Annotated in this window: 104 protein-coding genes and 3 pseudogenes (2 of these 107 only partly in view); 60 read left to right on the top strand and 47 right to left on the bottom strand. The window is 41.5% G+C overall.

The genetic code is table 11. From position 1 onward, the window contains the following. Positions 1 to 590 carry the 5' portion of a 2OG-Fe(II) oxygenase gene (locus LC608_RS05240; protein ID WP_229552511.1) on the bottom strand. The gene continues 31 nt to the left of window position 1, outside the view, so 590 of the gene's 621 nt are visible here — the first part of the coding sequence; the start codon lies at positions 588 to 590; its stop codon lies beyond the left edge, outside the window. A 109-nt stretch (positions 591 to 699) separates the two neighbouring features. On the opposite strand from LC608_RS05240, the gene LC608_RS05235 reads away from it, so the two are divergent. Then, a complete protein-coding gene (locus tag LC608_RS05235; RefSeq protein ID WP_229552510.1) occupies positions 700 to 1,110 on the top strand; it encodes a hypothetical protein in 411 nt (136 codons plus the stop codon). Here the strand turns inward: LC608_RS05235 and cas5d are convergent, their stop codons facing one another. From cas5d to cas3, 5 genes are all read right to left on the bottom strand, one after another. Further along, positions 1,111 to 1,818: a type I-D CRISPR-associated protein Cas5/Csc1 gene (gene cas5d, locus LC608_RS05230; RefSeq protein ID WP_229552509.1), complete on the bottom strand. Its 708-nt coding sequence runs from the start codon at positions 1,816 to 1,818 to the stop codon at positions 1,111 to 1,113. It abuts the gene before it with no gap. Continuing rightward, a complete protein-coding gene (cas7d, locus tag LC608_RS05225) occupies positions 1,818 to 2,834 on the bottom strand; it encodes a type I-D CRISPR-associated protein Cas7/Csc2 (RefSeq protein WP_229552508.1) in 1,017 nt (338 codons plus the stop codon). The genes cas5d and cas7d overlap by 1 nt, the downstream gene beginning before the upstream one ends. Positions 2,835 to 2,899: 65 nt before the next feature. Then, positions 2,900 to 6,367, bottom strand: coding sequence for a type I-D CRISPR-associated protein Cas10d/Csc3 (gene cas10d, locus LC608_RS05220; protein ID WP_229552507.1), 3,468 nt, complete (start codon positions 6,365 to 6,367; stop codon positions 2,900 to 2,902). A gap of 64 nt (positions 6,368 to 6,431) precedes the next feature. Next, the gene (locus LC608_RS05215; protein WP_229552506.1) at positions 6,432 to 7,451 is read right to left on the bottom strand and encodes a YhcG family protein; all 1,020 of its coding nucleotides are present in this window, start codon (positions 7,449 to 7,451) and stop codon (positions 6,432 to 6,434) included. A 104-nt stretch (positions 7,452 to 7,555) separates the two neighbouring features. Then, positions 7,556 to 9,781 (bottom strand): type I-D CRISPR-associated helicase Cas3', encoded by a 2,226-nt coding sequence (gene cas3 / locus LC608_RS05210; protein ID WP_229552505.1) that lies wholly within the window; start codon positions 9,779 to 9,781, stop codon positions 7,556 to 7,558. A gap of 100 nt (positions 9,782 to 9,881) precedes the next feature. Here cas3 and LC608_RS05205 point away from each other — a divergent pair, with 100 nt between their 5' ends. The 5 genes from LC608_RS05205 (at position 9,882) to LC608_RS05180 (ending at position 14,564) form a co-directional block, all read left to right on the top strand. Continuing rightward, a complete protein-coding gene (locus tag LC608_RS05205) occupies positions 9,882 to 10,748 on the top strand; it encodes a WYL domain-containing protein (RefSeq protein ID WP_229552504.1) in 867 nt (288 codons plus the stop codon). Beyond that, positions 10,745 to 11,011, top strand: a complete 267-nt coding sequence (locus LC608_RS05195; RefSeq protein WP_374108374.1) for a DUF4160 domain-containing protein — start codon at positions 10,745 to 10,747, stop codon at positions 11,009 to 11,011. Before LC608_RS05205 ends, LC608_RS05195 begins: the two co-directional genes overlap by 4 nt. A 3-nt stretch (positions 11,012 to 11,014) precedes the next feature. Then, entirely contained in the window at positions 11,015 to 11,308 is a 294-nt protein-coding gene (locus tag LC608_RS05190; protein ID WP_229552503.1) for a DUF2442 domain-containing protein, read from the top strand. Positions 11,309 to 12,158: 850 nt separating this feature from the next. Beyond that, the gene (locus LC608_RS05185) at positions 12,159 to 13,400 is read left to right on the top strand and encodes an aminoglycoside phosphotransferase family protein (protein ID WP_229552502.1); all 1,242 of its coding nucleotides are present in this window, start codon (positions 12,159 to 12,161) and stop codon (positions 13,398 to 13,400) included. Between the two features lie 81 nt (positions 13,401 to 13,481). Further along, positions 13,482 to 14,564: a T3SS effector HopA1 family protein gene (locus LC608_RS05180; protein ID WP_229552501.1), complete on the top strand. Its 1,083-nt coding sequence runs from the start codon at positions 13,482 to 13,484 to the stop codon at positions 14,562 to 14,564. Positions 14,565 to 14,829: 265 nt separating this feature from the next. On the opposite strand, the gene nifH is transcribed toward LC608_RS05180, so the two are convergent. The 3 genes from nifH to aroF all read right to left on the bottom strand — a co-directional run bounded on the left by nifH (position 14,830) and on the right by aroF (position 18,547). After that, positions 14,830 to 15,723, bottom strand: coding sequence for a nitrogenase iron protein (nifH, locus tag LC608_RS05175; protein ID WP_229552500.1), 894 nt, complete (start codon positions 15,721 to 15,723; stop codon positions 14,830 to 14,832). Positions 15,724 to 17,239: 1,516 nt separating this feature from the next. Beyond that, on the bottom strand, positions 17,240 to 17,632 hold the full coding sequence (locus tag LC608_RS05170) for a hypothetical protein (protein ID WP_229552499.1): 393 nt from the start codon (positions 17,630 to 17,632) through the stop codon (positions 17,240 to 17,242). Between the two features lie 42 nt (positions 17,633 to 17,674). After that, positions 17,675 to 18,547: a 3-deoxy-7-phosphoheptulonate synthase gene (gene aroF / locus LC608_RS05165; RefSeq protein WP_229552498.1), complete on the bottom strand. Its 873-nt coding sequence runs from the start codon at positions 18,545 to 18,547 to the stop codon at positions 17,675 to 17,677. An 894-nt stretch (positions 18,548 to 19,441) separates the two neighbouring features. Between aroF and LC608_RS05160 the strand changes: the two genes are divergently transcribed. From LC608_RS05160 to LC608_RS05140, 6 genes are all read left to right on the top strand, one after another. Next, the gene (locus tag LC608_RS05160; RefSeq protein WP_229552497.1) at positions 19,442 to 19,936 is read left to right on the top strand and encodes a hypothetical protein; all 495 of its coding nucleotides are present in this window, start codon (positions 19,442 to 19,444) and stop codon (positions 19,934 to 19,936) included. 179 nt (positions 19,937 to 20,115) lie between these two features. After that, positions 20,116 to 20,814, top strand: coding sequence for a pentapeptide repeat-containing protein (locus LC608_RS05155; protein ID WP_229552496.1), 699 nt, complete (start codon positions 20,116 to 20,118; stop codon positions 20,812 to 20,814). Between the two features lie 199 nt (positions 20,815 to 21,013). After that, positions 21,014 to 21,871 carry a DUF72 domain-containing protein gene (locus tag LC608_RS05150; RefSeq protein ID WP_229552495.1) on the top strand — a complete coding sequence of 286 codons (858 nt, stop codon included), beginning with the start codon at positions 21,014 to 21,016 and terminating at the stop codon, positions 21,869 to 21,871. Between the two features lie 300 nt (positions 21,872 to 22,171). Continuing rightward, positions 22,172 to 22,612: a hypothetical protein gene (locus tag LC608_RS05145; protein WP_229552494.1), complete on the top strand. Its 441-nt coding sequence runs from the start codon at positions 22,172 to 22,174 to the stop codon at positions 22,610 to 22,612. A 90-nt stretch (positions 22,613 to 22,702) separates the two neighbouring features. Continuing rightward, entirely contained in the window at positions 22,703 to 22,834 is a 132-nt protein-coding gene (locus LC608_RS36790; protein ID WP_267870962.1) for a hypothetical protein, read from the top strand. 179 nt (positions 22,835 to 23,013) lie between these two features. Next, complete coding sequence (locus LC608_RS05140; protein ID WP_229552493.1) at positions 23,014 to 24,255, top strand: bifunctional sterol desaturase/short chain dehydrogenase; 1,242 nt, start codon at positions 23,014 to 23,016, stop codon at positions 24,253 to 24,255. Between the two features lie 178 nt (positions 24,256 to 24,433). Here LC608_RS05140 and LC608_RS05135 read toward each other — a convergent pair whose 3' ends face one another. The 5 genes from LC608_RS05135 to ahcY form a co-directional block, all read right to left on the bottom strand. Then, positions 24,434 to 24,820: a type II toxin-antitoxin system VapC family toxin gene (locus LC608_RS05135; protein ID WP_229552492.1), complete on the bottom strand. Its 387-nt coding sequence runs from the start codon at positions 24,818 to 24,820 to the stop codon at positions 24,434 to 24,436. Further along, positions 24,817 to 25,056 (bottom strand): type II toxin-antitoxin system Phd/YefM family antitoxin, encoded by a 240-nt coding sequence (locus LC608_RS05130; protein ID WP_229552491.1) that lies wholly within the window; start codon positions 25,054 to 25,056, stop codon positions 24,817 to 24,819. Before LC608_RS05130 ends, LC608_RS05135 begins: the two co-directional genes overlap by 4 nt. A 96-nt stretch (positions 25,057 to 25,152) precedes the next feature. Next, positions 25,153 to 25,488, bottom strand: a complete 336-nt coding sequence (locus tag LC608_RS05125; protein WP_229552490.1) for a XisI protein — start codon at positions 25,486 to 25,488, stop codon at positions 25,153 to 25,155. Continuing rightward, entirely contained in the window at positions 25,476 to 25,679 is a 204-nt protein-coding gene (locus LC608_RS05120) for an element excision factor XisH family protein (RefSeq protein WP_229552489.1), read from the bottom strand. Before LC608_RS05120 ends, LC608_RS05125 begins: the two co-directional genes overlap by 13 nt. A gap of 547 nt (positions 25,680 to 26,226) precedes the next feature. Further along, positions 26,227 to 27,504 (bottom strand): adenosylhomocysteinase, encoded by a 1,278-nt coding sequence (gene ahcY, locus LC608_RS05110; protein ID WP_229552488.1) that lies wholly within the window; start codon positions 27,502 to 27,504, stop codon positions 26,227 to 26,229. A 390-nt stretch (positions 27,505 to 27,894) separates the two neighbouring features. On the opposite strand from ahcY, the gene LC608_RS05105 reads away from it, so the two are divergent. The 5 genes from LC608_RS05105 to LC608_RS05085 all read left to right on the top strand — a co-directional run bounded on the left by LC608_RS05105 (position 27,895) and on the right by LC608_RS05085 (position 35,161). Then, positions 27,895 to 29,559 carry a mechanosensitive ion channel family protein gene (locus tag LC608_RS05105; RefSeq protein ID WP_374108369.1) on the top strand — a complete coding sequence of 555 codons (1,665 nt, stop codon included), beginning with the start codon at positions 27,895 to 27,897 and terminating at the stop codon, positions 29,557 to 29,559. A gap of 90 nt (positions 29,560 to 29,649) precedes the next feature. Next, complete coding sequence (locus LC608_RS05100; protein ID WP_229552487.1) at positions 29,650 to 29,841, top strand: hypothetical protein; 192 nt, start codon at positions 29,650 to 29,652, stop codon at positions 29,839 to 29,841. A gap of 291 nt (positions 29,842 to 30,132) precedes the next feature. Next, positions 30,133 to 33,426: an efflux RND transporter permease subunit gene (locus LC608_RS05095; protein WP_229552486.1), complete on the top strand. Its 3,294-nt coding sequence runs from the start codon at positions 30,133 to 30,135 to the stop codon at positions 33,424 to 33,426. 191 nt (positions 33,427 to 33,617) lie between these two features. Next, positions 33,618 to 34,055 carry a hypothetical protein gene (locus LC608_RS05090; RefSeq protein WP_229552485.1) on the top strand — a complete coding sequence of 146 codons (438 nt, stop codon included), beginning with the start codon at positions 33,618 to 33,620 and terminating at the stop codon, positions 34,053 to 34,055. 191 nt (positions 34,056 to 34,246) lie between these two features. Further along, positions 34,247 to 35,161, top strand: a complete 915-nt coding sequence (locus tag LC608_RS05085) for a M23 family metallopeptidase (protein ID WP_229552484.1) — start codon at positions 34,247 to 34,249, stop codon at positions 35,159 to 35,161. 377 nt (positions 35,162 to 35,538) lie between these two features. Here the strand turns inward: LC608_RS05085 and LC608_RS05080 are convergent, their stop codons facing one another. Further along, positions 35,539 to 36,306, bottom strand: a complete 768-nt coding sequence (locus LC608_RS05080) for a circadian clock KaiB family protein (RefSeq protein WP_229552483.1) — start codon at positions 36,304 to 36,306, stop codon at positions 35,539 to 35,541. A 554-nt stretch (positions 36,307 to 36,860) separates the two neighbouring features. Then, on the bottom strand, positions 36,861 to 38,135 hold the full coding sequence (locus LC608_RS05075) for a type IV pilus twitching motility protein PilT (RefSeq protein ID WP_229552482.1): 1,275 nt from the start codon (positions 38,133 to 38,135) through the stop codon (positions 36,861 to 36,863). 734 nt (positions 38,136 to 38,869) lie between these two features. On the opposite strand from LC608_RS05075, the gene LC608_RS05070 reads away from it, so the two are divergent. Further along, positions 38,870 to 39,244 carry a hypothetical protein gene (locus LC608_RS05070; RefSeq protein WP_229552481.1) on the top strand — a complete coding sequence of 125 codons (375 nt, stop codon included), beginning with the start codon at positions 38,870 to 38,872 and terminating at the stop codon, positions 39,242 to 39,244. A gap of 379 nt (positions 39,245 to 39,623) precedes the next feature. After that, entirely contained in the window at positions 39,624 to 40,754 is a 1,131-nt protein-coding gene (wecB, locus tag LC608_RS05065; RefSeq protein WP_229552480.1) for a non-hydrolyzing UDP-N-acetylglucosamine 2-epimerase, read from the top strand. Positions 40,755 to 41,364: 610 nt separating this feature from the next. Here the strand turns inward: wecB and LC608_RS05060 are convergent. The 5 genes from LC608_RS05060 to LC608_RS05040 all read right to left on the bottom strand — a co-directional run bounded on the left by LC608_RS05060 (position 41,365) and on the right by LC608_RS05040 (position 45,648). Further along, on the bottom strand, positions 41,365 to 42,033 hold the full coding sequence (locus LC608_RS05060; protein ID WP_229552479.1) for a peptidoglycan-binding protein: 669 nt from the start codon (positions 42,031 to 42,033) through the stop codon (positions 41,365 to 41,367). A 512-nt stretch (positions 42,034 to 42,545) separates the two neighbouring features. Next, a complete protein-coding gene (locus tag LC608_RS05055) occupies positions 42,546 to 42,956 on the bottom strand; it encodes a response regulator (RefSeq protein WP_229552478.1) in 411 nt (136 codons plus the stop codon). Positions 42,957 to 43,136: 180 nt separating this feature from the next. Then, positions 43,137 to 43,895, bottom strand: coding sequence for a Crp/Fnr family transcriptional regulator (locus tag LC608_RS05050; protein ID WP_229552477.1), 759 nt, complete (start codon positions 43,893 to 43,895; stop codon positions 43,137 to 43,139). A gap of 80 nt (positions 43,896 to 43,975) precedes the next feature. After that, positions 43,976 to 44,722 carry a Crp/Fnr family transcriptional regulator gene (locus tag LC608_RS05045; RefSeq protein WP_229552476.1) on the bottom strand — a complete coding sequence of 249 codons (747 nt, stop codon included), beginning with the start codon at positions 44,720 to 44,722 and terminating at the stop codon, positions 43,976 to 43,978. Between the two features lie 188 nt (positions 44,723 to 44,910). Further along, positions 44,911 to 45,648, bottom strand: coding sequence for a Crp/Fnr family transcriptional regulator (locus tag LC608_RS05040; protein ID WP_229552475.1), 738 nt, complete (start codon positions 45,646 to 45,648; stop codon positions 44,911 to 44,913). A 1,233-nt stretch (positions 45,649 to 46,881) separates the two neighbouring features. On the opposite strand from LC608_RS05040, the gene LC608_RS05035 reads away from it, so the two are divergent. The 3 genes from LC608_RS05035 (at position 46,882) to LC608_RS05025 (ending at position 50,058) form a co-directional block, all read left to right on the top strand. Continuing rightward, positions 46,882 to 47,919 (top strand): NADP(H)-dependent aldo-keto reductase, encoded by a 1,038-nt coding sequence (locus LC608_RS05035; RefSeq protein ID WP_229552474.1) that lies wholly within the window; start codon positions 46,882 to 46,884, stop codon positions 47,917 to 47,919. A 181-nt stretch (positions 47,920 to 48,100) separates the two neighbouring features. Next, a complete protein-coding gene (locus LC608_RS05030; RefSeq protein ID WP_229552473.1) occupies positions 48,101 to 49,228 on the top strand; it encodes an aryl-sulfate sulfotransferase in 1,128 nt (375 codons plus the stop codon). Between the two features lie 158 nt (positions 49,229 to 49,386). Beyond that, positions 49,387 to 50,058: a glutathione S-transferase family protein gene (locus tag LC608_RS05025; protein WP_229552472.1), complete on the top strand. Its 672-nt coding sequence runs from the start codon at positions 49,387 to 49,389 to the stop codon at positions 50,056 to 50,058. Positions 50,059 to 50,233: 175 nt separating this feature from the next. Here LC608_RS05025 and LC608_RS05020 read toward each other — a convergent pair whose 3' ends face one another. From LC608_RS05020 to nrdJ (LC608_RS05010), 3 genes and pseudogenes are all read right to left on the bottom strand, one after another. Beyond that, positions 50,234 to 51,247 carry an NAD(P)-dependent alcohol dehydrogenase gene (locus LC608_RS05020; protein WP_229552471.1) on the bottom strand — a complete coding sequence of 338 codons (1,014 nt, stop codon included), beginning with the start codon at positions 51,245 to 51,247 and terminating at the stop codon, positions 50,234 to 50,236. A 407-nt stretch (positions 51,248 to 51,654) separates the two neighbouring features. Beyond that, positions 51,655 to 52,728, bottom strand: a pseudogene (gene nrdJ, locus LC608_RS05015) (ribonucleoside-triphosphate reductase, adenosylcobalamin-dependent); the annotation flags it as partial. 285 nt (positions 52,729 to 53,013) lie between these two features. Next, positions 53,014 to 54,243 (bottom strand): annotated as a pseudogene (nrdJ, locus tag LC608_RS05010) (ribonucleoside-triphosphate reductase, adenosylcobalamin-dependent); the annotation flags it as partial. Positions 54,244 to 54,500: 257 nt separating this feature from the next. Here nrdJ (LC608_RS05010) and LC608_RS05005 point away from each other — a divergent pair. The 3 genes from LC608_RS05005 to LC608_RS04995 are packed head-to-tail and all read left to right on the top strand — an operon-like array spanning position 54,501 to position 55,844. Beyond that, positions 54,501 to 55,007 (top strand): GNAT family N-acetyltransferase, encoded by a 507-nt coding sequence (locus LC608_RS05005; protein WP_229552470.1) that lies wholly within the window; start codon positions 54,501 to 54,503, stop codon positions 55,005 to 55,007. Further along, positions 55,004 to 55,513, top strand: a complete 510-nt coding sequence (locus LC608_RS05000; protein ID WP_229552469.1) for a GNAT family N-acetyltransferase — start codon at positions 55,004 to 55,006, stop codon at positions 55,511 to 55,513. Before LC608_RS05005 ends, LC608_RS05000 begins: the two co-directional genes overlap by 4 nt. Before the next feature lie 31 nt (positions 55,514 to 55,544). Next, positions 55,545 to 55,844, top strand: coding sequence for a hypothetical protein (locus LC608_RS04995; protein WP_229552468.1), 300 nt, complete (start codon positions 55,545 to 55,547; stop codon positions 55,842 to 55,844). A 108-nt stretch (positions 55,845 to 55,952) separates the two neighbouring features. Here LC608_RS04995 and LC608_RS04990 read toward each other — a convergent pair whose 3' ends face one another. From LC608_RS04990 to LC608_RS04980, 3 genes are all read right to left on the bottom strand, one after another. After that, positions 55,953 to 57,338, bottom strand: a complete 1,386-nt coding sequence (locus LC608_RS04990) for an AtzE family amidohydrolase (RefSeq protein ID WP_229552467.1) — start codon at positions 57,336 to 57,338, stop codon at positions 55,953 to 55,955. Further along, positions 57,335 to 57,523 carry a DUF4089 domain-containing protein gene (locus tag LC608_RS04985; protein WP_229552466.1) on the bottom strand — a complete coding sequence of 63 codons (189 nt, stop codon included), beginning with the start codon at positions 57,521 to 57,523 and terminating at the stop codon, positions 57,335 to 57,337. Before LC608_RS04985 ends, LC608_RS04990 begins: the two co-directional genes overlap by 4 nt. Before the next feature lie 61 nt (positions 57,524 to 57,584). Then, positions 57,585 to 57,935, bottom strand: coding sequence for a DUF952 domain-containing protein (locus LC608_RS04980; RefSeq protein WP_229552465.1), 351 nt, complete (start codon positions 57,933 to 57,935; stop codon positions 57,585 to 57,587). Positions 57,936 to 57,951: 16 nt separating this feature from the next. On the opposite strand from LC608_RS04980, the gene LC608_RS04975 reads away from it, so the two are divergent. From LC608_RS04975 to LC608_RS04965, 3 genes are all read left to right on the top strand, one after another. Further along, positions 57,952 to 58,239, top strand: coding sequence for a glutaredoxin family protein (locus LC608_RS04975; protein ID WP_229552464.1), 288 nt, complete (start codon positions 57,952 to 57,954; stop codon positions 58,237 to 58,239). Between the two features lie 53 nt (positions 58,240 to 58,292). Continuing rightward, a complete protein-coding gene (locus tag LC608_RS04970; protein ID WP_229552463.1) occupies positions 58,293 to 59,792 on the top strand; it encodes a UDP-N-acetylmuramoyl-L-alanyl-D-glutamate--2,6-diaminopimelate ligase in 1,500 nt (499 codons plus the stop codon). 299 nt (positions 59,793 to 60,091) lie between these two features. Further along, positions 60,092 to 61,573, top strand: coding sequence for a DICT sensory domain-containing protein (locus tag LC608_RS04965; protein ID WP_229552462.1), 1,482 nt, complete (start codon positions 60,092 to 60,094; stop codon positions 61,571 to 61,573). Positions 61,574 to 61,783: 210 nt separating this feature from the next. Here the strand turns inward: LC608_RS04965 and LC608_RS04960 are convergent, their stop codons facing one another. Beyond that, entirely contained in the window at positions 61,784 to 62,452 is a 669-nt protein-coding gene (locus LC608_RS04960) for an AIM24 family protein (RefSeq protein ID WP_229552461.1), read from the bottom strand. Positions 62,453 to 62,900: 448 nt separating this feature from the next. Further along, the gene (locus tag LC608_RS04955; RefSeq protein WP_229552460.1) at positions 62,901 to 64,361 is read right to left on the bottom strand and encodes a sensor histidine kinase KdpD; all 1,461 of its coding nucleotides are present in this window, start codon (positions 64,359 to 64,361) and stop codon (positions 62,901 to 62,903) included. Between the two features lie 263 nt (positions 64,362 to 64,624). Between LC608_RS04955 and LC608_RS04950 the strand changes: the two genes are divergently transcribed. From LC608_RS04950 to LC608_RS04940, 3 genes are all read left to right on the top strand, one after another. Further along, positions 64,625 to 65,443 carry an SDR family oxidoreductase gene (locus LC608_RS04950; RefSeq protein ID WP_229552459.1) on the top strand — a complete coding sequence of 273 codons (819 nt, stop codon included), beginning with the start codon at positions 64,625 to 64,627 and terminating at the stop codon, positions 65,441 to 65,443. 505 nt (positions 65,444 to 65,948) lie between these two features. Further along, positions 65,949 to 67,850: a molecular chaperone DnaK gene (dnaK, locus tag LC608_RS04945; RefSeq protein WP_229552458.1), complete on the top strand. Its 1,902-nt coding sequence runs from the start codon at positions 65,949 to 65,951 to the stop codon at positions 67,848 to 67,850. 253 nt (positions 67,851 to 68,103) lie between these two features. Further along, positions 68,104 to 68,739 (top strand): acetoacetate decarboxylase family protein, encoded by a 636-nt coding sequence (locus tag LC608_RS04940; RefSeq protein ID WP_229552457.1) that lies wholly within the window; start codon positions 68,104 to 68,106, stop codon positions 68,737 to 68,739. Positions 68,740 to 68,877: 138 nt separating this feature from the next. Here the strand turns inward: LC608_RS04940 and LC608_RS04935 are convergent, their stop codons facing one another. Then, a complete protein-coding gene (locus LC608_RS04935; RefSeq protein ID WP_229552456.1) occupies positions 68,878 to 70,758 on the bottom strand; it encodes an ABC transporter ATP-binding protein in 1,881 nt (626 codons plus the stop codon). Positions 70,759 to 70,819: 61 nt separating this feature from the next. Between LC608_RS04935 and LC608_RS04930 the strand changes: the two genes are divergently transcribed. From LC608_RS04930 to LC608_RS04900, 7 genes are all read left to right on the top strand, one after another. Further along, a complete protein-coding gene (locus tag LC608_RS04930; protein ID WP_229552455.1) occupies positions 70,820 to 71,365 on the top strand; it encodes a GNAT family N-acetyltransferase in 546 nt (181 codons plus the stop codon). 24 nt (positions 71,366 to 71,389) lie between these two features. Next, entirely contained in the window at positions 71,390 to 71,923 is a 534-nt protein-coding gene (locus LC608_RS04925; RefSeq protein ID WP_229552454.1) for a GNAT family N-acetyltransferase, read from the top strand. A 319-nt stretch (positions 71,924 to 72,242) separates the two neighbouring features. Continuing rightward, positions 72,243 to 73,265 (top strand): tetratricopeptide repeat protein, encoded by a 1,023-nt coding sequence (locus LC608_RS04920; RefSeq protein ID WP_229552453.1) that lies wholly within the window; start codon positions 72,243 to 72,245, stop codon positions 73,263 to 73,265. A 170-nt stretch (positions 73,266 to 73,435) separates the two neighbouring features. Further along, positions 73,436 to 73,654: a hypothetical protein gene (locus LC608_RS04915; protein ID WP_229552452.1), complete on the top strand. Its 219-nt coding sequence runs from the start codon at positions 73,436 to 73,438 to the stop codon at positions 73,652 to 73,654. A gap of 253 nt (positions 73,655 to 73,907) precedes the next feature. Then, on the top strand, positions 73,908 to 75,098 hold the full coding sequence (locus LC608_RS04910) for a pyridoxal phosphate-dependent aminotransferase (RefSeq protein ID WP_229552451.1): 1,191 nt from the start codon (positions 73,908 to 73,910) through the stop codon (positions 75,096 to 75,098). 170 nt (positions 75,099 to 75,268) lie between these two features. Beyond that, positions 75,269 to 75,706 carry a secondary thiamine-phosphate synthase enzyme YjbQ gene (locus LC608_RS04905; protein ID WP_229552570.1) on the top strand — a complete coding sequence of 146 codons (438 nt, stop codon included), beginning with the start codon at positions 75,269 to 75,271 and terminating at the stop codon, positions 75,704 to 75,706. A gap of 180 nt (positions 75,707 to 75,886) precedes the next feature. Further along, positions 75,887 to 76,939 (top strand): aromatic ring-hydroxylating dioxygenase subunit alpha, encoded by a 1,053-nt coding sequence (locus LC608_RS04900; RefSeq protein WP_229552450.1) that lies wholly within the window; start codon positions 75,887 to 75,889, stop codon positions 76,937 to 76,939. 1 nt (position 76,940) lies between these two features. Here LC608_RS04900 and LC608_RS04895 read toward each other — a convergent pair whose 3' ends face one another. From LC608_RS04895 to LC608_RS04890, 3 genes are all read right to left on the bottom strand, one after another. Beyond that, positions 76,941 to 77,618: an SDR family oxidoreductase gene (locus LC608_RS04895; RefSeq protein ID WP_229552449.1), complete on the bottom strand. Its 678-nt coding sequence runs from the start codon at positions 77,616 to 77,618 to the stop codon at positions 76,941 to 76,943. Positions 77,619 to 77,629: 11 nt separating this feature from the next. Further along, complete coding sequence (locus LC608_RS37195) at positions 77,630 to 77,752, bottom strand: hypothetical protein (RefSeq protein ID WP_308189828.1); 123 nt, start codon at positions 77,750 to 77,752, stop codon at positions 77,630 to 77,632. Between the two features lie 124 nt (positions 77,753 to 77,876). Next, positions 77,877 to 78,497, bottom strand: a complete 621-nt coding sequence (locus LC608_RS04890; RefSeq protein WP_308189827.1) for a hypothetical protein — start codon at positions 78,495 to 78,497, stop codon at positions 77,877 to 77,879. A 314-nt stretch (positions 78,498 to 78,811) separates the two neighbouring features. On the opposite strand from LC608_RS04890, the gene LC608_RS04885 reads away from it, so the two are divergent. The 8 genes and pseudogenes from LC608_RS04885 to LC608_RS04855 all read left to right on the top strand — a co-directional run bounded on the left by LC608_RS04885 (position 78,812) and on the right by LC608_RS04855 (position 85,412). Next, positions 78,812 to 79,207: a hypothetical protein gene (locus LC608_RS04885; RefSeq protein ID WP_229552448.1), complete on the top strand. Its 396-nt coding sequence runs from the start codon at positions 78,812 to 78,814 to the stop codon at positions 79,205 to 79,207. Positions 79,208 to 79,662: 455 nt separating this feature from the next. Beyond that, entirely contained in the window at positions 79,663 to 81,429 is a 1,767-nt protein-coding gene (locus LC608_RS04880; RefSeq protein ID WP_229552447.1) for a WD40 repeat domain-containing protein, read from the top strand. Beyond that, the gene (locus LC608_RS04875; RefSeq protein ID WP_229552446.1) at positions 81,414 to 81,680 is read left to right on the top strand and encodes a hypothetical protein; all 267 of its coding nucleotides are present in this window, start codon (positions 81,414 to 81,416) and stop codon (positions 81,678 to 81,680) included. Before LC608_RS04880 ends, LC608_RS04875 begins: the two co-directional genes overlap by 16 nt. A gap of 364 nt (positions 81,681 to 82,044) precedes the next feature. After that, positions 82,045 to 82,428, top strand: a pseudogene (locus LC608_RS37465) (hypothetical protein); the annotation flags it as partial. A 213-nt stretch (positions 82,429 to 82,641) separates the two neighbouring features. Then, positions 82,642 to 83,202, top strand: coding sequence for a Uma2 family endonuclease (locus LC608_RS04870; RefSeq protein WP_229552569.1), 561 nt, complete (start codon positions 82,642 to 82,644; stop codon positions 83,200 to 83,202). Positions 83,203 to 83,297: 95 nt separating this feature from the next. Further along, positions 83,298 to 83,858 (top strand): Uma2 family endonuclease, encoded by a 561-nt coding sequence (locus LC608_RS04865; protein WP_229552445.1) that lies wholly within the window; start codon positions 83,298 to 83,300, stop codon positions 83,856 to 83,858. A 120-nt stretch (positions 83,859 to 83,978) separates the two neighbouring features. Continuing rightward, positions 83,979 to 84,170 carry a hypothetical protein gene (locus LC608_RS04860; RefSeq protein WP_229493557.1) on the top strand — a complete coding sequence of 64 codons (192 nt, stop codon included), beginning with the start codon at positions 83,979 to 83,981 and terminating at the stop codon, positions 84,168 to 84,170. 90 nt (positions 84,171 to 84,260) lie between these two features. Next, complete coding sequence (locus tag LC608_RS04855) at positions 84,261 to 85,412, top strand: AI-2E family transporter (protein ID WP_229552444.1); 1,152 nt, start codon at positions 84,261 to 84,263, stop codon at positions 85,410 to 85,412. Between the two features lie 386 nt (positions 85,413 to 85,798). On the opposite strand, the gene LC608_RS04850 is transcribed toward LC608_RS04855, so the two are convergent. From LC608_RS04850 to LC608_RS04810, 9 genes are all read right to left on the bottom strand, one after another. After that, the gene (locus LC608_RS04850) at positions 85,799 to 86,617 is read right to left on the bottom strand and encodes a DUF928 domain-containing protein (RefSeq protein WP_229552443.1); all 819 of its coding nucleotides are present in this window, start codon (positions 86,615 to 86,617) and stop codon (positions 85,799 to 85,801) included. A gap of 200 nt (positions 86,618 to 86,817) precedes the next feature. After that, positions 86,818 to 89,148, bottom strand: a complete 2,331-nt coding sequence (locus tag LC608_RS04845) for a CHASE2 domain-containing protein (protein ID WP_229552568.1) — start codon at positions 89,146 to 89,148, stop codon at positions 86,818 to 86,820. Positions 89,149 to 89,317: 169 nt separating this feature from the next. Beyond that, entirely contained in the window at positions 89,318 to 90,286 is a 969-nt protein-coding gene (locus LC608_RS04840; protein WP_229552442.1) for a DUF1822 family protein, read from the bottom strand. Positions 90,287 to 90,956: 670 nt separating this feature from the next. After that, positions 90,957 to 92,282, bottom strand: a complete 1,326-nt coding sequence (gene gntT, locus LC608_RS04835; RefSeq protein WP_229552441.1) for a guanitoxin biosynthesis MATE family efflux transporter GntT — start codon at positions 92,280 to 92,282, stop codon at positions 90,957 to 90,959. A 68-nt stretch (positions 92,283 to 92,350) separates the two neighbouring features. Continuing rightward, the gene (locus LC608_RS04830; protein ID WP_229552440.1) at positions 92,351 to 92,512 is read right to left on the bottom strand and encodes a hypothetical protein; all 162 of its coding nucleotides are present in this window, start codon (positions 92,510 to 92,512) and stop codon (positions 92,351 to 92,353) included. Positions 92,513 to 92,889: 377 nt separating this feature from the next. Beyond that, positions 92,890 to 93,423, bottom strand: coding sequence for a hypothetical protein (locus LC608_RS04825; protein WP_229552439.1), 534 nt, complete (start codon positions 93,421 to 93,423; stop codon positions 92,890 to 92,892). 241 nt (positions 93,424 to 93,664) lie between these two features. Continuing rightward, positions 93,665 to 93,868 (bottom strand): ChaB family protein, encoded by a 204-nt coding sequence (locus LC608_RS04820; RefSeq protein WP_229552438.1) that lies wholly within the window; start codon positions 93,866 to 93,868, stop codon positions 93,665 to 93,667. A 128-nt stretch (positions 93,869 to 93,996) separates the two neighbouring features. Next, complete coding sequence (locus LC608_RS04815) at positions 93,997 to 95,121, bottom strand: aldo/keto reductase (RefSeq protein ID WP_229552437.1); 1,125 nt, start codon at positions 95,119 to 95,121, stop codon at positions 93,997 to 93,999. Between the two features lie 117 nt (positions 95,122 to 95,238). Further along, on the bottom strand, positions 95,239 to 95,700 hold the full coding sequence (locus tag LC608_RS04810; protein ID WP_229552436.1) for a pyridoxamine 5'-phosphate oxidase family protein: 462 nt from the start codon (positions 95,698 to 95,700) through the stop codon (positions 95,239 to 95,241). Between the two features lie 1,318 nt (positions 95,701 to 97,018). Here LC608_RS04810 and LC608_RS04805 point away from each other — a divergent pair. From LC608_RS04805 to LC608_RS04770, 9 genes are all read left to right on the top strand, one after another. Further along, positions 97,019 to 97,210: a bromodomain-containing protein gene (locus tag LC608_RS04805; RefSeq protein WP_229552435.1), complete on the top strand. Its 192-nt coding sequence runs from the start codon at positions 97,019 to 97,021 to the stop codon at positions 97,208 to 97,210. Positions 97,211 to 97,390: 180 nt separating this feature from the next. Next, on the top strand, positions 97,391 to 97,942 hold the full coding sequence (locus LC608_RS04800) for an alpha/beta hydrolase (protein WP_229552434.1): 552 nt from the start codon (positions 97,391 to 97,393) through the stop codon (positions 97,940 to 97,942). A 167-nt stretch (positions 97,943 to 98,109) separates the two neighbouring features. Next, entirely contained in the window at positions 98,110 to 98,682 is a 573-nt protein-coding gene (locus tag LC608_RS04795; RefSeq protein WP_229552433.1) for an HdeD family acid-resistance protein, read from the top strand. Positions 98,683 to 98,884: 202 nt separating this feature from the next. Beyond that, a complete protein-coding gene (locus LC608_RS04790; protein WP_229552432.1) occupies positions 98,885 to 100,969 on the top strand; it encodes a family 10 glycosylhydrolase in 2,085 nt (694 codons plus the stop codon). 435 nt (positions 100,970 to 101,404) lie between these two features. Then, positions 101,405 to 102,709 carry an efflux RND transporter periplasmic adaptor subunit gene (locus tag LC608_RS04785; RefSeq protein WP_229552431.1) on the top strand — a complete coding sequence of 435 codons (1,305 nt, stop codon included), beginning with the start codon at positions 101,405 to 101,407 and terminating at the stop codon, positions 102,707 to 102,709. 128 nt (positions 102,710 to 102,837) lie between these two features. Continuing rightward, a complete protein-coding gene (locus tag LC608_RS04780) occupies positions 102,838 to 103,503 on the top strand; it encodes an SDR family NAD(P)-dependent oxidoreductase (RefSeq protein WP_308189826.1) in 666 nt (221 codons plus the stop codon). Then, the gene (locus tag LC608_RS37190) at positions 103,482 to 103,577 is read left to right on the top strand and encodes an SDR family oxidoreductase (RefSeq protein WP_308189825.1); all 96 of its coding nucleotides are present in this window, start codon (positions 103,482 to 103,484) and stop codon (positions 103,575 to 103,577) included. Before LC608_RS04780 ends, LC608_RS37190 begins: the two co-directional genes overlap by 22 nt. 281 nt (positions 103,578 to 103,858) lie before the next feature. Further along, complete coding sequence (locus LC608_RS37185) at positions 103,859 to 104,572, top strand: rubrerythrin family protein (protein ID WP_229552430.1); 714 nt, start codon at positions 103,859 to 103,861, stop codon at positions 104,570 to 104,572. Between the two features lie 94 nt (positions 104,573 to 104,666). Beyond that, positions 104,667 to 105,869, top strand: a complete 1,203-nt coding sequence (locus tag LC608_RS04770; RefSeq protein WP_229552429.1) for an MFS transporter — start codon at positions 104,667 to 104,669, stop codon at positions 105,867 to 105,869. Positions 105,870 to 106,186: 317 nt separating this feature from the next. Here the strand turns inward: LC608_RS04770 and LC608_RS04765 are convergent, their stop codons facing one another. The 4 genes from LC608_RS04765 to LC608_RS04750 form a co-directional block, all read right to left on the bottom strand. Then, positions 106,187 to 106,762, bottom strand: a complete 576-nt coding sequence (locus LC608_RS04765) for a TMEM175 family protein (RefSeq protein ID WP_229552428.1) — start codon at positions 106,760 to 106,762, stop codon at positions 106,187 to 106,189. Between the two features lie 125 nt (positions 106,763 to 106,887). Then, entirely contained in the window at positions 106,888 to 107,223 is a 336-nt protein-coding gene (locus LC608_RS04760) for a XisI protein (RefSeq protein ID WP_229552427.1), read from the bottom strand. Between the two features lie 35 nt (positions 107,224 to 107,258). Then, positions 107,259 to 107,510 (bottom strand): hypothetical protein, encoded by a 252-nt coding sequence (locus LC608_RS04755; protein WP_229552426.1) that lies wholly within the window; start codon positions 107,508 to 107,510, stop codon positions 107,259 to 107,261. A gap of 179 nt (positions 107,511 to 107,689) precedes the next feature. Continuing rightward, a complete protein-coding gene (locus LC608_RS04750) occupies positions 107,690 to 108,325 on the bottom strand; it encodes a transaldolase family protein (protein ID WP_229552425.1) in 636 nt (211 codons plus the stop codon). Between the two features lie 236 nt (positions 108,326 to 108,561). Between LC608_RS04750 and aqpZ the strand changes: the two genes are divergently transcribed. The 5 genes from aqpZ (at position 108,562) to LC608_RS04725 (ending at position 114,765) form a co-directional block, all read left to right on the top strand. Next, positions 108,562 to 109,260: an aquaporin Z gene (gene aqpZ / locus LC608_RS04745; protein ID WP_229552424.1), complete on the top strand. Its 699-nt coding sequence runs from the start codon at positions 108,562 to 108,564 to the stop codon at positions 109,258 to 109,260. Between the two features lie 357 nt (positions 109,261 to 109,617). Continuing rightward, positions 109,618 to 112,143, top strand: coding sequence for a cyclic nucleotide-binding domain-containing protein (locus tag LC608_RS04740; RefSeq protein WP_229552423.1), 2,526 nt, complete (start codon positions 109,618 to 109,620; stop codon positions 112,141 to 112,143). Between the two features lie 251 nt (positions 112,144 to 112,394). Continuing rightward, positions 112,395 to 112,655: a hypothetical protein gene (locus LC608_RS04735; protein ID WP_229552422.1), complete on the top strand. Its 261-nt coding sequence runs from the start codon at positions 112,395 to 112,397 to the stop codon at positions 112,653 to 112,655. A gap of 301 nt (positions 112,656 to 112,956) precedes the next feature. Further along, a complete protein-coding gene (locus LC608_RS04730) occupies positions 112,957 to 113,205 on the top strand; it encodes a hypothetical protein (RefSeq protein WP_229552421.1) in 249 nt (82 codons plus the stop codon). A 387-nt stretch (positions 113,206 to 113,592) separates the two neighbouring features. Further along, positions 113,593 to 114,765 carry a family 10 glycosylhydrolase gene (locus LC608_RS04725; protein ID WP_229552420.1) on the top strand — a complete coding sequence of 391 codons (1,173 nt, stop codon included), beginning with the start codon at positions 113,593 to 113,595 and terminating at the stop codon, positions 114,763 to 114,765. Between the two features lie 358 nt (positions 114,766 to 115,123). On the opposite strand, the gene LC608_RS04720 is transcribed toward LC608_RS04725, so the two are convergent. Further along, positions 115,124 to 115,343 carry the end of a Coq4 family protein gene (locus tag LC608_RS04720; protein ID WP_229552419.1) on the bottom strand. Its footprint extends 440 nt past the window's final position, so the window shows 220 of its 660 coding nt (coding positions 441-660); its start codon lies off the right edge, out of view — the gene reads right to left on this strand; it ends in the stop codon at positions 115,124 to 115,126.

Here is a 115,343-nt window from a genome sequence, read left to right as displayed (position 1 = left end):
GACTGAGTGATTCTTGACTCTACAGTGAACTCAGGGATTTCCTGGAGTTCAGCATCACTCAAACTATACTGTTCACAAACGAGACTTAGACGATTTCCTGGGGTTTTTACAGCGTTAACCGAATGGGTTAAATCACCTTGAAAATAAACTAAAGTATTGAATTGGGGCTTAATTTGCCCAAGTTGGCGTTTGTGCGATCGCAATACCAGTTCTCCCCCTTCCATATCCGCAGGTACGCGCACATAAAGGACACTGACAACCGCAGGCGGTTCAATGGTTTTGGAGTAGGAACGTAAGGAGCGATCGATATGCGGATCGACGCGGGAGCCTTCTTTTAGCTGTAAAGGATTGAGGTAAAAAGCATTACAACTTGGTTGGAGAGCCAAATCTAGGTAAGGTTTGAAGTAGGGAAACTGCTGTTCCACTTTTGATAATCCAGAACGCTGAAATACTACGGAAAATCCTTTAGTGGCGACAAAATCGCGGTTGAGGTTGTTGATAGCAAAGTAAGGACAAGCTTGGATTTCTCCCCACAAGTTGTTTAGATAATCGCTGGGGAAGGCGTTGGTTTGTTGTTGATAGTGTTTCACTGGGGATAGAGGAGCGATCGCTGAAGGTGGTATCTAAAATTTTAAAGCCTGGCGAGTGATGATAGTAGTATTCTTTTAAGTAAGAAAAACTACATAGCGAGAAAGACCAATGAGAATTGATGATTATAATGCAGCAAAGGCACTAACTGAAAAACTTAAAGAGAACTTACCCATTAAAGCACGAGCAGGGAAGGAGTTTTTGAAGACATTAAAGCAAAAAGGAGTAAACGCCGATCCAGACAGAGAATTTGAAATTGATTTCGTTGGCTATTCAGGAGATGAAGGTGGGATTATGTGCGGACTAAAAGAGCCAAATAATCCCGAAAGTGAAGAAAAATATGTTTCTTCTATTACTCATCTAAAGATTGATCCTAATCATCCTCTAGTTGCTGAAGTGCAGACTTACCAAAGCCAGCGAATACGTAAGTTAATGTTGCAAGATTCTAGAGGTTTTAAAGCCGAGTTAATGACGATAGAGCCTCGAAAAAATAAAAACCGTAGTAAAGGCTTTGGAAAGTAATTAACTCCGAAACCGATATTCTATCCGAACTGGAATTTTTACTCCTTCGTTGTCATCAAATTGATAATATTGACCTCGCATTTGGGCATTTTGAATTAAGCTAACTGGAGGCATATTCACAACGTCATAGCTCATAACTTGATTGGTGAACATGACATCTAAGGGATTTAATGGATGTCTACAAGTGAATATACCTTCAGAGATTTTATGTTTTAGTAATGGTTCAACCGTCACTTCAGCCTTGCTCATCCATTTACCCAAGCGAATCCACTTTGGTAATTTGAGTTCTTTCTGAGAAATAACAAAAAACTCAAATTTGCTTTCTGCTGCTATTTCCTTTGCTCTGCCAAAACTGGGGATATTTTTCTGTGTTTTCTCCATGTCAACGTGGTAGTTGTTGTTAGCATACTTCCAGGTGTTGAGGATGGAAGAATGATTGAGCGATCGCGCCGGAGTTACGTAAATTTGCTGTTGATTGAGTGGCATTAGATGCTCCTCATATTTTGGCACTTGTTCTGGGCAAAAGTAGCGATATGAATGTTCTTCAGCAACGGTAGTAGAATAGATTTTGCTATCAACTAAACCTAGTGCATAACAGAGGGCGTAATTGTGAATTATTGGCTCTGTTTCATACAATCGCCCGATTTCACGAGTCGCGTAATAGAGGCTGTCATGAAGTTCTATTTGACAACGGGAAATAAACACCATTACTCTTTCCCCGCTTTAGCAGTAGTTTTCTTCTTGCTGATATGTTTCTTAGCATAATCCTTAGCTTCTGCATCAGCTTTTTGCAAAATAGCCTGAATACCTTTCTCACTTCCTGTTAAAGTTTTGACTTCATTAATTAGGGATACAAAAGCATCACCAATGAAATCTGTGTGAACAATAAACTCATCAGCCATTAACGCCTCAATAGCATTTTTAGCAGCAGTCATTACATCATCTTCATCTAGTGGATCTGGAGCATTTAGAGTATTATTAAATTTCATTTGGTCATATATTGCCTGAGTCCAACGCAAGTTGCTAGTAATTTCTCCATCAGCAAATACAACCCCAATTAGCTCATTTCTAACACGACCTGTACGAGTGGTTTGCGCTCCATAATGACGAGTTCGCAGAATATTATTAAAAACGTAAAGGAAGCTAGCTTCAGTGGGGTCTTTCAATGTGACAATACTAGGAAAGAAAACTTGCGGTCTAATATGGTCTTGCTGATTAATTCGACTGGTAACTTCACCAGGTTTAGAACCATTTTCACCCTTGGAAGCCATCGTGCCATTTTCATAAGGAGCGTTGAGGGTGAAAGTTTCGTGTGATTCATCAAAAGCTGTAATTGAAAATGCCGTGTCTACCACAACTTTCGATTTTTCAGAACCAGAGTCACCAATAGCGAAACCGTAAATGATGCAATCAGGATTATCCATTGCAAAACTCACGTTGTATTCGCATTCTTCAGCAGTCATCAAGCCATAATTACGTAGCAATTCCCGACCAACTAAACGCTCTGGTGTAGACTGTTTGCGCTTGAACATTGACAAACGGCTAATTGTGGTTTTGTCTTTAACTCCTGCTCTTACCCGTGCTTTATTCAGTTCTGCATCTGTCTGAAATAGAGGATAAGATTCAGTAATGCGAATAGTTAAGAAATGAACATATTTCCCCATTGGTTTGTAAGGAATCTCAGTTTGAAAGAATTTAGGTTCAATCTTTTTTAAAATTGCCATGATTATCTCCAAAGAATTATTCACTACTTGTTTACGTTTCCAGCAAAAATGGTAACGGTAAATCCCTAATCATTCTCGTTATCTATTTCCGCAGATTTTTCATTTTTCCCTGCATTTTCTTTATCATCTTCAAGACGGTAAAGAAACTCACAGGTGTCTCGAATTAAGTTGAGTTGACGACCTGCCAAACGAGCGCGATCACCTGCAAATGCGTTATCAAATACCTCTACTACAAAATACTTGGCAAAATCTAGAACAGCTTGCCGTTCTTCCTCACGTTTGCTCATAATCCAGCGTCCTTCAGCAGTAGAAGAATGAACGCGATCCATGAGTTTAAAAACTTCTGCTGCAACAGCCACAACTAATGTTTCTCCCTGAAACACACTTGACTCAGCTTTGAGTATAGTTTCAGCCGCAATATCAACTGGTTTTAACACAGCATTAGATTTAGGATTATAACGCTTATTAGCTCGGTAAAATCTGCGGTATAAATCTGTTAATTTCTTAGGATGATTCAGACTTGATACTTCTCCCACAATTAATTGCTCCATATTAGTGTCATATTTCACATAAGGGTCAAAACAAGGATAAAAATGATAGGCATAAAGCCGGATTTTTTCAATTCGCGCTGTTTCCGAACCCTGGTTACGCACCCAGCGATTGAGATAAGAAAAGACGTATAGGGGACTGGTTTCAAAATCTTTAGCCAGTTCAGTAAATCTTCCCCAGTTGGCATCGTAACCAGACTTACCTTGTTTAGCATTCACATCTAAATGAATGGCATAAGCGGCAGTAAGCACATTTAAAGGTGCTGGGTATTGGATGCCGTTTTCGTTCCAACCTTCGAGGATGTAGTCAAGACGGAAGCGATCGCGCCTTACTAAAGCACGGAAAGCATGAGGCGCACTATCAAGGAAAACGCTTTCCTCAAATTCAGCACCATCATTAAAAGGTGGAATTGGTGACTCTGAAACCACAGTTTTAACATCTAAAATCATGGGGAAAGCAAACGCTAACCAAGTTGGCATTACCCAAGATTCTGTATCGGTGCTGTCTCTTCCTGGCGGGAGTGCCATGAAATAAAATGTTAAAGGCTGGTCTTCAGGATAGGAAAGCTTAAAGGTGCGATCCTTGTCACGCTGGAGGTTTTCATCAATTAAGAAACTATCTACACTTTGATAGCGATCGCGCCCCAAATTCGCTTGTAAATCCTTACTGATAAAATGATTACGAACGCTGGTATCAAAGCGAGTTTGAGCAATACCATTGTATGCTTTCTGCAAAAACTTATTAGTCTCTGGAGTAAAGTAATAAGTAGGATAAAAGTAGAGATAGCGATATTTACCATCTTCAAACCGCTTACCTACAGCTTGAGTTTGATTCATCAAGATTTGCCTCAGCATCATCTCCACACCTGCAATACTGGAGATATTGCGTTTAGCGTTAGAACCTCCTAACATTTGCTTGTTTGTATAAACTTGAGGCGTAAATAAAACTGCTGATTCCATTTGCTCAGTAACCGTGTAAGCAGAATGAGAAATTGAGCAGATTAATTGTTTCCCTCGCCCTGATTTTTTGGCAGCATTGTAATTATCTAATTCATTTAGGAATGTTTCAACTTGAGCTTTAACAGATGGCTCTTGATTAGTGCCTGGTAACATGACAACTCGTTTTACCCAAAGCCTTAAATCATCCCAACCATCAGGCAATTTATACTGAGAAATTATTGGAGAAATTAAGGTTGTCAAATAGTCAATGACTTGCTGGCAAGCTTCGCGTACATCTTCAATCCCTGGATGATGTTCTAAATATTTAGCCGCCAGATAATACCATTCATAAGGTACTCCTCCAGTATTCCCTTTTAACCTATTTTCTTTGAGACTTTCGTTAATGCGTTGAATTTCTCGAATTTGAGGCAAATATTCTGCTAAATTCCAAAATTCTGCAACTTTGTGAGTTAAATCAAAATCGGGAACTGCTGGCAGCTTTTTATCTTTCTTACGAGCAGAATCAACGCGATTAACTGTCTCTTCCCAAATCTTCCGGCTAACTAAATCACCAAATTCTGCTATTTGGTCAATGCGGATATCATCTTCAAATTTGAAGTCATAATCAGCAGATAAAACATTTTGTTGCTGAAACTTATTCAGATTTTCGCTGCGACTTTTAGCGACAGAGCCTTTATTAGGGTTTAAGATGCGTAACGTAGCATCTAAAGCTACTTTCATCAAGCCTATATCGTCAAAAAATAAGTTATAATATTCGGCATATTTCATGCCTTTGCCATCTCTACCAAATCCTGTTTGTCTGAGGCGTAATTGACCTGCACAAAGCGATTTAATACTGTTAACTACACGGTCTGGTAAATCTTCAGGCGAGATAGCTGGAGCATTGCGCGAGGCTAAGTAAATTACGCCTGTTGGCAGATATAACAAAGGTTCATAGTAGGTATGCTCATCAGTATTGAGACTAGTATGAGCCTGAATTAAAGCATTATTCACCACATTAGTTAAAACACCACGGTTTTCAGCAATGCTGTGATAGGTAAATTTCAACTGTCCATCACTGAGGCTGTGGAGAATTCCATTTAATGTCTGGTGTTCTGCATCTTGAGGATGTTTAATAACTGAGGAAAGTAAATCAGCTAAACAAGTTAAATCAGCAAGACATATCAGGATATAATCATCAATTATTGGATGTAAACCATATTCAGAAACATTGAGATTTGTATCATTTCGACGCTGGGCATTGTAGGCAATAAATAACAAATCATCTCGATATTCTTGCCATGCTGTCGGTTCATCAGGACTAACAAATTTATCAAGACCTAATTCACAGACTATAACATCTATAATTTCGCGGTGGGCATCTATAGATAACTTGCGAATGTCTTGTTCTTTATCTTGTCCAATTGCTTTATAATTGTCTGGCATTTTAGGAAATAGCCGATAATCAAACTTTTCAAAATCATGTAAAATAAACCCAGCAATTAATAACCGTCTTTCTTGTTGTTGAATTACCCTTTTTGCAGTGGTATCAAGTTTATTTAGACAACGTTCTATTAAATTAGCTGGTAGTAACCCATTAAGTAAATGAGTATTTAAAGATTGATCGCCTGCATTTCTTCGATCAAGTTTTTTCGGCTCTTTTATTTTGTTACTTTTTCCTAAATTATTTTTGTGGTAATTCTCTATCTCCTCTTCTCTCTTTTCATCAAAATAATCAAAAAACTTTCCACCTTTGGCTGTAACTCCAACTGCTACCCGTAAAAGATTGGGTAAAACGTTATCACTAAATTCCTGCATAATTAAATCACCGTCATTTTCTGATTTAATTGCATCTTGCAGTAACTTGAGGGTTAAGAGTTCTGCTGTTTGTATTTCGACTTTTAGATTAGATGTTTCTTGAAAGTCAGAATCATCTCCAGACATCCAGTCATCATCTGATAGTTCGGCGGTTGAATCATTTTCTGTTTCTGCTTCTAAAAGTGATAATTGTTGATATTCATCTGATTTCTTACTTTTTTTAGGCATCTTGTTTATTAAATGAAATTAAATAAGATTTGAGTTCTCCAGCATTATCGCTAATCGTCCAGATTCATTCAAATCCTTCTAGCAATCTAGCAACTTGTTCTGGATCTGGAAGCTGATTTTTTAATTCTTGTGGTACTTTAGAAACTATTTGGTAAGTTGCAACACCAATTGGTTTATTAGATTCCTTTAGTGCATATTCAACAATAGTTCTCTGTTTGGATTTACAAAGAATAATGCCAATAGAAGGATTTTCTTCTGGTAGCTTTACCGTATTATCTAAAACAGCTAAATAAAACTGCATTTTGCCAATATATTCAGGTAAAAACTTACCAATTTTTAATTCTATTGCCACCAAACACTTTAAACGGCGATGATATAATAGGATATCTATAAAATATTCTTCATCATCAACTTCTAAACGATATTGGCTACCAATAAAGGCAAATATTCCACCCATTTCTTGTAAGAAAGGTTGAACTTTTGCTAAAATTGACTCTTCTAGCTGTCGTTCGCTGTGTTCATCTGCTAATTCCAAAAAATCAAAAGTATATTCATCTTTAACTGCTAGCTTTAATTGGTTACGTATCTCTGCTGAGATGCTTTGATCAAAATTAGTTTGATTCAGCAGAATTTTTTCATAAGTTTGATTTTCAATTTGGTGAATTAAAACGTTTTTTGTCCAGCCAAACTTCCGAGTCATTCTAATGTAAAATTCTCGTTCTAAGTCATCTTTACATTTTTCTAAAATGACCAAATTGTGAGTCCATCCAATTTCTGCAACCATTGGTTGCAGTTTTTCTTTTTGGCTATATGTGGCGTAAAAGTTCCGCATATTCCAGATATTTCTGGCAGAAAAACCACTAATACCAGGAAACTCTGCTTGTAAGTCTTTTGCTAGCTGTTCTACTACTGATTTACCCCAACTAGCATCCTGTTGTTTGATAACGATCATCTGCCCAATATCCCAATACAGGCTAATCATTTCCCGATTAACTGCCTTTAATGCTTCGTACTGGGCTGAACGAATTCGTTGTTGTACTTCCATAAGTAAATGTGTGTAATCGTCAGAAATGAAATTACTCATAATGACATGACAATATTTCAATCTCGCAAGTCAAAGTTCTTGTTTTCTTCTAGTTCCTGATTTTTGCCAATTAGATACTCAATGATAAAGCAGCTTAATCCCTATTAGGGATCTAAACATGGCGTTATCCATATTTCATCCCCTTTACTCTTAAACCAATCTCTCAAGGTATCTAGCAATAGTGCAGACTGACCAAAGGCAATGCAGTATGGTGGTGTATTATCTAAAACACTATATTGGTCACTAATTGGGTAAATGTGAAAGTGCATTGGCAATCTTCCTTGCTGACGTACTCTCTCTAAGGGAAAAGGCAGCAGATAACTAACTAATGCCTGTTTCTTCAATTGCTTGTTAATTTCACTAATCCAATAGTTTGCAGGTTGCCAAACCTGAATACCTAACAACACCTGCACATCCCAAGTATCAGCAAAGGGTTTCAAGTCGCCAGGATAAGTAAATTTCCAATCTAGTCTTTCTTCTCGATAGCGAAGTAATTTCATAAATCCTAGACAGTTTTTAAATCTGCCTTTGGGAATAGTTGTATCTGTACGTTCTGCTATCGCTTGTCGCAGTCGTTCAAATTCTGTCCCCTTCATCGGTTCAATTTCCAAGTTGCTGAGAATTCCAGGTAAATCGTAGGTTTTGAACTTATCAGCCTCATTTTTCTCGGTAGTGTCGTAAATTCCACACAGTAAAGGACTCTTACCCTGAAAACTCACAGCCTCCTCTAAAATAGGATTTCCCTTATCTGTTCCTGAAAGTTCGTGCCATTTTTCTTCCCATTCTTTGCTACGGACAAAGGCTGCTTTAAGACTGGCTTTTCTTTTGTCAGTGCTGAAAACTATCTCACAATCTTTCTTTAGTGCTTCCTGACTACCTGCTGCATATTGCTGTTTAATATTAGGATGTCCTAACTGTCGAACCAGTCGCATAGATTGAACAACACCCCATTTAAAATAATAGCCTGTAAAATCATTAATTTTGCGGTATTTATCCCTAATTTGATCGTGAAAAAATGGACGTTCATAAACTTCGCCTGACTTCAATAGTGGTGTTTCATCCTTCTCATGTTTTTCAAAAAGCCTTTTCACCAAAAATTCAGGGACAAGTGCATAAGCAGTAAAATTAGTAAAATTAATCTGCTGTCCGTCACGTTCATAACCATCATGTCGTCCCAGTCTGCCTAAACGCTGGATAAAATTACCTGCGTCTGCTGATTCAAAAAACAAGAAATTGATTTTGAAATCAACACCCACATCAATAGTGCTAGTTCCTAAAACTAAATCAGCATCTAGGGATTCTTCTTTAGTTTTTTTCCCAGATAAACCAGTATTTTCTTCAACGGTGAAATTATACGGCTGGAGAAAAGGTGTAAAAAAATCTTTTAATCGTTTTACAGCAGCAATAGAATTAAGAATAATTGCGCCTTTGCTACCTGGATGCTTTTGTAAATAATCTAAAATCAACGCTGCATTCTCTTTTAACCAAGTTTCCGAAGCTTTAGATGTAGGTTCTAAACCGATAAAATGCAATGATATTTGCCCTACAACTTTTCGCCAATCTGAAGTTTTTAGATGCTTGGATTCAGTAAGAGTATCAGGAAATTGATATTTATTCTCTTCAAGTGGATTAATTTCATGACAGCGAAAATCTGCTAATTTAAGCCTTTCAATTAATTGGGTATTTGGGGTAGCAGAAAAAAATAAAAACTTTTTACGCCTATTAGTGCGACGAATCAAAAGCATTGTGTTAATTACGCTGGCAATTTGTGGCGCTTTGAACACATGAAATTCATCAAAAAGAATGACATTAAAACGCTTATCTATTCTATTCCAGAGTTTATCAGGATTATCTTTATAAAGTAAATATGCCCCATAATGTAGATAGTGAAAAATATCAGGATTTGTAAGCAAAATTTCAGATTGCCCAGCGCGAGTTTCTAAAGCTACTCCTTTTTTCAAGTTTTTTTCTTCAGCATAAATTTCTAATTTTTGCCCACTTAATCGATTAACACGCGGTTTATGTTCAGGCTGAAATTTATCAATGTATCCTCTAATTTGTTTTTCTTGATCTCTAGCGAGTTCGTTTGTGGGATATAGCCCTAAAACTGGAGAGTGTCTTTGCAAAATATCTAGATATCCGGCGAGACTTTTACCATCACCAGTCATTGCAGTGTTGAACACGACATCAATATTTGGATCGCGCAACGCTTCTAAAGTTGCGGCTTGATGCCAAGAAAGTAACCAATCTTTAGGTAATTTCACCCCGTCAGGTGTCGGGACGGTTTGGGAGTAAACAGGCTTGAGAGTAATTCTGTAATTTTCGGACATACACTTAAATAGTGTCCGTAACTGGTTGTTAAAAACTATATTGGCACGCAAAATAGAAGTTGACAAGAGAAAACATGTACAAAGTATACGGACATTTTTAATGAGTCGAAAAGGTCAATCTATTACACTGTCGATATCAGAACGCGATAAAGCCGAGCTAGAAGCGATCGCTCGTGAATTCGGTATGATGTGGGGAGAGGAGCCTAACATCTCTAAGTTAATTAAAGCGATCGCTCAACGTAAGTTACTCATCGGTAACAATAACGATTGGAAAGAACCACGCATCAGGGCATTACATAGATGTATCAATGCGTTGACAGACATCGGGCAAATTGAACAAGCCCAAATCATTGCCAACTTACTTCTCGAACGCAGCGAATTATCATTACCGTTGCGGGGCGAAATCGAACGTTTCTTAGAGAATTTGCCCCCACCTTGGCGCTTAGAAATAGACCGCTATATTCTGCGTCAGCAGCCTTTTCAGCTTTCCTATCAAGATGCAACTGGACGTTTATTAAACTTTACGGTTCGCCACGCCAAAGTAGCACCCCACGAAAAGCGACAATATCTTGATTGCTGGTGCGAAGAAACAGAAGGAAACTTTGATATCCCAGAACTAGTTCACAACTGGAGTTTGCGATTAGACCGGATTACAGAAGCTGCTGTTATGCCAATTTCTGGTGAGTGGCGATCAAATTTGGCTGAGATAGAAGTGGAAATGCATCTATTTGCTGGCTTGGCTTTTGCCTATCAAGCTAAACCAGAAGACAATATTAATGAGTGGCTACCAGATAAAGCGCGAGTCCGGCGAGTTGTCAGGCGAGTATCTAGTACATTTTGGTTTAGCCGCGAAGTCATGCAGTATGCGCCAGATTGTGTAGTGATATTACCTCAGAATGTGCGCGATCGCCTCAAACAAAAACTCCTCACCCTCTGCCAGTTATATGATATCGAAACCAGAGGATAAAAGAATGCCAGAAATTAGCCGTTTTTTCGGAATTATCATCACCATGTACTATAACGACCATCCACCCCCACACTTTCACTCGCTACAATAACCAGAAAGCCATAGTCAGCATTCAAACCCTAGAAATTTTAGAAGGAGAACTGACTACCAGACTCTTTAAACTGGTAACGGAATGGGCAATTTTGCATCAAGTCGAACTGATGGAAGACTGGGAACTCGCTAGAGACAATCAAACCTTAGAGAAAATTTCCCCATTAGAGTAAATCATGCTCAAAGATATCATTGCAGTTGAACCAAGAGAAAACTATCAGCTTCATATCCGTTTTGAAGATGACGTTGAAGGAGTAATTGATATTAGTAAAATCGTTAAATTTACAGGTGTATTTGCGCCTCTGCAAGATAAAGAATACTTTACTACAGTTTGCGTCAACCCTGAATACGGAACAATTCAATGGGAATCGGGAGCCGACTTAGACCCAGATGTTATTTATGCTTTGATTACAAAACAGCCGATTCCACAATATCAACTAAGTGCTGTTTCATCTAATTCTGCCGATTGAAATTACAAAACCCTTAGTTGGATTTTCTTTGGTAGACATCTTGTCAACCAAACTTCATTATCAGCCAATACGGTTCAGTTAAGGTTAGGACTCTTTTTTTAACGTAGACGCGGAGCGGCTTGCCGCAGGCTACCACAGAGGCGCAGAGGACACAGAGAGAAAAGAGAAAAGAGAAGGAAAAATTGCTTAACTGAACTGTATTGCATTATCAGCCTGATTCAAATCATAGATATTCCTTTCTTTCCCTCTCCGACTCGGAGAGGGACGGTTTTACGTAGTAAAAGCAGGGAGAGGTCTTTTCATCCTTGACAAAAGTACACTTCCATAAGATGCACTCATGTAACCGTTATCTGCGATCGCCTATAGTCATCTACAATACGTAAGTAAAACAAATGACGTAATAACAAGGCTTCCAGACATCAATTCTGAAAATTAAAGAAAAAAATAATTACTAATTGCTTAAAAATTCCGGTTTATTTGGCTTTGGGGTGATAAATAAAAATAATAGCGTTGAATGCCATGTCTCCTACCACGAAGGATTACTGAAATTCTTCGCTGCTTTCAGGATGACTACTCAACATCAAACAACATCTGCCCCCTGCCTCTTATCAAAAGGTTCTACCATAAAAATTGCTCTAGATGTATCTAAGTAACTATGCTGATATCTAAAGATGCCACGGTATCTAGGAGCGAATTCTAAAGCAATTGTAAAAGACTTGGTGCCATTTTGGCAGGTTTTTATCCCAAATATGGGATATTAGTAGATTGTACAAATCTCTATTGTTATTCACTATCTACCGACAACTGCTGAGTACAAGTTTAAGTAATTTAATGAAGTAGGAAATAATACATGGTATTATCACTGTCTTCTCATAACGTTATCCAGTATCTGCTAGAAGCGGGGCTGTGTAGCTCAGAAGATGACGCATCAGATAAATCTGAGTTGCCAGGAAGTAGTAAGAACAATTTCGGTTTACTAGTGACTCTAGCAGATAATCGTCAACTGCTCATTAAACAAGAACGTAACGTTAACAACAATGACGCAGCGCCCCATGAATTGTTTCAGGAGTGGCTATTTCATCAGTTGCTCCAGCAGTTTCCCGTTCTTGGCAATATTTCCGCGATCGCATCCTTGGTAGTCCATTTTGACGAAGAAAATTCCATCCTTGTCCGTAACTACTTAGGTGAATATCGGGAACTTGCGACATTGTACCACAATAATGAGATTTGTCCACAAGAAATTGCCACTGCGATCGGCACTACTTTAGCAGGACTCCATCGCGCAACCTATAACCGCCGAGAATATAAGGATTTTATGGCAACTGCTCCCCAAGGAGAGTTTCGCTATGGCTTTTACAATCCGGCGCAAGGAGTAGAGTCAATTGGGCCGGAGATTTTTGGAACTGTTCCCACGGATGCGCTGAAATTCTATTTACTATACCAGCAGTCTGAGAGTTTGGAATCAGCGATCGCAGATTTGGCATACAACTGGAATCCTTGCTGCTTGACTCACAACGACCTGAAATTGAACAACATTTTGGTTCATTCTAGGTGGGAGAAACTAGATAATTGCCTAGTACGACTAATTGATTGGGAAGCTTGTTCTTGGGGAGATCCCGCTTTTGATTTAGGTACTTTACTAGCAAGCTATTTAGGAATTTGGCTCAAGAGTCTGGTAGTAGATCCCACCATTGAGTTAGAAGAATCTCTACATCTAGCATTGACACCGTTGGAGAGTTTACAACCTTCAATCATTGCCTTAATTAGGGCTTATCTAAATGCTTTCCCCCTGATTTTGGAATATTGCAATGACTTTATTGTGCGAGTTATCCAGTTTGCAGGGCTAGCACTGATTCATCAAATTCAGGATATGATTACCTGCCAAAAATCCTTTAATAATGCTGACATCTGTATGCTCCAAGTAGCTAAAAGTTTACTGACGATGCCGCAGCAAGGTGTACTGACTATTTTTGGGATATCAGAGTCAGAAATTATAAATCCTGTAGCAAAAATACATAAACTTCCTCAACCTATAAAAGAGCCACAGCTACTTCGTCTTTATTACGAAAAAACTCGGCTTCGCGGTTGTTAATAGTAGGGAGTAGAACAATTTTAAATTCTGGCTCCTGACTCCTGAATTCTGTTTTTTAAAGTTTAAGTTCTAAATGGATTAATGCTAAATTACTCTATCAATCAACCGCTAACTTCTCTATTCGACATTGCTAAAAATATCCAGATTGAGTCTAACTTTTGTATTTATCATCCCAATTATCAACCCTTTGGTCTACCGACTAAAATAGCCGAGAGATTTCAGCACAATTCTGTAGATTTACAACAGAAGTATCTCACTTTACTGCTGCGGAACTTTCTCTATGGGATCTATTACAATGGCTCTCTACAAAGTACTTTAGCAGTCAATACTGATACGCCAAAGCAGAATTTAACAGATAATTCCATTTTAGAAATTGATTGGAACTTTTACGAGCAATTGCACGCCAGTAATCACGGCATAGGTTACTTTGACCCTCAATGGCAGGTGTTACGTAAAGAACCTGATGGTACTATGGCGGTGACTAAAGGCGGTTTAACACTTTATGTTGAGCCAGACTGCCATCTAAAATCCAGCAAAAAATCTACCAAAGTGGGTGACATGGTAGCAATCTGGATGCCCAAAAATAGAATGCAAAATGGCTCTTACTTGGCAGTTAGCAATGTCGGACAGGAACGCCAGAGCAACCCCGATGCTGATTTAGGAGCAGGGCGAATTTACTTTAACTTTACCGCATCTGGTGCGATCGCTCTCATGGAAAGTCTCACACTGCAATTGAATGCAGCCTCGATTCCCTTTAGCTTTCAGGTTCTCCACAATCCCAGTGCATACGGACGCTATGATTCGGGATTGCTCTACTTTGAACTCCCCGACTATCCAGCGATTCGCACAATCCTTGAGGCTGTTTATTTAGAAAATCAATCCTATTTCCAGCCGGAAATTCCCTTGTTTACAAAATTTTTAGCACCAGGATTAGGTTTAGCCGAAGAACCAATCCAAAAGTTTGCAGCACAAGAAAGTTTTGGGATGAACCGTTGCCAAATTGTCGCTGATGCTTTATTTGAAGCTTGGCAAAAAGGTAAGAATGCGATGGAAGAACGGATGAGGACGATTGACAAACACTTTGCGCGACACCTAATAGATTTACAGCGTCCTTATCTTAATCCCAGTTCTGAGGATATATATAAGCCAATACACTTGGGTTAAGGGTAAAACTCTTTGTCAAAGTCAATTTTTTTAACGTATAAAACTTAGGTACAGATAATGGGAAATTGAACCACAGAGGCACAGAGAAGCCAGTGCGTTGGGTGGGTTCCCCGACTTAAAGCAACTAGCGCGACACGGAGTAATAAGAGTTTGAAATGTATTTTACTATCTAAATGTGGAATAGCTTAGATAAGAAACAAAGAAATACAAAAATTGGGAAAAGGGTGGGCAAGTTTGCCCACCCTAAACCATTATTTAATTGGTACTACTTTACAGGTGCTTGAGTAGCACTCTTGCCAACTAGCATTGCGGTATTTTCGTCGCTTTCGAGAATACCGAATTCAATCAACAACTCTTCTAACTCTTCCATCTCAATAGGGGTGGGGATAGTAAGGTTCTTGTTGTCAATTATCTTTTGAGCCAATGTCCGATATTCGTTACTTTGAGTGCTATCAGGTGCATACTCGTTAACAGTCATCCGGCGCAATTCTGCGTGTTGTACAATGTTGTCACGAGGTACGTAGTGAATCATTTGGGTGTTCAAACGTTTTGCCAAGGTTTCGATAAGATCGATTTCCCGGTCAACGTTACGGCTGTTACAAATCAAACCACCCAAACGCACACCGCCAGTGTGAGCATATTTGAGAACACCACGAGCGATGTTGTTAGCTGCATACATCGCCATCATTTCACCAGAGGTAACGATGTAGATTTCTTGTGCCTTACCTTCGCGGATAGGCATTGCGAAACCACCGCACACAACGTCTCCCAAAACGTCGTAACTTACAAAATCAACATCTTTGTAAGCACCGTTTTCTTCTAAGAAGTTGATGGCGGTGATAATACCACGACCAGCGCAACCTACACCAGGTTCAGGGCCACCAGACTCCACACAACGTACATCCCGGTAACCGGTCAGCATTACTTCTTCGAGTTCAATATCTTCTACAGCGCCGCGTTCAGCAGCTAATTGAAGAACGCTTGTTTGAGCTTTACTGTGTAGCATCAAACGGGTAGAGTCAGCTTTAGGATCGCAACCAACAATTAAAATGCGTTGACCCATTTCAGCCATAGCTGCAAGGGTATTTTGAGAGGTGGTAGATTTACCAATACCGCCTTTACCATAAAAAGCTATTTGTCTAATTTTTGGGTCAGTCATGGTTGTGTTTCCTACAATGATTTAATTGATGGGTTGTAAGCTTGATGTAGTTGTTTCCCCTTGGCGTCGTAGGGAAGTAGAGCCTGTTGTCGCTAGACATTGCATCCTGACAAAAGCAGTTAAAATCAGAACATATTTACCCACGAAGCGATAGCTTAAGAGGTAGAGAAATCTCTATTTCCTAATAACGAAGCCTTTAAAACTTTGACTTCAGCATTGTCAGTTGTTGTAACAGAATCCCAAATGGTTGCTCAAGCCTGAAGAGTGGTTGCAGCAGGAATTAAAATGAACGCAGATTTGTTCCCTGAACCACACAACCAACCAAATTGCAATCCACTCTAAATGGTCGCTGTAACTTCTCTGATTTTGCTGATATCAAGTCGCTAAGAACTTCTATAGCGCTTCTCGTTTCGTGATTGATGCAGTAGAATAAGTTTCAGCCCAAAAGTGATAGCTACAGGTGCAATACTATAATGCTTGCACAGGTAACGTCTAACACTCTGATTGAGACAATATCTTGGTGAGTTTTGACAGTATGGTTAAATTCCTAAAAATTGTGGAACAACACCATATTGCTTGAAGTTTTCCTTCCAAAAGTCAGTAACTGCTTCAACTTAGTTCGCGGTTGAAATTGTTTGCTTCCGCAAGAATAAGTTGGTAAATATTCTGCATTTCTATTGATTTGTCAGGCTGTACTAAGAGTCTTTCTTCCCAGACTCCAAGAGTAATCGCCTTTTGTCGGTAATGCTCTAGCTAGGTTAGCCAACTCTTATTGGCTCAGACCCAGATAAATTTCAATTGACTTCAAGTTGTTACAAAGGCTACTATCCTACTCAATCTAGTTTTAGATTTTAGTTACAAAAAGATGTAGCGAAGTGAAGTGGATTTACCAGAGCAAAAAAACTTTCTTGAGCTTGCCTCAAAGTTTCTTGAAGTCTTTTGTGCTTTTCCTTTTTTGATTCCTATAAAAACCATAACATACATCTCACTTGTTTATTTGTCGAATCTCAAGTTATTTATCTATTTCTCAGAACACTATCCTTAGGAGCTTTAGTAGCCATCAGTTCTACGTTCATAGGTTGCAAGTTAGTAAAATTATTTATCATATCTAATTTGTACAGTTAGATACTTTTGGGTATTTTATAAAAGTATTTAAAGCTAATGTTTGACAACAAAAACAATATTTCTTCTTTTTGCAAACAAAAATTTTGTCATAAAAGTAGATTAGATAACTTTTGCGATCGCACCATAGGCCCAACCCAAGCGATCGCAATCATAGTAAAGTTAAACAAGGTGAATTATAAAAAATAATCATAATATATAAAAAACTCTTTTTTAAAATGAAGGGAGTCAAGAGTTATATCATGTTCGCATAATTAGTTATGATTTCCACAGTCATTGCACCCCACTCCTTAATCCCCTCCCCAAGAATAAGGCTACGGTGTACACACAAGTGCTGTCCACATACGTTTCAACTCTTTGACCCACATTTTTGTCAGGAACATGATATTACTGATTAAAAATTAACTTCTGTTTTCACGTTTAGGTGTTTTGTACAGTCTGTAGCAGCTTCCGCCATCACGTTTCGGTGTTTCGCGCAGTCTGTAGCAGCTTCCGTCTTCCCTGTAGTAACTTCTGCCATCACGTTTCGGTGTTTCGCGCAGTCTGTAGCAGCTTCCGTCTTCCTTGTAGTAACTTCTGCCATCACGTTTCGGTGTTTCGCGCAGTCTGTAGCAACTTCCGTCATCCCTGTAGAAGGTTCTGCCATCACGTTTAGGTGTTTCGCGCAGTCTGTAGCAACTTCCGCCTTGAGGATAGCTACGAGTATCAGATGGCTGGAGGTTTTCGTAAAAGCGATCGCTATTTGTCTTTCAGCCAAAATAAATATTTTGACTGAGACATTCAACACAAGCGATCGCCTACGGCGGGAAACTACGCTCTCAACTGAAATTTAAGCAGCACAAAAAATCGGGGCGGGTTCAAAACCTGCCCCGATTGCTTCTGATATACTGCGCCCAACGGCTGTTGCTACAGGCTTTAAGCTGTCAACTAAATGCACCATATCTTCTAAAGAAAGTGCTTGACGAGCATCAGAAACAGATTTTTCTGGTTCTGGGTGACACTCAATAATTAATCCATCAGCACCGCAAGCGATCGCAGCTCTAGCCACAGGTGCTACCAACTCCCGTTTACCGACGGCATGGGAAGGATCTACAATTACAGGCAGGTGAGTTATTTGCTTAAGTGCTGCCACTGCTCCTAAATCCAGGACGTTACGGGTGTAATCATCGAAGCTGCGGATACCTCTTTCGCACAACACCACATCAGGATTCCCGTGGCTGAGGATATATTCAGCAGCCATAACAAATTCTTCAATTGTCGCTGCTAACCCACGTTTGAGCAGTATTGGTTTACCAGCTTGTCCCAAAGCTTTGAGCAAGTCGAAGTTTTGCATATTGCGGCTACCAACTTGAAGCATATCAGCATGGGCGGCGACTATTTCAATTTGAGAAATTGACATAACTTCGGTGACAACTGGCATATTGTAATGCGATCGCACCCTTGCCAAAATTTCCAATCCTTCTTCTCCCATACCCTGGAAAGCGTAGGGAGATGTGCGGGGTTTGTAGACACCGCCACGCAACCCCTGCACGGATGCAGTAGATAGCTTTTGGGCGACTATCTCCATTTGTTCTAAGCTTTCAACAGTGCAGGGGCCGCCGATAATTACCAGTTCTTCGCCCCCGAAAGCGACTTTTTCTGAAATTTTAACGATTGTCTGGTGGTTTGGATGAGATTGTGCGGCAAGTTTGGCCTTAATCATGGTTCCGTTCTCCTAAAAATTGAGTATTGGGCACTATTTTGCGATAACAAAAAAGCCCGAAACCTTTGAAAAGTTCCGGGCGCGTTCTGAATCATCGACATGACGCTACTTACCCGGAATTTAGTCTGGGCCAAAAGTAAAAGCCATAAAACCAGCTATTCAAATAAGTCATGACAATGAAATTCTCCTTAAAACAACAAAAACCGCAGAGTTTGCTCTGCGGTTCACCGGGCGGTTTCCGTTAGGAAACTCAATTCACTCCCGGTGAACCACCCTAGACCAAAAATAAAAGTAGGAATTTGTGTGAAGCATTTGTGGGGCTTTTGCTGGAAACTTAATAAATATACTTATTTAAAGTAACATTAACAGGAACACTAGGCGGTGTCAAGACCCCCACAAACCATAAAAAAAGCGATAGACTCAGTACAAATGTGGGAGTAAAGACTAGTAAGGCTTGGCAAAATTCAAAATCACGCCCTGTTCTGATTGTGTAGTGAAGTGAAGTGCTAGTTGCTTGTTTGGGTAGACAAAGAAAGCTACTTGTTATTAGATATCACTCTAGTTAATAAGTTTACAAATTATTGTTGTGTCATGACTAATGGGTAGTGTAGATGATCAAAAATCAATGGTGAAAAATCTAAAAATTCAGAATTTGGCGATTCTCTAAAAGAATAGAATACAGCCAAATCAAGGTCATCAGAGAGAACTCTAAATGGTGACTTCCGTCTCTGAGAAGTTTAAAAAGCCAGGATTGAGAAGTTAAAATATATAATTCTCCTGACTTGTCACCTCACCTTGCGAAAGCTTATTGCAGACAACTGACGATTGCCATACATTATTCTTACCCAAGTCCTCATTGACCAGATCAACTTTTTAGGATCATTCAGTTTGATTATGCCCAGTTCCAAAATCTTAGCCCAATCTTTCGACTATTATGGAGTTTACCCTTGCCCAGTATGTCGGATAGGTAAGATTTCTCACATGCCAATGATGGAAGCTATGGCTTGTGACTTTTGCCAAGAGATTTTTACAGTCAACTTAGAACTAGAGCAAATCAAGATGCCTTCTAGACAACCACCCTTAATTTGGCGTTGGAATGGGTTTAGTTGGACAGAAGGCCAGTTGGAAGGCGTGGAATTAGGTTGGGGTTATGGACTAGCAGCAGCAGTTTTTGTAATTCTTCCCACTACTCTAATTGGCATAGTAGCTTACTATTTCCCTGCTAATCTTAAAGAACCCATTACCTGGACGCCATATATTTGGACGATATTAACTTTCTTATCACATTTATCAATTATTGTTTGGATTGTGATTGAAATTTATCAGATTCCAGTTGCAGCATATTTAAGAGCGATCGCTCGATGGAGAAATGGGCAGATGAGGGGATGAGGGGGCAGGGGGCAGGGAGCAGGGGAGAGAATAAAAAATTACCTCTTTCCCCTCTGCCCCCTGCACCCCGCCCCTCTGCCTCTTTTCAATGCCCAATGCCCAATGATCAATAACAAATGATGCAGCGAATAAATGGCTCCATCACTCATAATTAAGTTGATTGTCCACCAAAATATCGTATGAGCGATCTGGAGCACTACTATAGAGTTTTGGAATTAGAGCCTGGGGCAACACTTGAAGAAGTGAACCAGGCTTACAAAGATTTAGTCTTTGTTTGGCATCCCGATCGCATTCCTAAAGACAATCTCCGTTTACAGCAGAAAGCACAAGATAAGCTGAAAGCCATAAATGAAGCTCGTGAAAAGTTGCGTTCTCTAAAAACCAAACATCAAACCACACATCACTCACCGCCACCTCAACAGGAAAAACGATCTCAAACAACCCAGAAACCATACTCACCGCCACCTCAACAGGAAAAACCATCTCAAACAACCCAGAAACCACCAAAGCAAAACTCAGACTTGAGTGGCAAAGATTACAGTCGGGCAAATTTGAGCAATAAAGACTTATCTGGCAGAAATCTGAGTTATGCCAATTTGAGCGGTGCTAATCTTAGTGATACTTTTATGCACAAAGTCAACCTCAGAGGGGCGGATTTATCTGAAGCAAATTTATTTCGAGCAAACCTACTTTTAGCGGATCTCAGGGAGGCAAATTTACGCGCTGCTAATTTGATTGGAGCGGATCTCAGTGGGGCCGACTTGCGAGGAGCCGACTTAACGGGAGCGCGGATTCGCTCTGGTGAGCGCCTTCTGGTTAAACTAGTTGGTACTAACTTAGCAGGGGCAATTATGCCTGATGGTTCAATTTTTCAATAGCTGAGGCTGTGCTATGACACAGAGTGTATGAATTACTCAAATGAAAAAGCAATCAAGCAGTTCTTGTTTGGATGCAACAGATGGTAGGGGCACAGCATTGCTGTGCTCTTACAAGTTAAGTGACTTGCGGTACTAGCTTTATCCATCTCTACAACCTGCCTGTAAAATTGAATATGATACATCAAAGCGTTTAGGCACTGTGAACTTTTTTATCGGTTGTGCTGTTTGGGCATATAAAGGTTGGGTGGGCGAACTCTATCCCCAAGGCACTCGTACTGCCGAGTTTCTGAATCTCTACAGTCGTCGCTTCACCACTGTAGAAGGTAACACCACCTTTTATGCCGTGCCTAACGAAGAAACTGTAACCCGTTGGGCTGCCGAAACACCAGCAGGGTTTGAATTTTGTCTGAAATTACCGCGAGATATTACCCATCAAGGATTGCTAAAACCTTATATTCCGGCTGCATTAAAATTTCTGGAAGGGATGCGTCCTTTAGGTAAACGTCTTGGCCCGGTATTTGCCCAGTTACCACCCAGTTATGCACCTACATTGCTTGACGATTTGACCAACTTTCTGGAAGCTTGGCCACGTACAGAAGCACCCCTAGCGTTAGAAGTTCGGCATCCCGACTGGTTCAGAGAACCCCATGCAAGTAATTTGACGACACTTTTAGAAAAGCTAGGTGTGGGACGGGTATTGTTAGACTCGCGCCCCATTTATACTGGAGATGATGACCCTCAATTGCAATCGGAACGACGTAAACCCAAATTACCGTTGCAATTGAGTGTGACAGCACCTTTTACTCTGATTCGATTTATTTCGCATCCAAATTTATCAGTGAATCAGCCGTTTATGGAAGAGTGGGTGAGACAGATTCAGCAATGGTTGCAAATGGGAGTGCGAATTTATTTCTTTGTTCATTGTCCAATAGAAGCGCGATCGCCTAACACAGCCCGTCACTTCCAACAGCTATTGGAACAGAGTCATACACCAGTTCCACCCCTACCTTGGAATAACCTTGAGCATCCCCCTAATCAACTCAGTTTATGGTCTTGAAAGGCAGGACGCAAGGAATAGGGGAAGTAAGCCCACAGAATGAGATTTCTAATTTTTTTACTTTTACAAAATATCTCATGTTTAGTAATTAAAAAAAAGAGCGATAATTAGTGTTACGATACTTTTTTGTTAAAGCTTGATATTCCTTTTTGCTTGACAAAAGGGGTAATAGCCCTCTTTGTTAAATGGCGATGAGGGTTTAAGCGATAGATAAATATATTTAACAGAAAAGTATTGATTTTTAATGTGAATGTGACTTAAGCGAATTTTTTGAGAGCAGTTACACCAAAGGAGGTTGAGATGAGTCGTCTTCTTTATGAAAATTCAGTCTCCTACAAAGGATATCTCATCATTCCATTTGTTTTTGGGAAACTTGATAATTACGAGATTTATTCGTATAAATTGCTATCCGAGGTTGGGCACAAAAGCCAATTTCATAAAGCAGAGAACCCAGCAGGAATCTATGGAAATAGCGTTAGTAGTATCGTTGATATTGCTAAAGAACATATTGATCAAAATTCCGAGTTTGTTAGTCGCAAGGATAGTTTTAAGTCTCGCTACATTTACCGAAACAATTTGATAATTATTTCCCAAGAAGGTGACAAATGTTTTTATGACCATTATCCACCAGAGTTATTGAATAATATTGCAGCTCCAAAATTATTCAAATCCGAATATGAATGTCTGAGTTGGATTAAGCAAGGGCTTAATGGGCAACATCTGCGGCAAAGAGCTATTTGAAGAAGTTAAGAGGCAGGAGTTAATCCTTAAAACAAGCTTAATTATGGTTTTAAGAACTAACTTCTGTACCTTACTAAGTTAAAATATGCTATGGATTTTTCATTTGTGCCAGAAGCAGCACGAGCCGAAGTTATTCGCTTCACACGTTGGCAATTAAGTATTTATACTGCTGCGATCGCTATCTCAATTGCAGTTGGTCAACCTTGGTTTTTGCTCTATTGAACTGGGATATTGTAGCTAAATTCGGACGGTTGGTAGTATAAGCGATGGAGGGCATTGAATATTGCTGTCTCCCACTCCCTACTCCCTATTCCCTTTAATTTTTATTTGCTCTAGACTCGACCTTAACGCACCTTTATCAGATCATGAAGAATGATTAAGAAAAACGAGTATAGACAAACATGATAAAAATGCTAGCTGAAAACTTGATTGGAATTGAAGCAAGATTACAAATTAATTGGGTTTGGTTAAATGCCAGCTTGCAGTTTGTCATTTGGGGAGTTTTTTCACTTTTACTTGCTGAGGTCTTCAGAGACAGCTACCATGCTTTGTGTCACCAAGTCAATTGGCTTGCTAAATGGCACAACAAGCACCACATGGCTTATCGCCGTGATTTATCAATAGTTTCCCTGAAAGTTTACCAAGAATCCCAGCTCTATCACGACATTTTAGAGTCGAGTTTACTGCTGGTGGTATTGGTAGTCATTGCCTTAATTGTCCAGCAAATGGGTTTATGGCTGGGAGTAGCTTATGGTTGCACCTTCTTGTATGGCGCGTCTGTACGATATTTCCAGGGAAAAATTGATACAGACTACAACCACCTACCCGGCCCTTTAGAGACAATACCATCCCTTTGGTGGGTGAATCGGTCTTACCATTGGCGGCATCATTTTGATGATGTCAACGCTTACTACAGTGGTGTCTTTCCTCTAGTGGATAAAATTCTTGGTACAGGACTGTCTCTTAAAGGTAAAACCATCGCTTTAACAGGAGCATCAGGAGCGCTGGGACAAGCGTTGGTGGCTGAACTTGTAAAGAATAATGCAAAAGTCGTGGCATTAACCACTAATCCAGAAAAATTAGTAGAGCAAGTTGGGGTGAAAGTAGTTCCTTGGCAGTTGGGCAACGAACCCAATCTAAAGGATAGTTTAGAGAAAGTAGATATTTTAATTATCAACCACGGAATCAATGTCTACGCCAGCCGCACATCGGAGGCTATCAACTCCTCTTATGAAGTGAATACCTTTTCAGCGTTGCGGTTGATGGATATATTTTTGACAACTGTAACTGGCCCACAAGCAAAAGCAACGAAGGAAATCTGGGTAAACACTTCTGAGGCTGAGGTTTCTCCAGCGCTGAGTCCCCTTTATGAACTCAGCAAGCGATCGCTAGGAGATATTGTTACCCTAAAGCGTTTGGACGGGGATTGTGTAATTCGCAAGTTAATTCTTGGCCCATTTAAGAGTCAACTGAATCCTTATGGAGTGATGTCTGCACAACAAGTTGCTCGTGCGATCTTATTTTTGGCACGGCGAGACTTCCGAAATATTATTGTGGCAATAAATCCTCTTACCTATCTGCTGTTTCCCTTAAAGGAAACTAGCACATCGCTATACTATCGACTTTTTAGCCGGAAACAATGATTATCACGTAGGGGCTATTGATGAATAGCCTCTACAGTGTTTAGCTTTGCGTAGGCGTAGCCCGCCGCAGGCATCGCTCCGAGTGAGTGCCGATATATTTAATGTTGAAAAAAGCATACTATTATGCACTTTTAAAGTGGAAAGGCTGTTCTCTTCTAGATTTTGAGCAATTATTACCCTAATATAAAACACTGACCGAGTAGAAACGAATTGCTGGGTCTACAGTTACAATTGTTAAATTATGTTGTAAAGCTTGACAAATCAACATTCTATCAAAAGGATCACGATGTAATAATGGTAATTTTAATAGTTGAGCAACACTTTCTTCATCTAAGTTCAGACTACTGATTAAATGCTGCTGACGCTGTTTAGGAAGGTAGATTTCAGGTGATTCCGGTAATGGTAATTTACCTAACTGATATTTAACAGTTGCTTCCCAAACTGAAACGCAACTTAAATATACGTCGTTGTTTAAATCACGAATGCTATTTTGTAAATTAATTGGTAATTTTTGATCGCCACTAATAAACCATAAGAAAATATGGGTATCTAACAATAGTTTCATTTCCCTTCAAAACTATTTAATATCTCTTCCGGTAAGGGACTATCAAAATCGTCTGGAACAATGAACTCCCCAGCGCATAAGCCATAAGGTCTAATTGGTTGAGAGGTCGCTGAAACTGGTTTAATTTCTGCAATAGGTTTACCTGCTTGCATAATAATAATACTTTCTCCTGCCGCTACTTGTTGAAGATAGATAGTTAGATTTTGCTGGATTTCATCAACTGTTACGGTTAACATGAGATGTGTATGTAGGAATATTTCTAGTATATCAAGTTGAGAGTTTGAAGCTATAGCAACTACTATTCCAGATTTAGCAGCAGCTTTTAGGCTTAATTAATTAACTGCAAATTCAGTATACTCCCTGATATCGGGTGGTTGGAAGGCGAGAACAATTTGATTTTTAGGAATACCAGCGTTAACAAGTTCGTTGGCTATACCGTATTCTGTACCATCTCTTTGAATCCAGATTTTATCGTTGATAATGTCAATATGGACTAAGCAACCATGCACCCGTTGATTATTTTCCCAGCCTAATGTTAGTAGTAGGTAATGGTTGGCGGTTTGGTCTATAATTAGCTGTCTTTCTAGTTCTCCGTAAGCATAGGTAAGTTGGGCGTATTCGGTTAATATTTTTTGAATGATTTGGCGATAAATATCTAAGGTATCCATTGCAGTACCACTTCTCGTTTGGAGTCGAAGACAAGTAAACAAAAGCGTTGATTTTCTAATAATATTTTACCAATTGGTTCTTGAAATAGTTCTGAGTAGGTTTCTTGACGAATAGCCAGATACAAGCGGCGGTCAGATTCTAAGCGAGTGAGAATGTCGTAACCCACATTCCGCACTTCAAGAAGTAACATAAACAAACTACACTCACCAGCAATTCAAAACTATAGTAAAAAAAATTAAATAATAATCAAAAATAAATTATGCACGCCAAAAATCTAGCTTTTTTATTGTGTTTAAAAAGCTAGTAAGACAACAATATTTAATTGAATTTATTCAATCAGTTATGAAAACATAAGACTATACAATAGTGAATTAAAGATTTGAAAACTAAGACAATAAATAATATTTTTGACAAGCTGTAGGCAGGAATTGTAAGATTCGACAACGTTCCTCAGTCAAGTTAAGAATCCTATAAACTCCTTGTGTAATCAGAAAATGAAACCCTTAAAAACATTGAAATATCCAACGCAAAGTAGGGGATTCTGTGGATTTATTCAGTTGATTTTTAACTGCCGCTTTTTGGGTCTTTATATATGGGACTCCTGTCTGATTTATGAACAATATTTAATATAAAGCCCCTTTTAAAAGCTTTTCATTTCCCTTTGCGTTCTCTGCGTGAGAAACAAAAAAAGGGATAAGCAAAACGCCTATCCCCGAAAAAATCAACTAATCAATGTATCAAGTTCCGCTTGTCCAAGAATTGATGTACTCAATTTGATCTGCTGTTAGGCTATCAATCGTGATACCAATAGCCTGCAACTTCAACCGAGCAATTTCTTGATCAACTTCAACAGGAATTGAGTGCAAACCAGGTTCCAACTTACCTTTATTCTTCACCAAGAATTCACAAGCCAAAGCTTGGTTCGCAAAACTCATATCCATTACCGCGCTGGGGTGTCCTTCAGCCGCAGCTAGGTTAATCAAGCGTCCTTGTCCGAGAACGACAACTGATTTACCATTTTTCAACTTGTACTCTTCAGTGAAAGGACGAACTTCTTTGATTTCCTTAGCATTTGCAGCCAAGTATTTCAAATCAAGTTCCAAGTCAAAGTGACCGGAGTTACAAACGATCGCACCGTCTTTCATGACATCGAAGTGTTCACCGCGAACGACGTGCTTGTTACCTGTCACAGTGATAAATATATCACCTTGAGGTGCAGCTTCAGCCATTGGCAGGACGCGGAAGCCATCCATTACGGCTTCAATTGCCTTGATGGGGTCGATTTCGGTAACGATCACGTTAGCACCCATCCCACGGGCGCGGAGGGCTGTACCTTTACCACACCAGCCATAACCGACGACGACAATGTTTTTACCAGCCAACAAAATATTTGTGGCGCGGATAATGCCATCTAGGGTTGATTGCCCAGTACCATAGCGATTATCAAAGAAGTGCTTGGTGTCGGCGTCGTTGACGTTGACTGCGGGGAAGGTGAGTACGCCTTCTCTAAACATGGCGCGTAACCGCACAATGCCAGTGGTGGTTTCTTCGGTACTACCAATCAAATCAGCGATTTGGTGTTGGCGTTGTTGGATCAAAGTTGCAACCACATCGCTACCGTCATCAACAATAATGTTGGGGCGATGATCTAAAGCTATTTGAACGTGGCGGTTATAAGTTTCGTTATCTTCGCCTTTTTGAGCAAAGACGGGAATTTCATGATCCAAGACGAGGCTAGCGGCTACGTCATCTTGTGTTGATAAAGGATTGCTAGCAATTAAAAGCGCATCTGCACCACCAGCTTTCAGAGCGATCGCCAAATGTGCTGTTTCTGTTGTAATGTGGGCGCAAGCTACAAGGCGTAAACCAGCGAAGGGTTTCTCGATAGCAAAGCGATCGCGGATTTGCCGCAAAACTGGCATTTCGCGTCCAGCCCATTCAATACGCTGTCTACCCAAGGCAGCTAGGCCGAGGTCTTTAACCTCGTGCTTTAATCGGGGAGAAGTTGCGGTCATCAAAAGTTACCTCAAAAAATAAAAAAAAGCTACGTAAATTTTACGCACTCTACTAGGCTATTCTACGACTGGCGATTTTTGCTTTTAAGAAAAGCAAATCACTAGTCAATAGTCCTCAAAACTAGCTTGACGTTTGATCAGCATAATGTCAACTTCATTCCCAGGTTCTTCCTTTTTGTTTTATTTTTGGAAAAAGTAAGACCTTTTAACCTTTACCTGCTGACTTTAAGTACATCGTCATCTGTCTAAAGATATAAGGTGAACAGAAAAATATCAAAATTTTATCATCTCAAAGCAAAACCTCAACTTTAGATAGGTACATCTACCCAAAGTAATTAAGCAGGATAGTTGAAGTAGTGATTAATCGATTTTACTCAAGGAGGTGTTTGAGTGCGCTTTCAATTTTTGGCGTTGGCTTTGCCCGCCGTAGGCATCGCTAGTTCAATGACTATAGCTGTTGTATCTGTGCCAAAAGCCACAGCCCAAATTCCTTTGTTACCGCAACTGCTACCATCTCCCAGCAGTGTGAGTAATGATGCAAATAATAGACTTGTTACAGGCTGGATTTATTTAGATGGTCGTCGGTTATTTCAGATAGCGGCATCAAGAAGCAACTTTCCTGAGCGTTCAGAAGATATCCAAAAGAAGTTGGAGAAAATTGCCAAAAATTACTTCCAGTCACCAGCAAAAACAGCAGTCAAGGTAGAAGTTCGCAAAGTAAACGACTTACCAGTAATTTATATCAACGGTCAATACCTGATGACCATCACTTCTGAGGATGCTGGATTGCGAGAAGTAGATATGTTGACATCAGCAAATCAAATCGCCGAATCGTTACAAGAAGACTTGCAACAAGCAAAGCAAGAAAGACAAACTCAATTTTTAATCGACCAAGGCAAAATTGCTGCGGGCATTGGACTGACAATGATTGTGATGAGTTGGGGGGTATATAGCTGGCAAAGGCGTTCCAAAAACGATGCAGTATACCCCCTTGCCTCCCAACCCCCCAGAGGGCCCCTACCAACAGCAGCAGCCCAACCAATTACAACCCAACTGAATCAACAGCAACATCGACATATCCAAGAAGTCAAAAGACGACTGTTTCAGCTAACTCAAGCCGGAATTTGGGGAGGTGGAAGTTTCATTATTTTAGGTCTATTTCCCTACACACGACCATTTCAGGTAGCGATTCTCACAGCTGCCCAATTTCCTTTGCGATTAGGTGTTGTGTTCTTGGGAACTTACGTAGTAATCCGTCTCATCTATGCCCTCATTGACCGCTTCACCACCACTCTGATTAGCAGTGGTGCTTTATTGACTCCAGAAAGTTCTGAACGGCTGCAACTGCGAGTTTCCACATTTTCTGGCGTGACTAAAAGCATCGCTACTGGTATCTGCGTAGGAGTAGGCTTCTTGCTAGCGCTGTTATCATTGGGCATAGATATCGTTCCCTTGCTAGCGGGTGCAAGTTTAGTTGGTGTTGCGGTGTCTCTAGCTTCGCAAAACTTAATTAAAGATGCGATTAACGGTTTTCTGATCATTTTAGAAGACCAGTACGCTTTAGGCGATGTGATTAATGTGGGAAACGTGGGAGGCTTAGTAGAAAATCTAAATCTGCGGATGACTCAAGTGCGAGATTCCGAAGGGCGCTTGATCACAATTCCCAATGGTGAAATTAAAGTTGTTGCCAATCTTTCTAGCCGTTGGTCACGAGCCGATTTAACAATCCCCATTGCCTACCAAGCCGATATTGAAAAGGCTTTGAAGTTGATTGAAAGTATTGGTTTTGAGATGGATAAAGATCCGCAATGGGAACGTCAAATTTTGGAAACACCGCAAGTTTTGGGGATAGATCAATTTGGCGATCGCGGTTTGATTATTCGTGTATGGATTAAAACACAGCCCCTCAAACAATGGGATGTAGCACGAGAGTTTCGCCGCCGCCTGAAAGTTGCTCTAGACGAAGTTGGAATTTCCATTTCTGTGCCTCAACAAGCAATTTGGGTCAATGATGAGCAATCGTTAAATTTTCAGGGTAATGGCAAAGCTAATTAGAAACAGGCCTTACGCACTCAAAACCTAATACCTCGTTCGCGTAGCCTGCGCGAAGCACACTCCCCCCTAACTAAAAAGGGGGGATCTTTTATGGGTAAGTTTTATAGAAATTTGGTCAAAACAATTGCATTGTCAGTCGATGCATTGGCATTGTCAGTCGAAACAATCGCATTGTCAGTCGATGCATTGGCATTGTTAGTCGAAACAATCGCATTGTCAGTCGATGCATTGGCATTGTTAATCGAAACAATCGCATTGTCAGTCGATGCATTGGCATTGTAGGTCAAAGTGCAATACAGTTCAGTTAAGCTTTTTTCTCTTCCCCTGCAACGCCAGCCTCCCCTGCCTCCCCTGCTCCCCCTGCTTGCCTTAACAGATAAATTTCCTTAACCCAAGCGTATTGGGTCAAAGTGTGGGGCAGCTTTAGAAAACTTGTGTGTATACCGTAGATGCAAAGCAGGGGGACAAGGGAATAACCCATGCCTCATGCTCAATATCTAACACTAAGCCTTAATAATCCTTATATTAATAAAAAGCTACTACCTCACTAACAAGTCTTGAATTCCCTAATTTATGTTTGTCAATACCTTCATCAGACGTCCAGTCCTGACGACGGTCTGCACGTTGATTATTTTGCTACTGGGAAGCATCTGTATTCCGATCCTTCCCATTTCTCAGCTACCAGACCTCGCCCCGGTGCAAATCACCGTTAACTCCAACAATATTGGTGCGGATGCTCAAACAACAGAAAATACTGTCACCAACATTATTGAGCGACAAATTAATGGTGTTAAAGATGTATCTTATATATCTTCTAATACGGGTAATGATGGTTCCAGCAATATAACTGTCTCCTTCCCAACTAATGTCAATAGCGATATTGCTCAAGTAAACGTTCAAAATAAACAAGCACTTGCTTCACCTCAATTGCCAGATACTGTTCAACGAACAGGTGTCACCGTTGAAACAGCATCTAGTAGTCTGCTGCTCGTCTATGGATTTTACTCAGAAAATAATGAGTATGACAACATTTTTATCAGTAACTATGTTGATCTGTATATTTTCGATCAGATTAAACGGCTTCCTGGTGTAGGAAGTGCCAGGGTTTTTGGAGAACGCAAATATGCCATGCGCCTCTGGCTTGATCCCAACAAGCTTGCCCAACATCAACTAACTCCCCAAGATGTGACAACTGCCCTGCAACAACAAAATATTCAGGTGGGTGCAGGGGCGATTGGTAAGGAACCAGCCCCAGATAATCAAAGCTTTGAATTTGCTTTACGGGCAACCAGTCGATTTAAAGATGCGGCTGAATTTGAGGATATGGTGCTGAAGGTTAGTCAAGGTGGCACTAATAGCACCCTAGTTAAGGTTAGAGATGTCGGTCGAGTTGAACTGGGAGCAGAGAACTATCTCGCTGATGCCAGATTCACCATCCCAGGAAATGATCCCAAGGCAGCCGTGGGTTTGGGGATATATCAACTTCCAGGTAGTAATGCCCTGGATGTTGCCCATGCCGTTGAAGAACAGATCAAGATTTTAGAAAAAAGTTTTCCACCTGGACTAAAAGCACAGTTGGCATTTGATACCACTCCGTTTGTAGAAATTTCTTTAGAAGAAGTTCTGCACACTCTGGTTGAGGCGATTATCCTAGTGGTCTTGGTAATTTTTGTCTTTTTGCAAGACTGGCGTACCACGATCATTCCCACTGTGGCGATTCCCGTTTCCCTGATTGGGACATGTGCGGCTCTGTTGGTTTTAGGATTTCAGATTAATACACTAACCTTATTTGGTTTTGTTCTAGCGATCGGTATCGTCGTGGATGATGCCATTATTGTGGTCGAGGCAGTTGCAGTCAAACTAGAGCAGGGCATGAGGCCCTTTGAGGCCGCTGTTGAAGCCATGAAAGAGTTAACCGGGGCAATCATTGCCACTTCACTTGTACTCATGGCGGTATTCATTCCCGTAGCATTCATTCCGGGCACTACAGGGATTGTCTACAAACAATTTGCCTTAACCGTAGCTTGCTCCATTGCCATTTCGACCTTCAACGCCTTAACCTTCTCTCCGAGTATGGCAGCCATCCTCATGCGCCCGGCTCAGACTCCACGGGGCCCTTTAGGTTGGTTCTTTACGCAATTTAATCGGGGATTTTCCTGGTTCACCCGCCGATATGTTGGGTTTGTTAGCTACCTTACCCATGTCAAGCCGATTGTAGTTGGGGTTTTTATTACTGGTTTAGTAGCAACGGTTTTGATGTACAGAGCAGTACCTACCGGATTTATCCCAGAGGAAGACCAGGGTTACTTCTTTGTAATTGTCCAGGGGCCTGACGGGGTTTCTTTGAAATACACCGAATCGGTGATGAACAAGGTTGCCAAAGAAGTAACATCGGCTCCCGAAGTTAGAGCTAGTTTTATGATCAGTGGCTTTGGTTTCGATGGCAATGCTTCTAATTTAGGGATTGCCTTTGCTAACCTGAAACCCTGGAAAGAGAGAACTGAAGAATCTCAATCTGTTTATGGCATACTTCAGAGGCTAAACAAAAAGCTCTCTACAATTACAGAAGCTAGAGCGATCGCTGTGAATGCTCCTCCAGTTAGAGGGTTAAGTTCTACGGGTGGTTTTGAGTTTATTATTCAAGACAAAACCGGAAGTGCCCCGATTGAAACCCTGGTTGATACTGCTAAAAAATTCATTGCAGCAGCAAATAAAAAGCCTGTTTTACAACGAGTCTTCACTCAGTTCACCGCAGACACTCCCCAATTTGACATTCAGGTAAACCGCAACCAAGCCAAGGCTCTCAACGTTGAGATTAACGACATCTTTGGGGCATTGCAAACTTACTTGGGGTCGCAATATGTGAATAACTTTGTTCAAGGACAGCGACAATATCGAGTATATGTCCAAGCAGATGGGGTTTTCCGCTCTAATCCAGATGATATTGGCAAGCTGTATGTTCGCTCTGCAAGTGGGGCGATGATTCCGTTGAGTAACTTGGTAAAAGTTACCCCCTTTGTGGGGCCAAAAACCGTTGCTCACTATAACTTGTACAGGTCAATCAAAGTACAGGGCGCTCCTGCTCCCGGTTCTAGTTCGGGAGAGGCAATTAAAGCAATGGAGGAAGTAGCAGCAGAGGTTTTACCTCAAGGATTTGGTTACGAGTGGACAGGGACTTATCTTCAGGAAAAGACATCTGGGGGATCTACGGGCTTGATTTTTGCCTTAGCGATCGTGATTGTCTTTCTGGTGCTATCGGCTCAATATGAAAGCTACATTGACCCAATCATTATTTTGCTGACAGTTCCCCTGGCAGTTTTGGGAGCAATGACGGCAATTTGGCTACGTTCCAACATTTTCATGGCAGGTAGCCTCTTCCCGAAAGTGGTGGATGATATCTATTGCCAGGTAGGTTTGGTAACTTTGATTGGTTTAGCTGCGAAAAACGCGATTTTAGTCGTGGAATTTGCCAATCAGCTGCATGAGCAAGGCATGAGCTATACGCGGGCGGCGGTGAAAGCGGGAGAAGAACGTCTGCGACCGATCTTAATGACTTCCTTTGCCGCGCTGTTAGGATTTTTGCCCTTGGTGATCTCTCAAGGGGCTGGAGCCAGTAGCCGTTGGTCTTTAGGAACAGCGCTCTTTGGGGGGCTGTTGCTTTCAACGTTCTTGAGTTTGTTCTTAGTGCCAATTTTGTACATCTTAGTCAAGACTCTCGCTCAGGCTGTATTTTCTCAGAAGCGATCGGGTGGTTCAAAGCCTCCAGATTCTCCAAATGGAAGTTCAGGATCTGAACATAGAGTTTTGCCTACTGCCTCAAGTCAGCCAGAGACACAGCTAAGGTCTCAGCAAGATGGGATAACCTAACTTTTGCCGTTTTTTCTCTCTACAAGAACGCGAACCCAAGAATGAGAAGCACCCGTTATCAGCAATAGACTTAAGGAGTGAAAATGTGATGTCTATAACATCCTCTAACTCTGATACGATTTTCTGTAATTTCCTGCTTGCTAAAAAAATTAGTCGAATAGAAATTAAGTACTTAGATAAGGAAAACTGAAATGGGACTGAGTGAGGGACTTTTGAACCCGACCAAAAAGGCTATGGTCATAGATGACTGTTGCAACATGATTGAAGGACAGCTTGCATCCAAGTCAGGCATGAGTGGCATCGCTTTAAAAACTGCCTTCGCCGCCCTGAAGGGGGTTAAGCCAGGGTATATCCCCTACGTGGTTGAGCAGATTTTACCGCAATGCTTCACAGCACTTGATCCCATCTGGAGTGAAGGCGTACAGAAAGGCGATCCAGTTGAATACCTGAATGCGAATCGCTCTCAGACGGCAGACGCGCTACTCGGTGTCACCGATGCTAGAGTCAAGAACGCCAAGCGTCAAATCGTGCGAGGAACCTATGAAAAACTTCGCGGTTCAGCCAAAAAGCACGTAGAAGAAGCAGTGCCAGACTTCGCCAAAGTAATCGAGAATTACACTAAGTCCTGAGCCAGAAGGGAAGAATCACTATAACGTATGCCACCGTTCGATGCGTCGGTGGCTGGCATACGGGGCACATATTAGACTCGTAGCGCCAAGGTGTAATGTTATATCTGCTAAATTTCCTGATATTTACCGAGTAAGCTTGAAACAGCAAATAATCAGAAACTATCTGAATTATTTAAATAAACTTTCAACTTATGAAAAAAGTCACCCTTTGTCGATACCGCACTTATGGACTAATTGGGTTAATATCCTTAACCGCCGTATTAAGTACAACTACATCTGCCCTAACACAGTTGGCGGACGATTCCCCAATTGGGCAAACTCCCATCCCTGCTTCTAACTTAATCTGGCCGACTCAAGGATTTATTTCTCAAGGCTTCCGCAAATATCAACATGAAGGAATTGATATTGCAGGGGCATCTGGAACTCCTATTATTGCTGCTGCATCTGGTACAGTCATTAAAGCAGGTTGGGATAATTGGGGATTAGGCAATGCTATAACTATTAAACATTCTGACGGCAGTATCACTGTTTATGGGCACAATCGCCGTTTGTTGGTGAGCAAGGATCAACAGGTCATTCAAGGTCAAATTATTGCTGAAATGGGATCTACAGGCAATAGTACAGCGCCTCATCTGCACTTTGAAGTTCATCCAAATGGTCGAATAGCACTTGACCCCCTTCGTGTGTTAACATCCTTAACTGCAAGTGTTGCTTCTGCTTCTAAAGTTCAGCAACTGGATAATCAAAACCACCCAGTCTCAACACCCCCACTAGCAAAACAAGTTTCACGTTCACAGCCAATTTCAATAGGTTTTGCACCTGTTAGCACTGATACTAAATGCAATGGAGTTACCATTATTGAGGGTGAGACTGTAAGTATTCGTGTAAAAGTCTGTGAAGAAAATGGTCAGTTATTTTATATTGGGCAGTTGAAACAAGACCCAAGCAAGCCTATAAAAATCGCAGCTTTAAATATTGGCGAAGGCAGATATCGAGCAGATAATGGTAGTTTTTATTATTTAGTCAGCCCTGAAAAAGTGGAAATTTGGCGAAATGGAACTCAGATGCGTTCTGACAGGTTTTATAATTTAACAAAATCGCCATAAAGTTCTCATCCAATATCTGAATGTACTGCAAGCGATCGCTTGAGTTGATCAATTTGCTAAGTGAGTCCATAATTATCTGTATATTGCTGTAGCCATGAGCAATTGTGATGCGATCGCAGAAGTTCAGTTTTTGCCTCTAGCTCTCCAAATAACTCGCTGTGGGTAATTTTAGCTACCTCTGATAAAAATTTTGGTTAATTGCAATTCACAAGTGCAAGTAAAGCAGCTACATCCCAAACACGTTTCAATCCCTAGTAGGGACTTGTATATAAAGCAATACACTTCAACGTTTGTCAATAATTGTACAGGCTTGTCTATAATATTGGCGACTTAGGAAAGCTCTGCGTTTCACTTTTAACCTCAATTCGTGATAAAAATTAAAATTTTTCCTTAGCAGCTAACATCTGTAAAATCTTTTCTACATGATCCAACTCCCCAACGATTCGCCGAATTGGGTGCGGCCAAACTTTGACAAGGGTAGGGGTTGCAGAAACTTGATTGAGTTCTGCTTGTTCTGGATGAGTTAAAACATCAATCACTTTCAAAGTATAAGGATGTCCCAGCGATCGCTCCAACAATTCGTGTAAATTTTGCAGAATGCGTTCGGTGGTACTGCTATGTCCGGCAACAAACAATCGCAGAACATAGCCTTGTGTGATAGCTTCCTTTTTTTGTACTATTACTGGTTGGTGGTATTTTGGCACAGGTTCAGAAAGGTCTAGACGGACAACTAAATCGTGATCCTCCCAAAGCTGCGGGAATGAGGAACGATAACTTGTTAATACCATGCGATCGCACAACCCCTCTTGCCAAGGAGCTGCTTGCCATACTAACTCCCCTGTGGCAAAAATCGCATTAAGCAAAGCTTGATGTCTAATTACAGCTGGATAAGCTTCAGCAAAAGTACGCACTTGTTGAGTGCGTGGATCTAACCAGTGGTCAATAGTTGCAGTATAACAAGGTACTAAAAAGTGCGGTGGCTGTGGTAAATCTAAGATTTCTTGCAAAGCCGAACACAGATGCAAATGCCATCTACCTTGCTTGCTAGGGTCGATGCAGTAAATTAAATCTCCTCCAGGTGTAAATAGGGCAATGCCTTTAAACAACTGGGGTGTAGATAGTTTATTTGTCGTTAAATTATTCACAGAGGTTAGGAAGCTAAAAGTAAAAAATTCTCTCTTTACCTTTTACCTTAGCTTTGACACTCCTCAGCCTGAAAGCATGAGGATTCTTGATTCAACGAGTCCACTTCAATTAGATTCCTTGCGTTATCTAATTCAGAGGTGGTTCTCTCTTCAAGCGTTAACTTTGGGTATGCCCTACCCTAGTTGCATTACTGCAAAATTTGTTTGATTTTAAAGCCGAGCGACCTCGTAAGCTTTAATGCCAGTTGTCTAGTACCTGTAAATCTTTTACCTACTTCCAGGTGATACTAAAACTACGAAGTAGAACCCCCTAGATTCAATTGTCAAGGTACAGCGTCTGCGTATTAGGCAGCAATCGGGTTTTTTAAGTGGTTGATTACCCTTCCACAACCATTATTTTACCAAAAGCCGTCGTAGAACGACAGGGTTTTCGACCCAAATTTTTGATAACCGCAACCAGGATGACAAAGATATTTGGGAGTGGGGAGTGGGAGAGGCAGGGGAGAATAACCAACGCCCAATGCCCCATGCCCCATGCCCCATGCCCAATAATATTAAACTCGACCTCTGAGAAACTGTGCCATTTCGTTAGGAGTTGGTGACATTTCCAAAGCAGTCTCTTCTGTGATGCGACCGTCTTGATAGAGATTGAGCAATGACTGATTCATCGTAATCATGCCGTCAAAGCCAGCTTGTTTCATCAACTCGCCAATTTCATCATACTTACCATCTTTGATCCATTCTTTAATAGCCTCAGTATTGATCAGCACATCATGGAAAGCAGCCCGCTTCCCGTCAGTTGTACGGCACAAACCTTGGGCAATTACTGCCACCAAAGACTCAGATATTGCCACCCGCATTGCATCCTGTTCATCACCAGAGTAGAGATTGAGAATCCGCTCAATGGTTTTGACAGCGCTATTGGTGTGTAGGGTTCCCATAACTAAGTGACCAGTCTGAGCGGCTTTTAAGGCGGTGTTGACTGTTTCCTTATCCCGCATTTCCCCGACCAGAATCAAATCTGGATCTTCCCGTAAAGCTGCTTTCAAAGCGTTATCAAATTTCCGGGTATGCATTCCCACTTCCCGTTGTTTGACTAAAGACTTGCGGCTTTGATGGATAAATTCTATCGGGTCTTCAATGGTGATGATATGCTTGGCCATCTCCTTATTGATGTAGTCAACCATCGCTGCCATTGTGGTGGACTTACCAGAACCAGTGGGCCCAGTCACTAAAATTAAACCTTTGTGATGATGGCAAATATCCCGAAGAACTGGGGGTAATCTTAACTGTTCCATAGTTAAGATTTTTAGCGGAATCAACCGCAATACCATCGCAGGCCCTCTAAGGGTCCCAAAAACATTAATCCGCACGCGAGCAAAGTCATATTGAGTTGCTCCGTCAAATTCTAAGTGTTCTTCAAAACGCTGAATTTCCCCTTCACTCATCACCTCCCGCAACCAATTCATAAAAGTTTCTTTATCTGTTTCTGGATAATCCATTGATTGAATTTCTCCTCGGGTGCGGAAGCGGGGTACTTCACCTACACCTAAGTGCAAGTCAGAATATCCCTGATCGTAAGCTTCCCTAATTAACTTCTCTAAAGTGGGCCCCGCACTGCTGTTTTTAGGAAGAACTGAAGTAGGTATTGATGGTGGACTAACCGGACGATGACCTGCAACAGGCGCGTTGCTACTCCTATCTGACATATCCAACGTTTGTGTCATCTGCCTCTGGGTAGCAGAGGTTGGCGGTGGTGGCGGCGGCATTGGTGGCAGGTTACGTCCGGCAGCAGAGTTAGAATTTGATGGAGACTGTGATTGTGTCATATATCTTCACATTTGGCAGTTAAAAAGTTGAATTAACGAGAAGTCAAGTCACTTACTTCGATGACTTTTGGAGAGTGCTTGCACCCGAGCTTTAGTGGTGATGAAATGGATTGAAACTCTAGAACTATGTCAATCCATTTCATCCATCTCAATTTGTATCTTTTTTCTCCTGGAATTCCACTAGTCAGATTACTTAGATAAATTATTTAACCTATTTAACCTGGTTTAACACAGGTCGGGACTAAAACTCCTTCAGGAAAAATGCATAGATTAGTTAGTATTAAATAATACTTATAACAAAGCATAAATATTCTGAGCTTTTTAGATGAGAAATTTATCCTACGCATGGACACGAATTGCCAGCAATTAACAGCACAAACACTAGCAGATCATTTATTCAGCCCATCTATGAATTATGAGAACCAACACTAATTTTTATAAGAAATGTTAAGTTCAATAGGAGTAATATCGTGGGGATCAAGGTTAAAAGCTCATACCTTTTAGCTTATATATCTGAAGGCAGATGCATAAAACAAGTTGTTTGACATAGATATAAACGTTGACTTTTAATTCATAATTACAAAAAATTAACTGTAAAGTTTAGTAAATAAATGCTCATTTTTCCAATTAGTTTTTATATACTGAATTTCACTGAGAGACAAATCAGTTTACTCGCCAAAAGCGAGATATGACTGAAAATTAAAATTCGTTGTGTATTTTTGGGAGGAAAAGTCATGGTTTCTGCTCAAAGCTCTAATCTAGGAAAGACCTACTCCTTGTTAATGATTAAAAGCTTTTTAATATGGACTTTTACATTAGCAGTATGTTTGTTGGTTGTCGGTTTTCCACTAGTTGTCTTGATGGCTACGGTCGGATGTCTGTTGTCGATCATCTTACAATCGGTGATGCCTGTTAGTGCTGTTTTGCTTGTTGCAGGCGCTTTAATAATGTTTAATGTCATGGCAGTTGTATTGGCTGCGGGTGTACTAACTGTTAAAGGAGTTCATCCTAGTCAAATTAAATGGTTAAGCTGGTTGCATGGAGAGGCAGACCAAATGCAGGCTACTGTTTACGCTGCTTGCCCTTTAACTTGTGAGATTAAAATTTAGTCATTACAGGTGAATACGACAAACAGTGCGTCTGCCCGGTTAAGCCGGGTTTTTTCATGCTGTTTGTGATTTTACTTGTGAGATCAAGGTCTCGTCATTATAAATAAATTCGATAAACAGTGCATCTACCCGATTAAGCCGGGTTTTTTCATGCTTATTGTGTGAATCCTTTTAAGGAAGTCGGCACAATAAAAACAAACTGTGTTAAGAAAAGTAAATAAGGCTTAAACCCTTTTTCGTGCTGCTTTATCCCAACGATAATTATTTACGTTGACTTACTTATATTTATAGTTTGTGTGATGATTGATCGCTAAGTATTGACTATTGACCATAGACCATTGACTATAACCATTGGCAAATGACAGATGACTAATGACTAATGACTAATCAAAAACGCGTTTGCATTATTTTGGGTACTCGTCCAGAAGCAATTAAACTAGCTCCTGTGATTCAGGTTTTCCAAAAGTCTTCAAGTTTTGAGTCCCAAGTAATTTTAACTGGACAGCATCGAGAGATGGTTGAGCAAGTTATGCAACTGTTCAACATCAAGGCAGATTATGACTTGGAAATTATGCAGGTACAGCAATCTCTAAATGATATTACCTGCCGTAGTTTACAAGGGTTAGAAGCATTATTTAAGGATAAAAAACCAGATTTAGTGGTGGTGCAGGGAGACACTACCACGGCTTTTGCCGCAGCTTTGGCAGCTTTTTATCAAAAAATCCCTATCGGTCATGTAGAAGCAGGTTTAAGAACTGATGATATCTTCAATCCTTACCCAGAAGAAGCTAATCGACGGTTGATTTCTCAAATAACTCAGTTGCACTTTGCGCCGACTCCTTGGGCTGTGGAAAATTTGCACCGTTCTGGTGTTTTGGGTGAAATTCACATGACGGGTAATACGGTAATTGATGCGCTGTTGAATGTAGCTGGAACCCAAGCAGTTTGTAATGTACCAGGCTTAGACTGGAATTCATACCGCGTTCTGTTAGCAACAGTTCATCGTCGAGAAAATTGGGGAGAACCTCTGTTAGCGATCGCTCAGGGCTTTTTACAAATCTTAGACAAGTTTCCTGATACAGCTTTGCTGCTACCATTACACCGCAATCCGACAGTGCGAGTTCCGTTACAAGAACTTTTAGGGAATCATCCGCGAATTTTCTTGACAGATCCTCTAGATTATGGAGAATTGGTCGGTGCAATTGGGCGATCGCATCTTTTGCTCACTGACTCTGGTGGCTTGCAAGAAGAAGCCCCCAGCTTGGGAAAACCAGTATTAGTTTTAAGAGATACCACCGAAAGACCAGAGGCTGTTGCAGCCGGTACAGCCAAACTTGTAGGCACTACAAGTGAGAACATTTTAGCAAATGCTGCTGAGTTACTTAGCGATCCAGATGCTTATGCAGCAATGGCAAATGCAATTAATCCCTTTGGAGATGGTCATGCAGCAGAGCGCATTTTGCAGATTGTACAAAATTACCTGGGTCTTTCATCAGAAACATCAACTTAGGAATTTAGATTAAACAAAATGCAAAGTTTCTGTTTTTCAGGGTGCATAAAATCGGCAGAAAAGCCGATTTTTTTAGCTCAAAAAGCTCCACGTCTCATATCATGTCCGCATAAATAGTTATGCTAACCACAGCCATTACACCGCACCTCCAGCCCCTCCCCGCTTGCCTACGGTGTATACACAAGTCAAATTACCCCCTTTAATCCCCCCTTATAAAGGGGGGAGACCGGAAATTTAGTTCCCTCCCCTTATAAAGGGGAGGGTTAGGGTGGGGTAAAACTAACGCGAAAAACCAGGTGATTAAACTATTTCAAACTTGTGTATACACCGTAGCCGCGCTTGCGGGGAGACAAAGCGTAGCTTTGGCGGGGTGGGGTTATTCGGGTTTAATAAGCAATCAAGCGGACATGATATCAGACGATAGCCGAGCGTGGGATGAATGATTTATCTCCATCCCACAAAAAAATAGTAGAATCAACAGATTTTTAACGAAGAGGCAGTTCTCAAAGGGGACTAAAAGCTTAGGGAAATGACCTCATCAAGAACTGTTCTATCCCCCTTGCTTCCTACTCCCTGCTCCCCTGCCTCTTTGTCAAAGGGCGGCTTTTGCCTAAATACCCAAAGCTGCTCGTGTTTCGGGCCCCACTGTACCATCTACAAGTAGACCTTTACTTGCCTGAAAGTTTCGGACTCGGTTAACAGTATCTCGACCGTAAATCCCATCAACTCTGAGACTACCTAAAGCTGTTTGAACGTCTCTTACAAGCTGACCTCTAGAACCAGGGGTAAGAATCACCGAACCGCCAACACCACCAGGTCTAGTCACAGGAGCATAGTAAGGCCTACCACCAACCCATCGAGCAAAAACGTATCTACCCGTAGAAAGCCTAGCAAAACCGTTTTCATACCTTTCAATGGCTGGAAGTGTTGCGCCATTTGGTACACAATCTATATATGAGTAGTTAGTGCTTGGGCCTGTACGGATACGCAAACAACTGCCGTTAGTCCTGACAAATGCAGCCGAACTTATTTGAATTTGGGCAGCAGCAAGAAGTAATACACCAACACCAGCTAAAGCTAGCCAAGCTGAAGATTTAAGAAGTTTTTTCCAATTGAATTTAGCTTTAGTGATTCCAAATGTCTCTTCTTTAGTAATAACTATGTCAGAAGATGTAAGAGGTTTTTTGCTATCTAATTGAGATTTAGACGGATTATATTTGGTGTTTCGAGATGCCTCTTCTTGAGCAATAAACATCTGAGAATAAGCAAGATATTCCATAATGCACCCCTTTATATGAAAAAATGAGTAAATACGAAAAACTATTTCAGTTTTCTCTGTATTTACTCTTAGTATATTTTATATCTCTGTGTTGTCAAAAGGTTTTTGCTGGTAGCGTAATTAAGAAAAAATAAAATCAACGTGAGTTCAAGAAACCTCTCACTGCTTTCAAACTAAACTTTAAAGCTATCCCTCTCCGACTCGGAGAGGGACGATTTTGCGTAGAAAAATCAGGGAGAGGTCTTTTTGATTGAGCTAATTAAGCGGATACTATATTAGGACTAATGTTGGATTTCTGAAAAAGCTCGGTACAAATCGAAAAGCCTAATTCCTTATTCCCTACTCCCTACTCCCCTCTCCCCGCCCACGTAGATAATTTCAAAAATCAAATACGATCCCTATATAATCCGTCAAATTCACGTTGAAATCAGTTAAAAGATTCTTACAAAAATAAATAAAATTTAGTAAAAGCTTTCTTGCTTACTAGCTCCTCCCTTATGCGTCCAAATATGTCAAGCGTATTGTTTGAGGCTAGTTAAACTAGCAACCATAGAAGCTAATTCGTCTAAGTCTATCGGCTTGCAACGGTATATATCATAACCTGCTAATAATGCACGATTACGGTCTTCGTCGAAAGCAGATGCTGTCAGAGCAATAGCTGGAATGTTTCTCCCTCGCTGTGCTTCCAATTTTCTGATCTTCGTGAGCAGTGAGCAGCCGTTCTCATCAGGTAAATAAATGTCACTAATCAGGATGTCTGGTTTAAAAAATGACATAATTTCTAGAGCATCACCTGCCGAAGCAGCTGTAATAATCTCTGCTCCGTCTATTTCAAATAGAAAGGTAAGTAAGGTTCTCGTATCAGCGTCGTCATCCACAACGAGCAATCGCAGACCTTTAAAAGACATTGACTGATTAGACATTATTTTCACCGCCGTGTAGCTGAAACACGTTGAGTAGCAAATGCAATGCATCAAATCGCATGTATTTGTAAATGCCATTTGATGCCTACTTTACTAAATATTAATGGAGCTAACTGGCAAGCGTCTGTCCGGTGTCGGACATAGTAGGTTAAAATTATTCGCTAGCGATGTCTACGATGGTCACTGAGCTTTGTCGAAGTGCGGGCTACGCCTATGCGCTTTGGCTGATTCCCCAGCAAGCAACCGAGCATATTCTTTTTGGATGACTCGATAACACTCGCAGGAAGTTGCTTCTAAATCTTCCCGATTCAGGATGTTAATTTGACCACGTTGGTAGCAAATCATTCCAGCTCGGCTGAGGGTGCTAGCCGCTACTGTCACACCGGAGCGCCGTACACCCAGCATCTGAGCAATAAATTCTTGTGTCAACGGAAATTCTTCTGATTCCAAACGGTCAGATACTGTCAGAAGCCAACGAGCCAGCCGTTCTTCTAGTGTATGAAGACGGTTGCAGGCACATGATTGTGTAAGTTCGGTATATATAGCTCGTAGATAGCGCAGCAGCAGGTTTTGAATAGCTCCGCCCCGATTGAACTCGCTTCTCAGAACATCTGCATCTATCTGCATTCCAGCGCCCGCAACTTGGACAAACGCTTTTGTGGTTGTTGTGTTGCCTCCTAAAATTACTGGGATACCCACCATGCCTTCATTACTCACTATCCCAACTTCCACTGTCGATCCATCTTTCATACTAGTGACTATAGAAATCACTGCGTGTTGAGGAAAATAGACGTGTGTGATGGGTTCTCCTGGCTCGTAAAGGACTTGCCGAGTGGGAAGCGGAACTAACTTCAGGTGCGGAATAAGGCGTTCGTAATCACTGGCTGGCAAAGCCGCGAGTAACTTATTTACTTGCGGCTTAAGAGTCTTTTCGCTCACTGAACATTAAATCAGAAATTTGCTCATAATATTCTAATTTAAGTTACTTTTGCGAGTCTGTTCGGTTTCGTACACCTAACTCAAAAAAATTTTCTGGCTCGGTTACTGGGCTTTTTGCCCAGTAACCGAGCAAATTCCTTTTGTATAACTTGATAACACTCACAGGAAGTTGCTTCCAAATCCTCTCGGTTCAGAATGCTAATGTGACCACGTTGGTAGCTGATCATTCCGGCTCGGCTGAGGGTACTAGCCGCTACTGTCACGCCAGAACGACGTACACCTAACATCTGGGAGATAAATTCGTGCGTAAGTGGAAAATCTTCTGATTCCAGACGGTCAGAAACTGTGAGTAGCCAACGAGCTAGCCGTTCTTCGAGTATATGGAGACGGTTGCAGGCAACTCCTTGGGCCAGTTCAGAGTATACAGCTTGTACATAGCGCAGCAGCAGGGTTTGAATAGCTCCGCCCCGATTGAACTCGGCTTTAAGTATATCTGCATCCATCTGCATAGCAGCACCCGAAACCTGCACAAACGCTGTTGTGGTTGTGGTGTTGTCTCCTAAAATTACCGGGATACCCACCATGCCTTCATTGCTCACTATCCCAACTTCCGCCGTTGAGCCATCTTGCATAGTGGTGACTATAGAAACCACTGCTTTATCAGGAAAATAGACCTGTGGGATCGGTTGGGCTGCTTCGTAAAGGACTTTCCGTAATGGGAGCGCAACCAGCTTCAAATGGGGAACAAGACGTTCATAATCGCTGACTGACAAACCTGCCAGCAGCTTATTTGGTGGTTGCTGAAAGAGGTTTTTATCTGATGGCATTAAAAGTCACTCTCCTTAAAGGTAGGTGACTTTAGAAAAGACAGATTAGGGCACAAGGAAAGAATTTCAGAATTTGATCCTAATGTCAAAAGGTGTATTCGCTAAAGAAACACGGGGACAATATCAAAAATAAAAAAAACACACTTGCTAGAGTCTGTACGGTTTCGTACATAGCAGCTTCAAAAAAATTATTTTGTCCGTTTATTGGGCTTATTGCCCAATAAACGGACATATTCATCTTCTATAATCTGATAACATTCGCAGGAAGTTTTTTCTAAAGCCTCCCGATTCAGGATGTTAATCTGACCACGGTGGTAAGTGATGATTCCGGCTTCGCTCAGGATTTTAGCTGCTTCGGTGACACCAGCACGACGTACACCCAGCATCTGTGAGATAAATTCTTGCGTAAGTGGAAATTCTTCTGATTCCAAACGGTCAGAAACTGTTAGCAACCACCGAGCCAGCCGCCTTTCTAGTTTATGAAGACGGTTGCAGGCAGATCCTTGTGCAATTTGAGTGTACATACCTTGCACGTAGCGCAGCAAGACGCTCTGAAGGGCTGTACCCCGATTAAACTCGCTTCTGAGTATATCCGCATCCATTTGCATAGCACTGTCTGGAACCTGCACTAATGCCGTTGTGGTTGTGATGTTGTCTCCTAAAATTACTGGGATACCGACCATGCCTTCATTGCTCACTAAACCAGCTTCTACAGTCAAGCCATCTTCCATAGTGGTAATTATAGAAACCACTGCTTTATTAGGAAAATAGACCTGTGCGATCGCTTCGCCTGCTTCGTGAAGTATTTGCCGAGTTGAGAGCGTAACTAGCTTTAAATGGGGAACAAGACGCTCATAATCACTGGATGGCAAAGCTGCCAGCAGATTATTTGCTGGTTGCTCAAGGGTATTTTTGTTTAATGACATTGGGATTCTCCTAAGTATACCCGTTGCTAGAAAAGGCAACTTGCAGCATAAGGAGAAAATCAAGAATTTGCTCTTATATGTCAAAAGGTGTATTTCCTAAAAAAGTTTTAATAAAATATTAAAATATTAACTTTTTATATCTTTAGTATAACATAATTAAATTAGAGATTTACTATAGCAAAGAAATCTTGATATAAAAACCTGGCTTTAGCAAAGTTAATAGTAAGTAGAAAAAATCAGTAGTGTTGGCTCAAGGGTAAGCAGACCCAATAATTTTAATTGCTTTAGATTACTGGAATTAGATTTGCGATCGCATAATTAAATAAAATGATATTTACTTATTTGCTTACTCTTCAGTATTTATTAACTTTTGGTTCATTAGTAAAAAATATACTAATAGCAATAGCTTACTTAATGCCATCATAATCATCTCAGCAAACTTTTTAAATATTTCTATTTGATTGTGGCTAAATTATATTGCTATAGACATGAGCATCGTGGGAAGCGATCGCAGCAAAAAATTCCTGGTTATATAAATCATTAAAACCCTAAATCTATATCATTGCTACCAGGTGTTGTGAACTTTTCCAAGTAAATTTGGTATATTTTAACTTACGTGATCCAAGCTACTTAGAACGTAAGTATATTAGTATAGCAATCCGATAGCGAAGCGGTAGCGAGTCAGACGCTCCTGCGTCGCTAACGCTGCGCTATCGAGCGTCTTTGATTTCTGAATCACTCGTAGGGGACTGGGGACTGGGGACTAGGAAGAAGGAATAAAGGTGTACTGAGTTTTGTTCAAAAATCAAATATGAGTCCTATATAAACATTTATTAAGACTTAATTCTAGAAGAATCTTAAGATTTTTTGACATACTACGGTAAATCCACTAAGTTATTGTAGTATTAACTCAAGCTAAAACAGTCCATTTCACAAATACTCAATAAAAGTTAGTATTTTATACTACTACTTTAGAAGTTTTATTACTTAAAAATTGCTTACTTATCTGGTTAATCTATGCAATAATAAACAACTGTACCCATTAAATACGTTTTACCTATCAATTTTTAGTAGTATCAGCAAATATCAATTTGCTGATAAATTTATATTGGTTTATTGCCAAATTCAGCGTTGTTTGAAGCTATTTAATTAAAAATAATAGCGTTCTTGACAAAATGCAAAATCTCCAACAAAAATGTCACTGTTAAATCGATTTAAAAGCAACGCGGAAACATGAAGTACAACCAACTTGGCAAGAGTGATTTAAAAGTTTCTGAAATTTGTCTGGGCACTATGACTTATGGACAGCAAAATACTATTGAAGAAGCCCACGAGCAGCTAGATTATTCTATTGCCCAAGGAGTCAACTTTATTGATGCGGCAGAGATGTACCCAGTTCCAACAAGTAAGGAAACCTATGGATTAACTGAAACTTACATTGGAGAATGGTTAAAGCGTCAACAAAGAGATAAACTTATTATAGCTACTAAAATTGCTGGGCCTGGCCGAGGCTTTAAATGGGTACGTGGTGGAGCTAAAGCAATCGACCGTGATAATATCAAACAAGCTGTAGATGATAGTCTAAAGAGATTACAAACAGACTATATTGATCTGTACCAAATTCACTGGCCCGATCGCTACGTGCCAAGGTTTGGGCAAACGGTATTCGATCCGACTCAGGTGGGAGAAACGATTCCTATAGCTGAACAGCTAGCAGTTTTTGACGACGTAATTAAGGCTGGAAAAATTCGCTATATCGGTTTGAGTAATGAAACACCTTGGGGAGTCGCCCAGTTTAGTAACGCTGCTAAACAATTAGGATTGCCCAAAGTTGTTTCGATTCAAAATGCTTACAACTTGCTGAATCGAGTATTTGACGGAGCCTTAGCAGAAGCTGTTTATCATGAAGAAATTGGATTACTAGCTTATAGTCCTTTGGCGTTTGGCTTCTTGACTGGCAAATATTTAAATGGCAAACCAGAGAAAGCAAGAGTTACTTTATTTGAAAATTTTGGTCAGCGCTACTTAAAACCAAAAGTAAGTCAAGCAGTAGCAGCTTATGTGGAAATTGCCAAGCGCCATCAACTCACTCCAGCACATCTAGCTTTGGCATTTGTGCGGAGTCGTTGGTTTGTGCCTAGCACAATTATTGGTGCAACGACACTCGAACAACTCAAAGAGAATTTAGAAAGTGTGAATGTAGTTCTTAACAAAGACATTTTGGAAGAGTTGGATATAGTTCATGCTCAATCTCCAAATCCAGCACCATAAGAGTGCTGAGTCACCGAGCTTCTAAACGGCGCAAGCTTGAGCTTTTGACAGTTGTCTCGTTACCAGGCTCCAGCCTGGTAACACCTTCGGAGAACCTCTGGCTCTCATTATCAGAGTAGAGGTGCGCGATGAAGTCTATCCCAGTTATTAGATTGAAAACTAGATATTTAGTAGGTAAAATATGACTTTTACAGCAACATTAGTTGACCAAAATACTATTCGTCGTCGGGGTACTGGTTTAAGAGCTTACAATCCCGAAAAAGTATTCAAAGGATATACACTTTTCACACCCCTGACAGGTCAAGGTGAAGTCTACCTGCTGAACTTGGAAGGAGAGATAGTACACCATTGGAATCTGCCTTATCCACCAGGGTTATACGGTTATCTTTTGCCCAATGGTAATCTTTTTTATAACGGTAAGACTCCACCAGAAGAACCACTACGTTTTGCTTTGTGGGCTGCATTCAAAAGTGGCGTTGTTTTAGAAGCAGATCCCAAAGGAAATATTATTTGGGAATACAAGCATCCAGACCACCATCATGATGGACGCAGACTAGCCAATGGCAACACAATTTTACTAGCAATTGAAAAGATACCTCAGTCTTTGATTCCTCGCATCAAAGGCGGCGTACCAGGTACAGAAGCGGATGGTGATATCTATGCTGATGTGCTTTATGAAGTGACTCCAGCAGGTGAAATTGTTTGGACTTGGCACGCCCACGAACACCTCAATCCAGATATATTTACGATTACTCCTCAAGATCATCGGCACGAATGGACTCATGGGAATACCGTCGGAGAACTCGCCGATGGCAGCATTATAGTGAGCTTTCGCAATATCTCCACAGTTGTCATTATCGATCGCAAAACCGGAGAAATCATCTGGACGCTGGGTGATGACGTGCTAGCACAGCAGCACTTCCCAAACGAACTAGCTAACGGTAATATCCTGATTTTCGACAATGGCGCACATCGCCGTAACATTGCTCTCAATTTTTCCCGTGTGATTGAGGTAAACCGTCAAACGAAAGAGATAGTTTGGGAGTACACCGACAACCCGCCCCAAAATTTCTTTAGTGCATACATATCAGGAGCGCAACGTCTGGCCAATGGCAATACCTTGATTACAGAAGGTGCTTATGGGCGGATATTCGAGGTGACGGTTGCAGGAGAGATTGTTTGGGAATATATCAACCCCCACTTTGCATCTCGGAATATTCCAGGTGAAAAATCGCCCGTAACTCGTGGGGAGCAAAATACAGTCTTCCGCGCCTTTCGTTATGCACCTGAAGAAGTGCCCTGGCTTTAGTTAGAGCAGGGGAGGCAGGGGAGGCAGGGGGGGCAGCGAAAGAATAATAAATAATACCCCACTCCCAATGCCCAATGCCCATTTAAGATTTGGGATTTTGGATGAAAATTCAATTCCCAATACCGATTAACAAGTCCTATTTACCAAGGAACTTAAACATGGCTGAAATCAAAGTATACAGTGCAGTTGTTTGTCCTTATGCTCACCGTACTCGTTTGGTACTCCAAGAGAAGGGCATCGACTTCGATTTGATTGAAATTGATTTGCAGAATAAGCCTGAAGGGTTTACCAAAGTTTCTCCCTATGGGAAAGTGCCTGCACTAACTCATGGTGATAACCGAGTTTGGGAATCAGCAGTAATTAATGAGTATCTTGATGAGGTATTTCCCAATCCACCACTGTTACCCAGCAATCCTGCTGCTAGGGCGCAGGCTCGTATCTGGATCGATTTTGCTAATACTAGATTTGTTTCCGCTTTTTCTACCCTTCTGCGGAGTTCAGATCCTCAAAAACAAGAAGAAGCTAAACAGGAACTATCCAAACACCTGGAATTCATTGAAAACGAAGGTTTGGCAAAGCTATCTGGGGAAGGCCCTTACTGGTTTGGCGAATCTATTAGTTTGGTGGATTTCACCTATTTCCCTTGGTTTGAGCGTTGGGCTGCATTGAAGCAATATCGTGGTTTTGGGATACCAGAAGAATTTACCCGTGTACGTCAGTGGAAACATGCTTTGAAAGAGCGTGAATCTGTGAAAGCGATCGCTCACTCTAAGGAATTTTACATTGAGCGGTATGCTAAATTCGCTGCGCCTACTCTCGCTGCTGTTTAAACGTAATTCATAATACCAATTCAATTAATGATTGCAACACATCCTTGGGTAAAGACGCGATTCATCGCGTCTCTACAAATGGTCTATTTGTCGCATTCTTGTTTCCAATTGGTATAACTATGTTTCAAGTGGGAATTTAAACTCCACTTGAAACATAAGATTAAACTCTTTAAAATTACGGATTACGAATTACGACTTTACCGAAGTGAGCCGCACTTTTGAGGTAATGATAAGCTTCTCGTGCTTCAGTGAAGGGGAAAACTCGATCAATAATCGGTTTGATTTTATGTTGTTGCATCGCCTGATTCATCGCCTCAAACATTTCCCGACTGCCAACATAAATTCCTTGAACTGTTAAACTTTTAAAAAGTATTGGCATGGGGTCAATTTCACTTCCTCTACCTGATAATACGCCAATCAAGCTAATACGTCCTCCAATACGGACTGCTTGCAATGATTTTGGCACAGTACCTGCACCGCCTACTTCTACTACATGATCTACACCTGTGCGATTAGTCAATTGGTAAACTTGCTTTTCCCAATCTGGTGTTGTTTTATAGTTGATTGTTTCGTCAGCACCAAGCTGTTTAGCTCGTGCTAATTTCTCATCACTGCTAGAAGTAATAATCGCTCTAGCACCATGTATCTTGGCGAACTGGAGAGCAAAAATTGAAACTCCTCCAGTACCGAGTAGTAAAATATTATCATCTGCGCGAATATTACCTTTTGTCACAAGTCCATGCCAAGCTGTGACTGCTGCACAGGGTAAGGTTGCGCCTTCAATGTATGATAGATGGTCAGGTAATATTACTAAACCATCTTGGTGTAATACGACATACTCAGCCAGCATCCCATTGATACCGCCTCCTAAATCGGATTTCATTTTCTCTTTGGTTAAAGAGCCATAAATCCAGTCTTGGAAGAAAATACCAGCGACGCGATCGCCTATTTTAACCCGTGTCACACCTTCGCCTACCGCCACGACTTCCCCCGCACCGTCAGACAGGGGAATTAAGGGATATTTCTGTCCAGAACCATAAGCTCCTTCAATCACAAGCAGATCGCGGTAATTTAGGGATGTTGCTTTGACTTGAATGAGAACTTGTCCCGCAGTTGGTTTTGGTTCAGGGCGATCGACTAATGCGAGGGCATCAATCCCGGCGTTGCTTTGAATTTCGTAAGCTTTCATACAAAAAGCAGTGGTTTAATGTCATATTAAACCACTGCCATTTATTGTAATAAATAAATAGTGACTACGCTAAGTTCATAGTCTTAACTTTTCACGTTATTTGGAAAAGTCCACGAAAACCTAACCCCCTAACCCCCTTCCTGACACGGGAAGGGGGAAAATTCAAAGTCTCTCTCCTTTTAGGCTACGGTGTACACACAAGTCTGAAATAGCTGATTAACCAAGGTTTTACCCCACCCTAACCCTCCCCTTTATAAGGGGAGGGAACTAGATTTGTTTTTCCCCCTTTATAAGGGGGGATTAAGGGGGTAATTCGACTTATGTGTACACCGTAGCCTTTTAGGAGAGAGAAATAGAAGAGAGGTTTTTCAGATACCGTGAAAAGTCAGGTTGATAGTCATTTCGCCTTATGAGCTTGGTTGCTGATCGGGAAACATACACTTATCAGAGTCACAACCACTAGGGCCAGCCTCTGACATTTCGCCTAAATCGTAGCGGCTTAAGACTGCACAGAAATCATCTGTTTTACGTCGTGCTTTCACTTCTTGATTTAAGCGATTGTAGGTTGCTTTATCTATTGGTTCAAATGGCAAACGTGGGAACGATTGCAAATCATCAAAACGAGCTAAAAGAGCGGCTGAAATATATCCCTCATCATTCTGGATAGTTTCGTAGATGCGCTGTCCTAAAGGTTCGATTTCATCAGAGCGAAGTTCTAAAGTTGCTGATGTGTTGTGAGTCACATACCAACGTTGAACCTGAAGGACAAAATCAAATTGGGCTAAGGCTGAAAACTTAGAAACATCAATTTCATCAGCACCCGGTAAATCAGCCCAAGATACAGAAACAGGAATTTCTACTAACCATTCACTTACCCGTGGATCAAAGGGATCGTTGAGCAAATTGCCCTGTTCATCCTTGTCTGATTGAGAGGGAATGACGTTATAACCGTAGTCAATACAAGCTAAGGCTACTGGGTCATTTTTGCCGAAGGTGATACGGCGAATAAATCTTTGCGCTTTTGGGGGATGCCATCCTGAACTAGCATTAGTTAATAATGCCTTTGTGCCACTGGGTTGAACTGTAGTACAACGATTTGGACGCTTGAAATTGTGGCGATCGCAGTAATCCCAAACTACCCGATGTACAATCTCTTTCCAAGAACTTAGATATTTTTCTTCCTCACGCTTGAAAGCTAATCCTTGTGGAGTTGCAGGTCTTCCTGCTTCCCACCAGCGAAGCCAATCAACACCAAAAGCATGGACAAAGAAATCAAATAAACCTGTAAAAGAAACTCCTACAATTGGGTCTAATTCCCGACTGTATTGATAGCGTGGTTCCAGGAATTTGTGATTTAAAAGTGCTGCTACAGATAGCGCCCCAGCAGTGAAAGCCTCCTCTTGTTCTTTGTAGTTATGTGGGTCGATTTGATTGAGGTGAACCTCTGACAAATTGCAGTGAAAATTACTGCCGATGATTTCCAGATTTGTTACCCTAGAGGCTTTTTATCCCCTAGTTCTACTGCTTAATTATTTGCAGTAGCTCCGCGTACCTTTTGCAGATGTGACTTCAGATAATAAAAGTGTTTTTCACATCCGCCCCCGCACTCTTGGAGAGATTATATTCTAGACACCAATTTTGGATGTAATCTAGTTTCACTCTCTACGCTGTACGGTGTCAAAGGCTTTTTAGTTCCTTTGATTACCACGGGATTAGCATCTCAGCTTTCCCCGTTTTTGCGAGGTTTTTAACGTGAGGCAAAATCACTTACCACACGGATTTAAACCGTAACGAGCTAAACGATGTTCTAACTCATTAGCATCAATATTTGGATAGCGTTCCTGTAACCACTGTTTTGCTGTTCCTTGTTCGTAAGCTTGCAAAAAATTAACTTTCAGAGCTTGTGTTGGCAGCAAATCAATGTTCGATCGCGCCACGGCTTCACCAGCCCATTGAATCGCTCCCTCGCCACTATAATATTGTTTACGAACGGCATTCAGACATTCTTCTAAGGTTGGCTTGCGGTGAAAAACTCTGGTATGGTTTGCCATCCTGAGTGCATCACGCTCTGGATCAATTCGCCAGTTGCCATTTTCATCTTGCTGCCATAAATTATCTTTGGCGGTGGCTGCTAGGCGATCGCCAGAATCAAACTGACGCATCCCCGCGCTTCTTCGGATATTGCCTGCGACAATTGTTACAGCAGCTTGATCAATTAACAGACAGCATTCAACTGAATTTAATTGCCGTCCTACAGCTTTACTCAGGATGGAAGCACAACGCTGATAAAGTCCGGGTAATTTAACAGGATTAGCAACTCCTCCAAAGCCGTTGAGAGTTTCTCCTGCTTTACGGACATCACTGATGTCAACTAATACTTCAACTTCTCCTGAAAATCGTTCATTAGTGGAGAGTTCTAATAGGGCTTGATATGATTCAACCCAACCTTCACGGCTATCTCCAACGTGAATAGTGACGTTATTGCCTTCTATATGAGTTTCAGTATATTCACGCCGTTGTTGAACAGGAGTACTGCCAATTTCGCCTTGTACAGTAACATTCAGTTGATTACGGATGGGGGGCAACTGGTTAATAAATTGTGGTTCTAGGACGGCTCCAGTACCACAGCCCATCATTGCCAAATCCATCATTAATCCGAAGGCACTCCAGTCTTCGAGATTGGTGGAGGTGCAATTATAAGCCCCGGAAAAATTCTTTGGCTTGGTTATCCAGTCTGTGCCACCAACCCACAGCCAGCGCCCACTGGGCATAGCTTTCAAGTTGCGCTGCATTTTATCGAGTATGGCAGCTTCTTCTTGAGTTAGCTTTCCCAACTCGACTAAGCCGAGTAGAGTGCGATCGCATACCTCATCCCATGTTTCCCTTAGCCCCGCCTTTGTGCGGCGGCTATAGGTTCTAAAAAATACGGGATTCGCAGCCGGTGCAGTTTCGGGAAACTTTGCACTCTGGCGTTTTCTTTCGAGTTCTCGAACCATATACTAAGTGTCTTGCGTTCTTGTTGCGTGCGGACAGATTATGACTATACGCCAAGTGGTTTTACTATTAAAGATTGTCAAATTGTCCACTTTACGCTAGCTATAGGCCGTACTATTTGCAACAAAATTTTATGATGTATAATATCCTTCACTCTTGGGTAGCATCTCAAAGTCAAGTTTCAATTAGCACATATAAATTTATAAGTAAAATCTCTTTATACCGATTTTTATTTAATTACTTAGCGGAGGCATAAAGTTTGCTTAAAATTATGCAGGTAGAGACTGAGGAACATAAATCTCATATACACGAAGTGTTTTGGGAATATTGTAACGAGACTAAGTTGATATTCAGCCATCATGGCATCAATTTAGATGTGAATACATTCTTTGAGCAATATATAACTCAACTTCACGAATTTATACCCCCTTCAGGACGCTTGCTTTTGGGACAATACGAGGCAAAAATAGCAGGCTGCGCTTGCTTGCGAAAAATTGGTGAAGGTATTGGCGAAATTAAAAGGATGTATGTAAGACCAGAATTTCGCAGAAAAGGAATCGGTAGAGCATTATTAGAAACTATCATCAATGAAGCTTCTAATATTGGTTACTCAAAGATTCGTTTAGACAGCGCCCCTTTTGCAAAGCAAGCACATACACTTTATCGTGTATTTGGCTTTCAAGATATCGAGCCGTATTTAGAAAAAACAGAGATTCCTTTAGAATATCGAGCAAATTGGGTTTTTATGGAATTAGTTTTAAAATGATCAATATCCGTTGTGAAACTCTGTCAGACTACACAGTAATAGCTGAGGTGAATACATTAGCCTTTGGGCAAAAAAATGAGGCTAAACTTGTAGAGAAAATTCGCCGTTCTGACCGCTATATTCCAGAACTTTCTCTGGTTGCACAGATTGAAAATGTTGTAGTCGGTCATATTTTATTCAGCTACATTGACCTGGTGAGTGAAGAAACACTACAGGTACTCGGTTTAGCACCTTTGGCAGTTCATCCAAAGTTTCAAAGACAGGGTATTGGTAGCGCACTAATAAAAGCAGGGTTAGAAATAGCAGAGGCAAAGAAAGAAGCCATAGTAATTGTACTAGGTCATCTCGAATTTTATACTCGCTTTGGCTTTCAGCCTTCTGTTGTTTATGAAATCGAGTCTCCCTTTCCAGTGCCAGAAGAATTCTTCATGGTTAAACCACTGCAAAGCTATCAAAAAAGCTATAAAGGAAAAGTTGTTTATCCAGCTGCTTTTAATATGATTTAACAGGATATAAAAGCGAAACAATAAGAAAATAATGATACAAACGACAAAATTTAAAACAAAAATAATCAAATCTATGCTTGCTTTATTTGTTTTATTAGGATGCTCAAATTCTTCGCAAGTTGAAACTTCAGCTAAAACATGCCCGCCCCCGCAAAAAGTACAGGTGCAAAAATACACCAATTTAAAAGGAGAATTTATCTATATAGGAGCATCTACTGATGAGGATTCTCCTGTAACTATTTTGCCTACCACAGTGGCAGAATTTAAAAATGATGAAGCATCAATGAAGGTAATTGCAAATTTAGAATATGAAGACGCGATAGAGGTTTAAGTGCTTTAAATCGTACTAAATATATAAGTATATTAAACGAAGAACAGGCAAAAGCTGTTGTAACACCCTTAGCAGAATGGTGTTCGCAAGGGCAAGAATTGCATTAACTTAGAGAGCGTTTAAAAGGACTGGTGATGTAACTACACCGTTTGCCTCTAACGCAGCTGCAACCCGTAAAATTAAACCTTCATTATATGGTTCTGCTATCAATTGCACACCGAAAGGTAAAGCATTTTGACGCTGAATTGGTACTGATAAAACTGGTAAACCAATAAAAGATAATGGTTGAGTAAATAATCCCAAATGAGGACGGATAAGAATTTCTTCACCATCCAAAATCATAGTTTCTTGGCCAATTAGCGGTGCGGAAATTGGTGTAGTTGGGGCAAGAATCACATCGACATTTTGAAAAACTTCCCGCACGCGATCGCGATACCATTTTCTAAAGCGTTGTGCTTGCAGATACCAGCTACTAGGAATTAACGCCCCAGCCAAAAAGCGATCACGTGTTGCTGAATCAAAATCTTGAGGACGCGATCGCAATTTATTTAAATGCAGATTTGCGCCCTCGCTAGCTGTAATCACAAACGCCGCAGCACGGGCGCGGTGTGCTTCTGGTATCGTTACGTATTCAGTGACTTCTATTGCATGAGCTACTTTTTGGACTGCTGCTAAAGCTTCCGGTTCTGCGCCTTTAGTGAAATAATCAGCTGCGATCGCAATTCTGATATCAGAAATATCTTGATTGAGTTGTGGTAAAACCAATTCAGGCGGACGCTTTGTGCAAATTGGATCGCGATCATCTTCTCCCTGAAGCACATCAAACACCGTAGCGATATCCTGTACCGAACGCGCAAAAGGGCCAATGTGGTCAAAACTACTAGAAAATAAAGCTACGCCAGCACGAGATAACTTTCCGTAAGTCGGCTTCAAACCAAAAACGCCACATAACGCCGCCGGAACGCGAATTGAACCATTCGTATCAGAACCCAGCGTTAACGGTACTAACCCAGCAGCAACAGCAGCAGCCGAACCACCTGATGAACCACCAGCAACACGCTGTAAATCATGGGGGTTGTGAGTAGCACCGTAATGGGAATTTTCCGTTACAAACCCATAAGCGTACTCATCCATATTCAAAGCGCCAACCAGCACAGCACCAGCTTGTTTCAGCTTCGCTACTGCTGTCGCATCAAGGCTTGCTGCTGGGTTTTCTGCATTGATTTTTGAACCCGCCAGAGTCGTTAAACCAGCTATATCAAAGAGATTTTTCACCGCAAAAGGCACACCAGCAAGCGTTCCAGGATTATTACCTTGGGCAATTTCCCTGTCAATGCGGGCTGCATCTGTTAAAGCCGTTTCAGCAGTGACAGCCGTAAAACAATTGAGTTGATTATCCCGCGCTGCTATTCGTGCGATCGCAGCCTTGGTAACTTCCACCGCGCTAACTTTACCTTCACGTACAGCAGCAGCTATTGATACAGCATCATTCATGGTTCAAAAACTGGTGCAACTTCAATATCCTCTGGTAAAGGGAAAGAATTTACAAGATTAGCGATCGCTCTAATTCTCTCAAAATTTTCCACCACACCATCTCGATACTCATCCCTTAGCTGCAAATCCAACAACAACGCCATTTGATCAACATATTCACCTACATTAAACTCTTCTCTTCTCATCTCTCCTCCTCTGTGCCCTCTGCGCCTTTGCGGTAGCCTGCGGCAAGCCGAAGCGTCTACGTTATCTTAAACTTATAACCTCTTTCGGCAATACAAAAAATCCATCTTCCCCCGCATTAAAATCAACAACCTGAGACACAGCATCAATATTTAACTCACCATAAATATGAGGAAATAAATTATCTACCTCCGCAGCTTCATAACGAATTTCAGCTTTAACTTGTTCAGAATCGATGCAAAGAATTACCAAACCCTTTTGATTCACAAAAAAACGATTCGCCACCCAGATAACTTGCGCTGCTGTCGAACAGTGGATAAATCCTTCCGAATCTAACGTATCACCCCGATAGGTTCCGAGGATTTTTGCTTGTTCCCATTGTTCGCTTTTGGTGATATGTAAAATAATGTTCATAGTAATTAATTAACAAATGCGATTAATTTTATACAGTAAACCCGGCTGTCATTTATGTGAAGGCTTGCAAGAAAAGCTAGAAAAAATCCAAAATCTCAGTTTCGAGTTGGAAATTAGGGATATTACAACTCGTGAAGATTGGTTTGGTGCGTATGAGTATGAAGTGCCGGTACTGTATTTATCGAACCACAGAGGCGCAGAGGGCAGGGAGGGAGAAATTATAGAAGCACCATTGCCGCGTCCTTCTCCTCGTGCTAGTGTGCAGCAGTTGGAGCAAATGTTGCGTAAGTATTTAGCCAATTAGAAAAAAATAATGCAGAATAAGCGCAAGATCAAGAAGGTGACGAGGTTCACAAAATGAAATTGCGGGAATTACTAACGGCGGTAGACAGTGTTGAACAATTGCCTAGCTATCCGATGGAGGATGTGGAAGTTAGGGGTTTGAAGACGAATTCCCATGCTTGTAGTGCGGGAGATTTGTTTATTGGGATGCCAGGAACGCGGGTTGATGGTGGGGAATTTTGGCAAAGTGCGATCGCATCCGGGGCTGTAGCTGCGATCGTTTCTCCCGAAGCTGCACAAAAAAATCCTCCCACAAATGAGGCTGTGGTCATTAGTGCAAGTAACATAACTCAAGCTTGTGCCCAGATAGCCAGTGCTTTTTACGGTTATCCGGGGCAAAAACTCAAGCTGGTGGGTGTGACTGGTACAAATGGCAAAACTACAACAACTCATCTGATTGAATTTCTGCTCATTAAAGCTAATCTAGCTACAGCTTTAATGGGAACTCTCTACACTCGTTGGGCAGGTTTTGAGCAAACTGCTGCCCACACTACGCCCTTTGCGGTGGAACTGCAACAGCAGCTAGCAGAGGCTGTAAAGGCTGGTAGTGAGTTCGGGGTGATGGAAGTAAGTTCTCACGCTTTGGCCCAAGGTAGAGTGTTGGGTTGTGAATTTGAGGTGGCGGTGTTCAGTAATCTTACTCAAGACCATCTCGATTATCACACTGATATGGAAGATTACTTTGCCGCCAAAGCGTTGTTATTTAGCCCTGATTATCTCAAGGGACGGGCAATAATTAATGCTGATGATTCTTACGGGAAGCGGTTAATTGCCTCGTTAGATTCTGAGCGCGTTTGGAGTTACAGTGTCAACGACAACAGCGCCGATTTATGGATGAGTGATTTAAGTTACCAGCCGAATGGTGTCAGTGGTAAATTACATACACCAAAAGGTGATGTAGCTTTTCGATCGCCCCTAGTCGGACAATATAATTTAGAAAATCTTCTCGCAGCCGTAGGAGCAGTTTTACACTTAGGGCTAGATTTGCAGTTAGTAGCGTCTGTGATACCTGAGTTTCCCGGTGTTCCCGGACGCATGGAACGGGTACAGATTGATGCTGACCAAGATATTAGCGTGATTGTGGATTATGCCCACACACCCGATAGTTTAGAAAATCTCCTGAAAGCTGCGCGTCCGTTTATACCGGGAAAAGTGATTTGTGTGTTTGGTTGTGGCGGCGATCGCGATCGCACTAAGCGCCCAAAAATGGGTAAAATTGCTAGTGAATTAGCTGATGTTGCAGTGGTGACATCGGATAATCCCCGGACTGAAGACCCAGAACGAATTTTGCAAGATATTTTAGCGGGAATTTCTGATACAGTACAACCAACTGTAATTTGCGATCGGGCTACTGCAATTCGTACCGCAATTTTACAAGCACAACCCGGTGATGGAGTGTTACTTGCTGGTAAAGGTCATGAAGACTACCAAATTCTCGGCACCGAAAAAATCCATTTTGATGACCGAGAACACGCACGCGACGCTTTACACCAAAGACTGAACATACAACCTTAATTTGGGCATTGAAAAGAGGCAGAGGGGCGGGGAGCAGGGAGCAGAGGGGAATGAAGAAGCAGGGGAGCAGGGGAGCAGGGGAGCAGGGAGCAGGGAGAAAAGGGGAAACTTTTCCCCTGCAAAGCTCACCCTGCCCCAATTCCTCTTTTCCATCCCCCCTGCCCCCTGCCCACTCCCTTGTAAATGTAGTTTTTTATAGTTAATATTTATTTCCGTGGGATTTTTGTAAAAAATGCACACATAAAGGTGAAAATCGAAGACAGAGTTATTTCTTGCTTCATTCAAGTTGTGCTTGGCTCATGAATGTTTCTCTGGCTAAGGATCTGTCTGTTTATCAACTGGTGATGGGAGTGCAAGCCCCTCCTAAACCATTGTCCCTCAGTCCTGCTACTCTGCTATCACTGGTGAGAGCGCAAATTGACTTACTAATTGAGCAGCAAATTGCAGCCACTTTATGGCTGAAGCTACCACCAGAAAAAATTTGGCAATCAGAACTAGCGCGTTATCAATCCTCGGTAGGTGCGTCTAGTCTCATTTATACTTGCCAAATTGACGAGAGTGAAAAAAGAGAAGATGAGGGAGCAGGGGAAGCAAGGGAAGAAAATACCCCCTTATCTTCCTCATCTCCCTCATCTTCTTTATCCCCCTTATTCCCTCATCATGTCCCCGTTCACCTATCACCAGATAGCCAAATGCGACGGGAAAACTTTCTGATGGTGTTATCGCCCCAGTTTTGCAGTTTAATTTTGGCTCATCGACCACTTAAAAAACACAAAAATAAGACAACATCGGGGAAGGTAAATACTAATAAAAACCAGCCGTTACTGATTATAAATAGTCTTGAGGGGAGAATAATTCAGCAAGTATTAGATGGTATCAAACAAGCAATTACGCCAGAATCATCTCCAATTCCTATTGATTTTACTTGTCCAACTGTGCCTCAAGGCGCACTGATGAATCAACTGTTTGCAAAACAACTCCTGCGACAAGATGAAATTAATCGTCAAATCATCGCAGTACGCACTACCAAGTTGCAGCAGCAAAATCAAGAACTACAAAACAAAGAGCAACTTAAAGATGAATACCTAAAAAATGTGTGTCAGGAATTGCGTACACCCTTGACGCACATGAAGACAGCACTTTCATTATTGAATTCCCCTAATCTTAAACCCCCCCAGCGACAACGTTATTTACACATGTTAAATACCCAGTGCGATCAGCAAAATTCCCTGATTACTGGTTTGTTGGAACTGGTGCAGCTAGAACGTAATTTAGAAGGAACAGCTTTAGAGTCGGTGCGCCTCTCAGAGATTGTACCTGGAGTAGTTAGTACCTACCAACCTCTAGCCCAAGAAAAAGGAATTATGCTAGCCTACACCGTACCCACTGAACTTCCATCTATTTGGTGTGTGAGTGGTGGGCTGAAGCAGATTGTGATTAATCTGCTGCATAACAGCATTAAGTTTACTCCTAATGGGGGCGAAGTATGGGTGCGTGCCCGAATTCAAGGCAATTATGTCCAATTAGAATTCCGCGACACAGGTATTGGTATTGCCGAAAGCGAGATTTCCAAAATCTTTGACCGATTTTATCGTGTGCGTACAGCAGCTAATGAAGATTATGGTGGTGCTGGGTTGGGGTTAACAATTGTACAGCAATTGCTGGTGCGCTCTGGCGGTTCTATTTCTGTGAAAAGCAAATTATATGAAGGTTCCACATTTACAGTACAACTGCCAAGCGTTGGCGATACCCCAAAAGCGATCGCCATAGAAAATCAGTAATGAGTTACAATTATCCCTTAAGTTAACTTTGTGGTGCTATAGCAATCCTATTTGAGTTATAAAAATTTTAGTCATTAGTTATTACTACTAATGACTAATAACTAGATTTCCCCACGGCAATTCGAGAAAATTAGCGTAGGCGTAGCCCGCCGCAGGCATCGCACAACCGTTCCAGAAAGACTTACGATGAGTTAAGCTTACCGATGATTGTTAGCTAGAAGTTTTTGGTAGTGCGGCGGTAATTTGGCGGAGCATCATGACTTGCCAATAAGGTACAGGAGCCAACAATACAGTACCAGTTCCCTCAAAACTATTGACGAGAAACTCACCAGAAGTCATCGAACCGAAAAGAGATTTGGTAGCTTTTTCAACGCGATAATTTAAGCTAGTTGTGCGAGCAATCGCAAAATTTCCATCCACAACTAATCGGTCATTTCGTAAATTTATTACTTCTACAGGCCCTTGTGCTGCCATCACTACTGTACCCCTGCCTTTGACTTTTGTTTGAAACAATCCCTCGCCACCAATTAAGCCTGATACAAATTTGTTTCGTTCAACTCCTACTTCTATAGTGCCATCACTAGCCCAATAAGCGCCACTATCTAAAATCCATTCGCTACCGTCTAATTCTAGAATGTGATATCCCGATAACGAAGGCTCTAAATATAATTCACCAGTGCCTGTATATGTAGGACGGAAAATGTTTTCTCCCGTGGCTAGGGATTTTAAAAACCCGCCTGCTGAAGGGGCTTTAGATTGCATCTGAATGTTGCCACGTATATAGTACATAGCACCAGATTCAGTTCGGACTGTTTCGTTTTGTAAAGTTACCTTGACTAAACGTAAGCTTTCTTTCTCGATTACTTCAAAACTTGCCATAATTTTTCTTTTGATATTTGCAAAAATGTGTACTTGGTTCTTAACCATAATTTATATACATTGTTGGCATCTATTTTTACAGATGGCAAGTCACAAAAATTTAATTAGATTGTTAAACAAAGTCTATTTGATGAAAATGAATTATCTGTGTTTAAAAAAAAATAGGTCAACGTAATTAAACATAAAATCCTTAGTAAATAGATACCCAACTTTTCAAAGAACTTAGGGATCTATATATTGTGTTTTATTTTTACTCACCTACTGTTTAATTTAACGTAAGTTCTACGGGTTATATTGGTTCATATAAATTAGTCGAATAAAAAGACCTCTCCGAGTCGGAGAGGGACAAACTTGAACTTTAGTTCAAGGCAGGGAGAGATTTATCAAATTCAGGTTTATTTAGAGTGAATATTTATAATTTTGAAAAATAGTTAATGAATCTTCACTCCTAAGCTTTAGCTCCAAATTGATGTTTATTGCTAACTTCTAGAGGAAGGAAAATCGTCAAAACTTCCCCATAGTGTGGACGCTGACGCACAATCAATTTACCGCCGATCGCCTGAAACAAATGCTTGGTTGCGGCCATATTCAAACTAATCGTACCCGTTTCTGGTTGGAACATCAGCAATTGACCTAGAGCTTTGCGAATTGGTGGTGTTGCAGGTATAGCGGCTTTGCTTGAATCTCTGCACCCAAATTGCGGGGATAATTGTAACTTAAGTTGATCTCCCGCCGGGATAACTTGTACTTGAATATGGCTACCAGCAGGTAAGCTACGAGTAAAATTCTCTATCAAACCAGTGAGTACCTGATCCAGCATCATGGGATTACTTACCACAGTTGGTAGTTGCTGGGGTAAAACAACATTTAAAGTTAAGTTCCGCCGATGCGCGGCTTGTTCCCAACGGGGAATGCTCTGCTGCAACACTTGATCCAAAGACATCGGCGTGAGTTGAGTTTTTGGCGATTTTGCTGAGGTAGTAGTTTCCAATTCTGCTGCCTTAAACAGCAACTCCATCCGATCAATTTGTTCGGTACACTCGTGATCAATAATTTTTAAGCGATTGATCACGCTGGCATCTAAATCTCGCCGCTTCAGCAGTAGGCGAGTCATGGTGCGAATAGTTGTTAGAGGTGTGCGGACTTCGTGAGCGAAAGCTTGGAGCAATTCCACATCAGGATTTGGGGATTCGGCTTTGGCGATTGGACATGGGTTATTCTCTTTGTCTTCCTTGTCTCCAGTTCCTAGTAGAGAGTCCTTAGTCTCTTCTGCTTCTGTTAATTCCTGAAGCAACAACTGGCTAAACTGAGTCATGATGCGGCAATCTGGCGCAACCGGAGAATACTCTTGTACTAAAGTATCCAGACGGGCAAAAAATTCTGGATTAGCCAGCATGACTCTTGCTCCTAGCGATCGCCAAGCCTGCTGCACTACCTCTGGCTCAAAAGAAAATGAAAAGGTTTTTTTACCGTTTTTGTGGGTTGCTAAAACCAGTACTAATCTAAATTTATCTGTAAAAACCAAGCAAAACTGCTCTGCACCTAGTGGATCAGCAGGTAATAGCGGAAGTACCGATTCAGGGGGAGCGATTTCTTCATTTACAAACGCCATTGCATCTGGCATCTGAAATGGCATCAGCGCCAAAGGGTTAAATGGTTTTGCGGTAAAAGTTACTGTTTGTAAGCTTTGAGTTAGTTTTGGCTGACTAAATAAGGGTGCTGGTGCAGCTAAAACTAATCCTTGGGTTGTGTCAACTGAAGCAGCTGCTAAAGTATTTAATAGCAAATGTTCTGTCGCTGCTAGGCTGACACGCCACTGCCGCTCTGCTTTAGCAGGTGAACATTCAGCTACACTTGATTGATTTTCAGCCAAGATTTCGCTCAGACTTGGCAATATCCATTTGTACACAGGCTTTCACCCCTTAATTCAAGAGCGACTAACAGCGTCTAGGGTAGACTTACTACTACCTAAGAGGTTATAGCTATTTGTGTAATGACGACAGTGGTAGAACCGAACAATTCAGGCGCAATTTCCCCTCTAAGTGCGATGTCTACGACGGGCTACGCCTACGCAGTTATGGGCTGAAAAAGACTTGTGGTGACTTTTACCGATAGGTATTGCGATCGCATTTTTTGAGTAGATTAACATATAGACCATCTCAAAGGCAGTTTATGAATTCTTTTGATTCAGTTGAAGATTTGGTACTAGTTGCTGGTGCGACTGGTGGCGTGGGGCAACTCGTGGTAGGCAAGTTACTAGAAAAGGGTTTGAAAGTTCGCGTTTTGACACGCAATGCCGCAAAAGCCGAAGAAATGTTTAACCAGAAAGTAGAAATTGCCGTTGGTGACATCCGCCAACCAGCTACACTGCCAGCCGCAACGCAAAATGTCAGCCACATCATCAGTTGTACTGGAACCACTGCCTTTCCCTCTGCGCGATGGGAGTTTGAGCAATCCCCAAACTTGATTGAATGGGGAATCACTTTCCTTAACCCCAAATCTAGTCAAGCAAAAGCAAAGAATAGTCCGGCAAAGGTCGATGCCCAAGGTGTAAGCAACCTAGTGGCAGCAGCACCCCGGAATTTGAAGCGGTTCGTTTTCGTCTCTTCTTGCGGAATTGAGCGTAAAAATCAGTTTCCTTTTAGTGTTCTTAATGCTTTTAGCGTGTTGGATGCCAAACAGAAGGGCGAAGAGGCCATTATTAATTCAGGATTACCCTACACCATTATCCGCCCAGGACGCCTGATTGACGGGCCATATACCTCATACGACCTCAACACCCTCCTGAAGGCAAAAACTGGGGGTAAATACGGTGTGGTAGTAGGCACTGGGGATACACTTTCGGGTGATACCAGCCGGATTGATGTAGCAAACGCTTGTGTAGAATGCCTTTTACACCCAAGTAGTTCCAGGAAAATTTTTGAAATAGTCAACCAGGGACAAAGACCGCCTGTAATTAACTGGGAAACTCTTTTTTCTCAGATCGAGTGAGTGCTGAGTAGTATTTTATTCAATGCCCAATGCCCCTGCTCAAAGCCCAATACCAAAATATTGGCGATTAATACGGAATTACTGAGGCGATGCCTGCGGTAAGCTACGCCTACGCGCCTTTTAATTTTGTTCTATTTTCGGTACTTTTGTAACTTATTACCTCTAAAGGCGGCAAACACGACTCTACCGTTACGGTTCACCCTAATTACTGAAAGTATTAATTCCCATACATTAGACAGAGTGAAGGCAATAAATCCATGAAATAACTAAAAAAACTATTTAGTTAGTTTAACCGTCCTAAGTAAGGTTCGGGAAACCACCCTTCATGGACTGGCTAACACTAAGCTTCAGTATATATATCAGCATATCTGGAGTTTTAACCCCAGAAAAGCCAAAACAAAGGTATTCATGCTGAACTGGCTGATTTATTGACCCTGTTGGTTCAAAATTTAGTCCTTTATATTCTCATTCATTCATTTGTAGTTATACGGAGCCAGCACCTAAAATGGCAAAAGTAGTTGGAATTGACTTAGGAACAACGAACTCCTGTGTGGCAGTGATGGAAGGTGGTAAACCCACAGTAATTGCTAATGCTGAAGGTTTTCGGACAACGCCATCAGTAGTCGCATTTGCGAAAAATGGCGACAACTTGGTTGGGCAAATCGCCAAACGCCAAGCGGTGATGAACACAGAAAATACGTTTTACTCAGTCAAACGCTTCATCGGACGCCGCTATGACGAAGTGAGTAACGAAGCTACGGAAGTTTCTTACAAAGTCCTCAGCAATAACGGCAATGTCAAATTAGATTGTCCAATCGCTGGTAAAGCATTTGCTCCTGAAGAAATTTCTGCAAAAGTTCTTCGCAAACTAGTTGAAGATGCCAGCAAATACTTGGGCGAAACCGTAACCCAAGCTGTAATCACCGTTCCGGCATACTTCAACGACTCCCAACGGCAAGCGACAAAAGACGCTGGTAAAATTGCCGGGATTGAAGTTCTACGGATTATCAACGAGCCTACAGCTGCATCTTTGGCTTATGGGTTTGACAAGAAGAGTAACGAAACCATTCTCGTGTTTGACCTTGGTGGTGGTACCTTCGACGTATCCGTACTGGAAGTAGGAGATGGAGTTTTTGAAGTACTAGCCACATCTGGTGATACCCACCTTGGCGGTGATGACTTCGATAAAAAAATAGTTGACTTCTTAGCTGATAAGTTCAAGAAAGCCGAAGGTATTGACCTGCGGAAAGACAAACAAGCCTTACAACGTCTGACTGAAGCCGCAGAAAAAGCCAAAATTGAGCTTTCTAGCGTCACTCAAGCAGAAATTAACCTGCCATTTATCACTGCTACCCAGGATGGCCCCAAGCACCTGGATACAACCCTGACTCGCGCCCAGTTTGAAGAACTTTGCTCTGACTTAATCGACCGTTGTCGTGTTCCTGTGGAAAACGCCCTTCGGGATGCCAAGTTAAACAAAGGCGATATTGATGAAGTGGTATTAGTTGGTGGTTCTACCCGCATTCCCGCAGTCCAACAGATTGTGAAGCAGGTATTGGGTAAAGACCCTAACCAAAGTGTTAACCCTGATGAAGTGGTAGCAGTTGGTGCAGCCATTCAAGCTGGGGTACTGGCTGGTGATGTAACTGGCATCTTGCTGTTAGACGTGACACCGCTATCTTTGGGTGTTGAAACATTGGGCGGCGTGATGACCAAAATTATCCCCCGCAACACAACAATTCCCACCAAGAAATCGGAAGTCTTCTCCACTGCTGTGGATGGACAAACCAACGTAGAAATTCACGTCCTCCAAGGTGAACGCGAATTCTCTAACGATAACAAGAGCTTGGGAACCTTCCGTCTGGATGGTATTCCTGCTGCACCACGCGGCGTTCCTCAAATTGAAGTGGTGTTCGATATTGATGCCAACGGTATCCTTAACGTTACCGCTAAGGACAAAGGTACTGGTAAAGAACAGTCCATCAGCATAACCGGCGCTTCCACCCTGGATAAAAATGACGTTGACCGGATGGTAAGAGAAGCTGAACAAAACGCTTCATCTGACAAAGAACGGCGTGAGAAGATTGAACGCAAGAACCAAGCCGACTCTTTGGCATACCAAGCTGAAAAGCAGCTACAAGAATTGGGCGATAAAGTTCCCGATGCTGACAAGACCAAAGTCGAAGGTTTGGTAAAAGAACTGCGGGAAGCAGTAGCTAAAGAAGACGATGAGCAAATCAAAAAGCTCACCCCAGAATTGCAACAAGCCCTATTCGCTGTTGGTAGCAACATCTATCAACAAGCTGGTGGCGGTGCTACACCTGGTGCTGAACCCCAAGATGGTGGTTCCACATCTAGTGGTAGCGGTGACGATGTAATTGACGCTGATTTTACAGAGAGCAAATAATTCCCCAACTTCTTTTGGGAAGATTATTTAGTCCCACCTCATATCACCCACTCAGGCAAATCCCTGAGTGGGGATTTTTTTTTAGAAGTTATGAGTTAAAAGTTAGGAGTTTGAAGTTAGGGGTTAGGAGTACAGAGGCGATTAATCGCCTCTGTACAGGAGTTTGAAGTTTGAGTAAAACTAATATTGGTAACTCTTAATCTTAATTCTTAACTTTATTCCTAACTCCTTACTCTCAACTCCTAACTCCCTTATGCCATATCCACAAGCACCTTGGACACTTCAGGGCTATGCTATGCAAACTCTGCATTTGGTAAACATTGACCAAGTGCGCCCTTTGATTCCCTTAGAGTTAGAAATTATTTCTGTATGGCCTGGTAAAACTCTCGCTAGTGTGTATTTATCTCATTATGGGTCAGGCTCGGTACTAGAGTACAGCGAATTAATTATTGCCCCAGCTGTGGTTAATTACCAAAGGAAAATCGGTGGCTGGGTTTCCCATATTTATGTAGATAATGCTGATTCGGTGGCTGGTGGTCGAGAAATTTGGGGACTGCCAAAGGAATTAGCGGAGTTTACCTGGGAACAAGGAAAGCATGTTACTGTGCATCAGGGAAACCGGAAATTGTGTAGTCTTAACTATAATCATCAAAGCTTGGCATGGAGACAGTGGTTAACTGCCTCTGCTTTTGGCGCCAAGGGTGGTGATTTGCTGATATTCCCTGCTGAATTTGAGTCTGTGTTGGGTTTGATTAGTTCTAAGTTAGAAATCCCCGGCGAAAGTCCTTTTTCTGGAATAGGTTTAGGTCAGCCTTGGTTAACTGTGCGTTGTGAGCAGATGAGTTTGCAGATTGGTGCGCCAAATGTTGTAGGTCAGATGGCTATCTAGTACTGCAAAGCAGAAGTTTACCTAACTTTAATAAGGGTATGTTGCTCTAAGTCTTGTTAATTGAGATGTTAGCTGGATTTAAGCCAAGCTGTACTAAGCATTTTCCAGGTTGAGCCTTCAGATTATTCTGAAAATATCCTAACTTCCCAACATCTGCAAGTTATGCAAAGTGGCATAAAGCCCCCCTTCTTGCAGTAGTTGATCGTGGCTTCCCTGCTCGATTAATTCGCCGCGTTTTAGAACAAAAATCCGGTCTACATTCCGAATCGTAGAAAGGCGGTGAGCAATAATAATCGCAGTACGTTTGAGCAAAAGCTGGTTTAGTGCCTCTTGAACTAAAGCTTCTGTGCCAACATCTAAACTAGCAGTAGCTTCATCTAGTACCAAAATTTGGGGATTGCGAATGGCAGCCCGCGCAAAGGCTAATAGTTGCTTCTGACCACTAGAAATATTTGTGCCCCGTTCTCGCAGTTGAGTATCATACCCTTGGGGTAGTTCTTCTATAAACTGGGCAATATTGGTTTGCTCTGCTGCTTGTTGAATCTGTTCAATGGTATAGCCATCTCCTAAAGAGATGTTGCTTTTAACATCGCCAGCAAACAAAAAGCCTTCTTGGAAAATTACTGCCATGTAACGCCGCAGTTCTGCCTGGGGTACTTCTCGAATATCTACACCATCTATGAGAATGCGTCCTTGGGTGGGTTCGTAGAGGCGGCACAAAAGACGGATGATCGAACTTTTACCCGCACCTGTGGGGCCGACTAATGCAATTTTTTCACCTGGATGAATGGTGAAATCTAAGTCTTTAATTACGTAATCATCATTGTTGTAAGCAAACCAGACGTGATCAAAACGGATTTCTCCCAGTTCAGGCGCGGAAGTTAGGTCTGGGGATTCTAAATTTGCAACTATTTCGTCTATATAGCCAAATTTTGCATCAAATATTGAGAAGCGGACATTGGCGCGATCGCGGATTTCTATCGGTTCATCTAATATATCGCCTACGCGTTCAATGGCAGTAAAACCTGCTTGAATGACCGTAAATTTTTCGGCAAAATCCCTTAAAGGATCAAATAATCGCTGGGCGTACAAGATAAATGCAGATAATGTCCCAAAAGCTAAACTTTTTCCTAATAGTAACGAACCACCCAAGCCCAAAACACCTGCGATCGCAATCAGACCAATCCATTCTAAGGTGGCTGAAATAAATGAATCATAAAAGATGGTTTTATCCATTTGCTGAGTGTAGCGGCTGTTTGTGGCGCGAAACAATTCGGCATTAAATCTTTCCCTACGGAACAACTGCACCACGTTAATGCCAACCACATTTTCTTGTAACTGGGAGTTCAATATAGAAAGTTCTTCCCGCCCTTTGTAATTGGCTTTGCGGTACTGTTGCTGAATGTAAACTATTAACCAGCTAATTGGTAACAACATCACTAGCAGCAAGCAAGTAAGTTGCCATTCGATGGAAAACATTAAACCCAAAATCACCAGCATGGAAAACAAATTGGACACAATGCCAATTGCCCCAGTAGAAAAGACATCGCCTAACACTTCCACGTCGCTGGTGATTCTGGTAATTAATTTACCTACGGGTGTACGGTCAAAAAAGCGTACAGCTAACGATGTCACATGCTGGAACAAGTCTTGGCGAATTGCTGCGGTGATTTGTTGCCCTAGCTTTTGTACTAAATAACCCTGATAGCCTGTTAAAATCAGTCGGCTTGCGATCGCAACTAACAATACTCCCTCCAGGATATTTAGCCCTTCGGACATGGGGCGATTCCTAAGAAATTCGTAAGTGCTTGGTTCATTGCGAATTAGGGAGATAGCTTGGCCAATCAACAGTGGTTGTACGGCATTAGCTAGGGCGATCGGTACAAGTAAGCCCATTGATAGCGCCAATAGCCGTCCGTTACGACGGGCATAAGGCACTAAACGCAAAAACAACCGCCAGTCATTCTCAGGGCGCTGGCCTTGCGTATAAGATTTTTTGAGAGATTGGTAGATGCTCATAGTAAGAGCATTATAAAATACGCATGTTTAAAGTAGCGTTTGTCTTCTTACTCTGAATACCATGCCTGAGATAGAAACTGCAAGACTGTTATTAAGACCTTATACTCCTCAAGACCTGGATGAACTTGCTCCCATTTTGAGCAACCCAGCAGTTATGAGGTATTCACCCAGAGGGCCTATACCTAAAGATCAGGTAAAAGAAGTAACGCAGGAAACATTACAATTTTTTATTAAACACTGGCAACAGCACGGTTTTGGTGTATGGGCTGTAGTCGAAAAAGCTACTGTCAAATTAATTGGTCATTGTGGGCTGAATTTTTTACCCAATAGCCCGGAAGTTGAAGTTCTTTATCGGTTAGATGAAGCTTATTGGAATCAAGGAATTGCCAGCGAAGCCGCAAAGGCAAGTTTGAGGTATGGCTTTGAGGAAGTCAAGCTAGATCGTATCGTCGCCATCACTGCACCAGAACATACAGCTTCGCGTCGTGTGATGGAGAAATGCGGGTTGAAATACGAAAAGAATGCTCAATTTTATAACTTAGATGTAGTGTATTATGCTCTGGCTCGTTTTGAATGGCAATTGGATGATTCTCTTTACATTTTGTAAATTTAAATTTGAATTGGGGTAATTATGCCTGAGATCGAAACTGCGCGGCTGCAACTAAGGCACTTCAATCTAAATGACTTTGATTACCTGTTTCGCCTCTACAGCGATGCAGAAGTCATGAGGTATCTGTCGCCAAGAACAAGGGAACAAACCCAGGCAAGTTTAAACAAACATATCCAACAGTGGCAACAACACAACTTTGGGATGTGGGCAGTAATATACAAAGCAACTGGTGCAATGATTGGCCGGTGTGGACTTGGGTTTCTGGAAAATACGCCGGAAGTTGAGCTTGGCTATGTGTTTGACAAGTCCTATTGGAACATGGGACTAGCAACTGAAGCATCTCTTGCAACTTTAAAGTTTGGATTTTGGGAAGTGAAGCTAGATCGGATAGTAGCTATTGCTCATCCAGAAAACATCGCTTCAGTGCGGGTGATTCAAAAGGTAGGAATGAAGTACGAAAAGAATGCTAGCTATTACGGTCATGATGTAGTATATTACGCTGTCTCAAACTCAGAATGGCAGCCGGATGATTCCCTTTACATTTTGCAATCTTAAAACTATCATATCTCGCACGCAGCCTACAGAGTCATGGGCGAATCAACTGCTACATATAAAAACCACTGCTGCAAACCCAATAAAGCTATAGAGAATATATGCTTTAGGTCTTTGATAGGGACGCATAGCTATGCGTTCTACTAGGTTATTTGTATTAATTACTTCATACATATCCTGTAAGTAAGAAACAATACCATATTTTTCTGTTTAAGTCTTATATCTAAAGATAGATGATTAAGGTTAAAATTTGGGAAACCTAAGAGAGGTTCATTCCTAAAAGATGTCCTGCCTATTTATCGCAGAATGCAACTGAGGTCAGATGACGCAACCTTTAAATCAAGTCAAAGAGTGGGAACAACGTCGTGATGAAGCAAGCCGCTACTACCAGCGCGGGAGATTTCAAAAGTCTCTGGATCTGGCAACGGAGAATTTACACTTGGCTAGATCAATTCCAGACAGAGCCAGAGAAGGTTATACATTAAACGACCTTGGTTTAGCTCACCTCAGTTGCTGGCAACCTCAAAAAGCATTAGAACGCTTTCATCAGGCGCTTTCGGTTGCTGTTGAAATTGGCAACGCGCCAGCACAAGCAACTGCACTTAGCAATCTAGGTTCTACCTACAGCCGTCTTGGGCGCTTTTCGCAAGCGTTGGAATATTTTGACCAAGCACTACCAATCTTTAGGCGATCGCAAGATACTCAAAGTGAAATTTCCACCCTTAATGATGTAGCACTAATTTATACCCGGTTAGGAGAACCGAAACGGGCACTGTTGCTACAACACCAAATTTTGAGGATGCGCCGATTGTTAGGTGACTTTTCTGGTGAGGCAACAACCTTAAATGGTATTGGGTTTGCTTACAACGTCTTAGGCAAGTTTGAGGAAGCTCTAGAATTTTTTCAAGCAGCGCTTCCAATTGAACGAGCAGTCAAGAATTTGGTTGGTGAAGCAACTACTTTAAATAATATTGCCTCAATCTATAGCGATCTAGGAAAACCGAAACAAGCCCTATTGCTCTACTATCAAGTTCTTTTGACACGTCGAGCAATCAGCGATCGCTCTGGTGAGGCAACAACGCTTCATAACATTGGTTATACCTATAGCACTCTGGCAGAGCATCGGCAAGCAATGAAGTTCTATAAACAAGCCATTGCGATTCATCAACAACTCGGCGATGGGCTGGGAGAAATTTCAACTTTGCTGAATATGGGAAGCCTTTACGCCACAACGAAACGCAAAAAAATGGCGCGATCGTGCTACCAAAACGCCCAAGAGTTAGCAGAGCAAATCGAACATCAGCCACTCCTAGAAAAACTACAGCAGTTTATAGATTCTCTTTAGGTTGATGCAGCAGACTCTGATTCCTGACTTCTCCTTAAAGAAGTCGGGAATTTTGTTGTTCTTGAAGCTCAAAAAATTAGCAACTTCGTTACCGTCAACCATATATTGCTCAACAGGTTACGATCAATTAAGAAGTAATAATTTTTTATGGCATCGCCAGGAGTCTCTAAATGTTCATTACTGAATTGTCACCTATATTCAAAGAATTTATCCAGCATCCAGTCTCATTTGTCGGTGGGTTATTCTCTGGTGTGCTTCGGCTCAATCTTGCAGAAGATCCTGTAAAAAGCTGGCTGGATCAACAGACCCGCTCCAATAGTTACACCAGCACCATAAGAGACGCACATAATGGCAAAGCAAGTGGGCCTCAACAGATTTCGATTGACTAAATTTTTGGGTAATTGGTCATAGACTCCCACATTGTTGCAGTTCAAATAAGATCCCCCCGCCTGCGGCGACCCCCTTAAAAAGGGGGTAAATATGAGAAAAAGCCCCCCAATTTATCGGGGGGTTGGGGGATCTCCGAGAGACAAGCATGTTAACCGAAGCGTGTTGTAAGTGTGGAAATCTATCACAAAGGAACTTTCCATGTCTTCCACATTAAGGGATACTAAAGCCAGATAGGTAAATAGGTAAGGAAATATGGAATCCCTAACCTCTCGTATGCAGGCGGTACAGTCGCCAATTATTCCTGTGGTTGGGGAACTAATTAAAAGCTCTCCTGGAACAATCTCTCTAGGACAGGGTGTTGTTTGTTACAATCCACCACCGGAAGCGATAGAATTTTTACCAAAGTTCTTAGCCGAACCCACTAATAATTTATACAAATCAGTTGAAGGAATTCCCCCGTTGCTGACAGCACTTGCAGAAAAATTGCAAACCTTCAACGGTATTGAAATCAATGGGGAAAATTGTATCGTCGTGACAGCCGGGAGCAATATGGGATTTATGAATGCCATTCTTGCTATCACTAATCCAGGCGATGAAATTATACTGAATACGCCCTACTATTTCAACCACGAAATGGCGATCGCAATGGCTGGTTGTCGTGCAGTGTTAGTGGCGACAGATGAAAATTACCAACTACGCCCAGATGCGATCGCTCAAGCAATTACTCCCAAAACGCGGGCTGTGGTGACAATTTCACCAAATAACCCGACTGGAGTTGTCTATTCAGAAGCTGCATTGCATCAAGTAAATCAAATTTGTGCCACTCGCGGCATTTACCATATCAGCGATGAAGCCTATGAATACTTTACCTATAACGGGGTAAAACATGTTTCCCCTGGTGCATTTGAGAGTAGTAGCGAGTACACCATTTCTCTTTTTAGCTTTTCCAAAGCATACGGTTTTGCCAGTTGGCGCATTGGCTACATGGTGATTCCCAAACACTTATTTGTTTCCGTCAAACAAGTCCAGGATACGATTTTGATTTGTCCGCCAGTAATTTCCCAATATGCGGCTTTAGGGGCATTGCAAGCAAAAGCGGAGTATTTGGAGAGTAATATAGGTGCATTGGCGCAGCCCGCCGTAGGCATCGCTCAAGTTCGGCAACTAGTACTCGACTCCCTTAATCGCCTACAAGGTTTATGTAGCATTACACCTGCCAATGGTGCTTTTTATTTTTTCCTCAAAGTTAATACTCAGATGGATGCTCTTGAGTTAGTTAAAAGACTAATCCAGGAACATAAAGTAGCAGTTATTCCAGGTACAACCTTTGGTATGGATGACGGATGCTACCTCCGCGTTGCCTACGGTGCGCTGCAAAAAGATACAGCAAAAGATGGTATAGAAAGATTAGTGCAAGGTTTGGAAACTATAGTTAGGAGTTAGGAGTCATCCAATTTTGTATTTTAGATTTTAGATTTTAGATTTTTCCTTCAATCCAAAATCCAAGTTGCGCTGGAAGCGCAACAAAGGTGCGACCCAAAATCTAAAATATATGAGGGCTTTAGGCTGTGTTGGCGTACCTCGTCGGTAATCCCAAATATAAAATTGAAGAGATGCCAATTATTAATAAGTTAATTGAAATTGAAACTGAACCAAAAATTAATATTTATAATATAACACCACAAATCCAAGATTTTCTTACTTCAACATCAATTAAGAATGGACAAGTTTTAGTATTTTCTCGACACACAACCACAGCTTTAGCTATCAACGAAGATGAAGTTAGATTATTAGAAGATATAAAAGTGTTCTTGCAAAAATTAGCACCTGAATCAGACAGCTATTTACATAATGACTTGCATTTAAGAGATGTCCCGGAAGATGAACCGATTAATGCTCACTCTCATTTAATGGCAATGATGCTGACAACTAGTGAGATAATTCCCATTGTGGATGGTAAATTAGCTCTGGGAACCTGGCAATCTGTATTGTTTTTTGAGTTGGATGGGCCGCGCAAAAGAACGGTATTTTTCCAAATTTCTGGCGAATAATGCAACTTCACACCTGTAATCCTCCCACAACCTAAATCTGAGAGAATTACGAACGCGACCAACAAGTGTCTCAGTTGAATTTACCTACAGCAGTTAAAAACCTGAAAGAATGTTTCTAAGCATAACCTTCCTTTCCACAAACCAGAACTTTCGTTGTGACAAAGGCAGACGCAATTAGTCATGAAAAATAACGATAACTTTGTATTACGTAATACTTGGTACTATGCTCTGCCTAGTAATCAGATTAAGCCAGGTATGATGATCAGCCGCATTTTCTTGGGAGAACCAGTGCTGCTAGTCCGCAGCCAGGATGGTAAAGTCTCTGCGATGACGGACATTTGTCCCCATCGTGGTGTGCCCTTGAGTTGTGGTAGATTCAATGGGCAGGAAGTGGAATGCTGTTACCACGGTTGGCGCTTTAACCCGGCTGGACGCTGCACTGCGGTTCCATCTCTTGTAGAGGAGCAGCAGATGGATTTGAGGCGCTTTGACGTACATTCCTATGAAACTTGGGAAGCACAAGGGAATATCTGGATATATATGGCTGATCCCGATAATCCTCAACCTGCTTCTGAGATGGAGATTCCGGTAATTCCAGGGTTTGGCGAGCGATCGCACCAATTCGTAGAAGTGGTAAAATTCCCTTGTTTTATAGATCATGCAGTGGTAGGTCTGATGGACCCTGCTCATTCACCTTATGTTCATCGCGCTTGGTGGTGGCGAAGTGAGCAACTGCACGAAGAAGTGAAGCAATTCGATGCTTCGCCCTACGGCTTCACAATGCGACGACACCGATTACCAGCGAATGGAGGCAGATTATACTGGCTGATTGGCGGTGGTGTACCGGAAACGGAAATTTCTTTTCGTTTACCTGGAGTCAGAATCGAAGAAACCACAATTGGCAAGCATCGAGTCGTTAATTTAACGGCAGTTACACCAATTTCAGACACAGAAACTGAGGTAACTTTTGCTCTTTATTGGACGCTTCCTTGGGTAGGGTTTTTCAAGCCACTGTTACATGTGTTGGCGCGGACTTTCATTGGCCAAGACCGAACGGTTGTAGAAAAGCAGCAGATTGGTTTGAAATATAATCCCGTGCTACGACTGATTAAAGACTCAGATATGCAGGCGCAGTGGTATTACCAGTTAAAGCGAGAGTATGCTAAGTCTGTCGCTGAAGGACGAGAATTTGTGAATCCTGTCAAGGGTCAGATACTCCGGTGGCGTGCTTAAATTACTCCAAATTAAATTCCGCAAATTCTCTTTGTCCAAATTGCATATTTCGGTCTATCGCTGACAAAATTTTATTATTGGTGCGATCGCTATTTAAACAGCGACCAACTAACTGTGCGACATCTGCACGATTTATGCTACCAATAATGTGCGGATCTTCAGTTAAAACACCATTACCCGTTGCTGGTTCTGACTTTAGTCCACCAGGACGGATGATTGTATAGGTGAGTCCACTGGCAATTAAGTGTTGTTCAGCTTTGTCTTTCTCAGCTAAAACTTTTCCAAGTACCGCTAAAACTTGGGGTGACGCAGCAACAACACTATTGCCAGCACCAATGGAAGAGACAAGAATAAACTTTTGCACCCCAGCTTTAACTGCTGTATCAATCAGATTTTTATTACCAGGGTAATCGGGTCTTTCTACATCTGATGGTAAACCGCCAATTGTACTGATAACGGTGTGAATAGATTCATCTGTAAGCATTGCGCGTTCTACATCGCCAACATTCAAGGCATCTCCCAGAACCACCTCAATACCGATTTTTTCTAGTTCACTAGCAACTGCTGCTGTTCTCAGGAGTGCTTTTACCTTTAGCTGTTGCGCTGTGAGATATTGAGCAATTTCTCGACCAACACCGCGACTTGCTCCAGCCAGAAAAATATAAGATGCACTTGTCATAATAAATTTAACTACTTACGCTCAAAAGATTTTATCAAAGGATTGGCAGCAGTTAATAATTGCTCAAGCTCCTGAGATTTTTCTGGCTGGTGGCGAACATAAGTGTCAATAAACAGACCAATAATTTCACTCATCAGCAAACGCAAATTTTATTGAGATTGAGTAGCTTTTAAGTCGAGAGAGGGTCTAACTGTAGTGGAGTCTGGCTCATCAACTATCGAAAAGTGATTTGCTCCCTCTAAGATTACCAGATAGCTGTCATTTCGTCCCCCAGCGATTGCTTCTTGGAATGTACGTGTAACTAACTGGGATAGTAGCATCCCCAGGACTTATACCATAAAGTTCGCTACTGGTAAGCATAAATCCATCACGGGTTCCTCCCATCAGTAGCAGTGGAAGGGAATCTGGTAAAGGCAAGATAGTTCCTGGTTCATACCCTATGGTTGAAAGTCCTCTGCTACTGGCGCCATAAGAAAAAGATGCAGCAACTCCAGGGAAAAACCGAGGGTCAGCATTTGTGAGCGATACTAAACCACCCACAGAGTGTCCACCGAGAATGATGCGTTGTAAATCCAACATTCCTGCTAAAACTCCTTGATTTTGTAACTGTTCGAGTTTAGTTAGGAGTGCTGGCAAAGCCAAAGCTGTAGGAGCAGCAGGATAAATTGTGGGCTTCAGTTTTTCAAAATCAACTCCAGGTGTGAGGCTAATTACGCCTGGTAGATTTTTGGCAATCCAATTAAAGAGAACCACTACTAATCCACGTTCAGCCAATTTAACCGCTAACCATTGGTATTGTTGAGCATCACAGTTATAGCCATTGAAGAAAATCACTACTGGAAAAGGTGCCTTTTCTGGATTAGCTGGCTCAATTCCCATACTTTTTTCTAGCTGACTCTCCAGTATCTGTGCTGGAGAAAATCTTCCTCTCAGCGTACAACTGCTCCTCGCAAGCAAAATCTAATGATCTAAAATAACGAAGTAACTAAGTAGAAGGCAGCAGTAGAGACGCGATTAATTGCGTCTGTATAGAAGTCAGGAAAATCATTTCGCTGATTGGCATTTTACGTTGAATTATGTTGACCTACTGGTAATTAAAAATACTAGCAAAAAATATACTTAACCTAATTGCAGTAAGTATTGTAATAAACAATTGTGCCAATCTAGCAAATAAGTTTTTAAGGATAAACATTATGGCTAAAAAATCTCAACCCAATTTAGAACACTATCAGGATGTCAGATTATCTGCCACCACAAGAATTTGGGTAATTACAGTCGCCATTCTCGGAGTTTGCATCCCACTATCAGCCGTTACTAAAAGCGGTGCTATTCTTCCTTTAGTTGCAATTGGTGGGGCAGCTGTTGGTACGGTTGCTGTTTGGCGTTCTGATGAGCAAAAATCAAAAACTAACTATTTGCAACAGCAGCAGATAGAACTGCTAGAGAGGAGATTAGCCAATATAGAAACAATTGTTAGCAGTGATGAGTTGAACTTGCAAATGAAAATTAAACAGATTGAGGCAAGGGATACTTTTGGCGACTCCTCTGATGTAAGTACTACACCGAGACAACCAAAACGCAAAGGTTAAAATAATTTGTAATTCGTAATGGGTTACGCTAATGTAATTAGTAATTATTATACCGCAAGGGTTTCATTGATTTGGGATGGGTGGTTTACTTCCACCGTACTGTAATACGTTATTTTTGTGTAGGGATTTGTTGACTTCAGGTTATGGCAACCTTTGAAATCCCTCTCACATTAAACTTTCCTTTGCGGCTATAACTGTTTTCCTAGAAACAGTATCTCGTTCTCCATCTCCGTTAGAATTGACTGACATCATTTAATTCTATATACTTCAACTGCATCAGTTCATGAAATATCTAAGTGCAATAATCTCTATCTTTCACGGAAGCATCTGCTAATTGCTGTGTTTTATTAGACTACTAAGATTACTGTATTTTTAATTAACTAAGGTTATAAACTTGAGTAATTGCATTGGTATAGCTTACCGTAGGTATGCAATAGTTTGCCGCAGGAATGCAGATGGATTGGATTAGCTTACTCAAATCTCAACAAGCTGACTTCCTTCAACGTGTGAAAAAACCTAAAACTTATGACTTATCTTTGCTGGAAAGTCAAGTAAAAGGTTGTCACACGGAAATTATGGCTTTTTGGGGTGAGCCTTTGGCTAGACTCCAAGAACTTTCTCGCCAACAAGCAGAAGTTCTTGCCAAAAATCCGCCGCCAACGCCACCTGAATATCCTGAACCTCCTGACTGGACGATACCTTTTCCCAAATACTTCCAACAACAAGCCCAAGATTATCTTTTACGGGAGCATATTGTTGACCGAGTGATAACTGAACGTTTGGGGAAGTTGGTAAAAAAGGTATCACAAGATACTGTGGAAAACATGGTTTTAGATGATGAGGGAAATTTGTGTGGCGAAAGTAAGTTTTCTTATGTACTAAAAGAGAATCCTCAGCTGAGTATTCAAGTTTATGTTGCTGATGGAGAAAGTTTTAATGGTATTAAGAAAGACAAAATTAGGTGGTCGGTTACTCAAGAAGATTTAAGAAAGCACCAAGTATTAATTTTTCTGTGTTTATTTTATCCATCTACAGATAAGCTAGGATACGACGAGAAGCAGTGCATAATTACAGGCTTTTTACCTGCAAATCAAATTGAACTTACTGAACCAAAACTCTACATTAATCCGAGTCACTTGTTGTATGCGGGGGGGTTGAGTTGGTATTTAGAATCACTTATTAGTAAAAAAGAGACGTCGCCATTAATTAATGAGAATGCGATCGCAGATACAATACAGACTCTACCATCAGAGCATTGCCTTAAGGGTATAGTCGGTGACTGGGAATGCTGGCAGACTTTGCAAGGACACACCAGAGGTATTAATTGCCTAGCTTTCAGTTCTGGGTGTAATAATGGCAAAGCTTTACCCATATTGGCAAGTGGTAGTCGGGGAGAGACGAAACTCTGGGATTTAAGCAAGGGTGAATTAATAGATACATTATCAGAGTATCCTTGGGTGATATCTGGGCTGGTGGATGAAGTGAATTCCCTAGCTTTTAGTTCAGATGGACAGACTTTAGTCAGTTGTGGTGCAGATTCCACAATTAAGCTTTGGCATGTAGGCGCTTTAGATTTGATAGATATTTTGCACAAACATAATGGGGTAGTGCGGTGTGCTGCTTTTACCCCAGACGGCAGAATGTTAGCGACAGGCGGAGATGATAGAAAAATTCTGTTTTGGGATTTGATGCAACGTCAGGTAGCGATCGCACTCTCTTTAGATGATACAGCTGCTCATTCTCTAGTTTTGAGTCGAGACGGCGAAACTTTAGTTACAGGTAGCTATCGCAAAATTAAAGTCTGGCGCACCTTACCCCAGACGGGAGTCAAAAGTTTAAAGGATGCACAACCACTGCATACCCTCATGGGTCATTCTCACATCGTTCGTTCCTTAGCGATTAGTGCAGATGGTAAAATGCTGGTGAGTGGTAGCTGGGATCAAACGATTAAAGTTTGGCAATTGGAGACTGGGGAATTACTTCATACTCTTAAAGGACATAGAGATAGAGTATATGCGATCGCATTAAGTCCCGATGGACAAATAATTGCTAGCGGTAGTGCTGATAAAACTATTAAGTTGTGGCATTTACAAACTGGTGAATTGCTGGGTACGTTTACAGGTCATGGGAATATAGTCACAGCGTTAGCTTTCACAGCTTCCGGCGAGATGTTGGTTAGTGGGAGTTTGGATAAGACTATTAAAATTTGGCAACGAAGTTAGTAGAGACGCGATTAATCGCGTCTGTTCATCCACCTTTTATCTCCGTTAACGAGTCTTTGAAGTGGATGAATCCACCTTTTATCTCCATTAACGAGTCTTTGAACTGGATGAATCCACCTTTTATCTCCATTAACGAGTCTTTGAACTGGATGAATCCACCTTTTATCTCCGTTGACGAGTCTTTGAACTGGATGAATCCACCTTTTATCTCCGTTGACGAGTCTTTGATACTTGTAGACAACAAAATTTAAAAACTCTCTGCGCCTCTGCGCCTCTATGTGAAACTTACAACTCTGCTAACAGCGTTTCCAAGTAGCGAGTTAAATTATATACAATAGCTTATCAGTTGCCTACATTCACTGATACCGAGGTAAAACTGACAGTTAAACAAGTTTTTAGCTGGTTGAATTTGAGTTAAGTAATATAGCGGTTCTCAGTTGAGTCCAATATAGAGCTAACCCCCAACCCCTTCCCTACTAGCGTTGGGGAGTAAGATTCAAAGCTTCTCTCCTTTTAGGAGAGAGGAATGGAAGTGAGGTCAAAGTCTATTGCATACACACGAGAAACGCTAGACAGGCGCATTTTTACTAAATTGATGGTGTTGGAGAATAGTCTATGGCGATGACGAAACTCTGGAAGTTTTTGCAAAACATTCAGGATTTGAACTGGGGACAAGGCGTAGAGGTAACAAAGACTGGAGCCGAAGCAGCTAAAGCCGTGCTTGATTTGGCAAAGGCAATTAAAGAGCAAAAACCCAATGTTCAAAACTTCAAACCTTATGTAGAACAGATTTCGTCGCTATTAGATGTATTTAATTCTCCTCTCGGACAAATTACCAAAGAAATAATTCCCTTTGCCCCCGTCGCCATTACCATCCTAAAGTTCATTATTGATGCAACCAACAAAGAGCCAAGTTTAGAAAGCTGTGTGCTACTAGTTAGTCAGGCTGCTTACATAGATAGCTTTCAGAATATTCTCAAACAAGATTCCGAATTACTCCAAAAAATCGATCCAAACCTTCCAGCTTCTCACGCAAAGGCGCAAAGATTAAGGTTTTTTGACGAAATTACATATCACAAAGACGCGATAAATCGCCGTCTCTACAAAGGACTGATTATTGTAAAGACGGCGATTTATCGCGTCTCTTGCCTTAACCGAACTATATTAGGCCGCACGCCCATAATAAAACTATCCCCTCCATACTATTTACTTATGGCGATCGCAACTCAACCCCAACTAACTTTAGATGAGTTCCTCAAACTGCCAGAAACTGAGCCAGCATCAGACTTTATCAACGGAGAAATCATTCAAAAACCAATGCCCCAAGGTGAACATAGCCGACTACAGACTAAATTTTGTAATGTCATTAATAACGTAACTGAAAGCCAAAAAATTGCTTGCGCTTTCTCAGAGCTGCGTTGTACCTTTGGCGGTGCTTCTATCGTCCCTGATGTGTCTGTGTTTCGCTGGGATAGAATTCTTAAAACTTCATCTGGCAGAATTGCTAACCGCTTTGATATTCATCCTGACTGGGCAATTGAGATTCTTTCCCCAGACCAAAGGTTAAAAAAAGTGTTGAGTAAATTATTCCATTGTTCGCGCAATGGTACTGAACTGGGCTGGTTAATCAACCCTGAAGACGAAAGTGTGCTAGGGATTTTTCCTGGACAGCGAGTGGAATTATACGAAGGTGCTGATAAATTACCCATCCTTGAGGGTATCGAGTTGGAATTAACAGTTGAAGAGGTTTTTGGTTGGCTGAGTTGGATGTAGTACTTATCACAAACGAAGGATGCGAGGCGTAGCTTGCTTTAAGAGTAGGCGATCGCACGCCCATAATAAAACTATCCCCTCCATGCTATTTGCTTATGGCGATCGCAACTCAACCCCAGCTAACTTTAGATGAGTTCCTCAAACTGCCAGAAACTGAGCCAGCATCAGACTTTATCAACGGGGAAATCATTCAAAAACCAATGCCCCAAGGTCAACATAGCCTACTGCGGAGCAAATCTTGTCATGTCATCAATCAGCTAACCGAAAGTCAAAAAATTGCTTTGGCTTTCCCAGAACTGCGCTGCACCTTTGGCGGTGCTTCTATCGTCCCTGATGTTTCTGTGTTTCGCTGGGATAGAATTCCTAAAACTTCATCTGGCAGAATTGCTAACCGCTTTGAAATTCATCCCGACTGGGCAATTGAGATTCTTTCCCCAGACCAAGGATTAAAAAAAGTATTGAGTAAATTATTGCATTGTTCGCGCAATAGTACTGAACTCGGCTGGTTAATCAACCCTGAAGACGAAAGTGTGCTAGGGATTTTTCCTGGAGGGCGAGTGGAATTATACGAAGGTGCTGATAAATTACCCATCCTTGACGGTATCGAATTAGAACTAACAGTAGAACAAGTTTTTGGCTGGTTGAGTTTGACGTAAATAAAGCGAACGCATTTCCCAAAGAAAGTTGCAAAGGATTGTATCTGTAGGTTTATTGTAGAAACTGGGCGGTACAGCGCAAATTCGTGTGTACCACAAAAATTTGTATGCCATACTTTTATGCAAAATCAACTAGGATTTGTTCTGAAACTGCTTTTACTCTCGGCTTTGTTATCAGTATTAATTAAGTATGCGGGGCCAAGCCTATCAATTCCGGCGACAGCAACCAACGCGCTAATTATAGTATTGTTGCCAATTGTGATTATAGCGATCGCGCTACTGTGGCGATTCCAAGCACAGAAACAAAATTAACTCAAACCATAGACGCACAAGTTACTAAAATCAGTTAATCTAGCTGAATTACCAAAAAATTGCATCTCGCCAACGGTTGGGAGTTAGCCTGTGAACCTCGGTCAATGGATCGGCTTAATCGCCATACTTCTTTCTTTATACATCCTCTGGCAAATTCGGGAAGTGCTTTTGCTCATGTTTGCCGCAGTTGTCTTAGCCACCACCTTAAACCGGCTAGCGAAACGCTTCCAACGCTTTGGGATGAAGCGTGGATTCGCCGTCCTCCTCGCAGTAGCTATCTTTTTTGCAGTTATTGCGGGTTTTTTCTGGCTAATTGTGCCGCCATTTGCACAGCAGTTTCAAGAACTAACCAATCAGGTTCCTAAAGGGTTTGAGCGTTTTAATAGTTGGCTTGATACGCTGAGAACTTATATTCCTAAGCAGTTGCTTCCTTACATCCCAGATATCAACAGCCTTATCCAACAAGTACAGCCCATTGTCAATCGGCTACTGGGAAACTCTTTCGCCTTTGTATCTGGCTCTTTGGAAGTTGTTCTTAAGATTTTGCTAGTGTTGGTTTTAACCGGAATGATCTTAGCCGACCCCGTGGCTTACCGCAAAGTATTTGTGCGGCTTTTCCCCTCATTTTATCGGCGGCGGGTAGATGGGATTTTAGATAAATGTGAAGTTTCCTTGGAGGGATGGATTACAGGCGCTTTCATTGCCATCCTTGTAGTGGGGCTGATGAGTCTGATTGGCTTATCAATTTTGCATGTAAAGGCAGCACTAGCTTTAGCGGTTTTAGCTGGGTTTTTGAACTTGATTCCCAATCTGGGGCCGACAATTAGTGTAATACCAGCAATAGCGATCGCCTTCTTGGATGAACCTTGGAAAGCGGTCGCTGTCCTAATTCTCTACTTTTTTATTCAACAGGCTGAGAGTAATTTCATCACGCCAATTGTGATGGCGCAGCAAGTCTCATTGCTGCCAGCCGTAACCTTAATTGCCCAACTATTTTTCGTCACTTTCTTTGGCTTTTTAGGATTATTTCTGGCGCTACCCCTGACTGTTGTTGCTAAAATTTGGTTGCAAGAAGTACTGATCAAAGATGTTTTGGATGAATGGGGGAATAACCATAAAAAAGAGACTGAGCTTGTGATGGTTCCTGAATCTCTTGGAGCAGATGATAATTGGACAGCAGAAAATCCCGATATTAATCGGCAGCGACGCATTGATGATGATATCTTGCAAAAAGAAGATTAAAACAATTCGCAATTGGCAATTGGCAATTCGCACTCTTGCTACTCCCCGCTACGTTTGCAAAGCGTTTCGTAGAGAAGAGAGCAATTACGTTTTGTGTTAGCGAGTCTGCGTACTTTTTCAGAGAAGCAAGCTACGCTTTTAGCGTCTGTCTGCGACACGCTGCGCGAACGTAGAGAGCGTCCGGGGATTTAGATTTAGGCTTCCATTCGCCCTGCTTGATAGAAGCTATGCAACTTAAACCCCCAAACTAGGTTAATCAATTTTAGATTTTAGTTCTGAAAATCCTAGTTGGTAGTGGTCGATTTACCGCTCACTACCAACTAGGATTTTATTTTATGTTTAATTATCGCTACCTGCTTAGTTGCTCTGGGAATGTGTTTCTTAGTCTAAGGTTTTTCCGAAACAATCGGTTCTGCTGCAATATCATCTAAACGGATGCTGCTTAACAAATTCTGCCACTCTGCTTGTAGTGCTGCATCTTTAGGATTTTGATCGCGCAGTTGGGCCAATATCGTCAGTGCCTCGTACCATATCCCATTTTGGGCATAGATGGCATAGCGCTTTAGAGGTTGTGTGGTTTGTAGCTCTTTGAGAGCGGCTGGTTTGAGTTTGATTCGTTGTATTACTCCTTCGACGAAAGTCGGGGGAGAATTATCTTGGTGGTCACACTTAACGGTTAAAAACCAGCGATATTGTTTGTTTAGTGCTAAGGCAGGAGCGCTGGTAGGCAGAGAAACGCGCATGACTCCTGCTTTATCTGGTAGAGCGATCGCTTCTCTGTAAATGTCCTTCAAGTCCTGTTGCAGCACAAATTCAACTGCATAGGGCAAATCTTTAGTATAAGGCACATAGAAAAACCAACTTGGGCGTTCTACCGTTGTCTGTCCCCAGACATTAATCACTGAGTCAGCTTCCTCAGTAAAAGGCACTAAAGCAGTCAGGTCAGTTTTAGTAATAGGAAGTGGACATGCATCCCCGCCGTCGCGCTTTGCTCCACCACGAACCCGACCTCCAGGAGGGGGGCCAGATGGAAGGGAGGGTTGATTAAAGGCTTTAGCTTGAGCAAGGTTCGTTTTAGCACCACCATCGCTAGGTGAAGAATCAAGAGTTGGTTTTGCCATTACTGGAGTCAGGCTAACGAGTAAACTTGTGCAGCTAAGAGCTACTACTAAAAACAGTTTTATCTGTTGTGAATTTGACTTCATAAAAACCTTCCCTTAAATATGCAAACCTTGTATGTAGATTTATCTGCTGGTTATCCAAAAATTTCATAAAATAATCCTTCCCCATTCTCTATTAAACTCCAAAATTTAAATTATCTAAATTCTTCTGTCCAATACAATTATCAGGTTCTTCTCCCCCTGCCTGCCTTAACAGATCAATTTTCTTAACTAAGTGTATTACCCTATTCCCTGGTAGCCACCCGAACTTTTGTTGTTGAATTAAATATTGACATCAAGCCAAGCGTGACAATCAACGACAAAGCCGAAGGTACAAAAGGCACCCAAGCACCCGAAATTAACAGAGCAAAGCAAACTAAATATAGAACACTAGAGGTAATAATAACTGCCAATGCCAACCAAGGGAAGGAAAGCTTTCGCCAAGCCAGGACTCCCCCTATTAAAGACCAGCCCCAAATCCAGACCACCTCAGCCCACAGTGACCAAACCCGCAGCAAGGGTCGCCCATCCTGCACTGCACTGAGGATTTGGCTGATCATCTGTCCTTGTACTAACACTCCTGGCATTTGCTCATCTAAAGGAACGCCATAGGGTGTAGGCCAGATGTCTGGAGAATCTCCCTTTGCCACTACACCGATCAAAACAATTTTATCTTTGATAGCACTTGGGTTAATTGGACTAGATAAAAATTGGGTTAGCTTCACCTGTTCGGCTATTTGTTTTGGTGAACGGTAATTGAGTAAAATTTGACCGCCATTGGCATCAATATTTTGATAGCCGCCAGTACGAGATTTCAGGTTTGGAAAAATAGTTTTACCTAGCTGTAAATTCCCTTCAGGGGTGAATTTTGGTTCAATTCCTGAAGGGCGCAGATAGAGGGAAGCGAGTTCTAGACTGAATGCAAAGGGAGCAGGACATAACGATGTCGCCTCTTGATTCATGAACAGAAGATGCCGACGGATAACTCCATCACGATCATGAATAAAGTCACTGAATCCCAAATTTGTTTTAGGGATTTCTGGCGGCGGCTGATTTCCTGGGATATTTACTGTAATATCGCTCCCTTTACATACGCCAATCAAATTCTCAGTTTTTTGAAGACGAGTAATTAAATCTGGTTGTTTGGCTTTAAAATCACGGTAGATATCCAAGCCGATCGCACGGGGTTGGTATTGATTCAGTTTTGCCAGGAGTTTGTTAAGAGATTTTTCGGAAATGGAAGCTCCAATCAAATCCTCGTTATTTTTTCTTTGAATTGCTAGATCGTTATCGTCAATTGTGATTATTAAGAGTCGGGAATCAAGTCCCTCCGCAGGGCGCGATCGCATCATCAAGTCATAGGCTGTAATCTCTGGATTTTCCAGCAATCCCAGCAATCTCGGCCCACAAACGAAGCCTGTAATCGCCAAAGTGGATAACAAAGTTATTGTAAATCTTTGTCTGATAGACAAACCTAAATTTGGTGCTTCAGGTTTTGTAGACCTTAATTCATCCCAAGTGGGTGGGATCTGCGCTGGATTTTGGCAAATCATTGGTAGCCAAGTCGCACAGGGAAATTTATCCTCAAGTCCTTGCAACCGTTCCCGCGCTTGGCGTACCGACTGATATAAAGGCTCGCCACTGGCAAAACCTTCGAGAAAATACTTTAAGAACTCCTTGGCAACCTGATCTGGGACAGGTTCACGCATAACGATCATCTGAGGAATTTGCAAATCAGCCAGTTCTCGCGCCAATCCCAATCCATCACAGGAGTTGAATATAGCTAGTTGCAAGCCGTTTTCAATGGCTTTTTTTAGAGCATACTTTAACTCGCCAATGGTGAGGCTATCAGTTTTATTCAGATAAATTCGTCCGCTTTCTCCATTTTTGTTACTGGAACTGTGCCCAGCAAAAAAGAGAATATCCCAGTTTTTTCCCCAAAGAAGCTCAGTCAATTCCTTCCGTTGTGGTTCTACCAGAAAACTAACCTCTGCATTACTACACTGTTGCAGTAAAGCTTGATCAGCCTGGGTGTCAATTCCCTGACTATTGCCCACAATCGCTAAAATATTGACTAATTTATTTTTTGTGCGTGGTTTGTGAATGCGATCGTAAGATGGTGAAGAAAGGGCGATTTCAGCCTTGGGGTAGCGTTCTAACAAATCCCACAGATGCCAGGGTAATAGCTGCAATTGGCTATTTTCTGTTTGCAAAATTACCCGTACTTCTTCCGTGGACGACAATCTTTCTAACCATTTTTCCCTCAAAGGGCGAAACTCCTCTGCTCGCAGCCATGTATTAAAGCGGGCCCGCAAAATATGAGAAGCGTTTTCGCAGTCTTGAATCATCGAGACATTCGTCACCTGCATTTTGTCAGCATGAAGACGATAACGATTGCCTATCTGCCGATAACTAGACTGCCAATGACTGTAATAGAGCGGCATTTCGGGAAATGAAGGTAGTTTTCCCGTAATTTCTGTTGTAGCACGCTCGTGTTCTTCACCAATTTCGAGGGTGACAGCAAACCCTTGCTCAAAACTACCCTCTCCAAATTTCAGAACCACTAACTTACCCATGACCGTCGCTATCTCCCTGTACGAAACCATGCCCTGTTCTCATGTCTCATAACAAGCTCTACAAGCATTTACAGATTTTTTTCAAAATCCCTAAAAGCAGGCTTGAATTTTTAATTAACCAATTACCACTTAATAAATTATCGACAAAAAGGGAAGATAGCTAGATGTTTTAAATTCTAAAATATTCGGTAATGCTAGTATCATTTATGGCTATCTTAACGCTAAATTGCTCTCTAGGTTCACCGCGAAACTGCAACTGAATGTAGTTATCTAATTTTCTAGATTGAGCATCTAGAAATACTGTTCCCGAACTATCTAAAACAGTCAGATGAACTCCTGGTGGCAAGTAAATATGATTACCAGTGGCGTGCAATTGGAGATGAATACTGGTTTGCTGATCCTTTTCTGGGCTGATTTCTACAATCAACATGACGGGTTGGTTGAGAATTTGGATACCCAAATCAATCAGTTTTGCACGTTTAGTAATTGATTCTGGTCGGTTAAGAGCATTTAGTTCCACAGTATCAGTACTGCGAAAGGCATAAATTGGTCTGAGTTCTGGCGCGTTCCACAAAGATTCAATAGTCTGCCAACCTGTCTCAAATATACCAGCAAACCATTGATTTAGATTCACCAGTGGACTAGCTGGGGATTGGCGCAGTTGTCCCAGGTGGTCGATAAACGCTTCCAATGGTTGCAATTGCGCTAAAGGCAACCTTTCATTTTCGACACTAGGGATAAAACCAAGTAGCCTCGCTTCTTGGAGGGATTCATCAAATTGAACTACTAAATAACCCACCCGTTCTTCCCAAGTTTCTGGAGGAATGGAACATATCTGCTGATGCAGATGCACAGGGCGACACTCCAGACGACCAATTGAGGGCACTTCTAAATCAGCTACATCCCCACAGAGGCGCATAATCGGGTTCCAGCTGTCACTAGCTTGGAGATCAGTAGGAATATCCATCATTTCTAAGTAGTCATTCACCACCCACACAGCGAGGGTATTCAGCCGAACTTGCTCTGCTTTTTCAAAATTTGGCTGCTGGTTCGCAAATTGCTGGGCAGTTATGCGAGCTGATTGGGAAATTGGCAATGTTAAACCGGAATCGTCTAGCTGGTAGGTGGAGTTATTCATAAGGAACTTCTTAGTGATCAATGCTGCTGTATACATATCACCCGCATTAATTAAATTTATGCCACAAAATAGAGAATAATTATTGGAAAAAAAGAATTGAGGGATTGAGGGCTAGCCCTCAAAAGTTATGAGTTATCAGTTAATTTGTCCGTTGGGAGTCAGAGTCCCCGACGAATACAAGTGGCGTGTTTGATTCGGGGTCAAATCTGCAACTGCTTCCAATGATTAAGCTAATCGTCATTCATTTTTTCAGGTTGATTTGCTTATAGTAAGCAGTTCTACCCATGCTTTTATGCAACTTATATGTAACTTATATGCAACTTATATGCTCATTAGCTTAACTGTTCACTGATTTAATGCTGTTCGGATAAGCACGGAAAGTAGGAGAGATAAGAGCGTTATTGTTCAGTAATTTTTCTCTTAAGAACAGCTTGTTCCCGAACTGTCCCCTTATATGCCGGGCAAGATGCTCACCTGAGAAGATTAGATAATTTATTTATTAAGAAATTCCTTAACTAAGTAGTATTAATACTTACTTACATTTCTTGAATGTCTGAGGAAAAAGTTTTGTAACGACGACGGGCTATGTCTACGCCCAAATCTTTGTCAATAAACAACGCTTATTTCTACTCTTCTTGATTTTCTCCGAACCTAACCTGCAACCCTACCCTCACTGTGTTTTACAAAATGATTTTGGTACGTACAATGCCAGAGTTATTGTTCTTGCTGCCATAAATAAAGACATTGATAACCATAGTAAATGACTATTATGAAAATACCAAGCTGTAATTGCTGATGGAATAAAACCGATTACAGTGGCTGTAAGCATAGCTTGCCGAAGTATATAACCTTGAGTCAACCCTAGAAAATAACCGTCTAGCGCATAAGCGACTGAACCAAAACCTAAAACTGGTAATAACCAAGGAATATAAGAGCGTAAATTATTGATAATTTCAGTATGATTGGTCAGTAATCTTAACAGTGATTCTGGGGCAAAAATAAATGCAGTAGCAAACATTAATCCTATAATTAAGCTACTGACTACAGAAGTTTGCAACAGTTTTTTTAAAGAAGTAATATTTCCACTACCTTGAAAAATTCCAGCCAAGCTCTCAGTAGCGAATGCCAAGCCATCAATGAAATATGCTGCCAAGCTCACCACTTGCATCAGCAGGGTATTTGCCGCCAGAATTTCAGTTCCTAACATAGAACTGAGGTTGCTAAACATTGCCATTGTCGAAATTAAAGCGAAAGTCCGAATAATAATTTCTCCATTTAGCATTAAAGCTGATTTTAAAGCAGATAGGTCAAATAGTTCCCCAATTAAAGCTTGTATTTGTTTAAATGAAATTGTTTGACAATATAGCAAAATCCCTACCATTAGCATGAGATACTGACTAGTGGCTGTCGCTAACCCAGCTCCTCTACTTGCCCATCCCCACTGAACAATAAATAGATAATCAAGTAGTACATTTGCACAATTACTAATAGCTGAAAGCAACAACACTTTACTACTTTGTGCTTGTCCAAGAAACCAACCAATCAAGACAAAGTTAATCAGTGTTGCTGGGGCACCCCATACTAAGGCATTATAGAAATCTACACCAGAACTTTTAACTTCTGGTGTAGCACTTAGAATCGCAAACCCTAATATTTGTAAAGGTTGTTGAAATATCAGGATGGCGAGTCCTAATATCAGTGCTAACATTCCATGTTGTAAACCAATGAGTACTGCCGATTGGTTATCTTTACGCCCGATCGCCTGTGCAACCATTCCAGTTGTACCCATGCGTAAGAAACCGAATGTCCAATAAATATAATTGAATAAAATTGTTGCTAGTGCCACACCTGCTAAATGGCGAATTTCCGTTAAATGCCCTAAAAACATTACATCTATTAGTCCTGCCAACGGAACCATTAGATTTGAAAGAACATTTACAGATGCAAGTTTTAGAAAGTGGCGGATGAATACTGAACGTTGAGCAAAGCTAGACAAAATTACTAAATCCCTTGACCCCTGCTAGAAATTGTAATTTAGAAATAACAACCCTAACTATCAATTTCCTAACCAACCTCCGATGATTCTCTTTTGCTCTCGAAGGTAAGCCAGAGCAGCCCATTCTCCCACAATGCGATCGCAAGGACAAACCTATCAAATCGCTTATCGGTTACATAAAGGCGATCGCCTATGCGGCTTTTTAAACCAAGTAAAGGTATACCCGACATCCAAAGCACATCACCCAACAGGATTGGCTTGTGTGCTTTGGAATTGTACTGGTAAGCAAAAGCTTACTGTGGCTGCGCTGTAGAGGTGAACGCAATGTCTGCGACAAGTTCTGTTTTTACGCTGGTATGATTGGACAGGCTGCTGGATATTGACTTTTACAGAACAGGGAAGCCAACGGGCTGAACGCTTGATTGCACAATTGTGTAGACACGTTGGCAAAGCCTCTGTCTGGGACACCCTGCGCGTACCCCTCCGGGGAAGCAAGCTACGCGTCAGCGTCCCGCAGGGAACGTAGAGAAGCGGCTTGTCGTTAAACATCGCTCGGCGTTGAACCCGATGTAGATTAGCTTTTTTAGAAACTTGACATTCCCACCCTTTAATTATTCACAAGTTTGCGCTTTTGTGAATAATCTGTATAGCCTTGAATATTTTCAGGTTCAAATTGACGCAGTATGCGCGTAGCTTCGCGTATTAAATCCTCATTTCCGGTAACTGCAATTAAGTATTTGCCAGCATTCAGACGGTTACGATAAGGTAAAGCATCGCCACTACTAGCTGTTAACCCGACTCCTCGACCGATTAAACTAGCGCCCAAAGCACCGCCTATACCTCCTAAGATGCCAGCAAGAAATTCATTGCCAAATCGAGCAAACTGGGGAAATAGTTCAACTTCTGTGAAATGGTTGAAGGCATAACCTGCAACAAATCCAAAGGTTACAAGCGACCACAAGAGCCGATTTGATTGTTTGCGGGCTTGCTTGTCGGGATCAATCAGTCCAAATTCATCAGCGCTTAAATAACCATCGCCCAAAATATTGATTTGTGAAGTTGGCAAGCCTGCTTTTTCCAGAGCAGAGTAGGCGGCTTCTACTTGTATTCGATCTGGTAAAACTGCAACAAGGTAATTCATAAGACCTCACTTAATAAAGTTTTTTTGTATAGTAATAAAACTGCACAATACAATCTGATATCAATTTGAAAAATGATTCCGACAGATAAAGGTCTAAAAACGATTACCAGTAATATCATATCCGGCTAATTAGTTAAAGTTACCACATCTGTACAAAAATCGAAAAACTCTCTTTCCGCCTGCGGTCTTAATGATAAGTCTTTAGCCGGACACGATATAACCCTTTGCCAATCTAAAATAGCTATTCTGGCTTTTTGTGCAATTGTCCATCGTTGCGTTTTTCGTAATCGCGTTTCACAGCGCTCCAAGCAACACGAAAGGCACGTTCTTCTTCCCCATATTCTTCTTGAGCGTTGTTAAATGCAGCCCGAAAAATTTCTTGGGCGTGCTTGGGTAAATGTTCTTTGACTGAATCAGGTAAGTCTGCAATTTCTGGGTAAGGCATAAATTTCGTTTCCTTTCCAGAAAACTAGTGCTGCAAAGCGGAAGTCAAAAGTCAAAAGTCAAAAAGCTTAGAAGACAGGCTTTTGAACGATTTGAAATATTTGCTTTATTTACGCTTGTCCCCTCATCTTATGTCTGCACTTGACTTTGAGGTGGAAAACCATGTTGGATTCTGCCTTCATCAGCATCAAACTGTTTGGAAGTTTTGAAGAGTTCAAAACGCCCATCGGCAGCATATTGCACACAACGATCGCGCAACGCTTGCATTTCTTTTGCCTGCATCGGTTGAAAACCACGGGCGATCGCTAAATTTTGTCGCAGTACTTCCAGCGAATCAATACCACTGACAAGTGTAGCGATCGGTAAACTCATAACATAACGGATGGCTTCCTGGGGAGTAACTACACCTTTTTTCACTGCATCAGCATTGCCACTGAGACTTTTCATGCCAATTACGGCAATTCCCCGTTTATTCAGTACCGGCAGTACTTGCCGTTCAAAGCTTCTAAAAGTAGCATCAAAACAATTAAGCGGCATTTGCACTGCATCAAAAGGGTAATTGTAGGAGAGCATTTTTAGATGAATAGCGGGGTCTTTATGACCCGTAAAGCCAACGAACCTAACTTTACCTTCTTTTTTCGCCTGATCCAAAGCTTCAATCGCTCCGTTGGCACGAAAGATCCTTTCTGGATCGTTGTCGTAAACAACTTCGTGAATTTGCCACAAGTCGAGGTGATCGGTTTTGAGACGACGCAGAGATTCTTCAAGTTGCTGCATGGCTACTTTGCGATCGCGTCCGTGGGTGCAAACTTTAGTCATCAAAAAAACCTTGTCTCGTCGCCCTTGCAACGCCTCTCCCATCCACTCCTCACTCCGATGCTTGTTATACTCCCAAGCGTTATCCATGAAGGTGATGCCATTGTCAATAGCTTCGTGGGTGATGCGAATCGCCTCTTCCTTGCTCTTTGCTTGCCCTAAAGTTGCACCTCCAAGTGCGATAGCTGACACTTTCACCCCTGTTTTTCCCAATGGACGGAGAGGAATTTCACGAGTGTTTGTGCTATTCGTTGGAGTTACAGATGATGCTGGAATCTCTGCCGCTTCCACTTCGGGATTGGCATTGAGAATGTGGTCAGCAAAAATTGCCCCCGCACCTGCACCGATAAAGCCTATTCCTTTTAAAAAATGTCGCCGCTTTACCTCTAAAGGTAGATGTTTTTGGGCGGCTTCATTATTATTATTTGGTTCTACCATTGATTTGTCGTAATTAAAAATACTTATTCTACCAATTTTTCCCAATAATTACATATCTGAAAATAATTCATAATTAGTAATTAAATTCTTAACTACAAATTATGAATTAGTAATTACTTAAAGGCGTGATGGTGCCAAGAAACTAATTGTTTGTGGTTTGAAACTCGATGTACTATCCCAATAATTAACCTGGTTAATATTCACCTTAAGCAAAGCAATATCGGGTTCGTCCAGTCCTTTAGGAAACCAGGTTTGAAGTTCCGGCTTCCATAGCTCTCGCATTTTGTTGCGGTCTTTTACGAGTTCTGCTGAACCTGAGATAGAAACGTATCGCTGCTGTTCGGGTGACGAAAAACTAATATTTACCTGCTTATAGTGTTCAATCTCAGTCACCTTATGGGAACCAGCGTATGTAAAGAACCAGAGTGTGGCTTCAGAGTTAATCTCACCACTTTTTGACATAGGGTAACTATGCAAACTGCCATCCTCATCGACTGTGGTAAACATACCATAATCAATATTTTTGATTAGCTCATGCAGCTTTTGAATCTGTTGATCGCGGTCTGTAGAAGTTGCCATTGTTTGTACTCTTTTCTCTATTTGCTTTTCCTAAACTGCAATTTTTGATTACAATCAAGTTCCATGCTGGTAAAGTTACTTTTCAGTATTAACCTTTTTTGTTTAAATTGCGTGAGCCTACAGATGGAGTTATCCTAAAATTAGCTTTTTTAGTTATATCCTTAGAGATATTGGTTGAGAGTGACTGTTATGTACATACACAACTTTTAGGCATAGTAAAGTGAATTATCTGCTTATTTCTTTAGACATAAATTTTATAAATTTTGCATGGATTTTTACCCTTTAAAAAGGCACAAAGTCAACAGGCTAGGCTTCGCCTCACTTACTGGCGGCAGCAGATCAAGGAGCAGCATTAGGGACTTCCAGCAAATAAGTAGGTTGGTGTAAATAATTATTGTTGGGATAAGGCAGGGGGCAGGGAGCAGGGAGCGGGGGGAGAAAGAGTTTGAGCCTTATTTACTTTTCTTCACACAGTTTTATTTTATTGCACTGACTTACTTAAATTATCCAATCTTGTGGGGTGGATATTTTGTCCACCTTTGGCTACAGGCGCTCGTATTGCCCACCCCACAATAAGTAGTTGAGTATTTTTTTATTTGGAAGTCCTTTACTAGTCTCTGGTTGGAAAGAAGATTTGAAAAGGCTTTCACGTTAAGTGGATACCAATGACAGTTGTATGCCCCTACAGCCGATTCATTTAGTAAAAAGATTTTTGTAAATGGTATTACTTACTGAGAAAGCAAGAGCTTCTTTTACTTACAGAAAACATCAAAATGAGTAAGCAAACTGGAGTTTGAGAAAGCAAAAGCTTCTTTTACTTGCGGAAAACACCAAAATGAGTAAGCAAACTGGAGTTTGAGAAAGCAAAAGCTTCTTTTGAGAAAGCATTTAAGTGTTTTGAGAAAGCAAACAGGCTTTTTGATAAAGCAATTAAGCTTTTTAATAAAGTAATCAGCAAATATACGTAAGGATTAAAAATTCCGGTTGTACATAGCTTGCGTCCCGTAGAGAAGGGTACATCGGTTTTTAAATGAAAATATAAAACCAAACAAATTCTGCAACTGTAAAATTTTTTATAACACAGCAACAGCGATCGCCAATAATCACCAAAGTTATCATACTTGGGAACCACTCACGACTTGTCTTAGCGTGCTAATCTATCAAGTTCTGACCAATAGAGTATTCTTACTCAAAAATTATGTTAAATTTGTACCCTCTGAATGAGTCTCTTCAACCTATAGCAGGAGTATCATGTTCGATTAAGCCCCTACTATGAAGAACTAGGTAATCAAATTGCAGTATATCTGCTTTTCAAATTATGGACTGGAAGTACAGGTGGAAAAATGGTTATAAACCAAGCCGAGATGAAGCGGCAAAAAACCCTCATTTGTTAGATGAGAGTCAGTTCGATAACGAGCAAGACCGAAAACTAGCTGAAGAATCTGCAAGAAAGCATTTGGGTGTACCAGCACCAACCTTAGATGAAGATAAGTCAATACTACCTCATTAGCTTCGCATAACGAAAAGGCTTAATAACACCATTTCCAAAAATCTTTGCAACAAATTGCCTGTAGGGGCGTATGGCTGTACGCCCCTAATCATGCATCTGTAGCGGGAATGCCATGAAATAATATAACGCTTGGGCATTTTGTGCCTATGTACGCTTCCCACCATTATAAAGTTAGAGAGAATGCAGATTTATCAACTTTTAAACCGATTAAACAGTAAAAAATTCACTAAGTTACTTACTCAAACAGTAGCTTTAGGCGTAGGTGCTATTGTTCTACTTTCAAGTGCTAATGCTAATGCTGCCGAGCAAGTTGTTTTAAAGTATGGTACTTTTCAGGGGCAAATATCCGTTCAAGAATTAACTCAGTTTACAGAAACTGGCAAGACTACCCCCACATTAAGAGCTTATTTACAGGCGGCTCAACAAGACCCCACAGTAGCTCGTAAGGCACTAAAAGCGCCAATAAAAGCCGATGCTGGGTTTTTAAATAGCTTATTGTCTAGCTGGGCAGGGCCAGTTTTGGTTAGCCAAATTGGTGAAGTAGTTCACCCTCCCGGAGGACAACTAAATCAGGAGGCGCTACGAAGTGCTTTAAGTGCATCTATTCAACAAAAAGGTGAAGTTACACTGCTTGGAGCTATTCAGAATTATCCAAATACTTCTGTTGAACTTCAAGGAGATCGTCTCATTGCTGTTTATGAGCGCCTAAGCAGTCTTGCAGAACTCTTATAAGAGTTAGGTCATCAGATGATTGGTTTAGTGTCTCAATAGTCGTGGATTTTAGTAGCGATCGCAATGAAGTTAATACTGACGAGTCTATCTTAGGGTTCATACTCTGTCACCTAGAAATTCCCTAATCTAAATGTAGAGTTTAGTCTAAGAATAGGGAAAGAATTTGTATGACAACCGATGTTTCTAAAGACATTAAGAAGGATGTTAATGGGTCACTCATAAGTGGTGTTCTTTTGAGTATTTTGGGGATTATTGCGATCGCAGCGCCTAATTTCACCACCTTATTCGCCGAAAGTTGGATTGCGGTGATTTTGATTTTCGCCGGATTTACAAAACTAGTTTATGCCACTCAAACCCGCCACCAAGGAGGTTTTATTTGGAAACTTCTATTGAGCGGACTCTATATTGCAACGGGTATAATGCTGTTTGTTTATCCTTTTACGGGTATTCTCACACTAACTCTATTGCTTGGCAGCTTTTTACTGGCTGAAGGCACATTCGAGTTAATTCTGGCATTTAAGTTACGTCCCCAAAATAACTGGACATGGATACTAGGTGATGGGATTATTACGCTGATATTAGGCGCAATGATTTGGTTCCAGTGGCCCTTTAATGCACCCTGGCTTCTTGGCACACTAGTTGGTGTTAGCATTATTTTCACTGGCGTTTCACGCGTAATGCTGTCATTGAATGCGCGTTCTACCTTGAATCCTACTAATGAAGCTGCAAATCCTACTTAGTAGATAAAGAATGGGGAGTAGGGAATGGGGAATGGGGGAAGAAATCAATTCAAAATTAAAGAACTTCTGCTTCCTGCCTTCTCCTTCCCAATGTTCAAACTTGAGTAGTGACAGTTTACTAAGACATTGCAGCAGCAATCGCTCTGATATTGCTAAATTAGCTAAGGAAATCAAAATCCAGGCCAGCTAGCTGCAATCAACAATGGTATCTATTGCTACTCCCTTCTCGGATATTCAAAACCATTGGGCACGCTTATTTATTACAGCCTTAGCCCAACGTCGTATTGTCAATGGATTGCCTAACGGTACTTATCGCCCCGATAACTCTGTTACCCGCGCTGAATTTGCCGCCATCATCGCCAACGCATTTGGGACAGTTTCCAAGAAACGGCAGTACGTCCCCTTTGTTGATGTACCCACTAATTATTGGGCAGCAGCCGCCATTCAAGCAGCTTACGAAAAAGCATTTCTTAGCGGATTTCCTGATAAAACTTTCCGTTCCGCTAACCGAATTACTAGAGTAGAAGTTTTAGTTGCTTTGGTAGGAGGCTTAGAAATTGCCACCAAAGTAAAAGCTGGCCTCCTCTCACAACTCCCACAAATTTATCAAGATTCTGTTCAGATTCCTGAGTATGGTAGAAATCAAGTAGCTATTGCCACCAGCGCAGAATTGGTGGTTAGTTTCCCAAATATCAAATTACTCAATCCCAATCTTGCAGCCACCCGTGCAGATGTGGCAGTAATTATTTATCAAGCTTTAGTGTATTTGGGTCAGGCAGAAAAAATTGTCTCTAGTTATCTAGTGCAGCCGCCAGCACCAACACCAGCACCAACATCACCACCAACGCCAGTACCAACGCCAATACCCATACCAACGCCGACACCTGCACCTATCGGTAGCGTTAGGGTAAGTCATAGCCGGGAATTCCGGGGAGCGTGGGTAGCATCTGTGTGGAATAGTAATTGGCCTTCTAAGGCAGGACTTTCTGTTGCCCAACAAAAAGCTGAACTCAGCGAGATTATTAGTAAATTACAATCGCTAAACTTTAATGCCCTCATCTTTCAGGTGCGACCGGAGGGAGACGCTTTATATGAATCTAAATTAGAGCCTTGGAGTGCTTGGATTACAGGAACTCAGGGGAAAGCACCAGAACCATTTTATGATCCTTTAGCGTTTGCGATCGCAGAATGTCATAAGCGCAATATTGAACTCCATGCTTGGTTCAACCCCTACCGCGCCAGCACTTCCACCGACCCAGCCAAAACAGTCCGTCCCCACATAGCAGCTACCAATCCAGAAAGCGTTTATTTGTGGAAAACTCAACGCTGGATGGACCCAGGACTGAAAATAGTTCAGGATAGAGCTTACAACGTAATTCTCGATGTAGTGAAGCGCTACGATGTTGATGGCATTCACTTAGATGATTATTTTTATCCATATCCCATCGAGGGGCAACCTTTCCCCGATAATAAAACCTACGCTGCATATAAAGTAGCCGGTGGGATACTCAGCCTTGGCGACTGGCGACGAGATAATGTTAATAGAATGGTACAGCGCCTCTACCAGGGAATTAAAGCAACTAAACCCGACGTTAAATTTGGTATTAGCCCCTTTGGGATTTATCGTCCCGGACAACCCACTGGTATTACTGGGTTGGATGCTTACAACGTGCTGTATGCTGACGCGAAGAAATGGCTAGCAGAAGGCTGGATTGATTATATTGCTCCTCAACTTTACTGGCGCACAGACCAACCACAACAAAGTTATTCGGCGTTGCTAAAGTGGTGGACAGAGGTAAATACTAAGAAAAGACACGTTTACGCTGGTAACAATCTGACAGAACCAAGCAACAAGAGTCGGGAGAGTGATGAGATTGAAAAGCAGGTGAAAATTAGTCGTAGCCAAGCTGGAAATTTGTCACTGGGGAATATATTCTTTAATGTCGGTGTTTTGACAGAAAATAGTCAGGGCATTGCTGATAAATTCCAAAGTCTGCTTTATAACAAACCTGCGCTACCGCCAACTTTGTCTTGGCAGGATACAACACCGCCGACTCCACCTATTCAACTACAAGTCAATAACCGCAAACTGAGTTGGCAGCCTGGTGATAATCAGCCAGTTCGTTCTTGGACACTTTATCGGCAAACTGGCGATACTTGGGCAATTCAGAGAATTTTGTCTGCTGGCACAACCTTCGCTACCGTCCAACTACCGGGAACCTATGCCGTGTGTGCGGTGGATAGATTGGCAAATGAGAGTGTGGGAACAGTTATTACAGTGAGTTGAACCAAAGTGTTGCTTAGACATCTCCAAAAATGATGTAGGTACAATTCATGAATTGTGCCTACCAAGATTTTGGGTAACGCATAATTAATTTTTGGAGATGTCTACTTAGAGGTTATTAGGACTTATATTTTATATCCGCATAATTAGTTATGATTCTCACATTTATTAAATAGTCTCTTATGTCTAGGTCTATTTGTATAGTTTAGGCATAGCGATATCCATCCTTTTGATTTGATGAACAAGTAATATTTCCATAGGTTTTAAAGAGCGGATTCACCTTTGGGTAGATTTAGACGGAATGATTAAAACTGTATATTTGGATGGTATAACACATAATTTGCCACAAAACCTCATGCCAAATCAGTAATTTCCATATAAACAGATGAAATATTGATTTAATTCTAGTTAATTTGTTCCTTAAGTTCCTCATAAGCCATGACATCCCCTGAGCGTCAAACCGATTTTGGAGAAAAAGCTCCACAAACTTCATTTGAGCCACCTTCTGGAAAACGGCGGTGGCTTTGGGTTTTAGCTGCACTACTATTGTTAGGGGGCGGAGCAGCTCTAGTTTGGCGTCCGCAAAATTCAGCATCTTTAACTACTAATGCTCAACCTCAAGGGGTAAGAGTCAAAATATCGACAGTACAAAGCGGCATTATTGAGGAAAGTTCAGATTTTATTGCTAGCCTAAAATCCCAGCGCTCAGTCACGCTCCAGCCGAGGCTTCAGGGCCAAGTTACTCAGATATTTGTCAAATCGGGAGATCCAGTCGCACAAGGAGCGGCAATTCTCCAAGTAGACCCTATGTCACAAGCAAGTGTCAATGGAAGCAATGCTGTACCTCAAGGATTTTTAGTGCAACTGGAAAATGCCCGCGCTACACTCAAATCTTTGGAAGCACAACGACCATCCTACGTTGCAAATGTGCAATTGTACGAGCAGAATTACGAAAAGTTTGTCGCCCTAGCCCAGGAAGGAGCCGTGTCTCGACAAACTCGCAATCAGTTTGGTAATAGGCTCGCCAATGCTAAGGCTAATCTTGATGCAATTGATTCTAGAATTCAAGCACAACGAGCCAACATATTGCAGGCTGAACAAACTTTGCAGCAAGCTAATCTAAATATTCCTAAACAACAAGGGAATCTCCAGTCCGATAAAATTACCGCTCCCTTTAGTGGCACAGTTGGCAAAATGGCTGTGAAAGTAGGTGATTTAGTTAATACTTCTACACAATTAGTTAATATCGCGCAAAATCGACCTTTAGAAGTCAACATCTCTGTGCCATTACAGCAAGGACCTCAATTGCGTAAGGGAATGCCAGTGGAGGTTATGAACACACAAGGTCAAAAGCTTGGTAGAAGTAGGGTATTTTTCATTGCACCTACTGCTAGTAATGAAACACAAACCATACTGATCAAAGCACTTTTTGACAACCCTAATGGTCAGTTACGTGCAGATCAATTGGTAAGGGCTAGAGTGTTCTGGAATCAGCGCCCCGGAATTTTAATCCCCACAACAGCAATGACTCGTGTAGGTGGAGACACTTTTGTTTATGTAGTTGAAACAGAAACATCTCCCCAAGGTGTATCTCAACAAGTAGCTCGGCAAAAGCGAGTGAAGCTAGGCGAAATTAAAGGTAATAATTACCAAGTTATTGAAGGATTGCAGCCAGAAGATAAAGTTATTATTTCAGGTTTGCTCAATCTCAGGGATGGTGTTGCGATCGCTCCAGAAACTTAATTAAGGGGAGTGGGGATCAGGGAGATCAGGAAAATGACCAATGGCTGCGATCGCTAAATTTAACCTTGCTAAAGTATGTTAATAGCAGATAATCACTTTGGTGAACCAAAATAAAACCAGATTAATCTATGGCATCAATAGCCGGTAAGGTTGCAATTATCACTGGAGCATCGCGGGGAATTGGACGGGCAATCGCACTCAAGTTAGCTGGTAACGGCGCATCTATTGTCGTTAACTATGCGGGTAATGCAGGTAAAGCACAGGAAGTTGTTGCAGAAATCGAAAAGTTGGGAGTAGAGGCGATCGCTGTACAAGCTGATGTTAGCAAAATACCTGACATCCAACGGTTATTTGAGCAAACACTTGAACGCTTTGGTAAAGTCGATATTTTGGTCAACAATGCTGGAATCGCCTTCTATAAACCAATTACTCAGGTGAGTGAAGAAGATTTCGACGCGATTTTTGCTATTAACGTCAAAGGCACTTATTTTACTTGCCAACAAGCCGCGCAACACATGGTAGAAGGGGGGCGAATTATCAACTTTTCCTCATCAACCACGGCGATGATGCTGCCAACTTATAGTGCCTATGTAGGAACTAAGGGTGCTGTCGAACAAATCACGCGGGTACTAGCTAAAGAATTAGGTGCAAAAGCGATCGCAGTTAATGTTATTTCTCCTGGCCCCACCGATACAGAACTATTTCGAGAAGGCAAAACACAAGAACAGATAGACCGTTTGGCCCAAATGGCTGCTTTTGGCAGCTGGGAGATGTGCAAGAAATCGCCGATGTAGTAGGATTTCTCGCTAGCGACGAAGCTAGGTGGATCACTGGGCAAAATATTCGTGTAAATGGTGGAATTGCGTGAGACGATCAAAGCTTTCCTTATGAATGCGATATTAAACTTCAGACAGTAACGTGGGCATTACTAGTCTTGTCAGGGTAGCCAAAAATTAGACTGTTCTTCCATTCATTCGAGCTTTTTACTGGAATATAATTGTCCAAGAGCAGCTAACAAAACGGATTGCTAAATATGGGCTAAAGAAGTTTGTATACGCCATTTATAACTTATACAAATAATGCCTTGTGTATCCAGTTGTAGAGGCTGTGTTTTCGTACTAAATATCACTTCACTGTCATTCACAAATTATGGATTTGTCCAACTTTACTACACTCAAAAACTTAGAAGCTGCTTTCGGTGGTGAATCGATGGCAAATCGCAAGTATCTGTTTTTTGCGGATGTGGCGCGTCAACTTGGGTTTACAGATTTGGCGAAACTTTTTAAAGAAACAGCAGAACAAGAAACCGAACACGCTTTTGCACATTTTAAGTTGCTGCATCCAGAACTTGTGGTAGAAAATTCGGCTACTTTAACTGATGAACAAAAGCGCGAAATTGTATCTCGCTGTTTATCTTTGGCTATTGAAGGTGAGACTTACGAATATACCACAATGTATCCAGAGTTTGCCGCAGATGCTCAACGCGATTGCGACAATCCTGCGGCTGAAGAATTTCTCAAACAAGTTAAAGAATCTACCGATCATGCCAACACGTTTCGGGAAGCTGCACACCGTTTTGGCTTGTTAAAATTTATCGAAAATTACCACGCTGATCGCTACACTGAAGCCTTAGAAGTATTGAATGGAGGACAAACAGCAACCAGAGTTGCAGGTGAAGATCCTAAAACTCGGAAATGGATTTGTAGACAATGCAGCATGATTTACGATCCCGTTGCTGGCGATCCTGATTCGGGAATTGCACCTGGTACACCTTTTGAAGAAATTCCCGATGACTGGGAATGTCCTATTTGTGGTGCTAGCAAAAAAACCTTTAAACCATTTGAGGAAAAAGTTGCAGCTTAAGACGACAATCAATTAGGCACTCTTTTTTGTAGATAAACGCGAAGCGTCTTAAGACATGCTTCGCGTTCTTGATTATTATACACAGGGTAAAATCATGAATTCACCAGAAGATAACAGCCAATTTCAACGACAGAAACCAATTTATCTAGAGCTAAATTTTCAGATTATTTGTGCAGTTGCATTGATTGCTGTTATCGGAGTTTCTAGCGTGACTCCGGCTTTTCCCAAGTTAGCTAAAGAATTAAATATCAACCCGAAAAATTTGGGTTTATTGATTACAGCATTTACATTACCATCTCTGATTTTAGGGCCAATTATTGGTATCCTTGCCGATAGATGGGGCAGAAAGAGAATCATTGTTCCTTCACTGTTTTTATTTGGCATAGCTGGTACAGCCTGCGCCTTTGCCCGCGATTTTAATTTATTGCTATGGTTGCGTTTGCTGCAAGGGATTGGTGCTGCTTCTTTGCTTTCTTTGAGCATCACCTTAATCGGCGATTTATACACAGGAGACAGACGAATTACTGCAATGGGTTACAATGCAAGTATCAGCAGCGTTGGCACATCAAGTTATCCAATAATCGGTGGCGTATTAGCAACAATGGGCTGGTATTATCCTTTCATGCTGCCCATATTAGCGATTCCTCTTGGATTAGTGGTGTTGTTTGCACTCAAGAATCCAGAACCAAAAGGCGAACGCAATCTCCAACAGTATTTAAGCAATGCCGTAAAAGTTCTGAAAAATCGTCAGCTATTTGGACTTTTTATTGCCAGTGCTGCTAACTTTGTTTTTCTTTATGGCGCTTACGTTACCTATTTACCACAGTTAATTAACGATACTTTTAAAGCACCGCCTACCATTATTGGATTGCTACTTTCTAGTGTTTCTATAGCAATTACCATCACAGCTTCTCAATTAGGTAGATTAGGTAGAAGATTTAGTGGCACAAGTTTAATTAGTGCATCTTATGTTTTTTATGCTTTAGCTATGTTAATAGTTCCCTTTGTGTCAAATATCTGGTTATTATTAATCCCTAGTACAATTTTTGGTATTGGGCTTGGTATTGGTTTTCCTACTATCCAAACACTTTTAGCAGATTTAGCACCAAAAGAATATTTAGCGACGATTATATCGGTAAACGGGACATTCTATGGATTAGGACAAACATTAGGGCCGTTGTTAATGGGCTATGCCTTTGGTTTTGGCGGAATTAATAGCGTATTTTATGCGGCGACTGGTTTTGCAGTTCTGATATTTTTTGTGTTTAGGTATTGCACTTGTGTGAAAGAAGTTTAATATTGCTCATCAGATTATGGCAGTTCTCATTTGCATAAAATACAAAAAACTTTATCCCATTTTATTTAGATATCTCTGTGTGATTGGAAGAGGTTTTTAGATGGGGTAAGGGAAAAGAAAGGGTAGCTTTGTTTTTGCTAGTCGAAACAATGGCATTGTCAGACAAAACAATGGCATTGTCAGCCGAAATAATCCCATTGTCAGGCAAAACAATCCCATTTCAGCCGAAATAATCCTATTGTCAGACAAAACAATGGCATTGTCAGCCGAAACAATCCCATTGTCAGACAAAACAATTGCATATTGAACAAATAGGTTCAGAGAGTGAGAGTATTTTCAATGCGACGGTCAGGGATGAGCCACATAACTGCAACCACAACATATAGTACACAGGCAAGCCATGAGTTTACAAAGGCAAGTGGAATTGCCACTGCATACAACACCACCGATATTTTTCCCTTGAAATCTCGGCCCAGTGCGATCGCTAATGTCGAATCGCTGCCATGATGAGAAATGAGGGTGCGGGTAAGGATGAAGTAAGCTAATGCAGACAACAACAACACCACACCATAAAGTGCTACTGGCATAGCGGCAAAGTTATTCTCGCCCATCCAGCCAGTGACGAAGGGGATTAGCGACAACCAAAACAGCAAATGCAGATTCGCCCAAAGGATACGCCCATTAACGTGTCGAACTGCTTGTAGGAGATGATGGTGATTGTTCCAGTAGATGCCAAGAAAGATAAAACTCAGCACGTAGCTGAGAAACACTGGAATCAGGGGACGCAGCGCAGCTAAATCGAACCCATGCGGCACTTTTATTTCCAGCACCATAATAGTGATGATGATCGCAATCACCCCATCGCTGAATGCTTCTAACCTCCCTTTTCCCATGTACGTATTCCTTTTTTATTTACTTGAAAGTCAGTTGTGACACTCTGTACTTTATCGTATCAAGTAGGGGTGGTTGATGAAGATTGTCTGCGCGGTGATCCTTGACATGCTATGGTTGCTTTCCCTTAAGCTACTCCATATCCTGTATACGGACGCTTATACGGCGGATGTAAACCCAGAACAATATCCTCTTTAGGCACACCAATTTCTACTAATTCTCGCGCAATATCTACATCAGTCATATTGCGCTGAATCCAAATTTTCCCATCCTTAATATCCAAATTGATGATACAGTTGTAAACTCGCTTAAGTCCCTCCCAGCCAACTTCTAAAAGGTGGTAGTGGTCATGTTCTGTATCAAACACAAGCTGAGACTCAATGTCTGAATTGCCACTCTCAAAAGTAGCGTGAGACATTAATATTTGGCGGATGCTTTGGCGATACTGTTCTATTCTCTCCATTCGACAATCACCTCCTGAAAGCGATCGCAAAATATTTAATTCTCACTTGCCAATTTCCGCCGTAATTCCCGAATAGCAGCGCTAGTATTACGCTGGTAGGCAATTTTCAAAGACTCTGTGACTACCTCTGACACATTGATGTTGGGAAAATAACGGCTACTGGTTTCAACAGTGTAGCGATCGCCTTGCAATCTATTCAGTGCTTGATAGTCTTGCCAACTTCCGGGTAGGCGTACTACTGCGCCTGGGGGCAAATGGATTGTATCGGGTGTGACAACAGCAAACATAGAACTGAACCTCCATCTCCACTGTAATAGTTAAATATCAACTGCTACGGCTAAAAAATACAGCAGCGACAATAATTAAACCTAAAAGTGCTAAGGGAACCCAAAGATTAGGGATATCTGACAAACTCATTTTAATTACGTTAGCGTAGCGGTAGCGAGTCTGCGAACGTCATTACGAATTATTTTAAGCCGATGCCTCCTTTAGCGAATTCTTCAACAGTTTTCTGTGAGAATTCGTGAGTTGCGATCGCCTGCAACATTGCCAATGGTAAAGTCAAATGATCTGCCCCGGCTTGCAATGAAGCAGCTGCTTCTTCTGGAGATTTGATACTAGCTGCCAAGATTTCCGTATCACTGCCTTTGAGTACGCTAGCCATATCTCGCACCAAAGCAATACCATCACCTAACAACCGTGTAGCTCGATTTACATAAGCTATGGCAATTTTAGCTCCTGCTTCTCGTGCTACTGCTGCCTGTGCTGCACTGTAAATTGCTGTCACCGAACAGGTAATTTCTGGTGATAGACTCGCCACCACTTCAAAACCTAACGGTGTTGCGGGAATCTTCAAAATTGTTTGTGAACCAATAATCTCGAAAGCTTTTCTACCTTCAGCTAGCATAAGAGCTTTATCAGATGCCACAAGTTGATAGTACAAGGGGCCATTCGTCAAGGCAACCAATTTTTTGAGCGTGGTTTCTGGTGGCGTATCGCTTTGAGACAACAGCGTAGGATTTGTTGTAATGCCTTTCACCCATCCCCAAAGCTTAACAACTTCAGCTTCAGATGCGATCGCTGAGTCTAGATATAGTGCCATAAATTCTCCCGATCAATTCCCCAATATTAATATGCAATAGCTGCACATGACTCATGACAAGTTACAGCAGTTTTCAATTGGATAAACTTATATTTCTGCTCAAGTTTTTCAATCAGGCAACCAACAGTATATCGTTACGTTTTATACTTAATAATCAAGAAGCGAGTATTTATCTTAGTGTTATTCGGCTAATCTATACAAGTATGAATCATGTATAGCCAGTTATAGCATCTCTCATGAATCGTTACTCGTTAGCCAAACGATGTTTTGCAGAAGCTCTAGGTACAGCTTGGTTAGTTCTGATGGGCGTGGGTACTGCGGTTATTTCTGGTACAGTACCTTGGGTTGGAGTTACTGGGGTGGCGATCGCTTTTGGCTTAGGTTTGTTGACTGCTGCCTATACTTTTGGTTCTATAAGTGGATGTCACATCAACCCCGCAGTCACAATTGGTTTTTGGGTAGCCAAGCAATTTTCTCTGCGAGACGTTTTACCATATATAGGAAGTCAGGTTCTCGGCGGAATTTGGGGGACTACTATCCTGTTTTTGATTTGCATGGGCAAGCCTGGGTTTACAACAGCCGACTTTGGTTCTAATGGAGTAGGAATTCACTCCCCTGGTAACTATAGCTGGTGGGCTTGTGCATTAGCCGAATTCATTGTTACCTGTGGCTTTGTGCTGCTGATCTTGAGCGTCACATCTTCTCCCGCCTTCAAGCAGTCTGCACCCATTCCCATAGGTTTAGGGCTTACGTTGGTGCATCTTATCCTGATTCCGGTGACAAATGCTAGCGTCAATCCGGTGCGATCGCTAGCCACAGCTATCTTTACTCAAGATTGGGCATTGGCTGACCTTTGGATTTTCATCGTGTTTCCAATTTTAGGCGGAGTTTTGGCGGGTATGGTCGCCCGATGGCTGCAAGAACCAGACATTTAATATTACTCACAACTTTACTGAGGCAGTGGCGGCGGATGACCAAAGAGGCGGAGGGGCAGTTCTTGCTGGGGGAGCAATCCCTGCCCCGTTCGCGCAGCCTCTGGCAGAGAAGAGTTGCCGTGAAGCGGAGCGGAACATGGGTATCAAGCCCCGTCATAAAGGACGTTCTCGATTGGTCGGAGTACAAACTCCGTCTAATCCTCCCCCCTGCTCCCTTGTCTCTTTTGACTCCAACATAAAATTATAGGTATATCGAGGAACATAATATAAGTTGTCATGCATCGCCACAGCGAGATATTTTGACGTGGCTTTCAAGTCATAATCTTCTTATACAGCAGCCTACACGGAGAACTTAAGATGACATCTCCAGAAACGGTTATATGGCTACAAGAACGGACAAGTTTAGGAATTCTCTCATCTGAGGTGTTAAATGCGATCGCTCAAGTAATTGAAGAACAAGTAGTGAGTGCCGAAACTGACTTAGTTAGCGAAGGCACTCCTCCAGAAGCCCTTTATATTCTTGTACAAGGTCAACTCGAAAGCAATAGCACCAATGAAACCAACCCAGCCTTAGCTTGTGGATTCCTCCCCGGTGCGGTGATTGAACTCAAAGAATTGCTGTTGGATGAATTAACTCCATTCACAATTACTACAGTAACCGAATGTCACTTGTGGGTTGTCCCTGGTGATAAATTTCGTCCTTTAGTTAACCAATACCCCGAAATTGCTCAGGCTTTTTCGCGTCAATTGGCTCAAGAATTAGCTCAGGCAACATCTGCACTTGGTTATGAACAAGAACGTTCTGTAGCTTTGCGACCATACTTAGTTACCAAAGCCCAACGCGGAATTGTCGGTACAAGTCGCTATGCTGTGCGGTTGCGCGAGCAAATTCGAGAAGCGACGGCTGACCGCAAATCAGTGGATATTTTTGGAGAACCAGGGTTAGAAAAAGACAATATAGCAGCCCTCATCCACTTTGGTTCTCCAAAACGGCGAGAACCAATTATTAAAGTAAATTGCGGTATTCTGCAAACGAGCGGTGCAGACTTATTCGGTCGCGCTGGCGGTAAACCAGGATTGTTGGAATGGTTGGGAGAAGGCACTTTAGTTCTCAACAACATCCAAGAATTGCCTGAAGAATTATTACCACCGGTGACGCAGTTGCTCAAAACTGGCACATATACCCCCGTTAGTCGTTCAGGAGAAGTAGCACCTGAACCTCGTGCCAGCAAAGCCAGAATTCTGATTGTTTCAGAAAAAACTCAGCCGACAATTGAACGCTGTGTTGGTCACATTATTAAAGTACCACCGCTACGGGTGCGGAAAGCTGATATTCAGGCACAGGTTGAATATTATACTAGTCTCTACATTCGGGCTAGAGGCGTTCCGAAACCGCGCATCACCCCAGAAGCTTTTCGTCGTCTCCAGTCTTATGATTTTCCTGGCAATCTCAAGGAATTAAAAAATCTGGTAGAAAGAGCGATCGTGCAAGCAGAGGGTGCTAATGAATTAACAGAAGAAATTTTCTGGCCAGCCGAAGCGAAGAAAAAACGATTTCGGGTAAATCTGTTAAATGCCTATCCTGATTTGCGGCGGTTTTTACGTAGTCCTTGGTGGCCCGATCGCATTAACTATGGTTTTACTGCAACGGCTTTTGCGATCGCAGTTGCTGTCTTATTTATTGGGCCACAAACCCGCGATCGCAATTTCGTATTAAATCTATTTTGGGCATGGTGGTGGCCTTTCTTCTTATTTCTCTTTCCCTTTTTGGGACGTATCTGGTGTTCTGTTTGTCCCTTCATGATTTATGGGGAAATAACCCAAAAGTTATCTTTATGGCTGTGGCCTCGAAAACTCAAGCGTTGGCCAAGACAGCAAGCTGAGAAATGGGGCGGATGGTTCATGTTTGGTTTATTTACCCTAATTTTCTTATGGGAAGAACTCTGGCATTTAGAAAATACTGCCTACCTCAGCGCTTGTTTGCTACTGTTAATTACGGCTGGGGCGATGATTTTCTCTGCTCTTTTTGAGCGAAGATTTTGGTGTCGTTATCTCTGTCCCATCGGCGGCATGAATGGTTTATTTGCCAAACTCTCAATGACGGAACTTCGCGCACAGCAAGGTATTTGTTCTGCCAGTTGCACCACATATCAGTGTTATAAAGGTGGGCCACAAAAAGGCGAAGGAATGGAAACTAATGGATGTCCTTTATATTCCCACCCAGCGCAATTAGAAGATAACAGAGATTGCGTACTGTGCATGACTTGCCTGAAAGCCTGTCCCCATCGTTCCGTTGAATTTAACTTGCGTCCCCCTGGAATTGAACTGTGGACAACTCATGTACCCCGCACCTATGAAGTAGCATTATTGTTTTTGCTGTTGGGTGGGATATATCTGCATCGCTTGCCAGAATTACAATCTTGGCTAGGGTTACAACTGGATTTAACTCAGTTTTGGCAGCACTTGGGATTATCGCTACTAGTGTTAATTATCCCAGCGATTTTTACCTTTGGGGCTTATGGCTTGCTGCAAGTGTTCAACTTTAACCGAAAGCCTCGATCGTTTGTAGAACTTGCATATAGCTACCTACCATTAGTGTTAGGAGGAAACTTAGCTCACTATCTGCGTTTGAGCTTAGGCGAAGGCGGACGGATTTTACCCGTAACCTTTGCTACCCTTGGTCTGAGTGGTGAACAATTGCCAATATTGGTTGCTCATCCGGCTGTCATTGCCTTTTTGCAAGGTGCAACGATAATATTCTCAGTGTTAATGACTATGTTATTAACGCAAAAAATTGCCAAGCAACCAGTGCGAACGCTTATGCCGCAACACCTAGCAGCTATTGGGTTAGCAGTTAGTATGTGGGCGATTATCGTGTTTTAAGTTTCACATATATATGGCGATCGCAACAATACGGTTCGGTTAACATGTTTGTCTCCCGAAGATCCCCCCTTTTTAAAGTTTGCTCTTTGCGATCTTTACCTATTTTTAAGGCGGTAGCCGCAGGTAGGGGGATCTTATCCGAACCGTATTAGGAGTGATGAATCAAATTTGTTTATATCAGAATTATCCCTACTGCGGACTCAGCGTCTCTGAGGTTTCTTAAGAGAGCGCCAGAATGCAACAGCCCTGTATTGCACTCAACTGAGAACCGCTATATACAGTTATTATATGGTTTGCAGTTAGTTCGCGATCGCATCGGTGTTCGTACCCTGTATTACACTACCACTGGTTCGGTTCGTTGGATTGCGCCTCAACTGAAAACTTTATCATTCCATCGTTCATTCGATTTAGATTTAGTGGCGTTGCGAGATTATCTTTGTTGTGCCTTTGTTCAGGAGAACGAACGCTTTGAGAACAGGTGCGGGAACTGCAACCTAGAACGGCGTAAATAATCAAAGGTTTGTAGTGTTCACCTATCGTCTCGTAGAGAGGACTGGAACCGCTCTCTACAAACTAATTTCAATATTTTTTACATTAGTTAAAATAGTTTGGATTATTCTTACCGACTTACTTAAACTAAAATTTAAAAATTTTTTAACTGGATAGTTATTTCTATCTTCTTACAGTAGCCATATAAATAGATTTTTAATTACAATATAAACTTCTTCTGAAATTTGCCTTTTCTACTGTGTAATTACACGTAGAATAGATCAAGTCTAGAACTCTTAATAAAAAATTGCAGATAACAAACTAATGACACAGCCTAACTCGCAAGACAAAAATAGCTTTCTTTACCCTCGTAGCCGATATTATGGTAATTTCCAGCCAGAGACTTTAGCATTTAATGCCAACCTCCAAGAATTTGCCCAAAAAATTAGTTACATTACTTGCCTAGAAACAGGTGGAAAGCTGTCTCCAGAAGAAGCTTATGAGCAAATTAGGGCGCTTTGGAAACAGTTGAAACATAGCAAAAAGGAACTGGCTATTGGCGGAAATAAATAAATTTAAGCTTTTAACAAGATGGGCGAACTATTGTTCAAGCAACTTTTATCTGATTTTACTCTCACTAGAGTCATAAAAGGAGGTTAGTCCATTCCATCCTTATATATATCCTTGGTAAAATTTTGTATCCAAGCTTACAATTTCATTTAAGATCAGCATTCCTTTTAAAGGATGTTGTATTCAAGTCTGTCCGATTAACCTCCCACTAGTAGATTGGAAATTTAATAAACAATCTGTGCCTACGCTCAAAAAGCAGGCACATCCACAATAATTTATGACCGATAAAATGCTTAAAAAGCCTATGAATATGTACTTTTAATCTCAGCATCCTTTAAAGTTTAATTTGAGATTGCTATATATAATTAATTACCAGGCAATCATCATATTATGTCGCGCCAAAACAAAAAGCCAATTGGATGTGGATGTGCTAATATTCCTTTCTCTGTAATCATAGTTATTTTAGGAGGTGCTTATTGGTGGTTCAGTCAGAAAGGAAATCTAGATATTAACAAGCTTTTACCTAAGAGCCAACAAATAAATATTCCAATTTTGAATCCGTCTCCAACTGCTTCTTCAGCCCCTACTATCTCTATCTCAAGTATTCCCAATTCCACTTTCAATAATAACCAAGCTCCCGTAAAAGCAATACAAAATCCAAAAGCACCATTACCTCCAACTCCTTGGGAGAAAAAAGTAATTAGAGGCATTTATTTAAGTCGCTACCAAATCACCAATAATGCCGATGAGCAAACAATTCGTGAAAGAGTTCGTTACTATCACTCTCAAGGAATTAATACAATTATTCATGGTGTTTGGGGGAATGGTTGTACGATGTACAATAGCGAAGTTATGCAGCAAACTCTAGGCTATAAAAGTTGTCCGAATCAGTTTCAAGAGCAATGGTTAAATTGGTTGATTGATGAAGCGCATAAACAAGGAATGCAAGTTCACGCTTACTTTGAGAAGGGGATTAAAATAGATAAAAATAGTCCCATTTTTGATTTAGCGATCGCCAAAAAATGGATTGTCCCAGGAGTTGATAAAACCTACTCTGGAATCGATCATTATGTCCTGGATGTGGAGATTGCTGAAGTTACTAATTTCTTTAAAAATATCTTAGTAGAATTTGTCACAAAATACCCTAATATTGATGCAGTTCAATGGGATGATTATCTAGGTTATTATGCTGAATTACCAGGGAAAGTTGACCGTACTGCAAATTTAACTAGCTTTGTGCAACAAATGGTAGTTTCTATGAAAAAAGCTAATTCCTCGGTAAGTTTTGATATTTGTCATCATAACCCCTATTGGGCTAAAAAGTATTTTGCGGCTGACTGGCAAAAATGGGGCGTAGATCGCGTATTTATTCAAGATTATAATGATAGTAATTTTGTTGAAGAATTAAATTACGCTCAAAAATACGCTGGAGTTGCAATTACAGATCGGCAACTAGGGCGTTTAAAAGAATTAATTGATAACCCAAAAATCAAGAGTATCTTAATTTTTCCGTTTTCGGGAAACCCAGAAAAAACAGCTTCTAGCTTAAAAAATTTCATGTGATGCTCTGCAAATTTTCTAGTTGCGGGACGAGGAATAATGAAGAAAGCATCATAGAAAGACTTGTAATTTCTGCTTGGGCGATGCCCCTCACAGGCATCGCACCTTAATTTTTTTAAAATAAGCAAGAACCTATCCCAATAATAATATCTGTGGTATAAAGCTTAAGCTAATTGATAATTCTAAACTAAAAATCAAGGCTTTTAAGCAAGTTTTCTGAAAATAAGTAGGGATTTTTAGAATAGTGGGATAGGTTCAAGTAAATTGCTCTATAACAAGCGCCACAAATCACTCCAAAACCCACAAAGGAGACTCATCAATGGGAATAGTCAGATTCACCCTTGATGTGAGATGCCTTGCATTAAGTTTCAAGAATAATGTTGAAGGAAGCGCGGATATCCTCCAGTGGCTTTGACCACAATAAATTCCATTCAATACCAAACAGAGGCAGAGCTTGTTTTCCCATTAACCATCCCTTAGTTATTGCATCCATATATGTTGTCGATACCTCAATATCGTAAATAGCAGCTTTGACAAGATTTTTAGCTAATAATGCTAACCAGAAACGCGAAAAGTGTAAT

Origin of the sequence: Nostoc sp. XA010 (assembly GCF_020829625.1) — a bacterium.
Lineage (GTDB): Bacteria > Cyanobacteriota > Cyanobacteriia > Cyanobacteriales > Nostocaceae > Nostoc.
The sequence above is the reverse complement of the archived record's forward strand: the minus strand, read 5'-3'. Positions and strand labels throughout refer to the sequence as shown.

Coding starts and splice junctions, on each gene's coding strand:
- LC608_RS05235 (WP_229552510.1), top strand. CDS start 700: ATGAGAATTGATGATTATAATGCAGCAAAGGCACTAACTGAAAAACTT.
- cas5d (WP_229552509.1), bottom strand. CDS start 1,818: ATGGTGTTTATTTCCCGTTGTCAAATAGAACTTCATGACAGCCTCTAT.
- cas7d (WP_229552508.1), bottom strand. CDS start 2,834: ATGGCAATTTTAAAAAAGATTGAACCTAAATTCTTTCAAACTGAGATT.
- cas10d (WP_229552507.1), bottom strand. CDS start 6,367: ATGCCTAAAAAAAGTAAGAAATCAGATGAATATCAACAATTATCACTT.
- LC608_RS05215 (WP_229552506.1), bottom strand. CDS start 7,451: ATGAGTAATTTCATTTCTGACGATTACACACATTTACTTATGGAAGTA.
- cas3 (WP_229552505.1), bottom strand. CDS start 9,781: ATGTCCGAAAATTACAGAATTACTCTCAAGCCTGTTTACTCCCAAACC.
- LC608_RS05205 (WP_229552504.1), top strand. CDS start 9,882: ATGAGTCGAAAAGGTCAATCTATTACACTGTCGATATCAGAACGCGAT.
- LC608_RS05190 (WP_229552503.1), top strand. CDS start 11,015: ATGCTCAAAGATATCATTGCAGTTGAACCAAGAGAAAACTATCAGCTT.
- LC608_RS05185 (WP_229552502.1), top strand. CDS start 12,159: ATGGTATTATCACTGTCTTCTCATAACGTTATCCAGTATCTGCTAGAA.
- LC608_RS05180 (WP_229552501.1), top strand. CDS start 13,482: ATGCTAAATTACTCTATCAATCAACCGCTAACTTCTCTATTCGACATT.
- nifH (WP_229552500.1), bottom strand. CDS start 15,723: ATGACTGACCCAAAAATTAGACAAATAGCTTTTTATGGTAAAGGCGGT.
- aroF (WP_229552498.1), bottom strand. CDS start 18,547: ATGATTAAGGCCAAACTTGCCGCACAATCTCATCCAAACCACCAGACA.
- LC608_RS05160 (WP_229552497.1), top strand. CDS start 19,442: ATGCCCAGTTCCAAAATCTTAGCCCAATCTTTCGACTATTATGGAGTT.
- LC608_RS05155 (WP_229552496.1), top strand. CDS start 20,116: ATGAGCGATCTGGAGCACTACTATAGAGTTTTGGAATTAGAGCCTGGG.
- LC608_RS05145 (WP_229552494.1), top strand. CDS start 22,172: ATGAGTCGTCTTCTTTATGAAAATTCAGTCTCCTACAAAGGATATCTC.
- LC608_RS36790 (WP_267870962.1), top strand. CDS start 22,703: ATGGATTTTTCATTTGTGCCAGAAGCAGCACGAGCCGAAGTTATTCGC.
- LC608_RS05140 (WP_229552493.1), top strand. CDS start 23,014: ATGATAAAAATGCTAGCTGAAAACTTGATTGGAATTGAAGCAAGATTA.
- LC608_RS05135 (WP_229552492.1), bottom strand. CDS start 24,820: ATGAAACTATTGTTAGATACCCATATTTTCTTATGGTTTATTAGTGGC.
- LC608_RS05130 (WP_229552491.1), bottom strand. CDS start 25,056: ATGTTAACCGTAACAGTTGATGAAATCCAGCAAAATCTAACTATCTAT.
- LC608_RS05125 (WP_229552490.1), bottom strand. CDS start 25,488: ATGGATACCTTAGATATTTATCGCCAAATCATTCAAAAAATATTAACC.
- LC608_RS05120 (WP_229552489.1), bottom strand. CDS start 25,679: ATGTTACTTCTTGAAGTGCGGAATGTGGGTTACGACATTCTCACTCGC.
- ahcY (WP_229552488.1), bottom strand. CDS start 27,504: ATGACCGCAACTTCTCCCCGATTAAAGCACGAGGTTAAAGACCTCGGC.
- LC608_RS05100 (WP_229552487.1), top strand. CDS start 29,650: ATGGGTAAGTTTTATAGAAATTTGGTCAAAACAATTGCATTGTCAGTC.
- LC608_RS05095 (WP_229552486.1), top strand. CDS start 30,133: ATGTTTGTCAATACCTTCATCAGACGTCCAGTCCTGACGACGGTCTGC.
- LC608_RS05090 (WP_229552485.1), top strand. CDS start 33,618: ATGGGACTGAGTGAGGGACTTTTGAACCCGACCAAAAAGGCTATGGTC.
- LC608_RS05085 (WP_229552484.1), top strand. CDS start 34,247: ATGAAAAAAGTCACCCTTTGTCGATACCGCACTTATGGACTAATTGGG.
- LC608_RS05075 (WP_229552482.1), bottom strand. CDS start 38,135: ATGACACAATCACAGTCTCCATCAAATTCTAACTCTGCTGCCGGACGT.
- LC608_RS05070 (WP_229552481.1), top strand. CDS start 38,870: ATGGTTTCTGCTCAAAGCTCTAATCTAGGAAAGACCTACTCCTTGTTA.
- wecB (WP_229552480.1), top strand. CDS start 39,624: ATGACTAATCAAAAACGCGTTTGCATTATTTTGGGTACTCGTCCAGAA.
- LC608_RS05060 (WP_229552479.1), bottom strand. CDS start 42,033: ATGGAATATCTTGCTTATTCTCAGATGTTTATTGCTCAAGAAGAGGCA.
- LC608_RS05055 (WP_229552478.1), bottom strand. CDS start 42,956: ATGTCTAATCAGTCAATGTCTTTTAAAGGTCTGCGATTGCTCGTTGTG.
- LC608_RS05045 (WP_229552476.1), bottom strand. CDS start 44,722: ATGCCATCAGATAAAAACCTCTTTCAGCAACCACCAAATAAGCTGCTG.
- LC608_RS05040 (WP_229552475.1), bottom strand. CDS start 45,648: ATGTCATTAAACAAAAATACCCTTGAGCAACCAGCAAATAATCTGCTG.
- LC608_RS05035 (WP_229552474.1), top strand. CDS start 46,882: ATGAAGTACAACCAACTTGGCAAGAGTGATTTAAAAGTTTCTGAAATT.
- LC608_RS05030 (WP_229552473.1), top strand. CDS start 48,101: ATGACTTTTACAGCAACATTAGTTGACCAAAATACTATTCGTCGTCGG.
- LC608_RS05025 (WP_229552472.1), top strand. CDS start 49,387: ATGGCTGAAATCAAAGTATACAGTGCAGTTGTTTGTCCTTATGCTCAC.
- LC608_RS05020 (WP_229552471.1), bottom strand. CDS start 51,247: ATGAAAGCTTACGAAATTCAAAGCAACGCCGGGATTGATGCCCTCGCA.
- LC608_RS05000 (WP_229552469.1), top strand. CDS start 55,004: ATGATCAATATCCGTTGTGAAACTCTGTCAGACTACACAGTAATAGCT.
- LC608_RS04995 (WP_229552468.1), top strand. CDS start 55,545: ATGATACAAACGACAAAATTTAAAACAAAAATAATCAAATCTATGCTT.
- LC608_RS04990 (WP_229552467.1), bottom strand. CDS start 57,338: ATGAATGATGCTGTATCAATAGCTGCTGCTGTACGTGAAGGTAAAGTT.
- LC608_RS04985 (WP_229552466.1), bottom strand. CDS start 57,523: ATGAGAAGAGAAGAGTTTAATGTAGGTGAATATGTTGATCAAATGGCG.
- LC608_RS04980 (WP_229552465.1), bottom strand. CDS start 57,935: ATGAACATTATTTTACATATCACCAAAAGCGAACAATGGGAACAAGCA.
- LC608_RS04975 (WP_229552464.1), top strand. CDS start 57,952: ATGCGATTAATTTTATACAGTAAACCCGGCTGTCATTTATGTGAAGGC.
- LC608_RS04970 (WP_229552463.1), top strand. CDS start 58,293: ATGAAATTGCGGGAATTACTAACGGCGGTAGACAGTGTTGAACAATTG.
- LC608_RS04965 (WP_229552462.1), top strand. CDS start 60,092: ATGAATGTTTCTCTGGCTAAGGATCTGTCTGTTTATCAACTGGTGATG.
- LC608_RS04960 (WP_229552461.1), bottom strand. CDS start 62,452: ATGGCAAGTTTTGAAGTAATCGAGAAAGAAAGCTTACGTTTAGTCAAG.
- LC608_RS04950 (WP_229552459.1), top strand. CDS start 64,625: ATGAATTCTTTTGATTCAGTTGAAGATTTGGTACTAGTTGCTGGTGCG.
- dnaK (WP_229552458.1), top strand. CDS start 65,949: ATGGCAAAAGTAGTTGGAATTGACTTAGGAACAACGAACTCCTGTGTG.
- LC608_RS04940 (WP_229552457.1), top strand. CDS start 68,104: ATGCCATATCCACAAGCACCTTGGACACTTCAGGGCTATGCTATGCAA.
- LC608_RS04935 (WP_229552456.1), bottom strand. CDS start 70,758: ATGAGCATCTACCAATCTCTCAAAAAATCTTATACGCAAGGCCAGCGC.
- LC608_RS04930 (WP_229552455.1), top strand. CDS start 70,820: ATGCCTGAGATAGAAACTGCAAGACTGTTATTAAGACCTTATACTCCT.
- LC608_RS04925 (WP_229552454.1), top strand. CDS start 71,390: ATGCCTGAGATCGAAACTGCGCGGCTGCAACTAAGGCACTTCAATCTA.
- LC608_RS04920 (WP_229552453.1), top strand. CDS start 72,243: ATGACGCAACCTTTAAATCAAGTCAAAGAGTGGGAACAACGTCGTGAT.
- LC608_RS04915 (WP_229552452.1), top strand. CDS start 73,436: ATGTTCATTACTGAATTGTCACCTATATTCAAAGAATTTATCCAGCAT.
- LC608_RS04910 (WP_229552451.1), top strand. CDS start 73,908: ATGGAATCCCTAACCTCTCGTATGCAGGCGGTACAGTCGCCAATTATT.
- LC608_RS04905 (WP_229552570.1), top strand. CDS start 75,269: ATGCCAATTATTAATAAGTTAATTGAAATTGAAACTGAACCAAAAATT.
- LC608_RS04900 (WP_229552450.1), top strand. CDS start 75,887: ATGAAAAATAACGATAACTTTGTATTACGTAATACTTGGTACTATGCT.
- LC608_RS04895 (WP_229552449.1), bottom strand. CDS start 77,618: ATGACAAGTGCATCTTATATTTTTCTGGCTGGAGCAAGTCGCGGTGTT.
- LC608_RS37195 (WP_308189828.1), bottom strand. CDS start 77,752: ATGAGTGAAATTATTGGTCTGTTTATTGACACTTATGTTCGCCACCAG.
- LC608_RS04890 (WP_308189827.1), bottom strand. CDS start 78,497: ATGGGAATTGAGCCAGCTAATCCAGAAAAGGCACCTTTTCCAGTAGTG.
- LC608_RS04885 (WP_229552448.1), top strand. CDS start 78,812: ATGGCTAAAAAATCTCAACCCAATTTAGAACACTATCAGGATGTCAGA.
- LC608_RS04880 (WP_229552447.1), top strand. CDS start 79,663: ATGGATTGGATTAGCTTACTCAAATCTCAACAAGCTGACTTCCTTCAA.
- LC608_RS04870 (WP_229552569.1), top strand. CDS start 82,642: ATGGCGATCGCAACTCAACCCCAACTAACTTTAGATGAGTTCCTCAAA.
- LC608_RS04865 (WP_229552445.1), top strand. CDS start 83,298: ATGGCGATCGCAACTCAACCCCAGCTAACTTTAGATGAGTTCCTCAAA.
- LC608_RS04860 (WP_229493557.1), top strand. CDS start 83,979: ATGCAAAATCAACTAGGATTTGTTCTGAAACTGCTTTTACTCTCGGCT.
- LC608_RS04850 (WP_229552443.1), bottom strand. CDS start 86,617: ATGAAGTCAAATTCACAACAGATAAAACTGTTTTTAGTAGTAGCTCTT.
- LC608_RS04845 (WP_229552568.1), bottom strand. CDS start 89,148: ATGGGTAAGTTAGTGGTTCTGAAATTTGGAGAGGGTAGTTTTGAGCAA.
- LC608_RS04840 (WP_229552442.1), bottom strand. CDS start 90,286: ATGAATAACTCCACCTACCAGCTAGACGATTCCGGTTTAACATTGCCA.
- LC608_RS04830 (WP_229552440.1), bottom strand. CDS start 92,512: ATGTCGGGTATACCTTTACTTGGTTTAAAAAGCCGCATAGGCGATCGC.
- LC608_RS04825 (WP_229552439.1), bottom strand. CDS start 93,423: ATGAATTACCTTGTTGCAGTTTTACCAGATCGAATACAAGTAGAAGCC.
- LC608_RS04820 (WP_229552438.1), bottom strand. CDS start 93,868: ATGCCTTACCCAGAAATTGCAGACTTACCTGATTCAGTCAAAGAACAT.
- LC608_RS04815 (WP_229552437.1), bottom strand. CDS start 95,121: ATGGTAGAACCAAATAATAATAATGAAGCCGCCCAAAAACATCTACCT.
- LC608_RS04810 (WP_229552436.1), bottom strand. CDS start 95,700: ATGGCAACTTCTACAGACCGCGATCAACAGATTCAAAAGCTGCATGAG.
- LC608_RS04805 (WP_229552435.1), top strand. CDS start 97,019: ATGGACTGGAAGTACAGGTGGAAAAATGGTTATAAACCAAGCCGAGAT.
- LC608_RS04800 (WP_229552434.1), top strand. CDS start 97,391: ATGCAGATTTATCAACTTTTAAACCGATTAAACAGTAAAAAATTCACT.
- LC608_RS04795 (WP_229552433.1), top strand. CDS start 98,110: ATGACAACCGATGTTTCTAAAGACATTAAGAAGGATGTTAATGGGTCA.
- LC608_RS04790 (WP_229552432.1), top strand. CDS start 98,885: ATGGTATCTATTGCTACTCCCTTCTCGGATATTCAAAACCATTGGGCA.
- LC608_RS04785 (WP_229552431.1), top strand. CDS start 101,405: ATGACATCCCCTGAGCGTCAAACCGATTTTGGAGAAAAAGCTCCACAA.
- LC608_RS04780 (WP_308189826.1), top strand. CDS start 102,838: ATGGCATCAATAGCCGGTAAGGTTGCAATTATCACTGGAGCATCGCGG.
- LC608_RS37185 (WP_229552430.1), top strand. CDS start 103,859: ATGGATTTGTCCAACTTTACTACACTCAAAAACTTAGAAGCTGCTTTC.
- LC608_RS04770 (WP_229552429.1), top strand. CDS start 104,667: ATGAATTCACCAGAAGATAACAGCCAATTTCAACGACAGAAACCAATT.
- LC608_RS04765 (WP_229552428.1), bottom strand. CDS start 106,762: ATGGGAAAAGGGAGGTTAGAAGCATTCAGCGATGGGGTGATTGCGATC.
- LC608_RS04760 (WP_229552427.1), bottom strand. CDS start 107,223: ATGGAGAGAATAGAACAGTATCGCCAAAGCATCCGCCAAATATTAATG.
- LC608_RS04755 (WP_229552426.1), bottom strand. CDS start 107,510: ATGTTTGCTGTTGTCACACCCGATACAATCCATTTGCCCCCAGGCGCA.
- LC608_RS04750 (WP_229552425.1), bottom strand. CDS start 108,325: ATGGCACTATATCTAGACTCAGCGATCGCATCTGAAGCTGAAGTTGTT.
- aqpZ (WP_229552424.1), top strand. CDS start 108,562: ATGAATCGTTACTCGTTAGCCAAACGATGTTTTGCAGAAGCTCTAGGT.
- LC608_RS04740 (WP_229552423.1), top strand. CDS start 109,618: ATGACATCTCCAGAAACGGTTATATGGCTACAAGAACGGACAAGTTTA.
- LC608_RS04730 (WP_229552421.1), top strand. CDS start 112,957: ATGACACAGCCTAACTCGCAAGACAAAAATAGCTTTCTTTACCCTCGT.
- LC608_RS04725 (WP_229552420.1), top strand. CDS start 113,593: ATGTCGCGCCAAAACAAAAAGCCAATTGGATGTGGATGTGCTAATATT.